This is a genomic window from Nonomuraea sp. NPDC049624, from assembly GCF_040675255.1.
In the GTDB taxonomy this organism is placed as follows: Bacteria; Actinomycetota; Actinomycetes; order Streptosporangiales; family Streptosporangiaceae; genus Nonomuraea.
Window position 1 is genome coordinate 57672 of the sequence record NZ_JBFAOR010000003.1, and the last position, 115343, is coordinate 173014.

Sequence of the window (115343 nt, forward strand, 5' to 3'; positions counted from 1 at the left end):
GCCGGGGAGCGGCCGGTGACGCGGCCGCCGCGCGGGTCGGGCAGCGGGCCGCCGCGCGTGTCGATCACCAGGGCGTCGAGCAGGGCGGGGTCGGGGAGGTCGTGGGACTCGACGCACAGCACCTCGGGACCGCGCTCGACCGCGACGCACCCGCGTACGGCGTCGACCCGCGGGTCGGGCCAGGTGAACCGGGGACGCATGGGCAGGTCGAGCGTGACGACGTCCCCGGCGCGGAACGCCCGCCGCACGCTCGCCGTGCCCGGGGCGGCCGGGCGGGCGCGGCCGTCGTCGGTGAGCGTGGCGCCCTCGGCCCAGGCGGGGACGCGCAGCGACAGCGTCCAGGGCGCGGCGGCGTCCTCGGTGATACGGACGCGGATCGTGCCGTCGGCCGGGTACCGGGTCTCGACCTCGGCGGCCACCCGCCTGCCGTCCGGCAGGTCCGCGGCGATGACGCAGGGGGCGTACTGGTGGATCTGGAGTCCGTCGTCGTCGGTCGTGGTGAGGTAGCCGTCCAGGGCGGCGAGGGTCCGCGCGACGTTCGTCGGGCAGCAGGAGACGTCGAACCAGGCGGCGCGCGCGCCCGACTCGGCGCGCGGGCTGACCTCGCCGTCGTCGGCGGGGCGGCCGGGGGTGCGCTGGTGGAGGGGGTTGGCGTAGAAGAACGCCCGGCCGTCGTCGGCCGGGGACGCGGCGACGACGTTGTAGAGCGTGCGCTCGATCAGGTCCGTGTACCGCACGTCGCCGGTGGCAAGGTGCAGCCGCCAGGACACCATGATCGAGGCGACCCCGGCGCAGGTCTCGCAGTAGGCCCGGTCCGGCGGCAGCTCCCAGTCCTCGCCGAAGCCCTCGTCCTGGTGGCGCGAGCCCATACCGCCGGTGATGTACGTGCGGCGCGCGACCGAGCGGTCCCACTGCCGCCGCACCGCGTCCAGCAGCTCGTCGTCGCCGTGCTCGACCGCGACGTCCACGGCCGCGGCGCTGAGGTAGAGCACCCGTACGGCGTGGCCGCGCCACACGTCGGCCTTCCGGATCGGGACGTCGTCCTGGAAGTAGGCGCGGCCGAGCGGGATGTCGCCGAGCCTGCCGTGACCGCGCCGGTCGAGGAACAGGCGGGCCTGCTCGACGTAGCGTTCCTCGCCGAGCGCGCGGCCGAACTCGGCGAGGCCGACCTCGATCTCCGGGTGACCGCACAGGCCGTCCCTGCCGCCGGGGCCGAACGCGCGGCAGACGTGGTCGGCGGCGCGGCGGGCCAGGCGTACGAGCTCGTCCTCGCCGCGCGTGCGCAGGCGGGCGACGGCGGCCTGGAGCAGGTGGCCGGTGTTGTAGAGCTCGTGGCCGTGTTCGAGGTCGCTGTAGCGCGGCGGCTGGTCGCCGTGGCCGAAGCAGGTGTTGAGGTAGCCGTCCGGGTCCTGGGCGCGGCCGATGCGCGCGGTGAGCCGCTTGAGCGCGCTCTCGGCCCCCTCGTCGCCCGTGCGGAAGCTCTCCCAGGCCAGGGCCTCCATGAGCTTGTAGACCTCGGAGTCGGAGAACGGCCAGCCGGGCCGGTCGGGGGCGGTCGTGCCGTCGGCGACGCGGTCGAAGTTTGCCAGCCAGCCGAGGCGTTCCATCCAGGTCTCGCAGTGGGCCAGGGTCGCCGCGGCGTTCACGGCCTGGCGTCCGCCCCAGAACCCGCCCGTGACGGAGACCTGCGCGAGCCCGAGGGGGCGTACCGGCCCCCGGGACGGGAGCACGGGCACGGGGTGGGCGGCCGTCGGGCCAGGTGTCATGTCGTGTGCCTTTCGCAAGATGACGCTCAGTCCTTCACCGCGCCCGCGGTGACCCCGGCGGCGATGTAGCGCTGCGCGAGGACCAGGAGGAACGCGGCGGGGACGGACGCGATCACGGCGGTCGCCATGATCGAGTTCCATTGGGTGGTGTTGTTGCCGATGTAGCGGAAGATGCCGAGCGTGATCGGGATCGTGTCGCTGTTGCGGTTGAGGGTGGAGGCGAAGATGAAGTCCGACCACGCCCACAGGAACGAGAAGAGCGACACGGTGATCACGGAGTTCCTGCTGAGCGGCAGGATGATGGAGCGGAACGTGCGCCAGGTGCCGGCCCCGTCGATCTCGGCCGCCGACATGAGCTCCTTGGGGATGCCCGCCATGAACGCGCGGAACAGCAGCACCGCGAACGGCACGGCCAGCGTCGAGTCCGCGACGACCAGCCCCGCGACGGTGTTGAGCAGGCCGAGCCTGATGTAGATCGCGTAGAAGCCCATGGCCATCACGACCGCGGGGATCATCTGGGCGACCAGCAGCAGGAAGTCGATGGCGCGGGCGCCGAGCGGGCGCAGCTTGGCCAGCGCGTACCCGGCGGGCAACGCCACGACCAGGGTGAGCGCGACGGTTGCGAGGCCGATGAACAGGCTGGTCGCGAGCGCGGGCAGCTGCTGGCCGAACGCAGCGGCGTACCCCTCGAACGTCGGGTCCCAGGGGAACCAGTGGGGCGGGTCGGCGCGCATGTCGCCGGTCCTGGTGAGCGAGACGTTGACCATCCAGTAGACCGGGAAGAGCATCACGCCCGCCAGGACGACGCCGACGACGGTCTTCCACGCTCTCATGCGGTCACCTTCCGCAGGCGCACGTGCAGCAGCCCGGCGGCGAACGCGATGAGGATGAGCAGGTTGCCGACCGCCGCCGCAGGGGAGAAGTCGGGCTGCCCGGTGCCGAACGCCTCCCGGTAGGACCAGATGGCGAGCGTCGTGGAGGCGTCGGCCGGCCCGCCCCTCGTCATGATCCAGATGATGTCGACGACCTTCAGCGTGTAGATCAGGCCGAGCAGCAGCGTGATCGCCGACACCGGCCGCAGCAGCGGGAACGTGATGCGGCGGAAGCGCTGCCAGGCGTTGGCGCCGTCCAGGCCGGCGGCCTCGTACAGCTCGGGCGGGATGTTCTGCAGGCCGGCGTACAGGATGACCAGGTTGAACGGGACGCCCAGCCAGATGTTGGCGACCGTGACCGCGAGCAGCGCGGTGTCGGGCGAGGTCAGCCAGTTGATCTGGCCGATCCCGAACGCGCCGAGGAAGGCGTTGACGATGCCGTTGTCGCTGTTCAGCATCCACGACCAGGTGGAGGCCGACACGATCAGCGGCAGCAGCCACGGCACGAGGAACATCGCCCGCAGCACCGCGCTCAGCCGGAAGCTCCGGTGGAAGAAGACCGCGAGCGCGAGGCCGATCGCGTACTGGAAGGCGATGGACACCAGCGTGAACAGCGCGGTGGAGCCGAGGGCCGTCAGGAAGGCGTCGTCGGAGACGATGTCCAGGTAGTTCTTGAGCCCGGTGAACTCCGCGTCGCCCCGTACGAACGCGCGCGGCGTGTAGTCGTGCACGCTGAGCTCGACGTTGCGGTAGAGCGGGTAGGCGTAGAAGAGGGCCAGGTAGACGAGCAGGGGCGTAAGGAAGGCGAGGGCCGTCCAGCGCCGGGCCGGGCTCGGGCGGGAGCGCCGGCGCCCGGCGGCGGAGCGGGCCGCCACCGGGCGGCGGGCCGTGACGACCGCGCCGTTACGAGGTGAGCTCATGAGCGGTCCGGTTCAGCCGCGGACGGCCTGCTCGGCCTTGGCCTGCGCTTCCTTCAGCGCGTCGGCGGGCGAGGCGGAGCCGCTCAGCGCCTTCTGCACCCCGGTCCACATGGCCTCGGAGATCTTCGGGTACGCGGTGCCGAGGTTGTCGCTGGTGCGTCCCTTGGCCGACCGGACGGCCTCGACCCACGGCTTCAGGGCCGGCTCCTTGGCCAGGATCGCCTGCTGGCCCTCGGCTGTGGAGGGGATGTAGTACGCGAAGGTCGTACCCGTTTCGACCAGGCCCTCGGGGGTGGTCATGCATTCGAGGATCTTCTTGGTGGCCGCGTACCGCTTGGTGTCCTTCTGGACGGGGACCGTGATGAACTCGCCGCCGGTCGGTGTCGGGGCGGCGCCGCCGTCCTTGGCCGGGATCTGCACGACGCCCGTCGGGAAGCCCGCCTTCGCGGCGCTGTTCACCTGCCAGGTGCCGTTCTCGGCGAAGCCGAACTCGCCGGTCAGGAACTCCTCCCAGGTGGTGTTCTGGGAGTTGCTGAGCACCGAGTTGGGCGCGATGCCGTCCTTGACCCAGGAGTTCCACAGCTCCAGCGCCTGCACGGCCTGCGCCGAGTCGAGCCGGGTGAGCTGCCCGCCCGCGCCCCAGAACCAGGGCAGGAACTGGAACGATCCCTCCTCGGTGCCGATGGCGGCGAACGTGATCGGCTTCTTGCCTGCGGCCTTGACCTTCTTCAGTGCCGCGTTCAGCGAGGCCCAGTCCTTGATCGAGGCGGGGTCGACCCCAGCCTTGTCCAGGATGTCCTTGTTGTAGTAGAGCGCGAGGGTGTTGGCGCCGATGGGGACGCCGTACGTCTTGCCGTCGAGCTCGCCAGCGGCGATGAGGTTCTTGTCGAACCGGTTCACATGGAGGCCGAAGTCGGCCATCGTGGTCAGGATGCCGGCGTCGGCGAGGGTCGAGACGGCGGGGTTGTCCAGCAGGATGACGTCGGGCGCGTTGCCCTCCTGCCCGGCCAGCAGGGCCTGGTTGGTCAGAGCGGTGGTGTCGTAGGCGGTGCGCTTGACGATGACGCCGGCCTCTTTGGCGCAGGCGTCCACGCGCTTAGCCCAGGCGGAGGCGGCGTCGTGCTGGGGGTAGGGGTCCCACCAGGTGTACGCGCCGCCGGCGGCGGTCGTGCCGCCGCCGGGCGGCGTGGAGGCGCAGGCGGCGAGGGCGGACAGGGTCAGAACGGCGGTTCCGAGGACCACCGCCCGCGTGGGAAGCGATGAACGGGTCATTCCGAGATCTCCATTGTTAGCGCTCACATCGAGCGGCGTCGAACGGGTGCTGGGCTGGGGCGCGGCCTCAGGGAGCGGCCGGGCGCGGGGGTGCGGTGCTCGCGAGCGAGACCAGTTCGGGCGAGATGAAGCGCACGACGAACGGCTCGCGCCGGGCCGCGGAGGACTCCACCCGGCGGACGAGCTGGCGCACCGCCATCGAGCCGAGGCGGTCGGGCGCGCTCTCGATGAAGGAGTAGGGCAGGGAGAAGGTCGCGGCGAACTCGGCGGAGTAGCGCCCGATGACGGACAGGTCCTCCGGCACCCGCAGGCCGCGCTGGTGGGTGACCGACGGCAGCGCCGCTGCCACCGCCTCGTTGTTGATCAGCAGGCCGGTCGCCGCCGGGTGGGCGTCGAGCAGGTTGTTGAGCAGCCGTCCGACAGCCGGCTGCCGGGACTCGCCATAGACGGCGTGCAGGGTGACGCCGAGCAGGCGGGCCCGTTCGAGCGCTGCGTCGCGCAGCCGCCAAACGTACGCGCCTCCGCGCTCGACCACGTGCTCCGGCTGCGATACCAGGATGAGCTCGCGGTGGCCGAGCCGGTGGAGGTGGTCCACCATGACCCGGCCTGCCTCCTCGAAGTCGAGGTCGAACACGTCGAGGCCGGAGCAGTCGCCGGGCAGGCCGACGAGCGCACCCGGCTGGGGGGCGGCCCGCAGGATGGGCAGGCGCGCGTCCTCCTGCGCGATGTTCATCAGGACGACGCCGTCGACCATGCGCGAGTCGGTGATCCTGCGCAGCGCCCGCGCACCGTCGGCCTCGGTGACGAGGAGGGTGTCGTAGCCCTGGTCGCGGGCGGTGTCGGTGACGCCCAGGATGTACTGCATCATGGCCGGCGCGAACTCGTCCTCGTGGAACTGCGCGAGCAGGCCGAGCACCTTGGTCTGGGAGGTGGCCAGGGCGCGGGCGCCGGCGTTCGGTGTGTAGGCGAGAGCCTCGGCCGCCGCGAGGACGCGCTGCCGGACCTCGTCGGAGATGGGCCGCTTGCCGGACAGGGCGTAGGACGCCGTGCTGCGGCTCACCCCGGCCTCCCGGGCCACGTCGCCGATCGTCGCCATGCTGCGTCCTCTCGCCTTTGCCGAACCGGCTCCGGTCTCGCGGGCCGGCCACTCGTTTGTCGAACCGGTTCGACGATGAGGTGGCGGCTCCCTCTCTTCGTCTCGCTGTCTCGCCGTCCGTACCGAGGTGAAAGTGGTGGTGGAGAAGCAGGCGACCGTGGCGGTAATCCGCTCGTACCGCCGCATTCGGCGAACCGGTTCAACGATGTGGCACGACTTTGGCTCACCGCTCGCCCGCCGTCAAGTGCTCGCCATCCGGGCGATACCGGATCGTAACCACGATCGGCTGTGAGGCGGACCAGCCCGCTAGGCCGACAGGTATTTGTCGTTCCGTCCGAGCCCCATCGGCTGGTAGACCTTGGTCGCCAGGACGATCCGGTCCCGGCGGCCGCCCTGGGAGAGCCAGCGGCCGATGATCTCCTCGGAGAGGCCGTACCCCTGGTCCATGTCCGGCCTCTGGGGGCCGCCGTAGACGTCGGCGGTGTCGAAGAAGTTGATGCCCGCCTCCACCGCGGCGTCCATGATCTGGAAGGCGGTGGGTTCGTCGGTCGCGTCGCCGAAGTTCATCGTGCCCAGGGCGAGCCGGCTGACGCGCAGCCCGCTGCGGCCCAGGTGCTCGTAGTCCATGTCGATCCTCTTCAGGGTGCTTGGCGGGTGGCGGCCGGCGTCGCGGTGTAGTCGGCGTCGGTGACGTGCTCCAGCCAGGCGGTGTCGTCGCCTTCCCACAGGGCCAGGTGGGTCATGAAGTGGCCGGGGGCGGCGCCGTGCCAGTGCTCCTCGCCCGGCGGGGTCCAGATGACGTCGCCCGGATGGGCCTCGATCAGCCGGCCGCCGCGGGACTGGATCAGCGCGACGCCTTCGACGATGAACAGCGTCTGGCCGAGGCCGTGGGAGTGCCAGGCGGTTCGGGCGCCGGGCGCGAACCTGACCATGTTCGCGCGGGATCGGGACGGGTCCTCGCCGCGGTGGATGACGTCGAACCAGACGTCCCCGGTGAACCATTCGGCTGGTCCCTTGGTGGTCGGTGGCTGCTTCAGCAGTTCCATGGTCGTTCCTTCTCGTGGTCGGTGATCTCTTGCGAAGGGATGGGGGCCGTCAGGGGCGCAGCAGGGTCTTGACGGCGCGGCGTTCATCCATCGCCCGGTAGCCGTCGGCGGCGTCCTCCAGCGGGAGTTCGAGGTCGAAGACCTTGCCGGGGTCGATCGCGCGGTTCCAGATCAGGCCGATGAGCTCGGGCAGGAAGCGGCGTACCGGGGCCGGGCCGCCGTGCAGGTGCACGCCGGAGAAGAACAGCTCCTCGCCTGGCAGCTCGACGTCGTGGGAGACGCCGACGTAGCCGACGTGGCCGCCGGGCCGGGTGGAGCGGATGGCCTGCATCATCGACTCCTGGGTGCCGACGGCCTCGATGACCGAGTGCGCGCCGAGCCCGCCGGTCAGCTCCTTGAGCCGGGTGACGCCCTGGTCGCCGCGTTCGGTGACGATGTCGGTGGCGCCGTACTCGACGGCGAGCTTCTGCCGGTCGGCGTGGCGGCTGAAGACGACGATGCGCTCGGCGCCGAGCCGCCCGGCGGCCAGGACGCCGAGCAGCCCCACCGCGCCGTCGCCCACGACGGCGACCGTCTTGCCAGGGCCGGCCTCGGCGGCGACCGCGGCGAACCAGCCGGTGCCCAGCACGTCGGAGGCGGCCAGCAGGCTCGGGACGAGGTCGGCGTCCGGCATGGCGGGGGTGGCGACCAGGGTGCCGTCGGCCAGCGGGATGCGGGCGTACTGGGCCTGGGTGCCGATCGCGCCGATCGGTTCGGCGTGCACGCAGCGGGACTGGTAGCCGGCCCGGCAGATCTCGCAGGTGTTGTCGGAGGCGAAGAACGACCCGACCACGAAGTCCCCGACCTTGATCGTTTCGACCTGGTCGCCGGTCTGCTCGACGACGCCGACGTACTCGTGTCCCATCGGCACCGGCTCGTCTGACTTGTCCACGCCCCGGTAGGGCCACAGGTCAGAGCCGCAGACGCACGTCGCGGTGATGCGGATGACCGCGTCGGTGGGCTGGACGATCCGCGGGTCGGGACGGTCCTCGACGCGCACGTCGCGCGGTCCGTGCAGAACTGCTCCACGCATGAGTGGTGTCTCCTTCGAGTGTTGGGTGACGGCGGCGGATCAGCGGACTCCGTCGAGCGTCGAAGGCCCGACGCCCAAGGTGCTTCGCCGGCCGGTGGCCAGATGTCGCGGCCGAACCGGCGCCGGCAGCGTCCCGCACGGTTCCCCAGCAGAGGAGGCATTTCCCCCGATAGGTGAGGCATGAACAGGCGAGAGGAACTCTTTCCCGGCATTTAGCCCGGCGTCCGCACGACGTGCTCACCGCGTCGGCGCGGCGGCGAGCTCGGGTTCGGCGGCCGGGGACGGCCGCGCCGTCCGGGCGCGATGCCGGGGGCTGAGAGCGGCGCAGGCCGCCAGCGCGAGCGCGATCGAGACGACGGTGACGATCCCGAGCGGCAGCATGCCGTCCGCCCCGGCCAGGCCGACGAAGGGAGCGGCGACACCGCCGAAGGCGAAGCGGGCCATGCCAAGGAGCGAGGAGGCGGTGCCCGCCATATGCGGGTATCCGGCCAGGGCCAGCGTGGTGGCGGGCGGGGTGGTGGCGGCCACGCCGCTGACCATGATCAGCAGCGAGACGATCACCACGGCCAGCGGCAGCGTCCACAGCCCGGCGGCCAGCAGGCCGAGCGTGCCGAGCGCGCACATGGCCAGGCCCACGGCCAGGGTGCCGCGCACGCTCCACCGCTCGCTGCTACGCCCGGCCAGGTAACCGAAGACCATGAACCCGGCCGAGTTCAGCCCGAAGGCGAGCGCGTACTGCTGCGGCGACAGGCCGTAGACGCCCTGCAGGACGTAGGTGGCCCCGGCCAGGTAGGCGAACAGGGCGGCGTTGACGAACCCCTGCAGCAGCACCGCGCCGGTGAAGACGCGGTCGGCCAGCAGGGTGCGGAAGTCGCGGCCGGTTCGGGCGAACCCACCCGTCGTACGGCTCGTCTGGGGCAGCGTCTCGCGGTAGCCGAAGGCGATGAGCACCAGGATGAGCGCGCCGATCACCGCCAGGAGCGTGAACAGTCCGCGCCAGTCGGTGACACGGGCCAGATGGCCGCCCACCAGCGGTCCCACGATGGCGGCCAGGCCGCCGAGCACGGTCATGCGGCCGTAGTAGCGGATGAGCTTCCCGCCGGAGTAGAGGTCACGTCCCGCCGCCTGCGCGATCACGATTCCGGCGCCGCCGGCGAGCCCCTGGACCAGCCGCGCGATGATGAGCGTCTCGATGCTCGGGCTGAGGGCGCACAGCAACGAGGTCGCGACGTAGGCGGCCAAGCCGACGTACAGAGGCCGGGCGCGGCCGAACCGGTCCGACAGCGGCCCTGCGACGAGCTGCCCCAACGCCAGCCCGATGAGGCAAGCGGTGACGGTCAGTTGCGCCATCGACGTCGCCGCGTTCAGCTCGTCCGTCAACGCGGGCAGAACCGGCAGGTACAGATCCATCGAGATGGGACCGAACACGGTCAACAGGAGCAACAGCGTGGGCAACAGCCGGGAGACCGGCTGCGACGTGGATGGAGATTGATTGAGCACTACTCCAGTCAAAGGGCCCCGGCGGCAGGGCGGGAGTCTCTGTCAAGGGGTGTACCGACAGGGCATCCCAGACCTTCCAGACGGCCTCTACGCTGGGATTATGGATAACCGCCGCGAAGTCCGCGAGTTTCTCACCTCGCGCCGGGCCAAGGTCACGCCAGAGCAGGCCGGCATCCCGGGCGGCGCCAACCGGCGGGTGCCCGGCTTGCGCCGCACCGAGGTCGCCATTCTCGCCGGGGTCAGCGTCGAGTATTACGCCAAGCTCGAACGCGGCCAGATCGCCGGCGCGTCCGCGTCCGTCCTGGAGGCGATCGCCCGGGCGCTGCACCTGGACGACACCGAGCGCGCCCACCTGTTCGACCTGGCCCGCGCCGCCGACGGCATCCCCGCCTCCGGCCGCCCGCGCCGCCGCGCCACCCGCCAGAGCGCCTCCCGCCCCAGCCTGCACTGGGCGCTGGAGGCCATCACCGACGGCGTCGCGTTCGTCCGCAACCCCCGCCAGGACCTGCTGGCGGCCAACGCCCTCGGCCGCCGCTTCTATGCGCCCGTCATCGGCGACGGCGGACGCACTCCCAACCTGGCCCGCTTCCAGTTCCTCGACCCGTCCTCCCGCGACTTCTACCCCGACTGGGACCTGTTCGCCGAGATGTGCGTGGCGGTCATGCGGGCGGAAGCCGGCCGCGACCCGCATGACCGCGCCCTGCAGGACCTGGTCGGCGAGCTCTCCACTCGCAGCGACACGTTCCGCACGCTCTGGGCCGCACACGACGTCCGCATCCACGGAACGGGCACGAAGCGTTCAACCATCCCGAGGTGGGCGAACTCGTCCTCGCCTACGAGGAACTCGCCATCACCGCCGAACCCGGACTCGTGCTCATCATCTACACCGCCGAACCCGGCTCCCCCTCCGCCGAACGCCTGCGCCTGCTCGCATCCCTGGCCGCCGAGCAGCCGACGAACGCCGGCGACGACGTCGCCGGCGCCCATCCGGGATCGCGCTGAACCCCCGCCCGCCTGACGATCTCCTCGATGTTCCACCGTGCGCCCTGCCCTGACGTTCGGCCGCCCTCCTCCTTGGGCGGTTCTTCGAATGGGGCCGGGGTGGCAGGCCGACCAGGGGCGAGCCGGCGGGCGGCCCGCCCCTGGTCGGCGGGTCAGCGTTCGGTGAGGCGGATGAAGGTGACGGAGTTGGCGGGGAAGTCGTAGGTGAAGGCGTTGGAGAAGCCGTTCAGGTGGCGTTCAACCGGTTTGATCCTGGTCGGTTCGGTGAGGGAGTTGGCGTCGCCCGGAGCGCCGGCCATCGAGGTCACCGTGGCGGACGGGCGAAGGCGGGGACCCCTCAGGGTGACGGTGCTGCGCACGCCGGTCGCCTGAGCGTTGACGACCTTGAGCGTGACGTTGTCGCCGTCTCGCGAGACGACTTGGTAGAGCGGCTCCACGACGGCATTGTCGGCGAACTCGTTGATCTTCTGGCCGTCGAGCCAGGTGGTGATCCTGCGTCCGTTCACCTGGATCTTGATCTGGTAGTCGCGGCCGGTCTCGATGGTGGTCGGGGAGGAGGCGATCTCCGACCTGCCGCCGCCGATGCCCTTCTCGACGGCGGACCGAGTGTTGTTCCAGCCGCCGAGGTTCCACCAGTAATAGGTGTCGCCCACGCCGAACATGACCAGGAATCCCTCGGCGCCGCCGGTCTTGCGGGCCTTGACCTCCATCGTGTAGTTCGACCAGTCAGGTGAGCCGGCGGTGGATCGGGCGTCGGTGACGTCGGCGGTCTGGACGTAGGCGCCGTCCTGCACGGCCCATGCTCCCTGGCCTGGAGTCCACTTCTCGCCCTCGCCGGAGAAGTCGTCCGAGAACAGTGTCGTGCCGTCGGCGGCGGTGACCTTGACGTCGTCGTAGCGGACCTGGGTGCTCCACGAGCCGAGCCCGATGCCGCCCGTGATGTCGGCCGGGGGCTTGGTCGCGCTCTCGAACGTGCTGGGCTGGATCCGGTCGCCGAGGTTCGTGGAGAACAACTTCTGCACGTAGTAGTTCGCCGATCCGAAGACCTGGTCGTTGTCGTACCAGATGAGGTCGGGGAACCAGTTCACGTAGTCCACGTTGGCCAGCAGCGGCGCGTACGACGCCAGCTCCACCACGTCGGAGTTGCGCTCCAACCCGGTCATGTACGACGCCTCCGCCAGGGCGTTGCCGAACGTGTTGCCCTGCGAGGCGTACTCGCCGGCGAACACCTTCGGCCCGTTGCGGTCGTAGGAGTCGTAGCGGTGGTTGTTGGTCAGGAACCAGCCGGGGCTGCTGTAGTAGTGCTCGTCGACCAGGTCGGCCTTCTGGTCGCGGGCGAATTGCCACATTTTGTCGAACCAGGCGCCCTGTGGGGCTTGCCCCGAGTTGCTGATGATCTTAATGGCGGGGTACTTGGCCCTGACCGCGTCGGCGAACTTGGGATAGTTCGTGAAGAACTCGGAGTAGATCTCCTCGTTCCCGAGGCCGATGTAGTCCAGGCCGAACGGCTTCGGGTGCCCGAGCGCGGCCCGCTTGGCGCCCCACTCGGAGGTGACCGGGCCGTTGGCGAACTCGATCAGGTCGAGCGTGTCCTGGACCCACCGGGCCAGCTTGGCCTCGTCGGTCAGCGGCTGGTTCACGTTGCAGCCGTTGACGCCCACCGACAGCACGGGCAGCGGCTCGGCGCCGATGTCCTCGGCGAACTGGAAGTACTCGTAGTAGCCGATGCCGTACGACTGGTTGTAGCCCCAGAAGTTGAAGTTCGTCGGCCGCTCCTCGACCGGGCCGATCGTCTCCTTCCACTGGTAGATGCGCCGCCGGTCCTGCTTGTCGGAGTAGGGGGCGTAGGTGCCGACGTTGGTCACGCAGCCGCCGGGGAAACGCAGGAAGCCCGGCTTCAACTCCGCGATGGCCTTGGCCAGGTCGGCGCGCATGCCGTGCCCCTTGAAGGTGTCATGCGGGAACAGCGAGACCATGTCCAGATCGGTGCGCCCGCTCGGCGCCTGGACGATCAGGCGACCGGCGTCGGTCGTCGCCGCCGCGGTGAACCACGCTTCGTACTTGGCCCAGCCGCCCGCCTTGACCTGCAGGGCCGCCGTGCCGAGGACCGCGGTGCCGTCCTCGACGGTCACCGTCAGCGTCCCCGCCTCGGTGCGCCTGGCCCAGAACGACAGGTCGTAGCGGGCGCCCCTCTTCAAGGCCAGGCCGCGGTTGAACCCGGCGTTGCTCGCCCCGGCCGTGCCGTCTCCCGTGACGTCGAGACGCAGGTAGTTGCGGTTGTTGGCGTTCAGCGGCTGGTCGCCGGTGACCGCGAGGGAGGCGCTCGCGCCGCGTTCCGCCTTGCTCCACGCGGTCAGGCCCGTGTAGGAGGCGTGGTCCTGGTCGTTGAACTCGAACGAGCGGTTCTGGACCAGCTCGGCGTACAGGCCCCCGTCGGCGGCGTGGTTGATGTCCTCGTAGAAGACCCCGTACAGGTTGGGACTGACTTCGGTGCCCTTGGCCTTGGTGTCCACGGTGAGCGCGCCGGACGTGTAGCCCTCGATCGTGAATTTCGTGATCGCCGGGCCGGTGACGAGAGCGCCGTCGCTGACGGAGACGCTCTTGCCGCTGGAGGAGAGCTTGACCTTGCCGCCACCGGCGTCCTTGAGCTGGAAGACCGAGGGGTTCGCGCCCAGCCGCACCTTGTCGCCGGCCTCCAGGTATTTCCCGGACGCGACGTCCTTGAGCGCCAGTCCGCCGTCGCGCGGCTCGGCGGTCATGACAAGGCCGGTCATCGGCGCCCTGTCCGAGGCCCGCACCACGCCCGACTTGCTGACCGACAGGTAGGGCGCGTCGACCGCCTTCAGCGTGAACTGCCCCTGCGGGCTCACCGGCCGTCCCTCGGCGGCCTTGACGGCGAAGTAGTCGAAGTCCGCGCGGATGGGCGTCCCGTTCTGGGCGGACAGGCCGTAGAGGCCGACCTGCTTGATGTCCATCTTCGCGGTGGACCTGCTTGCTTCGATCCACACCGAGCCGTCCCAGTAGGAGGCGACGAACTCGTCGCCGGTCCTGGCCAGCCTGAGGATCTCGCCGGTGGATCCCGGACGGGTCTTGAAGCCGCCGGTGTAGCTCGCGCCGACCTCCGTCCCCGTCTCGATCACGGTGCCGCCGGAGAAGCTGACGTGGGCCAGCCCGGTTCGTACGTAGTTGTCCCAGTCCTGCCAGGCGACCAGGCCCGCGTTCTGGTAGTCCAGCGCGACGGGCGCGCTGAGCTTGGTGATCACCTCGAAGTCGCCGGCCGGAACGTCGACGAGGAAGACGTTCTTGGCGCTGTTGCCGCCCCCGTACGTGTCACCGGGGGAGGTGTCCAGATGGAGCGCGCCCCCTGACAGCGACCAGCGGGAGTCGTCGGGAGACAGGACGCTCCACTCCTGCCCCAGTCTGTCGCCGTCGAACTGGTCGACGGCTGCTCCTTGAGGGATGGGATCCGCTGAGGCGGACGCGGGCGGTGGTGCCGCGAGGAGGGTGGCGACGAGCGTGACCGATAACGCGATGCGTTTCATGGTGAAGGCTCCTAAGGAATGTTAGCGCTAACAAACCGGATCCGTGAATGGCTGTGTCGTGCGGTAGGAAGGGGAGCTTCCTGGTCGAGGGCCGTGCGGGAACCGGATGCATCCTTCGACGAAGAGCGTGGTCTCCGGGGCGTCGACAACCAGAGGTGCGCGCACCAGCGCCGCGACGCCCACGTGGCGTACCGGCCGAGGTGCCTTCAGCGACGGCTGTACAGCCGCCCGCGACGGGCGAAGGCGATCCAGATCCCGGAAGCGATCACCACCGCGACGGCGATGATTCCGATCGTGAACGGAGTGCCGTCCGCGTCCTCGCGGTCGGCCAGAGCCCCGGCGCCCGTCGCGCGCGGCGCGGGCGAAGTCGCCGCCACGGGGGTGGCGGCCAGGTCCGCCGCCTTCACCTTCGTCGTCGCGCGCGCCTTGGCCGGCTTGGTCGCGGTCACCGTGACCTTCCAGGTGCCGCTCGGCAGCGGCTCGGGGGAGGTGTAGAGGTTCTGGCCCTCGGAGGAGGACCGGAGCTGGACGGGGCCGAAGGAGCGGCCGCCGGAGGAGGTCGCCGTCAGTGTCGCCTCGACGACGTCGGTGACGGGATGCCCGTCCTCCTTCCAGGTGACCAGCACGTTGACGTTGTGGCCGCCGTCCCCGGTCACCTCCAGTTTGATCGGTCCGCGATGGGCGGATGCCGCGGGTGCGGTGAGCAGGAGGGCGAGCCCGGCCAGCAGGACGGTCACGGCGTATCGCAGTGCGTTGTTCACGGGGTGTGGTTCCCTTCGGGGGTCGTCGCCGGACGATTCCGGCGCGAGCGCGTGCCGGCGTCCGATGAAGGCGGTCCCGGCCGGCCGGGATGAAGACCGCGTCGTGGAGCGGGAGGGGGTGAGTGCCCTCGCCTGGCGAGGGCGCTCACCGTCTGTCGGCGACGTGCCGGAGCGGCGCTTTATGGCGGCGTCCGGCACGCCGGTCTCGCTCGCCGTCAGGCCGGCGTGCCGCCGTGCCGGACGATCAGGGCGTCGGCGTCCCGGAGGAGGACGGCCCGGACCTGCTCGTCCGAGACGCCCTTCTTGCCGCTGACGGCGTCCTTGAACTTCCGGATCTCCTTGATGATCTTGTCATCCTTCTTGCCCTTGTCCTCGGCGTCGCGCACGGTGGCGAGGTTCGTCTGCAACCGGTGCGCCTCCCTGTCCGTCAGCTTGCCGTCCTTCTCGAAACGGTCGATCAGGGCGGCGATGTCCCGCGTCGAGGTCTCGACGGAGAACGTCACGGATTGCTCGGTCTGGCTGCCCGCGTTGCTGACCGCGGTGACCTTGACCGTGTGCGTGCCCAGGGCCAGCCCGTACAGCGGCTGGAGCGTCCCGGACTCGAACGGCTTGCCGTCGAGCGTGCCGCTCACCGACCTCACGCCGGAGGCGGTGTCGACGACCTGCCAGGCGATCTGCAGGTCCTGGCTGTCGCCGTACTTCTCGCCGTCCGCCACGCCCGAGATCACCACGGCGGGCGCCTTGGTGTCGATCTGGAACGCGGCGGCCTTGACGTCCTCGGCGTTCCCGGCCTTGTCGGACGAGCGGTACTTGAGCTCGTGCCTGCCCTCACCCGAGACGGTGACCGGCTCGGTGTACGGCGTCCAGTCGCCGCCGTCCACCGCATACTCGGTCTTCTCCACCCCGGCCGTGGCGTCGGTGGCGGTGAGCATCACCGGCACGGCGGCGTCGTGCCACCCGCTGTCGTTCGGCGAGGCGAACTCCGCCTTGGTCATCGGCGCGGTCGCGTCCGCCTTGACCGTGAGGGTCTTGGCGTCCTCGACGTTGCCCGCCTTGTCCGCCGAGCGGTAGGCCAGAGTGTGCGACCCGTCACCGGAGACGACGACAGGAGCGGTGTAGGCGGCCCAGTCGCCGCCGTCGAGCTGGTACTCGGTCTTGGCGACCCCGCTGCCGTCCGCCTCGTCGGCGGCCGACAGCGTGACCGAGACAGGACCGGTGTACCAGCCGCTCTGCGGCGCGGCCGGGTCGGTGGCCGCGGTCGTCGTGGGCGCCGTCTTGTCGTCGGCGCCCCCGCCACTCTTGACCAGATGGAAGTGGTCGAACTTCGCCGTCGCCGACGCGGTCTGGCTGTTGCCGCCGAAGGCGAACACGCCCACCTTCGCCCGGCTCGCCACGGCGCCGTTCTTCACCGTGGCGCCGATCTCGGTCCAGTCCGTGCCGTTCGCGGAGTAGTACCCGTGGAAGGTGTCGCCCTCCTTCTTCAGCCGCAGCCACCACACGCCGGAGCCGTGCTGGTCGACCTGCGGCTGCGGGTCCTGAACGGCTCCGCCGACCTCGCTGCGCAGCTCGATCCTCGTCGCCGTCGCGCCGTCGGCCACGTAGTCGACCTTGACGTAGTCGTCGTCACCGCCGTAGACCACCAGGCCGCCCTGGTGGTAGGCCTGGTTGAACGCCGATCCGTCGAGCTTGGTCTCCAGCGTCCAGTCGCCCTCGGGCGCGTTCTGCAGGACGAAGTTCTTCGGGCCGCTGTTGTCGGACCCGTAGATGTCTCCCTTCGAGGTGTCGATCTCCAGCTTGCCGCCGGTCACCCGCATCCCGGTGGCGTCGGGACGGACGACCGCGTTCCAGCGGCAGGAGTCGAGCGCGCCGCCGTCGAACTCGTCGTCCGGCGCCGCGCCGGTGGCCGTGTCGTCCGGCGTGATCTGGAACCAGTCGAAGGACGCGTCCACCACCGGGTGGCCGCCGGTCCCGGACAGGGCGAGCAGGCCGATCCTCGGGTTGGTGATGCCGGCGAGCTTCTTCGTCTCCGGCATCGCGGTGAAGGTGACGCCGTCCGCCGAGTAGGAGGCGTTCAGGTTGGTGCCGTCGGTGACGAGGCGCACGTACACGGTGTCGGGGAAGGCGTCGCCGAGGTTGGCCGTGTTGCTCGCGTTCACCTCGTTCGGGGCGCCGTTCTCCTCCCGGATGTACTGGAAGATGCGACCGGCGCGGTCGCTGGTGCCCCGGCCCTCCAGCACGATCTTCGCGTAGTTGTCGTCGTCGCCGTACAGGACCAGGCCGGCCTGCTCGTAGGCGTCGAGGGCCTTCAGCGTGACCTTGGCGGTGGCCGTCCACGCTCCCTGGGGCGCCGGTTGCACGACGATGTTCGTCGCGTCGCCGCCGGTGCCGTAGATGTCGGTGCTCGACGTCGGGATCACGAGGTTGCCGCCGGCGACCTTGAGGTCCTGGTTCTCGCGGATGACCGACCACCGTTGACGGTCGAGCTGGTCGCCGGTGAAGCCGTCCGAACGGCCGGTGAGGCAGACGGTGGTCGCCGAGTCCACCTTGATGGGGATCTGGGCGGTGGCGGAGGCGCCCTTGTCGTCGGTCGCGGTCACCACGGCCGTGTAGGAGCCCGGTGCGCTGTAGGTGTAGCTCGCCTCAGCCGTGGCAGGCTGAGGCGAGCCGTCCGCGCCGAAGTTCCACTTGTAGGTGATCGAGCCGCCTTCGGGGTCGGTGGCCGTCGCCTTGAAGTCGACCTTCAGCGGGGCGGTGCCCGTCGTCGGGGTCGCCGTCGCGGTCACGGTCGGACGCTGGTTGTCGGTCGCGCCCTTGCCGACGAAGTCGACCCAGTTGAAGTTGGCCAGGTAGGCGTCGTTGGCCGCGCTCGCCGGCTTGCGCACGACGAAGTAGAGCGGCCCGCTCTCGGACGGCGGACTGGTCAGGTCGAGCGTGACGTCGGTGAACGTCTGCCAGCCGCCGGTGGGCGTCACCTCGGCCGAGCCCACCAGGGTCCCGGTCCCGGGGTTGCCCGCCCGCACCTGTACGGTCCCGCCCGCGCCGCCCGAGGCGATCCGGAACCGGATCCCGGTGACGTTCGACAGGTTCACCGGGTCGAACGACCACCAGTCACCGTCCTGGACGAACCCGATGTTGAGGTTGCCGCCCTGCGGGTCGGTCGTGGTCTCCGTCTGGACGCCGGCGGCGTCGGTGCCCTTGCCGTCGGCCACCCGGCCGGTCTGCGCGAAGTGCTCGGCCTGCTTGCGCTTGGGCTCCAGGATGACCTGGCCGCGGCCGGTCAGCGGCTTGGCGTCGCCGGCGCCCTTGTCGGCGTAGCTGGCCTCGATCACGTAGAAGAGGTTGTCGGTCTCGCCGTGGCCACTCTGCGAGGTCTGCAGGGTGCCTTCACAGCCCTTGAGCTGGTCGAGCGGGTGGCCATGGCTGTCGTGGCCGAGGATCGCCTGGATCTGGACCTTGTCGCAGTCGATCGCGCCGTCCTCGGCGTCGGTGACGGTGACCTTGAACTTCACCTGGTCGCCGAACTCGAAGAAGGAGCCGTTCGGCGGCACGTCGACGGTCACGACGGGACGGGTGTTGCCCGCGGTGATCGTCACGCTCGCCGTGCCGGTCTTGCCGTCGGAGTTCGTGACGGTCAGGACGACGCCGTACTCGCCTGCCTTGTCGTAGGTGAAGGTGGGGTTGGGGTCGGTGGAGTCGGTGTCGCCGTCGCCGTCGAGGTCCCAGGCGTAGGTGATCGCCTTGTCGTCCGGGTCGCGGCTGCCCTCGCTGGAGAACTTCACGGTCAGCGGCAGCGGCCCGTCGGTCTTGTCCGCCGTGACGCGGGCGATCGGCGGGCGGTTGCCCTTGATGTACTCGATGCGGTAAATGCCGGAGTCGGCGTTGTCACCGCCGAAGCCGGAACCCCACTCGATCATGTACAGCGCGCCGTCGGGGCCGAACTTCATGTCCATCGGCTTCTTGAACTTCAGCGAGCCGAGGATGCGGTTCATCTCGACGAGCTTGGTGCCGTTCTCATCGAGCTGGAACGACCACACGTTGTCGTTGTTCCACTCGCCGAAGACGGCCTTGCCGTCCCAGTAGGCCGGCCACTTCACGTCCGACTGCAGGTTCGGGTCGAAGCGGTAGACCGGGCCGCCCATCGGCGCGCCGCCGCTCAGCTCCGGGAAGTTCTGCGGGTCGGCCCCGTAGTGGTACCAGATCGTCGCCGGGATGACCGGGGGGAGGTTGGTCAGGCCGTCGTTGTTGGGCGAGTCGTTGACCGGCGCGGCGCAGTTGAACGGCGACCCCGACTTCTTGGTGGCGAAGTCGTAGTCGACGTACGGGGTGTTGTTGCCGACGCAGTACGGCCAGCCGTAGTTGCCCGGCTTGGCGACCAGGTTCCACTCGACCGTGTTCTCCGGGCCCCGCGTGGCGCTCGCCGTGTTGGCGTCGGGGCCGTACTCGCCGAGCATGATGCCGCCCGTCTTCGGGTCGAGCCCCATGCGGAACGGGTTGCGGAAGCCCATGCCGTAGATCTCCGGCTTGGTCTTCGCGGTACCCGGCTGGAACAGGTTGCCGGACGGAACGGTGTAGGTGCCGTCAGCCTCGGGGTGGATGCGCAGCAGCTTGCCGCTCAGGCTGTTGGTGTTGGCCGAGGTGCGCTGGGAGTCCCAGTTGGTGCGGCCGGACTGCTCGTCGAGCGGCGCGTAGCCGTCGGAGGCGAACGGGTTGGTGTTGTCGCCGGTGGCCAGCCACAGGTTGCCGGTCTTGGGGTCCATCACCATGCCGCCGCCGTGGTGGCAGCACTCGGCCCGCTGCACCGGGACGTCGAGGAGCTTCTTCTCGCTCGTCAGGTCCAGGCTGTCACCGTTGACGGTGAACCTGCTCAGCCGGTCGACGTTCTCGCCGCTGGGGGAGTAGTAGAGGTACGCCCAGTGGTTGGTGTCGAAGCCGGGGTCGAGCGCCAGGCCGAGCAGGCCGCTCTCGTTGGCGGTGAAGACGTTCAGCTTCCCGGCGGTGACCGTGCCGCCCGTGGGCTTGATGATCTTCACTTCGCCGAGCCGGTCGATGTAGAAGGCCCGGCCGTCCCTGGCGACGTCCACCATCATCGGGTTGGAGGTGCTGTCGTCGAGCGTGACCTTCTCGAAGCTGGAGCTCTGCGAGGCCGAGCAGTCGGCCTTGATCGCGCCGGCGGCGGTCTGGATGCCGCCGAGAAGCAGCTTCAGGAAGTTCGGCTCGGTGTAGTTCTCCTTGAGGTGGCCGAGCCCCGTGTACCACGAACGGCCGCCGTCGAAGTCCTGGCACCACGTGTTCGGGTGGTCGGCGCCCATCGTGCCGCCGGTGTAGGACTTCTCCTCCAGCGAGGTCAGCACATGGACCGTGTTGCGCGGGTTGGCCTGGTAGTCGTACCACTCGTCGGTACGGGTCCAGGTGGTCGGCAGGTCCTTGGTCGACGGGTGGGCCGGGTCCTCGACCTTGACCGTGGCCTGCTGGATCGCCGGGTGCTGCTTGAAGTACGCCCCGACGAGCTTGCCGTACCAGGCCCAGTTGTACCCGCTGTCGGCGGCGGCGTGGACGCCCACGAACCCGCCGCCCTTCTGGATATAGCGCTGGAAGGCGTCCTTCTGCTCCTGCGTGCCCAGCGGGTCGCCGGTCGTGGACATGAAGACCACGGCCTGGTACTGCGCCAGGTTCTCATCGGTGAACTGGGCGCCGTCCTCGGTCGTGTCGACCGCGAAGTTGTTGTCCTGGCCGAGCTTCTGCACCGCGGCGATGCCCTCGGGGATCGCGTCGTGCCGGAAGCCGGTCGTCTTCGAGAAGACCAGCACCTTGAAGTCAGGCGCCGCGGCGGCTTCCGTGGCGGCCGACGACGCGGTGACCGTGGCGCTCGCCGGTGCGGCTGAGAAGGTGATGAAGGGAGCGACGAGAGCAAGAGCCGTCGCCGCCGCGATGCGACGTCGCGGACGACGTCGGTCCTGTGGCGGGGCCGCGTGGAGCAGCCTGGCCCACGTTCGATGACGTGGTGACATGGAAACCCTTCCTGACCGGGGGGACGTCAGGCAAGGCGCGCGCCGCCGCGCTTGTTGCCACTTGGTTTTCGAGCGGGTGTTGCGGGGTGCTGGAGGGTGCCGTCTCCAGGTCTGTGGGGTGCTGTCAGTGGACTGCCGGCCGCGGTGGCGAGTCCATGATCGTGGTCGGGTCGTCGATGATCTGGGTGACCACCATGCTCGCGGCGCCCCGGGAGGCGGCGCCGAAGCCGAGCGTGGAGGCGACGAATCGGCACTGGGCGGCGGGAGCGGCCACCACGAGCCGTTGCAGCTGATGTTGCGCGTGCGGCAGCAGCCACTCGGCCAGGGAGGCGAAGTAGCCGCCGATGACGATCACCCGCGGGTTGAACAGGTTGGCCAGGATCGAGCCACCGAGCCCGAGCCATTCGCCGACCTGCGCCACCGCCTTCGTCATCCGTACATCGCCCGAGGCCAGGCCGCGCGCGATGTCGGCCACTCGTTCGCCGGGGTCGGGCATCGGCATGCCGGGCAGCCCGTAGGCGTGCTCCGGCATCGCATCGCGGACGAGCGCGGCCAGGCCGACCTTGGTCTCCCAGCAGCCGATGCGGCCGCAGCCGCACTGGTCGCCGTTGGGGTCGAGCCGCAGATGACCGACCTCGCCGGAGAACCCGTCCGCGCCGCGCAGGAGCCGGCCCCCGGAGATGATGCCGCCGCCGACCCCGACCTCGCCGGTGAGATAGACCAGGTCGGACGTGCCTGCGGCGACACCCGAGATGTACTCGCCCAGCGCGGCGAGGTTGGCGTCGTTGTCCACCAGCACCGGTACGCTCAGCGGGCCGAGCACGGAGGTCAGCCGCTCGGCCAGCGGCAAATCATGCCAGTAGAGGTTCGGCGCGAACGTCACGACGCCGCGTGCCACGTCGACGAGCCCGGGGACGGCCACCGCTATGCCGGCGGGCGTCGCTCCGGCCCGGCACATCGCCTCCACGGCCTCCTTGGCCACGAGCCCGAGGCGGCGCACCGCACGATCCGGCGTGCTGCCCATCGCGTCGAAGACGACCCGGCGCTCGACCACGACCCGGCCGCTGAGGTCGGTGCCGTGGACGGCGATGTAGTCGACGTTGATCTCCATGCCCAGGGCGCCGACGTGTGCGCCGTGCAGCGCCACCGCCCGTCGGGGACGCCCGATCGCGCCCACGTGCTCGACGCCGACCTCCCGTACGAGCCGCCGTTCGAGGAGCTCGGCCATGAGGTTGGAGACGGTGGCGCGGTGCAGCCCGGTCGCCTCGGCGATGTCGGCACGGGACAGGGAGGTGTGGTCGCGCAGCTCACGCAGCACCGAGGAGAGGTTCGCCCTGCGCAGCGTGGCGGAGCCGGCCGAGGAAGCGCCCACGTTGGAGGTGCGGGTGAGGTGCCCGTTGGTCACTCGTGTCACCCGGCCTTTGTTTGTATCGGCGATCAATTAATGAGGGTTGTAACACGGAGGTGTCCGGCCACGCACCCCTGCACCGCGTAACGAGTTGGCATCGGTCGTCTTCGCGCAGTTCAGCAGGTCTTCGCCATGTCGTTACCGGACTGTTATGCGAGGTGCAACCGCTTTCCCTCTTGTGCTCTTCATCCGTTGCCCCTTTTAATTCGGCCAGCCATACGTACTAATTGAGTCCTAAGGAGACGCGTGCACCACGGCAGGGCTGACGCCCCAGCGACCGACTCGACGAGTCGGGGCCTGCCCGCGGGAGTTCCCGCGGACCAGACCACCGTGCGACGTTCCAACCTCGCTCTGGTGCTGCGTCACATCAGCGGGCACGGCCCGTGCTCCCGGTCCGCCGTCGCTGTCGAGACCGGGTTGAACAAGACCACCGTCACCAGCTTGGTGAGCGAGCTGCAGGCACGCGGGCTGGTCAAGGAGACAGGCCCGCAGCACGCGGGTTCCGTCGGCCGACCGAGTGTCGCGCTCGTCCTGGACGGCTCGCGGGTCGGCGCCCTGGGCGTGGAAGTCAACGTCGACTACATCGCGGCGATCGCCACCGACCTGGCAGGCAGGGTCCTCATCGACCGGCGGATCAGCTTCGACGCGATGGGATCCGGCCCGGAACGCTCGCTGGACGAGCTGGCCCGCGTGATCGAGAAGACCCTGGCCGACCTCGAACCGCTCGGAGTCACGCCGGCCGGGATCACCGTGGCCGTCCCCGGCCTGGTCGACACAACCGACGGCACCGTCGTCGTCGCCCCGAACCTCGGCTGGCGCGGCGTGAAGGTGGCGGAGCGACTGTCCCACGCCGACATTCCGGGTGACATCCCCATCGGGGTCGACAACGACGCCAACCTCGCGGCCCTGGCCGAGTACACCTTCGGCGTCGCGGCGGGCACCTCCGACCTGGTCTACCTGACCGGCGAGGTCGGCGTCGGCGGCGGCGTCATCTCCGGAGGCCGGTTGCTGGGTGGAGCGGACGGATTCGCCGGGGAGGTCGGGCACGTCGTGGTCGACCCGTCCGGCGAGGCGTGCCGCTGCGGCCTCACCGGCTGCTGGGAGACCAAGGTCGGGCTGGCCGCGCTCGTGCGCATGGCCACCCCCGACCGCGCGTACGGCATGCGCTCCCAGATCGTCCGCGACCCGGAGGAGCGGCTGGCCGAGATCGAGCAGCGGCGCGCCGAAGGAGACCCGAGGGTCGACGCGGCCGTCGCCGAGGTGGGCACGTGGCTCGGCATCGGGGCGGCCATGTTGGTCAACCTCTTCAACCCACGGACGATCGTGCTGGGCGGCTACTTCGCCAGGCTCGCCGACCTGCTCATCCCCGCGGCCGAGCGAGAGCTGGCCCGCCTCGGGATGAGCGGCGCCGCCGGCCGCTGCCGGTTCGTCGCCTCCGACCTCGGCTTCGGCGCCGCCTCGCGAGGAGCGGCCGGCGTCGTCGTCGAACGAGCACTGTCCGACCCCGCGAACATCGAGATCCGACATCCCCAGCCATCGGCATGACCGAACACCTCCGATCCCCCCACTAGACCTCCCGTCCGCCCGATCGCTCCGCCCGCCTCGGCACGCCCCGCCCACATAGGTGCCGCGGCCATGGCGCATGCCGTCAGGCGGACGGGAACCCGCCACCTCTCCCCCCAGAACGTCCCGCCCCGCCTGACCGGCAGTCCGGTGCCGTATCGGCATCGTTCACGCCGACCTCGATGCCGTCGGCGGTGCCAACCGGCGCCGTCAGGCGGGCGGGACCCGACCGCACCATGAATCCAGGGAGGCACCTGTGCCGCGGTCAACATCCGACTCGGCGTCTCTGCTCCACATGCGGGGAATCGTCAAACAGTTCCCCGGTGTCCGCGCCCTGAACGGGGTCGACCTCGACGTACGCGCCGGGGAAGTGCACTGCCTGCTCGGCCAGAACGGCGCAGGGAAGTCCACGCTCATCAAGATCCTGGCCGGGGCGCACCAGCCCGACGAGGGCACCATCACCTTCGCCGGCGAGGAAGCCCGCCTGTCCGGCCCCACCGCCGCGATCCGTCTCGGCATCTCCACGATGTACCAAGAGCTCGACCTGGTGGACGGGCTGAGCGTCACCGAGAACGTCTTCCTCGGCCATGAGCCGGCGAGCTTCGGCTTCTCCCGCAGGTCGGAGGCCGACCGGGCCACGGCCGAGCTGCTCAGGCGGCTGGGGCACGGGGAGATCCGCCCGCGTACCGAGGTGGGCCGGTTGTCCCCGGCGCACAAGCAGATCGTCAGCATGGCGAGGGCGCTGTCGCACTCGACCCGGCTCATCATCATGGACGAGCCGTCGGCCGCCCTGGCCCACGACGAGGTGGACAATCTCTTCCGGGTGATCCGCGACCTCACCTCCCAGGGCGTGGCGGTGATCTACATCTCCCACCGGCTGGAGGAGATCCGCGAGATCGGCGACCGGGTCACCGTGCTGAAGGACGGCCGTACGGTCGCCGTCGGGCTGCCGGCCAAGGAGACGCCCACCTCGCAGATCGTCTCCCTGATGACCGGCCGCAACGTCGAGTACGTCTTCCCGCCCCGCTCCTCGGCCCCGCCCGGCGAGGAGATCTTGCGCGTGGAGAACCTGACGCTGCCCGGCCGCTTCGAGAACGTCTCGTTCACCGTACGGGCGGGGGAGATCGTCGGGCTGGCCGGGCTGGTCGGCTCGGGCCGTAGCGAGATCATCGAGACGATCTACGGCGCGCGCAAGGGCAGCGGCCGGGTCGTCCTCGACGGGCGCACGGTGCGGCCGGGCAGCACCACCCGGGCGGTGCGGATGGGCATGGGCCTGGCCCCCGAGGAGCGCAAGGCGCAGGCGCTGCTGCTGGACCACTCGGTCGCGCAGAACATCACGCTGGCGAGCATGAGCCGCTACACCAAGCCGCGGTGGCTGGGCTGGCTCGACCGCCGCAGCGAGCTCGCCGAGGCCACGAGGCTGTCGCAGGCGCTGGACATCCGCCCGCCCGATCCGCTCCGGGCGATCAGGACGTTGTCGGGGGGCAACCAGCAGAAGGCGGTGCTGGGCCGCTGGCTGGCCGAGGACCGCAAGCTGCTGCTGCTGGACGAGCCCACGCGCGGTGTGGACGTCGGCGCCCGCGCCGAGCTGTACGCGCTGGTCCGCAAGCTGGCCGACGACGGCATCGGCGTGCTGCTGGTCTCCAGCGAGGTGCCCGAGGTGCTGGGCCTGGCCGACCGGGTGCTGGTCGTCCGCGAGGGTCGGATCGTCCATGAGGCGCCGGCCGAGGACCTGGACGAGCACCGCGTGCTCGACCTGGTGATGGTCTCCACAGGGTCGGCGTCCGGGGCCGACGAAGCGAATCCCCTAGAAGGAGCGTTCCATGACTGACGTTGATCAGAGCGCGCCGGCCGGCCCGCGCCTGAAAGCCGTGGGGGCGCGCGGCCGCCTCGGCCGGCTCGGCGAGATCCGCCATCTGGGTCTGGTCGCGGCGCTGGTGCTGCTGGCGATCGTGGGCGTGGTGACCAGACCGGAGAACTTCGCCACCCCCTCCAACCTGGTGAGCATCCTGGCGCTGGCCTCGACCATCGGCGTGATCACGGTCGGCTCGACGTTCGTGATCATCGGTGGTGGCATCGACCTGTCGGTCGGGGCGTTGATGGCATTGGCGTCGGTGTGGGCGACAACGCTGGCGACGCAGGCGTACGGGCCGGTCGTGATGATCGTGTGCGCGGTGCTGGTCGGCACCGGCGCCGGATTGCTGAACGGATTCCTCATCGCCTACGGGCGGATGGTGCCGTTCATCGCGACGCTGGCCATGATGGTGGCCGCGCGCGGCTTGGCCCAGCGCATGTCCAACCAGCGCACCCAGCTGGTCCAGCCGGACAACTCGCTGATCGTCGACCTGTCGACCACGCGGGTGCTCGGGCTGCCGCTGCTGGTGTACATGTTCGCGCTGGTGGTGCTGGTCGGCTGGCTGGTGCTCAACCGCACGACGTTCGGCCGGCGCACGTACGCGGTGGGCGGCAACCCCGAGGCGGCCCGCCTGGCCGGCATCGACATACGCAAGCACACGCTGATGTTGTACGCGCTGTCGGGCCTGTGCTGCGGGATCGCCGCCGTGCTGATCATGGCGCGGACCACCACCGGCTCCTCCACCCACGGCGACCTGTACGAGCTGGACGCGATCGCCGCGGTGATCATCGGCGGGACGCTGCTGAGCGGCGGCAAGGGCACGATCATCGGGTCGATCCTCGGTCTGCTGATCTTCACGGTGATCACCAACCTGTTCATCCTGAACGGCCTGAACACCGCCGACCAGCTCGTCGCCAAGGGCGCGATCATCGTCGCCGCCGTGCTCCTGCAGCGGCGAAGTCTCAAATCACCTCTATGACCCACCGAAACCCTTCCGTCCCTGACCCGGGCCCCACCCATCGGAGAAATACATGAGCAAGAACGTCGGCCGTCGAGGGCTGTTCGCGAGCGGCGCCGTCCTCGGCGCGGGCGCCCTCCTCGCGGCCTGCACCAGTAACGAGCCCGCTGCCGTGTCGGCCTCCTCCTCCGCCGCCCCGCAGGCGGCGGCGTCGGCCGGGACGGACAACGACAAGCCGGGCGAGCAGGTCGTCATCGGCTTCTCGGCCCCGGCCGCCGACCACGGCTGGATCGCGGCCATCAGCAAGAACGCGCAGGAGGCGGCCAAGCAGTACTCCGACGTCACGCTGAAGGCGGTCGAGCCGACCAACGACATCAACCAGCAGATCTCGGCGGTGGAGTCGCTGATCCAGGCCAAGGTCAACGCGCTGGTGATCCTGCCCAACGACGGCCAGCAGCTCAACCAGGTCGCCCGGCAGGCGATGGACGCGGGCATCCCGGTGATCAACGTGGACCGGGTCTTCCCCGACAAGCTGTCGTACCGGACCTGGATCGGCGGCGACAACTACGGCATGGGCGTGGCCGCCGGGCACTTCATCGGCAAGACCCTCAAGGACAAGGGGGTGTCGAACCCGGTGATCCTGGAGATCCAGGGCATCGCCACGCTGCCGCTGACCCAGGAGCGCAGCAAGGGCTTCGCCGACGCCCTGCAGATGTACGGGTTCAAGGTGACCGCCAAGCAGGACGCCAAGTTCACCGTCGAGTCGGGCACGCAGGTCGCCGGCAACCTGCTCCAGGCGCACAAGAAGATCGACGCGATCTGGAACCACGACGACGACCAGGGCATCGGCGTGCTGGCTGCGATCAAGGAGGCCGGCCGCGACGAGTTCATCATGGTCGGCGGCGCCGGCTCGGCCAACGCGATGCGCGACATCCAGGCCGATTCCGGCGTGCTGAAGGCCACCGTCACCTACCCCGCGACGATGGCCGCCTCCGCGATCAAGCTCGCCCGCCTGATCGCTCAGGGCAAGGGCATGAGCGACCTGATGGAGAACGAGGTGCCGCAGTCGATCACGCTCGCCTCGCAGACCGTGAGCAAGGACAACGTCGCCAAGTACCTCCCGTCGGGGTTCGAATCATGAGGCCGGTGGCCGGCGTCGGCATGGTCGGGTACGCCTTCATGGGCCGCACCCACTCCCAGGCCTGGCGCAACGTGGACGCCTTCTTCGACCTGCCGCTCCGGCCCGCCATGGTCGCGCTGGCCGGCAGGAACCCCGAGGCGACCGAGCAGGCTGCGGCGAAGCTGGGCTGGGCGCACGCGGAGACCGACTGGAAGCGCGTGCTCGACCGTGACGACGTGCAGATCGTCGACATCTGCACGCCCGGCGACAGCCACGCCGAGATCGCCATCGCGGCGCTGGCCGCGGGCAAGCACGTCATCTGCGAGAAGCCGCTGGCCAACAGCGTCGCCGAGGCCGAGGAGATGGCCGCCGCCGCCCGCGCCGCCGCCGGACGGGGCGTACGGGCGATGGTGGCCTTCAACTACCGCCGCGTCCCGGCCGTCGCGCTCGCCAGACGGTTCGTGGCCGAGGGCAAGCTTGGACAGATCCGGCACGTACGAGCCCAGTACCTGCAGGACTGGATCGTCGACCCCGACTTCCCGCTGGTGTGGCGGCTGCAGAAGGACAAGGCCGGATCGGGCGCGCTCGGCGACATCGGCGCCCACATCATCGACACCGCCCAGTACGTCACCGGCGAGCGGCTGACCGGCGTCTCCGCCATGACCGAGACGTTCGTCAAGGAACGCCCGCTGGCCGCCGCGTCGTCCGGCCTGTCGGCCGGCAGCGGCACGGGCAAGGGGTCGGTCACCGTCGACGACGCCGCACTGTTCAACGGGCGGCTCACCGGCGGCGGCCTGGCCTCCTTCGAGGCCACCCGCTTCGCGACCGGCCGCAAGAACGCGCTGCGCATCGAGATCAACGGATCCCTGGGCAGCCTGGCCTTCGACTTCGAGTCGATGAACGAGCTGTGGTTCCACGACCACACCCTCGACGACGCCGAAGCCGGGTTCCGGCGGGTGCTGGTCACCGAGCCCGGCCACCCGTACGCGGGCGCCTGGTGGCCGCCCGGACACGGCCTGGGCTACGAGCACGCCTTCACCCACGAGGTGAAGGACTTCATCGAGGCGATCGCCGCCGGCACCGACCCCGAGCCGTCCTTCGACGACGGGCTGCAGGTGCAGCGGGTGCTGGCGGCCGTCGAGCAGAGCGCGGCTGACGACAGCCGCTTCACCCCTGTGGAGGTTTCATGACCCGGCCCATCACGCTGTTCACCGGGCAGTGGGCGGACCTGCCGTTCGAGGAAGTCTGCCGCCTGGCCTCGGAATGGGGCTACGACGGCCTGGAGATCGCCTGCTGGGGCGACCACTTCGAGGTCGACAAGGCCCTCGCCGACGACTCCTACGTCGAGCGCAGGAAGGAAACCCTGGCCAAGCACAACCTGCGGGTGTGGACGATCTCCAACCACCTCGTCGGCCAGGCCGTCTGCGACAACCCGATCGACGAACGGCACAAGGGCATCCTGCCCGCCCGCATCTGGGGCGACGGCGAGCCAGAAGGCGTACGGCGGCGCGCCGCCGAGGAGATGAAGGACACCGCCCGCGCGGCGGCCAAGCTGGGCGTCAAGACCGTGGTCGGGTTCACCGGCTCGTCGATCTGGCACACCGTGGCCATGTTCCCGCCGGTGCCGCCGTCGATGATCGAGGCCGGGTACCAGGACTTCGCCGACCGGTGGAACCCGATCCTCGACGTCTACGACGAGGTGGGCGTGCGCTTCGCCCACGAGGTGCATCCGAGCGAGATCGCCTACGACTACCACACCACCGTCCGCACGCTGGAGGCCATCGGGCACCGGCCCGCGTTCGGGCTGAACTGGGACCCCTCCCACATGGTGTGGCAGGAGCTGGACCCGGCGGGCTTCATCCTCGACTTCGCCGACCGGATCTACCACGTCGACTGCAAGGACGCCAAGGTGCGCACCGGCAACGGCCGCCGCGGCCGGCTGTCGTCGCACCTGCCCTGGGCCGACCTGCGCCGCGGCTGGGACTTCGTCTCCACCGGCCGGGGCGACGTGCCCTGGGAGGACTGCTTCCGGGCCCTGAACGCGATCGGCTACGACGGCCCGATCTCCGTCGAGTGGGAGGACGCGGGCATGGACCGCCTGGTCGGCGCGCCCGACGCGCTGGCGCTGATCCGCGACCTCAACGCCATCACCCCGCCCACGGCCGCCTTCGACGCCGCTTTCTCGGCCGAGTAGCGCGCCTCGCCGGGACGGCGGCACCGCCGTCCCGGCTGACCGATCGCGAGAAGAACAGCGAGAGGAAAGCAATGAGAACGGGATTATGGCTGATCGGGGCACGAGGATCGGTCGCGGTCACCAGCATGATCGGCGCACTGGCGATCCGGGCCGGCCTGGCCGCGCCGACCGGATGCGTCCTGGAGACGCCGGAACTGCGCCATGACGCCCTGCCCGGCATCGGGGACCTGGTCTTCGGCGGCCACGACATCTCCTCCACACCCCTGGACAAGAAGGCGGCCGCGCTGGCCGAGGCGGGAGTCGTCCCGGACGGGCTGGCGAGCGCGGTGCAGGACGCGCTGCTCGGCATCGAGCAGCGCGTGCGGCCCCTGCCGGTCGCCGCGACGCAGGGCGAGACCGCCCGCGCCATCGCCGCCGACCTCGACCGGTTCCGCGCCGGGCACGACCTGGACCGGGTCGTCGTGATCAACGTCTCCACCACGGAACCGGCGCCGTCACCGCACCTCGCGCACGCCGACCTCGACGCGCTGCGTTCCGCGCTGGACGGTCCGGACCCGGTTCTCCCGCCCAGTGCCCTGGCCGCCTACGCCGCGCTGTCCGCCGGCTGCCCGTACGTCGACTTCACGCCCTCCACCGGCGCCCGCCTGCCCGCGCTCGACGCCCTCGCCCGGGAGAAGGCCCTCCCGTACGGCGGCCACGACGGCAAGACCGGCGAGACGCTGGTCAAGTCGGTGCTCGCCCCGATGTTCGCCCAGCGCAACCTGAAGGTGCGCACCTGGTCCGGGATCAACCTGCTGGGCGGCGGTGACGGCGCGAACCTGGCGGATCCGGCCGCCAACGCGGCCAAGGCCGCCAGCAAGCAGCGTGTGCTCCCCGAGACGCTCGGTTACGTCCCGCAGGGTGACACCCGGATCGACTTCGTCGAGGACCTCGACGACTTCAAGACCGCCTGGGACCTGATCTCCTTCGAGGGCTTCCTCGGAACCCGCATGCGCATGGAGTTCACCTGGCACGGCTGCGACTCCGCCCTGGCCGCACCGCTCGTCCTGGATTTGGCACGCCTGACCGCCGCCGCCCACCGGGCTGGGCGCACGGGGCCGCTCACGGAACTCGCCTTCTTCTTCAAGGACCCCCTCGGAGAGGTGCCTCACGGGCTGGCCGAGCAGTGGCAGTCGTTGCGGGCCGCCGTCGAAGCGTACGCGAGCGCCCCGCGATGACGGCGCCGCGAGACCTGCTGGACCTGGTCCGGGCTCCTGCCGCGCTGTCGGTCCCCGGCGACGTGATCGCCGGGGCGGCCGCCGGTGGGGTGCTCGGCCGCCGTACCGTCGGGCTGGCCTGCGCCTCGGTCTGCCTGTACTGGGCGGGAATGGCGGCCAACGACTGGGCCGACCGGCGTCTCGACGCCGTCGAACGCCCGGAACGTCCCATCCCCTCAGGGCGGGTGCCCGCCGGAGCGGCTCTCGGCGTCGCGGTGGGCCTCACCGCTGCCGGGCTCGCCGTGGCAGGGCTCGCGGGCGGCCGGCGTGCCCTGGCGGTCGCCGTCCCGCTGGCCGCCGCCGTCTGGGCGTACGACGTGGCCGCCAAGGGCACCCGCGCCGGTCCCCTGACCATGGCCCTCTGCCGCACCCTCGACGTCCTCCTCGGCACCGCCCCCGCCCTTTCCACCAGGCATGTCGCGGACGCGTTGCCTGCCGCGGTCACGGTCGGCGCGCACACGTACCTGCTGACCGCGCTCTCGCGGGCGGAGGTGTCGGGCACCGGTCCGCGCCTGCCCGCGCTCACCCTCTCAGGAACCGTCGCGCTCGCCGCCGTCACCGCCCGCGGCGGCGCGAGCCCCGATCGGGCGGCCGTCACCGTCCGCACCGGCGTGAGCCTCACGCAGCCGGCCCTCGCCGCCTGGTACGCCGCGCAGTTCGGGCTCTCCCAGGCCCGCGCAGTCGCCGACCCCCGCGCGGGCCGGGTGCGCGACGCGGTCAGCGCGGGCATCGTCAGCCTGCCCGCCCTCCAGGCGGCACTCACCGCGCGCGCCGGCGCGGCCCGCGTCGCGCTCGCCCTCTGGGCGGCGGTCCCGCTGGCCCGGCGCCTGGTCAGAAGGATCTCCGCGACATGACGCGATTCGGCTACGGCACCAACGGCTTCGCCAACCACCGCCTGACCGACGCCCTCGACGTCATCGCCGGCCTCGGCTACGAGGGGGTGGCCCTGACGCTCGACCACTGCCACCTCGACCCGTACGCCGATGGCCTGGGACGGCGCGTGGCGCGGGTCGCCGACCGGCTGCGCGACCTCGGCCTGGCGGTGGTCGTCGAGACCGGCGCGCGTTACCTGCTCGACCCGCGCCGCAAGCACGCCCCGACCCTGCTGGACGACGACCGCGACCGCCGGGTGGACTTCCTGAGCCGCGCCGTCGCCGTCGGCGCGGATCTCGGGGCTGAGGCGGTGTCGTTCTGGTCTGGCGTACGCCCGGCCGGCGTCGACCGGGCCACCGCCTGGGATCGGCTGGTCGACGGCTGCGGGCGGGTTCTCGACGCCGCGCGGCGGGCCGGCGTGCCGCTGGGGTTCGAGCCCGAGCCGGGCATGCTCGTCGAGACGATCGCCGGCTGGCGGACGCTGCACCAGGCGCTCGGCTCCCCGGACGGCTTCGGCATCACCCTGGACATCGGGCACTGCCGCTGCAACGAGCCCCAGCCGGTGCCCGACTGCGTCGCCGCCCTCGCCGGGCACCTGGTCAACGTACAGATCGACGACATGCGGCGCGGCGTGCACGAACACCTGGAGCTCGGCGAAGGGGAGATCGACTTCCCGCCAGTGCTGCGGGCGCTCGCCGACGCGGGCTACCGGGGCCTGGTCGCGGTCGAGCTGCCCCGGCACAGCCACGCCGCGCCCGTCGTGGCCGCGCGTTCGATCGAGTTCCTGCGCGACGCCGAGCGGGCCTCCAACGTAGGAAGGACGGCATGACAGGTCCGGAGCGGCTGCGCGCCGCGCTTCGGGAGACGCTGCGGGAGACCTCTCGGGCGGAATGGGTGGACGCCGCGCTCGCCGAGGCGGGCGAGCGGCCCGAGACGATCAGCCGGTCCTTCGCCCAGGCCGGACGGCGGGCCGGGCGCACCCCGCTGCCCGGCGTGCCCGGCTGGACGGCGGACGAGGCCACCCGCGCGCTGCTGCTGGCCGCGCTGCCGCCGGACCGGGCCGTGGCCGGGATCGCCGACCTCTACCACCACGGCGACGCCGACGAGAAGCAGGCCGCGCTCAAGGCCCTGCCGATGCTCGCCGTCGGCGTAGCGGGCCTGCCGCTCCTGCACGACGCCATCCGCACGAACGACGCCCGCCTGCTGACCGCCGCGCTCGGCCCCTACGCCCGTCACCTCGACCAGGCCGCCTGGCGGCAGGCGGTGCTCAAGTGCGTCTTCATGGGCGTGCCGCTGATCGCCGTGGACGGGCTGGAGGAGCGGGCCGACCTTGAGCTGGCGGAGATGCTGGCCGCGTTCGCCGACGAGCGCGCGGCCGCGGGACGCCCGATGCCCGCCGACGCCGCCGCCCTGCTCGACCGTCTGACCCGCGAGGAGTCCTGATGCGCATCTTCGACCCGCACATCCACATGACGTCCCGCACCACCGATGACTACGCGCGGATGGCCGCCGCCGGCGTCCGGGCCGTCGTGGAGCCCGCCTTCTGGCTGGGCCAGCCGCGCACCGGCCCCGGCTCCTTCACCGACTACTTCGACTCGCTGATCGGCTGGGAGCCGTACCGGGCCGCCCAGTTCGGTGTCGTCCACCACGCGACGATCGCGCTGAACCCCAAGGAGGCCAACGACCCCCGCTGCCGTCCCGTTCTCGACCTGCTGCCGCGTTACCTGGACAAGGACCGGGTCGTCGCGGTCGGTGAGATCGGCTACGACTCGATGACCCCGGAGGAGGACGACGCCTTCGAGCGGCAGCTCGGCCTCGCCCTCGAGCACGACCTGCCGGCGCTCGTGCACACCCCGCACCGCGACAAGGCCGCCGGCACGCGGCGCACGCTGGAGGTCGTCGCCGCCTCCGGCATCGCGCCCGAGCGGGTCGCCGTGGACCACCTCAATGAGGTCACCGTCGAGATGGTCCGCGAGGCCGGATGCTGGACGGGCTTCTCCATCTACCCCGAGACGAAGATGTCGCCGCCCCGCATGGTGGAGATCCTGCGGCGGTACGGCCCCGACCGGATGCTGGTCAACTCCGCCGCCGACTGGGGCGTCTCCGACCCGCTGCTCACGCTGGAGACCGGGAGGGCCATGCTGGCGGCCGGGTTCACCGACGACGACGTCGACCGGGTGTTGTGGCGCAACCCCGTCGAGTTCTACGGCCAGTCGGGACGGCTCGACCTGACCGCCTCCGCCTCGGGCGGGGAAACCTTCGAAGGCAGCTCCATCAAGCGCGGCGGCAGCTGATGCGGCTCCGCCACGCGGGAGGAACCCCGCTGCACCTGTCCTACTGCACCAACGTGCACGCCGCCGAGGACCTCGACGGCATCCTTGCCCAGCTCGACGTCTACGCGGTCCCGATCCGCGCCCGCCTCGGCACGGACGTCCTCGGGCTCGGGCTCTGGCTGGCGGCGCCCGTCGCCGCCGCCCTGGCCGCCGACCCCGCCCTGCGGGCCCGCCTGCGCCGCGAGCTGTCCGTACGGGGGTTGGAGGTGGTCACGCTCAACGGCTTCCCCTACCGCTCCTTCCAGGACCCGGTCGTCAAGCACGCCGTCTACCGTCCCGACTGGACCACCCGGGACCGCCTGACGTACACGCTGGACCTGGCGCTCGTTCTCGCCGACCTGCTTCCCGACGACGCGGCCCGTGGGTCGGTCTCGACGCTGCCGCTCGCCTGGCGCGACCCGTGGGACACCGCGACCGCCGACCGCGCCGCCCGCCGTCTCGATCGGCTCGCCGCCGGCCTGGCCGCGGTCGAGTCCGCCACCGGGCGGCCGGTACGGGTCGGCTTCGAGCCCGAACCCGGCTGCGTCGTGGAGACGACGGCGCAGGCGGTGGCCCGGCTCGCCGACGTCGACCGCGACCGGCTCGGCGTCTGCCTGGACCTGGCCCACCTGGCCTGCGCGTGGGAGGATCCGGCCGACGCGCTGAAAGAGCTGGGCCGCGCCGGCCTGCCCGTCGTCAAGGTCCAGCTCTCCGCCGCCCTGGAGTCCGCCGAGCCTGACGTCCTGCGCGAGTACGCCGAGCCGCGCTTCCTGCACCAGACGCGCAACCCGGCGGGGGAGTCCGCCGACGACCTCGACGAGGCGTTCGAACGGTCGCTGCCCGGACCGTGGCGGGTCCACTACCACGTCCCCCTCCACGTCACGCCGGCCGCGCCGCTGGCCACGACCGTCCCCGTGCTGCGCGCGGCGCTGGCGGAACTCCTCGGCGGGCCGCGGCCGCTCTGCGACCACTTCGACGTGGAGACCTACACCTGGGGGGTGCTGCCGCCCGCGCTGCGTCCGCGGAACCCTGAGCAGCTCGCCGCCGGTATCGCCGGGGAGCTGGACTTCGCCCGTGCCGAGCTGCACAAGCTGGGAGTGACCTCATGACATCGCTGCTGGTCCTGGACGTGGTGGGGCTGACCCCTCGGCTGCTGGCGCACATGCCGCGGCTGCGGGCCGTCGCCGAGGGCGGCTTCCAGGCCGAACTCGGCACCGTCCTGCCCGCCGTCACCTGCTCGGTCCAGTCCACGTTCCTCACCGGCCTGCCGCCCTCCGGCCATGGCGTCGTCGGCAACGGCTGGTACTTCCGCGACCTCGGCGAGGTCCTGCTGTGGCGGCAGCACAACGCGCTCGTCGGCGGGGAGAAGGTGTGGCAGGCCGCCCGCCGCGAGCGGCCCGGCCTCACGGTGGCGAACGTGTGCTGGTGGTACGCGATGGGCGCCGACGTCGACTGGACGGTCACCCCCCGGCCGATCTACTACGCCGACGGCCGCAAGGAGGCCGACTGCTACACCCACCCGCCGGAGCTGCACGACGAGCTCACCGCGGAGCTGGGCACGTTCCCCCTGTTCACCTACTGGGGCCCCGGGGCGGGCCTTGCCTCCTCGGCCTGGATCTGCCGCGCCACCCAGCACGTCATGACCGCGCACGACCCCGACCTGACCCTGGCCTACATCCCGCATCTCGACTACGACCTGCAACGGTACGGCCCGTCCGACCCGCGCGCCGCCGCGGCGGCCGCCGAGCTCGACACAGTGCTGACGCCGTTGCTGGACACCGCCGCGGTGGCGGGCCGGACGGTCGTCGTGCTGTCGGAGTACGGCATCACCGACGTCTCCCGCCCGGTCGACGTCAACCGGACGCTCCGCGCGGAGGGATTCCTGCACGTCCACACCCAGGACGGCATGGAGTACCTGGACCCGTGGACGTCGCGCGCGTTCGCCGTCGCCGACCACCAGGTGGCGCACGTCTACGTGGCCGACCTCGCCGACGTGCCGGCCGTCGCCGAGCTCTGCGCCGCCCTTCCCGGCGTCGCCGAGGTGCTCGACGACGCGGGGAAGAAGGCGTACGGCCTGGACCACCCCCGCTCCGGCGACCTGGTCCTGCTCGCCGAGCCCGAGGCGTGGTTCACCTACTACTACTGGCTCGACGACGCCCGCGCACCCGACTTCGCCCGCCTCGTCGACATCCACCGCAAGCCCGGCTACGACCCGGCCGAGCTCTTCTTCGACCCGGCGAACCCCGGCGCCGCCAAGCGCAGGGCCGGGGTGGCGCTGCTGCGCAAGAAGCTCGGCCTGCGCCACCTCATGAACGTCGTCGGCCTCGACCAGGGCGCCCGCGCCGTACGAGGCTCGCACGGGCTGCTCCCCGCCGATGCCGCCGACGGGCCGGTGCTGCTCTGCTCGGACCCGTCCCTGGGCAAGGACCGGTTCGAGGCGACGGAGGTCAAGGACCTGCTGCTGCGCCTCTGCCGCCTGCCTTGAGCCGGGCCGGATTGTCGAGACACGCCTGCACGACCGAGTTGGCCGCGCCGAGGAGAGGCCCGTCCGAGCCCAGGCGCGAGACGATCACCGCGCCCTGGCCCACGCGGCCCGGATCCATGACCCGGCGGTCCAGCTCCCGCTCCAGGGCGGGCAGCAGCCACGGCAGCAGCGGGGAGTGCCCGCCGCCGAGGATCACCTTCTGCGGATCGAGGAGGTTCACGACGCCGGCGAGGGCGATGCCGAGTGCCTTGCCGGCCTCGCGCAGGGCACGCCGTACCTGCTGGTCGCCCTCGCGGGCGCGTTCCGCCAGAAAGGCGATGCGGCCGCCCGGACCCGGATGCAGGGCCGCGACCCGCGCCAGATCGACGCCGCTCGACCGCAGCAGGGCTTCCTCGCCCGCGTATCGCTCCAGGCAGCCTCGGCCGCCGCAGGCGCACGCCGGGCCTTCGGGGCGTACCGGAACATGGCCGAGTTCCCCCGTGAAGCCGTGCGTCCCGCGCAACAGGCGTCCGTCGATGACGATGGCCGCACCGATGCCGATCTCCGCGGAGACGTGCACGAAGTTGCGGAGGGAAGGGTCGTGCGCCCCGAGCCACAGTTCGGCGAGCGCGCCGTGGTTGGCCTCGTTGTCGACCGTCAGCGGGAGAGCGGGGAGCGCGGGGGCGAGGTCCACGCCTTCCCAGCCCAGGTTGGGGGCGCGTACCACGGACGACGACCCGCGCGCCACCAGGCCGGGCACCGCGACGGCGAGCCCCGCCGGTCGTAGCCCCTGGCCCTCCGCCTCCGCCGAGACCTTCCGGACGAGCCTCGCGAGGTCGCGCAGCACGGGCCCCGGCTCGCGCCCCCGGTTGGCGCCCTCGTACGTGACCCGCGCCCGCACCCGCCCGCTGAGGTCCACCGCGCACACGGCGAGGCGATCGACCCCGATCTCCGCCCCGAGACCCGCCGGTCCCTGGTCGTTGAGCTGCAGCGCGCTGCCGGGACGTCCTACGGTTCCCGGGCGCGACGGTCCCAGCTCCACGAGCAGCCCGTCGCGGATCAGCTCGTCGACGAGCGTCGAGACGGCGGCCCGCGTCAAGCCGATGTGGGCCGCGACGGAAGCGCGGGACAGCGGGCCGAGCCGAGCCACGGCGTGCGCGACGAGCGAGAGGTTGCGCCGGCGCATCTCCTGCTGGGTGATGGACGGTGGCTCTGACACCTGGACTCCTCTAGACCGGTCGTCGTGTCTCTCCGGCTCCGTGCCACCGGGGGTGGCGGAGGCGGCTCGTGTGGAGAGACCCGGACTCCGCGGTGCGAAGTGAGAACCGCCAGGTGTCAGGCTACGGCGCGGGCGGCCTCATCCACGCCGCAGCAGTCCTTCCGCCCCGGACATGACCTCGCTGATGCGGTGCGACGCCTCGTCGTCGCGCTGGACCGGTTCGTACAGGGCGCCCTCGGCGGTGGCCCAGCCGAGCGCCACCGCCGCCGGGTCGGCGTCGAGCAGCAGCCCGGCGGCCTGCGCGGCGGCTCCCAGGGCGACCAGTTCCCTGGCCTCCGGCACCTGGACGGGACGGCCGCTGAGCCTGCGGACGGTCTCGCGCCAGGCCGTGCCCTTGGCACCGCCGCCGATGAGCAGGATGGGGGCGTCCGGCGGGCCGTCCTCGTCGAGGACCCGGTCCAGGGCGGTGAGCAGGGCGAAGACGGCGCCGTCGTACGCGGCCTGGAGCACCTGCCCGGGTGTCGTGTCGTGGCGCAGCCCGTACAGCAGCCCGGAGGCCAGGGGCAGGTCGGGCGTGCGCTCGCCGTCGAAGAAGGGAAGCAGGACGGCCGAGCCGCCCTGCTCGACCGCCTCGCGGTCGCGGCCGAGGAGGCCGGCGATCTTGTCCACGGCCAGCGTGCAGTTGAGCGTGCAGGCTAGCGGCAGCCACGCGTCGCGGGCGTCGGCGAACCCCGAGACGATCCCCGTCGGGTCGGCGGGTCTGCGGACAGTGACGGCGTAGACCGTGCCGGAGGTCCCGAGGCTGAGCACCGGCCGCCCCGGACGCAGCCCGAGCCCGAGTGCCGCCGCCATGTTGTCGCCGGTGCCCGCCGCGACCAGCGCGCCGGGCGCCAAGGGCAGGCCAGGCAGGTTCCGTACGGTCCCGGCCGCCGCGCCCTGCGGCAGGAGCCGCGGCAACAGCTCGGGGGAGAGCCCGACGTGCTCCAGGATCTCCTCGTCGTACGTCCCGGAGGCGGCCGCCCACCAGCCGGTGCCCGAGGCGTCGCCGCGGTCGGTCGTGCCCTGCCCGGTGAGCCGTTCGGTCAGGTAGTCGTGGGGGAGGCGGACGGCCGCGGTCGCGCGGACCGCCTCCGGCTCGTTCTCGCGCAGCCAGGCCCACTTCGTGACCGTGAACGACGGCGCGGGAACGCTGCCGGTCCTCTCCGCCCACGCCTGGGGGCCGCCCAGCTCGCCGATGAGCCGGTCACGCTGGGGGGAGGAGCGGACGTCGTTCCACAGCAGCGCGGGGCGTACCGGCCGGCCGGAGCGGTCCAGCGTGACGAGCCCGTGCTGCTGGCCGGCGATGGAGACGGCGGCGGCCCGCGAGGCGTACGGTCCGCACTGGGCGAGCGCCTCCCGCAGCGCCGCCCACCACTGCTCGGGGTCGCTCTCCTTGCCGTCGCCCGTGGGCCCGCCGCTCATGGTGTGCGGGGCCTGTCCCCGCGCGACCACGGCGCCGGTGGCGGCATCGACGACCAGCGCCTTCGTCGATTGCGTGGAGCTGTCCACGCCGATGACCAAGGGGCCTTCCTGCACGGGTACGGCTGCCGCCATCTGTTCGCCCTCGCGTCCTTCGTCTCGAACCCGGGATGCGGATGAAGGGTTCCCCGGGACGTCTCAATGTACTAATTTGTCAATCGGCATGACAAATGGCAGGGAGGCAGCATGAGTTACACCCCCACCCCGGAGGACCGGTTCAGCTTCGGCCTGTGGACGGTCGGCTGGGAGGGAAGGGACCCCTTCGGTGAGGCCACCCGGCAGGCCCTCGATCCCGCCGAGACCGTGCGACGGCTCGCCGGTCTCGGCGTCTACGGCGTGACGTTCCACGACGACGACCTGATCCCGTTCGGCTCCTCCGACGCCGAGCGCGAAGAGCACATCAAGCGGTTCCGCAAGGCCCTGGACGAGACCGGTCTCGTCGTCCCCATGGCCACGACGAACCTCTTCACCCAGCCCGTCTTCAAGGACGGCGCCTTCACGGCCAACGACCGGGACGTGCGCCGCTACGCGCTGCGCAAGACCATCCGCAACATCGATCTCGCCGCCGAGCTCGGCGCGAAGACGTACGTCGCCTGGGGAGGCCGCGAAGGCGCGGAGAGCGGCGCCGCCAAGGACGTCCGCACCGCGCTGGAGCGGATGAAGGAGGCCTTCGACGTGCTCGGCGCGCACGTCGTCGAGCAGGGCTACGACATGCGCTTCGCCATCGAGCCGAAGCCGAACGAGCCGCGCGGCGACATGATCCTGCCGACCATCGGACACGTCCTGGCCTTCATCGAGCAGCTGGAACGGCCCGACATGTACGGCGTCAACCCCGAGGTCGGCCACGAGCAGATGGCGGGGCTGAACTTCCCGCACGGCATCGCGCAGGCGTTGTGGGCGGGCAAGCTCTTCCACATCGACCTCAACGGCCAGAACGGCATCAAGTACGACCAGGACCTGCGCTTCGGGGCCGGTGACCTGAGGGCCGCCTTCTGGCTGGTGGACCTGCTGGAGACCGGCGGCTACGACGGCCCCCGCCACTTCGACTTCAAGCCGCCGCGGACCGAGGACATCGACGGCGTCTGGGCCTCGGCCGCCGGCTGCATGCGCAACTACCTGATCCTCAAGGAGCGGGCCGCGGCCTTCCGCGCCGACCCGGAGGTGCAGGAGGCCCTGCGTGCCTCACGCCTGGACGAACTCGCGCTGCCGACACTGGGCGAGGGCGAGACCGTGGCCGACTTCCTCGCGGACCGCACCGCCTACGAGGACTTCGACGTGAAGGCCGCCGCGGAGCGCGGAATGGCCTTCGAACGCCTCGACCAGCTCGCCATGGATCACCTGCTGGCGGCGCGCGGCTGAAGACGCTTGACCGCGTCCGGTCGGCTCAAGGCTGGAGTCGACCGGACCCGTCGTCGGCGGCGTACTCGCCGACGGCGGGGTCGTGAGGGCTGCGGCGCAGCCGGTCGCGCAGGAGCACCGGGAGTAGCGCGCATTCATCAATGAATGTGATTATTTCGCTCGAATCAATCGCTCTTGACGATAATCTGGCCGTCATGGCTGACGTGGAACTGCGCCACCTGAGGACGATGGCCGCCATCGCCGAGGAGGGGACGTTCGGCCGGGCGGCGGTTCGCCTCGGCTACACCCAGTCGTCGGTGAGCCAGCAGATCGCCGCGCTGGAGAAGGCCGTCGGCGGGGCCGTCTTCGACCGGCCGGGAGGTCCCAGGCCGGTGCGCGCCACTCCTCTCGGCGAGCTGGTCCTGGCCCACGGGCGTGATCTGCTCGCGAGGTCGGAGGCGCTGACCGACGCCGTCGATCGGTTCAAGGCGGGTCACGGCCGAATCGACATCGGCACCTTCCAGGGCGCGACCCGGTTGATCCTGCCCGCAGTGGTGCGCGGGTTGCTGGGCGAGCACCCCGGCTGCGACGTCAGGCTGTCGGAAGTGGCACCTGAGAACCCGGACATCGGAGATCTCGACCTGTTGTTCCACTACGACCGCATCGACGGCGACGTCGAACACGTCGAGCTGCTGGATGAGCCTCACCTCCTGGTGGCCGCCGCGGGCGCGTTCCCCGACGGTCCGGTGCCGGTCGAACTGCTCGACGACACTCCCATGGTCGCCTGGCCGCCCACCGTCCACCAGAGATGGCTGGAACGGGAGCTCGCCGGCGCGGGCGCCCGGCCGCGGATCGTGTTCCGCACGGCCGGCCACGAAACCGTCGTGTCGATGGTGCGGGTGGGCCTGGGCTCGGCGGTGTTGCCCTGGCTCGCCCTCCTGGGGTCGGACGTCTGGTCCGACGACCGGCTCCGTATCCATCGGCTGGAACCGCCGCCCACCTGCACGTGGTACCTGTGTCGGCCGGCCGGGCGCACCCGCTCGCCGCTGGCGGCCCGGGCCATCGACCTCGCCGTCGCAGCCGCCGCTGAGCTGGCCGGCCAGATGGAACACGGTATATCGCTGTAGGCGATCGACTCGATCGAAAATCATAGCTTTTCGCGATGGGGCGGCCAGGCCTAGCGTGCCGGACATGAACGCCAACCAAGATCACCCCGAGCGGCTCCTCGACATCAACGGCATAAAGCTCTGCGTCCAGACGTTCGGCGACCCGGCTGCGCCCGCCCTGCTGCTCATCGGCGGCGCTGAGGCGTCGATGGACTGGTGGGACGACGACTTCTGCGAGCGCCTCGCCGCCGGCGGCCGGCACGTCATCCGGTACGACACCCGGGACACCGGCCGCTCCACGACCTTCCCGCCCGGCGCGCCGCCGTACGGAAACGACGCCCTGTTCGACGACGCCGTCGGCCTGCTCGACGAACTCGGCATCGCGGCCGCCCACATCGTCGGCGTCTCCATGGGCGGCGGAATCGCCCAGCGCCTGGCCGTGCGCCACCCCGGCCGGGTCGCCTCCCTGACGCTCATCGCCACCAGCCCGGGCGGACCCGGCGGTCCCGACCGCCATGACCTGCCGCCGATGAGCGCCGAACTGGCGAAGCGGTTCGCCGAGGACGGCGACCAGACGCCCGACTGGTCCGACCGCGAGGCCGTCATCGCGTACTACACCGACGGCGAGCGCACCTTCGCGGGCACCATTCCCGTCGACGAGGAGCGGATGCGCCGCATCGCCGGCCGCGTCTGGGACCGCAGCCCGTCCCCTGCGTCGGCGCAGAACCACTGGCAGCTCGACGGCGGCGAGCCCGTCCGCGGCCGCCTCGCCGAGATCGCGGCGCCCACGCTGGTGTTGCACGGCACCGCGGACCCGCTGCTCCCGTACGGGCACGGCGAGGCGCTGGCACGGGAGATCCCGGGAGCCCGGTTGGTCCCGCTCGAGGGCATGGGGCACCAGATGCCACCGCCGGAGCTCTGGGACGTCGCGATCGCAGAGATCCTTTCGGTCTCCAGCGGAGAGCGCCCGTGAGCCGGCTGCGATCGGCACTCTGGCTGCCGCTCTTCGACGAGCTCGCCGACCCGCGGGCGGTGGCGAACCTGGCCGCCGACGCGGAGGAGGCCGGGTGGGACGGCTGCTTCGTGTGGGATCACCTGTCCTGGCGGGAGCCGGTCCAGCAGGTCGCCGACTCGTGGATCACGCTGGCGGCGGTCGCGACCGCCACCGAGCGGCTGCGGCTCGGTCCGATGGTGGCGACGCTCGCCCGCCGGCGTCCGGCCAAGGTGGCGCGGGAAACCGCGACACTGGACCAGCTGAGCGACGGCCGCCTCACCCTGGGCGTCGGACTCGGCAGCGATCGGTTCGGCGGCGAGCTGTCCAGGACCGGCGAGCAACTCGACGACCGGCAGCGGGGGCGGATGCTCGATGAGTCCTTGGCCATCCTGGCCGCCGCGTGGTCCGGAGAGCCGGTGCGCCACCGCGGCGAGCATTACACCGTCGACGACATCACGTTCCTGCCGCAGCCGGTTCAGCGGCCAGGCGTGCCGGTATGGGCCGCCGGATTCCCCGGCAACGTCAAGCCGATCCGCCGGGCCGCCCGGCTCGACGGCTTCTTTCCGATCAACCTGGAACGCCCGGACCAGCTCGCCGAGGTCGCCGGCACCCTCACCGAGCTGCGAAACGGCGACATGGCCTCGTACGACATCGCCGTCAGCCTGCCCGCCGGCGTCGACCCGCTGCCGTACGCCGCCGCCGGCGCGACCTGGTGGCTGACGGAGTTCGACCCGGGTGTACGGCTCGACACGGTACGCGGCGTACTCCGCGACGGCCCGGCGAACCCGGGCGACGGCGCCTGAGCCGCTTCACCGGCCTTCCTGATCTCCGACGAGTCGTCCTGCGTCAGCGGCGCGGAGATCCCCATGGACGGCGGGCACACCGCCCACGACGGCGCCGGATCCATCTCCGACGCCTCCGCTGACCGGCGATTCATCACTCCGCTCCTGGGCAGACCGCATGGTCTGATCGGATGAGGAGGAGAAACGTCGTGAACGGCGAGATGCATCAGGATCGGATGACCCGGCGGTTGTGGCCCGGCGGAGCGGAGGTGGGCGCGGTCGGGCTCGGCTGCATGGGGATGACGTGGGCGTACGGCGACTCCCCGGACGCCGAGGACCCCCGTACCGTCATCGGGCGGGCGTTGGACCTGGGCGTGAACTTCCTCGACACCGCCGACGTGTACGGACCCTTCACCAACGAGGAGACCGTCGGCAGGGCCATCGCCGGACGGCGGGAGGAGGTCGTGCTCGCCACCAAGGGCGGCAACGTCGCGCGGACCACCGGGAACGGCGCCCCCGCCCTGCCTGTGCCGGACGGAAGGCCCGAGCATCTGCGCGCGGCCGTCGACGCCTCGCTCCGGCGGCTGGGCGTGGACCATGTCGACCTGTACTACCTGCACCGCCCGGACCCCGAGGTGCCGGTCGAGGAGAGCGTCGGCGCCCTGGCCGAGATGGTGGCGGCGGGCAAGGCGCTGGCCGTGGGGGTCTCGGAGTTCAGCCTGGAACAGCTCGACCGGGCGCAGGCCGTCCACCCGATCAAGGCCGTGCAGTCGGAGCTGTCCCTGTGGACGAGAGACCACCTGTCCACGTCGCTGGAGTGGTGCGCCCGCCACGACGCCGCCTTCGTCGCCTACTCACCGCTCGGCCGCGGTTTCCTGACCGGCCGCTTCCGTGAGGCCGGCTTCTCCCCGGACGACTACCGCTCCCGCAACCCCCGCTTCCAGGAGGAGAACCTGAAGGCCAACCTGGTCATCGTGAACGCGGTGGAGCGGATCGCCGCACGGCACCAGGCGACCGCGGCCCAGGTCGCCCTCGCCTGGACGCTCGCCCAGGGAGAGCACGTCGTCCCGATTCCGGGGAGCCGGCGTCGCTCACGGGTGGAGGAGAACGCCGCCGCGGCACGCCTCAGGCTCACCCCGGAAGACCTCGCGGACCTGGACGCGTTGCCCGCACCGGCCGGCAGCCGGTACTGACCCGCCGACCCCGGGAGGGGGCGGGCCGAAGTTCCGACACCCTACGTTGTCATCCGCGAGATGGAGTGGTCGGTCGTTGTGGGGCAGGGGATGTCGTACCGGAGCGATGCCACGGTTGGGTATACGGCGACAACGTGGCGCAGCGACCAGCGAAATGCGGCGCGCCCACGTACCCGTACTCGATCACGATTTACGGCCCGTGGAAGTGCCCTGACGATGTGGCATGCGTAGTTGTCGCCGTTCACGGTGAACCTGGCTGTATTCGTGGTCCTGACTACCGCCCCGCTCGTTGTTCGATTGCAGGCCGGTTGCGTGAATGCCCGGGTGAGGCGGTCGCGTCGGGGCACGTCGATGTCGGCGTCGACGAGATCGAGCAGCGCCCGCAGAGGGCCGGCCTGCTGCGGGGTCCGATGTGGTCGATGCCTGTCGAGTAGGCCTTGTCTTCGGCAAGGACCTCACGCAGGTCGCGTTCGAGCATGATGAGGGACCGATCGGCCGCGCGACATCTCCCGCCACGTAGACCCTGTCGGTCGCCACGCCGTTGAGGTCGAAGGCGCGCCCGCCGGCGTCGCAGCCGACACCCCAGAAGCCGGCCGCCAGTCCGGAGCCCTCCAGCCATTCCACGTTACGGATCGACCCCAGCGAGGCCGGCACCAGGTCGGCCTCGACGGCGGTCCCGTCCGAGAGCTGAGCAGACCGCACGTGTCCGCCCGCGTCTCCCTCCAGCGACGCCACCATGACCCCAGGCGGGGCGTCTCGGACCCCCAACGCTCTTCGGGCCTCGATGGCTATGTGGGGGCGGAAACCAGCACGCAGCCGTTGCGGAAGCTGAAATGTCGCTACGGCGGTTTAGTGTTGCAAACCGTGAGCGATGTGATCGATTGTCACCGTGAGCGTGTGCGCGCCGCCGACCCTCTCGTCGCCGTCGCGGATCTCGGCGAAGACCTGATCGAGACCGTGAACGCTGTCGGCGCCCCCTCGGTGTCCAGAGCCGACCCCGGCGCCCCGTCAGTGCGCTGGGGCCCGCTGACCACCTACTCACTCCAGGCCAGAGTCGCCGACGACAACCCCGCGTACGCCCTCGGCGGCCTCCTCGACCGGTGGATCTCGACCCTCGACGCCGAGCCGGGTTCCGGGCTGGTGGTGAACTGGCCGAGCCGGGATGCCGCGCCCGTGGCGGCACTGGTCAGGCGGGGGTTCGCGCCACGCTCCGTGCTCGGCGTCCGCGTCGGCCCCGCTTCAGCGGGCGGGCACTCGTCTCCAGGTATACGGCGGGCCACGGCGGACGATCTGGATGCCATGTGCCGGCTGTACGTGGAGCTGGTCGCCTACGAGGCCCAGTTCGGCTGGTTCTCGGTGCTGCCCTCGACGCCCTCCGCCGCCCGGGCCGAGCTCGAGGAGAAGCTCGCCCGTGACGACGGCTGGTGCTGGCTGGCCGAATCGGACGGTGAAGTCGCCGGCATGCTCGCGGTCCATCACCCCGACCACTCGGGCTGGATCGCGCCCGCCGTGCAGAAGCCTCCGCCCGTGGCGTACGTGGGCTCCTTGTACGCGCGACCGGTCAGCAGGGGCCGCGGCATCGGCACCGCGCTGGTCGCCCACGCCCATGCCGAGGCCGCAGCGGCAGGCGTCGAGACCATACTGGTGCACTACGCGGCCCCGAATCCGCTGTCCGTCCCCTTCTGGTCCCGCCAGGGCTACCGTCCGCTCGTCACGACCTGGGGACGGTTCGCTTAGGCGAGGGCGGCCCTGCGTATCGGCGGCCCGTCTGCAGCCCTCGCTACTGGTCGACCACGGGAGGAGGAGGCGAGATCCCCGGCGTAAGCCCGGGCTGCGTTGCTTCGGGGGCTGACGTGGGCGGGTGAGGCGCGTTGTCAACCCGTGTGTTCACCGATGAGGAGATCCGCTGTGCCCGCATCATCTCCGGCAGTCTGCGGGCCGGCGCGGACAGCACCGCTCGATCTGCCCACGACAGCCTCGGACGGCCAAGTTGACGGCGCAACACGGCGACCTCGTGCCGCGGCACGAGGATCTCCATGTTCTTGGTCGCGTCGCTACGAGTCAGCAGCGTCAGCCGGCCCACGATGCGGCAGGCGTGAACGGAGTATTGACACCCTTCAGGGTGGGGTGACCGCGCATCCGACTGGGGCGTGGACGGTGCAGCAGGCCCGCAACTTGGTCATGGATCTGGAAAGCGCATCGCCAGGCTACGATTCTTGATCCAAGATCGGGCCTCGCTCTTCACCGTCGCCCTTCGGGAGGTTTCACAGCCAATGGGCTGCGGACCATCACCACACTGCCGCAGACGCCGAGGATGAACGCCATTTGCGACCGGGCCATCGGCACCCTGCGCCGCGAACTCCCGGACCGGATGCTGATCCTCAGCGAACGCCATCTGGCCCTCGTGCTCCGCGAGTACCTGAACCACTACAACGCGCACCGGCCGCACCAGTCCAGGCGCCAACGGCCGCCAGACACCACAACGGCGGTGCGGGGCATGGTGATCGTGCGGGGGCTCAGGTCAGGGTGCGGATGACGCGAGCCGGGTTCCCGTAGGCGACGACGCCGGCGGGGACGTCCTTCGTGACCACGCTGCCGGCGCCGACCACGGAACCCTCGCCGATCGTGACCCCGGGCAGCACGATCACACCACCGCCGAGCCACGCGTCGGGCCCCACGGTGACCTTCTCGCCGTACTCGTAACCTGCCTTCCGCAAGGTGGGGTCGAGCGGGTGGGTGCCAGTGAGCAACTGGACGCCCGGGCCCAGCCACGCCCCGTCGCCGACGTCGACGGGCGCCATGTCGAGAAAAACACAGCCGAAGTTCACGAACACCCGGTGGCCGAGGGAGATCGGCTCACCGTAAACACAACTGAACGGCGGCCGCACCTCGACCGAATCGCCGACGGAACCGCACAGCTCTTTCAGAATCAGCTGCCGGAGCTGTGGATCGGCGGCGCTCGACGAATTGAATCGCGCCACGATCAGGGCCGTTTCGAGCCGTTCGGCGTTGAGTTCGGGATCGTCCGCGATATAAAGCTCGCCCGCAAGCATCTTCTCTTTCGCTGACGCCATCGATGACCTCTCCATGCTGTGGATCCGGGCGATCATCGAGTGTAACCCGCGACTCCGGAGTTCTGCGAGACCGCTCTCCGCCGCCGGACCGTCAATAATTTTCGGACCGAAATTCGCGCGCCGTCGCCATTTATGGCGGGCGTGGCCGGAAGCCCGGCGCGCACGAGGCTCGCCGCCTTCCCTGCCCCGGTCGAGGGGGCGTCCCAGGCGTGTACGCTGTGGAGCGAAAAAACGCGGAAGTCCGCGCTTGGCAGCGTCCGGACCGGGGAAGAGACCCCGCCGGGATAATGTCGGCACAGGTGGCCTCGAATCCAGAGGTTCCGAACGACTGGGATACTCCGCCAGGGGTGGCCAGATGCGAAGGAGCGACTGAAATGGCACGCCTCGGTGATCGTGCGGATCAGCTCAAATGCTCGTTCTGCGGAATGAGCCAGCGGCAGGCCAGGCGGCTCATTGCGGGCCCGGGCGTCTACATCTGCCAGGAGTGCATCCAGATCTGCAACGAGATCTTCGAGGAAGAAACCGAGGAGACCACCGAGGTCAGGCGCGGCAACCTGCCCAAGCCGCACGAGATCTACAAGTTCCTCGACGCGCACGTCGTCGGACAGGAGAAGTCCAAGAAAACGCTGTCGGTCACGGTCTACAACCATTACAAGCGCGTCTTCTCCGGCAGCACCGGCTCGCGCGGCGACGACGTCGAGCTCGCGAAGTCCAACATCCTGCTGCTCGGGCCCTCGGGGTCGGGCAAGACGCTCCTGGCCCAGACCCTGGCCAAGCTCCTCGACCTGCCGTTCGCGATCGCCGACGCGACGACTCTGACCGAGGCCGGCTACGTGGGCGAGGATGTTGAGAACATCTTGCTCAAGCTCATTCAGGCCGCCGACCACGACCTGCGCAAGGCCGAGACGGGCATCGTCTACATCGACGAGATCGACAAGATCGCCCGCAAGAGCGAGAACCCGTCCATCATGAGGGACGTGTCGGGCGAAGGCGTCCAGCAGGCGCTGCTGCGGATCCTGGAGGGCACCACGGCGTCCGTCCCGCCGCAGGGCGGCCGCAAGCACCCGCAGCAGGAGCTCATCCTGATCGACACCACCAACGTCCTGTTCATCTGCGGAGGCGCCTTCGCGGGCCTCGACCAGATCGTCGAGCAGCGCGTCGGGCAGCGGCGGATGGGCTTCAACGCGGTGCTGCGCCCGGCGGGCGAGCAGCACGGCCACGGTGACGCCTTGGCGGCACTCATGCCGGAGGACCTGGTCAAGTACGGCATGATCCCAGAGTTCGTCGGCCGGTTGCCGGTCATCACGACGGTGCACGACCTCGATCGCGAGGCCCTGGTCCAGATCCTGACCGAGCCGCGCAACGCGCTCGTCAGACAGTACGCGCGGTTGTTCGAGCTCGACGGCGTCGAGCTCGGGTTCACCCCCGACGCGCTCGACACGATCGCGGAGCTGGCGCTGCTGCGCGGCACGGGAGCGCGAGGCCTGCGGGCCATCATGGAGGAGGTGCTGCTGCCGGTCATGTTCGACGTTCCCAGCCGCACCGACGTGGCCCGGGTGCTGATCACCGAGGACACGGTGCTGCAGAGCGTCAACCCGAGCCTGATCCCTCTCGGGCGCGCCGCCCTGGCCAGGAAGCGCGGGCCCCGGGAACAGTCGGCGTAGCAGCCGCGCCCCGCGCCGGCGGCCCTCCTGACCCGCCGGCTGATCACCAGGTGACGGGGACCGCCTCGATACCGCCTGAGAGCTGGCTCGTCCTGATCCTGAGCTCGCCGGGCGGCACTGCCAGCCGGAGTCCGGGCAGAGCGGTGGTCAGCTCGGTGAGAGCGGCCCGCAGCTCGACGCGCGCCAGCGGGGCGCCCAGGCAGTACCTGCCGCCGTGCCCGAACCCGAGATGGGCGCCGGCGTGCTTGCAGCCGATGTCGAACCGCTCCCCTCCGGGGAACTCCGTCCGGTCCCGGTTGGCGGCCACCAGGCTCAGCAGGACCGCGTCGCCTTCCTTGATCCGCTCCCCGCCCACGTCGATGTCGGCCCGCGCGTAGCGGACGACGCCCCCGATCGAGACGATGGGCGCCGCGCGCACGATCTCCTCCACCGCGTCGTCGATGAGCTCCGGCTCCGCCACCAGCCTGTCCCACTGGCCCTGGTGACCGAGCAGCATCGCCACGCCCACGTCGATCCGGCCCGTGGTGGTCTCGTGGGCGGCGAACAGCAGTCCGGCGCTGCGGATCGCGACCGTGTCGTCGTCCTGCGTCCTGCACAGCTCCGACATCACGTCGTCGGCCGGCTCGGCCCGCTTGCGCCTGGCCAGGTCCCCCATGTACACGATCAGTTCCGCGAGCGCCGCCATCGAGGCGTCCCTGTCCCGGAGGCCGGCGATCGTGTACGACAGGGCGCGGAACCGCTCGCGGTCCTCGTACGGCACGCCGAGCAGCTCGCAGATCACCAGCACCGGAAACGGCCAGGAAAAGTGGGTGTGCAGGTCCACCGGAGGAGTGAGGCCGGCCATCTCGGCAACGAGTTCGGCGGCGAGCTGCTCGACCCTCGGCCGCAGCCTCAGTATGTGTTTCGCGGAGAAAAACGGCGACAACATCCGGCGCATCGCCGTGTGCCGCTCGACCTCGGTGTCGAAGGTGTACTCGGGGGAGGGGCCGCTGAACAGGCTCGCGTTCGAGATCCTGGCCGCGCGTTCGGGCTCGCGGTGCGACATTCCCAGCCGGTCGTCGTTGAGCAGTTGCTTCACGTACGCGTATCGGGAGACGAGCCAGGCCTCGTCGCCGGCCTGCGTGCGGACGCGGGCGACCGGCTGGTGTTCGGACAGCTCCAGCAGCCGCGGCGGCGGGGACATCGGGTCGGGTTGAGGGAAGGGCAACGCCGGCAAACCGTCCTGGGCTGGCATGGGAATTCTCTCACCTCGGCAGTGGTCGCTCGTTATGGGAAGTTATAACAAGGGCGCCCGGCGTATGGGAAGCAGGCGCTTTTTTCGCGGCGAATATTTCGGTGGCACAGCCTCGATTCCCGCCTATCTTGACAGGTCGTCGGTCATCGCCAAAGATGACCTCTGGAATGTCTGGTGCAGCGGCCCGCAGTGGCCCGGAGAGGGCGCTCATGACTCAGCAGACCATTACCAGAATAAAAACTCTGTACGAGCGCCAGGGCTGGTGCCGGCTGGACCATCGGTTATCCGACGGCGAAATCCAAAAATTGCGGGACAGCGTGGAACGTCACATTAGTGAGCGCCGTCCGGGGTTGGTATACGAAGAAGGCTCGCAGGCGGTGCGCGGAATTCACGGCTGCCACCGTTTCGACCCGGTGTGCTCGGACCTGACCCGGCTTCCCCCGCTGGTCGACGTTGCCGAGGAGATCCTCGGCACCCCGGCCTATGTCTACCAGTTCAAGGTGAACCTCAAGCAGCCGAGGGACGGCGCCGAGTGGCCCTGGCACCAGGACTTCCCGTTCTGGCAGACGGAGGACGGCATGCCCGCGCCGCACGCCGTGAACATCGCGATCCTGCTGGACGACGCGCACGAGCACAACGGGCCGGTGGTCCTGGTGCCCGGTAGCCATCGGCTCGGCCCGCTGTGGAACGCGGCGGAGGACGAGGACGACTCCGCGGCCGACTGGCGCGTCAACATGCGCGCCTCGCTGCCGCTGACCGTACCCGGCGAGGTCGCCTCGCGGCTGGCTGCGGAGCGGGGCACCGAGCTGCTGACCGGACCGCCCGGAACCATTTACGTGTTCCATCCGTGCATCGTGCACTCGTCGTCGGCCAATCTCTCGGCCGACAGGCGCGCGCTGCTCATCATCAGCTATAACTCCGTCACCAATCTGCCGCGACATCCGAACCGGCCGGAGTTCCTGGTCGACCGGGATTCCACCCCCATCGTCAAGCTGGGGCGTGAGACACTGTGATCGAGCACTGAGCCCATGCGTATAGCCCTCGTGAACATGCCGTTCGCCAACTGGCACTACCCGTCCTTCGCGCTCAGCCAGCTCGCCGCTCTGGGACACCACGAATTTCCCGGCCAGGTGACCTCGGACGTCTTCTACCTCAACCATGATTTCGCGCGCTATTTCGGTCTGCCGGAATACGACTCGCTCGCCAACGACGGGGAGCATCTGCTCGCCGGGCTGGGCGAGTGGGTCTTCCGCGACATCGCCTTTCCGGAGGCGGGCGACAATGAGCGCGCCTATTTCCGCCGTTACTACCGCGGCCCGCGCTGGCTGCGGCTGCGCGAGCGCGTCCTGCAACGACGTCCCGGGCTGGAGGAGCGCTGCCGCGAGCTGATCGATCGGTACCGGCTGGCGTCCTACGACGTGGTGGGCTTCAGCTCGATGTTCGCGCAGAACGTGCCCAGCATCGCCGTCGCCCGGCTGATCAAGGAGATCAACCCCGAGGTCGTGACGCTCATGGGCGGCGCGAACTGCGAGGCGCCGATGGGGGCCGTCATCGCCGAGCAGACGCCGACCATCGACTTCGTGTTCTCGGGTCCGTCGATGCACACCTATCCCGAATTGCTGCGTGCCCTGCTGAACGGCGACACCGAGACGGCCCATGCCATCCCGGGCATCGTCACCGGGCGCAACTGCGGCGATCCCCGCTTCCGCAACGCAGTCGGCCGCGACCGGGACATCGAGGACCACATCCCTCCCGACTACTCGGGCTGGCTGACCGCGCTACCGCGCGACGAGGTGCTCTGGAAGGCGGTCCAGGACGGCACCGCCCACCCCCAGCTCTATTTCGAGACGTCAAGGGGCTGCTGGTGGGGTGCGCGCTCGCACTGCACGTTCTGTGGCCTGAACGGGCTCGGCATGGACTACCGCGCGTTGTCGGCGGGCAAGGCGATCCGTCAGTTCGAGCGGCTCTTCGAACTGGCGCCGTGGTGCAACCGCTACGTCTGCACCGACAACATCATGCCGCGAAATTATCCCAAGGAAGTCTTCGGCCCGCTCCAGCCCCCGGCCGGCACGTCCATCTTCTACGAGGTGAAGGTCCCGATCGCCGATCACGACCTCGAGGCCATGGTCTCGGGCGGCGTGAACCAGATCCAGCCCGGCATCGAGGCGCTCTCCACACAGACACTCTCGATCATGCGGAAGGGCACCACCGCCTTCCAGAACCTGCAGTTCCTGAAGAAGTGCATGCGGCACGGCATCGAGCCGTACTGGAATCTGCTCATCGGATTCCCCGGCGAGCCCGAGAGCGTGTTCCAGAAGTATTTCGACGACCTGCCGTCGTTGGTGCACCTGCCTCCCCCGAACGGCGTCTACGTGGTGCGGTTCGACCGATACAGCCCGTACCACACCAACGGCGGCTTCTACGGCCTGGAGCTGCGGCCCTCGGATCACTACCGCTACGTCTACCCGTTCCCCGAAGACACCTTCACCGACCTGGCCTACTACTTCACCGACGAGAAGCTCGGACCGTACGCGGCCGCGTCCACCCGCTGGCACGCGCGGCTGAGCGAGCGCGTCGAGGAGTGGACCAGAGCCTGGTCCCGGCGGCCGCCGTCGCTCACGCTCGAACGCGGCGCCGACGGTCAGGAGCAGATCACCGACTCGCGCGGCGGCGGGCCCGCCACGACCCTGCCCGTGGACGCGGAGACCCGGCTGCTGCTGCACCGGTTGTCGTCGCCGGCGAAGCCGGACAGGCTCGCCGCAGAGCTCGGGCTCGACCCGGAGGCCGTGGCGCGGCGGCTGGCTCTCCTGCGGGAGCGGTCTCTGCTGTTCGAGGAGGACGGCAAGATCCTCAGCCTCGTCCTGACCGAAGCCGGCGCGCAGGCGGACCTGCCGGCCTCGCTCGAAATCGTCTGAGAAATTCGCCGGTCTCATCAACTCCAGGGTGGTCGGTACGGTGCACACGAAGCACGTCAACGGAACTCAGCCAACCGGCAACATCATCAGTGAGCTAGGCCACCGCTGGTCGGACGGAGGTGACAGCCTTGACGCCATCTGCCGCTACGCCCTCATGCCCGCAGGCAAGCTCTTCCGTCCGATGCTCATGGTCGAGTCGGCGCTCGCCGTGGGAGGCACGATCGCGCATGTCCTGCCGGCCGCCGTCGGCAGCGAGTACGGCCACACGGCAAGCCTGATCCACGACGACATCATCGACTGCGACGAGTTGCGCCGCGGCCGCCCATCCGTGTTCTCCAGGTACGGCATCGAGGACGCGATCGTCGCGGGCGACGCCCTGATCTTCCATCTCTTCCTCTGCCTGGCCGAGTGCCGGCGCGCCGGGGCACCGGCCGAGCGGGTCGTCAGGGCCCTGGAGATCGCCGCGACGGCGGGCTTGGACATGTGCCGCGGCCAACACCTGGAGAGCGAGATCACCAAGAACTCGATCCGCGATCGCGACCGCTACCTGCGCATGGTGGACCTCAAGTCCGCCGCCCTGTTCCGCAGCGCCTGCCAGTGCGGCGTGGTGCTCGGCGGCGGGCTGGAGGCGTCGGTGCGGTCGATGGGCGGTTACGGGACGGGCCTGGGTGTGGCGTTCCAGATCATCGACGACCTGTTCGCGTTCACCGACGACGGGTCGGTGACCGGGAAGCACCCGGCCAGCGACGTCCGGAACCGGCGGCTGACGCTGCCGCTCATCCTCGTCTACGAGAGCGCGGACCCCGTCGCCGTCCGGCTGCTCGACGACGCGTTCTCCGGCGAGCTGGGAGATCAGGAGGCGCTGGCCGCCGCCACCAAGGCCGTCGAACGTACCGGCGTCCTCGACATCTGCCGGAAGGTCGCCCTGGAGCACATCACCTCGGCGAAGGACGAGCTGCTGCTCCTGCCGGACACGCCGAGCCGCGACCGGCTCGGGCAGCTCGCCGACGACGCGGTCGAGCGAGTGCGCTGATGCCGAGCGGCGGGTTAAGAGTCGCGCTGGTCGCGCATGCCGAGACCTGGCGCCCCTACGGGCTGACCTACGTCGGCCTCGTCGGCCTGGCGGCCGGCGCTCTGGCGTCGCCGTCGCCGTCGCCGTGGCAGCTCCTGGGCGCGTGGGGGGTGCCGACGCTGGGCTGGTTGGCCGGCCTGTACGGCGGCGATTACTTCGACAGGAAGCTCGACGCGATCGCCAAGCCACACCGGCCGATCCCGTCCGGCCGGCTGCCCGCGCGCACCGCGCTGGCCATGATGGTGATCTGCTGCGCGGCAGGAGCGGTGGGCGCGCTGCTGCTCAACTGGCGCACGCTCGGCCTCGTCGGCCTGGCCCTGGTCGCGGGCATCCTCTACAGCACGTGGTTCAAGGCGCGCGGGCTGTCCGGCAACCTGGTGCGGGGTGGCCTGACCGCATTCGCGTTCCTGTTCGGCACCATGGCGACGGCCACGCTGCCGCCGCCGTACCTGCTGCCCGTCGCCGCCCTGTTCTGGCTCCACGACGCGAGCTCGAACCTGGTGGGGACGCTGCGCGACCTGGACGGCGACAGGGAGGGCGGGTACGGGACCGTCCCCGTGCGGCATGGCGTGACGGTGGCGCTGACCTGGGCGGCCGTCCTCTACGCCGCCGTGCTGGCGCTGGCCGCCGCCGTTCCCGCGCTGGTCCCGCAGCCGCGCCCGGCCGGCTGGTACTGGATCCTGCTCGGGATCGCCGCCGCGCTGGGAGCTTCGGCGCTCGTCTCGATCCTGCGGGCGCCGCGCCCGCTGTCCCCGCGGACCGCGCTGCGCGCGCACGAGTTCTTCGTCCTGGAGCGGCTGGTGCTCGCCGCCGCCTTGCTGGCACTCGGAAGGGGAGCCGGCCTGGCCCTGCCGCTGCTGGTCGCGGTCCTCGTCCTGACCTGGCTCACCCAGCGCATCATGCGGGCCCGGTACGAGTTCGCCCAGGTCGCCCCCGGAGGGGAAAAGGAAGGGATGAACGCATGACTGACGTGCGGCGGAGCGTCGAGCTGGCCGTCGATGCCCTGTTCGACCGGCAGCGCCTGAACGGCTCCTGGCAGGACCACCTGCCCTCGGCCCCGATCGCCACGGCCTCGGCCATCGTCGCCCTGCACTTCGCCGACCCCGTCGGCTCCGCATCGCTGATCCGGGCGGGTGCGGCGTGGTTGCGGGCGGCGCAGAGCGACGACGGCGGATGGGGAGACGCCGCGAAGGCGCCGTCCACCTTCAACGTCACCCCGATGGCGACGGGCGCGCTCTCCCTGATCGACCCCGAGGGCTCCGCCGAGCACATCCGGCGGGGGCTGGAGCGCATCGAGGGCTTCGGCGGCATGGAGGCGGTCGCGGACCGGGACATCTGCAAGATCTTCCTCATGTGCCAGCAGTTCCTCAGCCTGGGCGGGCTGTACGACGAGCGGAAGATCATGCGCCTGCCGTTGGAGATCATCTTCCTCCCCCGGATGTTCCGGCAGAAGGTCTCCTTCACCGTTCCCTGGCTGCTGCTGTGGGGCATGATGCAGGCACACACCCGCCCGTGGAACCCGCTGCGCAGAGCCGTCAACCGGGTCTGCGAGCGGCCGATCTTCGCCTACCTCGACGAGCTCGAGCAGTTCGAGGGCGAGGACGGCGGCTACCAGGAGTCGCCGTTCATGGTGGCGCTGGCCTGCCTCGCGCTCGCCAGGGCGGGGCTGCGGCGCGACATCGTCGAGCGCTGCATCGCCTACCTGCACAGGACCGTCCGGCCCGACGGCTCCTGGCCGGTCAACCGGGACCTGGAGCTGTGCGCCACCACGTTCGTCACCCACGGCCTCCAGGACACCGGGTACGCCTCCGACGAGCGGCTCGCCGCCACCCGGGAGTGGATCCGCGACTGCCAGCGCCACACCCGCTTCTCCGCCACGGGGTGCCCGCCCGGAGGCTGGGGATGGTCGTGGCGCTGCGGCTGGCCGAACACCGACGACACCGCGGACGCGCTCATCGCGCTCGCCCGCTTCGGCGACCCGCGTACCGACGGGCAGGTACGCGCGGGCGTGGACTGGCTGGTCGCCATGCAGAGCAGGAACGGCTCGTGGAGCTGCTTCTGCAGGAACAACCCCATCGCCCTGGACGGCGCCTGCTCGGTGATGAGCGCGCACGCGGTGACCGCGCTGCGCGAGTCGGGCGGCCTGACGGCGGCCGACCGGCCGATCGCCAGGGCCCTGGCCTGGTTCCGCCGCAACCAGCGAGAGGACGGTTCGTTCACCACGCCCTGGTACCGCGGCCTGGTCGCCGGGACCGGGAACGTGCTGGACGCACTGGCCGGGCTGGGGCTCGCCGACGACCCGACGGCCCGGCGCTGCCGGGACTGGCTGCTGGCCAACCAGAACCCCGACGGCGGATGGGGCCAGGACGAGTTCGGCGCCTCGACGGCCGAGGACACCGCCTGGGCGCTGCTCGGGCTGCTCGGCTCGGGCCCGGCGAGCGAGCCCGCCGTGCAGGACGGCGTCGCCTGGCTGGTGTCGCACCAGCGCCCGGACGGGCTGTGGCAGCCCACGATCCTCGGCATGTACTTCCTGGACCTGAAGTACTCCTGCGATCTGCTCGCCGCGGGCTACGCATTGCAGGCGCTCGCCCGATACCGGCAGGCCACGGCCCCGCCCGGCCCGGGAAAGGCCGTCCATGCCGGACTATGACGTCCTGATCTGCGGCGCGGGCGCCGGCGGGCTGACCCTGGCCCACTTCCTCGGGCGGCAAGGACACCGGGTCCTGCTGGCCGACAAGCAGTCGAGGCCGCGCAGCGCGCACAAGGGCGAGCTGGTGCAGCCGAGGACGGTGCAGATCCTGGAGGCCGCCGGGCTCGTCGAGCCGCTGGCCGAGCGGGGCGCCAGGACGGTCCGCCGCCTGAGCTGCCACACCCCGCGCGGCGACGAGCTCATCGACCTCGACTTCAGGCTGCTGGACAAGCCCTACGACTACGGCCTGCTGCACTACTACAAGGACTTCAGGGACGTGCTCGGCGGCCGGCTCGGGTCCACCGTCGACTACTGGCAGGGCGCCTCGGTGCGGGAGCTGCGGCGCGACCGGCACGGCCGCGTCGCCGGGGCGTACCTGGGGACCGCCGGCCGCGTCACCGAGGTGGCGGCCACCCTCACCGTGGCCTGCGACGGCCGGGAGTCCCGGTTGCGCAACGCCGCCGGGATCGAGCCGCGGATCCGGCGCTACCCGCACCAGCTCGTCGGCCTCGACCTGCCCGACGCGCCCGAGCTGGGGGAGGACATGGCCATGTACCTCACGCCCGGCGGGCTGCGGGTGCTCTTCCAGATGCCCGGCGGCCGGGCGCGGCTCTACGTCCAGATACCGGCCGGCCGCTTCCGCTCCATCGGCCGCCGCCATCTCGGGGCCTGGGCCGACGACCTGCTGCGGGAGGTCCCGGCGCTGCGGCGGGTGGCCGGGCCGCTGCGCGCCGGGCTGGACAGCGTCCAGGTGCTGCCGGCCTGGCGTTTCGTGGCGCCCACGTGGCAGGTGCCGGGGCTGGCGCTGCTCGGCGACGCCGCGCACGGTGTGCACCCCATGGTCGGGCAGGGCATGAACGCCGCCATCGGCGACGCCTGGTGCCTGGCGGGAGAGCTGGAGGCGGTGCGGGACCTCAGCGCCACCGCCGTGGACGAGGCGATCGGCCGGTACGAGGCGGCGCGGCGGCCCGTCCTCGGCTACGTCAGCCGGCTCAGCCACACGCTGGCCCTGCTCTTCACCAGCACCTCCGCCACCGTACGGCTGGCCCGCCCGCTGCTGCTGAGCCGCAACAGCGGCAACGACGTGCTCCGCCGCCGGATCGTCGCGGGCATGGCCGGGTTCACCTCCGACCTGTTCACCGGCTGGGCCATCCGGTCCGCCCTCGGGCTCACGCGCGGGTGATCCAGGCATGCCTGTCGCACTCGTCACCGGAGGGACCTCGGGGATCGGCGCCCAGTTCGCCCGGACGCTGGCCGGGCAGGGATACGACCTCGTCCTGGTCGCACGGGACACCGGCCGCCTCCGTACGAGCGCGGCGGAGCTGGCCGGACGACACGGCGTGACGGCGCACCCGCTGCCCGCCGACCTGTCCACGCCGGCCGGACGCGCGCTCGTCGCGGAGCGGCTCTCGGCCGAGCCGGTCGACATGCTGGTGAACAACGCCGGCTTGGGCGTCGCCGACGGCTTCGACGCGGCCCCGATGGACCTGCTGCAGCACCAGCTCGACGTGAACGTCACCGCCGTGCTTCGCCTCACCCACGCCGCGCTCGGCGGGATGCTCGCCCGCGGGCGCGGGGACGTCGTCAACGTCTCCAGCATGGCCGCCTTCATCCCCGGCTACGAGACGACCTACTCGGCGAGCAAGAGCTGGGTCACCTCGTTCTCCGAAGGGCTGGCGGCCGAGACGCGCGGTCGCGGCGTCCGCGTGATGGCGCTGTGCCCGGGCTGGACGCGCACCGAGCTCCACCAGCGGGCCGGCGTGCGTGCGGCCGGGCCCGCGTTCCTGTGGCTCACGGCCGCACGCGTGGTCGAGGAGGGGCTGGCGGACCTGCGGCGGGGCAAGGTCGTCTCGGTGCCCGGGCGGCGGTACAGAGCGCTCATGACAGTTCTGGATCTCGCGCCGCGAGGCGTCGCACGCGTGCTGGGCAGGCACGTGCGACGCCGGCGCACCTGACGAGGGGAATGGGTGAGATGACGCAGGTGAGCCCGTGGTTCTGGTTCCCCGCCCGCCGGCCGGACGCGCCGCTTCGGCTCGTGTGCGTCCCGTACGCCGGAGGCGGCGCCGGGGCGTTCCGCGCCTGGCCGGCGTCGTTGCCCGGCGTGGAGGTGGCCGTGGTCCGGCTGCCCGGCCGGGAGACCCGCTTCAAGGAGACGCCGCTGCGTGACTTCGACAAGGTGCTCCACGTGCTCGCCGCCGAGCTGGCCGCGCTCCGGGACCGGCCGCTGGCGCTGTTCGGGCACAGCCTGGGCGGGCTGCTCGCGTTCGAGCTGGCCCGGACGACGTCCCCCGTCCAGCTCTTCGTCTCCGCCACGCGCGCGCCGCACCTGTTCTCGGCGGAGCCGGTGGAGTCGCTCTCCGACGCGGAGTTCATCGACTACCTGCGTGCCTTCCGGCTGCTGCCCGCGGCGAGCTCCCAGACCGACCTGCTGAGACTGATGCTGCCGGCCATCCGAGCCGACTTCGCGGTGGCCGCGAGCTACGTGCACCGGCCCGGGCCGCCGCTGGCGTGCCCGCTGCACGCCTTCTACGGCGAGGCTGATCCGTCGGTCGCCAGGGCGACGATGGAGCCGTGGCAGGAGCGGACCACCGGGAGGTTCACGCTGGAACCCGTGCCCGGTGGCCACTTCTTCCTGCACGCCGAGGAGCGGCGGATGCTCGCCGGCATCGACGCCAGGCTGCGTGAGCACACCTACTGATAGGCCTGCGCCTGCGCGCTGTACGCCTCGGCGTAGGCGCCGCCGCGTCGCATCAGTTCCTGGTGGCTGCCCGACTCCACGATCTGCCCGCCGGAGACGACGACGATCAGATCCGCCATCCGCACGGTCGAGAGGCGGTGCGAGACGTACAGCGTGATGGCCCCGTTCCTGGCGCCCGCCTGCCTGGCCACCGTCGCGTAGCGGTCGAACAGCTCCGCCTCCGCGTGCGGGTCCAGCCCCGAGGCGGGCTCGTCGAACATGACGAGCAGCGGCGAGTCAGGCATCATCGCGCGGCTGAGCGCCAGGCGCTGCCATTGACCGCCGGAGAGCTCCCTGCCTCCGCTGAAGCTCCCGCCGAGCTCGGTCTCGGCGCCGTCGGGCAACGAGGCGACCAGCTCGGTGGCGCCGCCCTGGTCGAGCGCGGCGGCGAGCGCGGCCTCGTCGTCGATGCGCTCCAGGTTGCCGAGGCCGACGCTCTCCCTCAGCACGAACTCGAAGCGCACGAAGTCCTGGAAGCCCGCCGACAGCCGCGACCGCCACTGCTGGAGGTCGAGCCCGTCCAGCGGCTCGCCGTCCACGGTGATCCGCCCCTGCTGCGGCTCGTAGAACCGGGACAGCAGCTTGACCAGCGTGGACTTCCCGGCGCCGTTGTCACCGACCAGGGCCACGATCGACCCCGCGGGGATGTGCAGGCTCACGTTCTTGAGCACGTCGACGTCGGTGCCGGGGTAGCGGAAGGTGACGTCGTCCAGCGCGATCCCGTCGGTGAGCCGCTCGGGAACCGGCCCGTGGCCGCTGCGGCTCTTCCACTGCTCGGCCATCTCGCGCAGCCACAGGTACTTGTCCGTCGTGGTGGCGAACCCCATCAGCCCCTTGACCGACGTGACCAGCATGCTGACCTGGCTGTTGAGCTGCGCCGCGAGCAGCAGCGTCAGGAAGACGTTGCCCACCGTCGCACGTCCCTCGATCGCCAGCAAGATGACGATCACGACCGCGCCGAGGAAGGCGACGGCGAAGGCCAGCCAGCCGACGACGTTCAGGGCCGAGGCGCGCAGCGCCGCCCGGCGGCGGACGCGGGCCATGTCGCTCCGGATCTCGCGCTCGCGACGGGCGAGTTCCTCGCCGAATCCGAAGACCCGCAGCTCCTTCGCCGAGCCGGGAGAGATGGCCACGTTGAAGATCGCGTCGGCCAGCCGTCCCTTCTCCGCGGTGCTCATGATCGCCGCGAAGGAGGCGCGCTGCGCCCGCGCGGTCATCCAGATGGACGGCACCGCGAACAGCGGCAGCAGGATGAACACCGGATAGATCACGGTGAGGATGGCCGTCGTCACGACGACGCGCAGCACGACGGCCAGGGTGACGAGCGTGTAGTCCACCACGAGGGAGAGCTGCGAGCGGAGCTGCCGCAGCAGCGCGATCTCGTCGGCGTGCGCCGGGCGCTCGTAGTGCTCGAGACCGGGCACGCCGGAGGTGATCTCCATGATCCGCCGGTCGACCAGCAGGTTGGTCTTGTCGGCCAGCGTCGTCCGCTGGCCCAGCGCCACCGACTGGCACAGCCCGTTGACCGCCACGGCGACGGCGAAGATCGCCGCGGCGCGGTAGGCCGCGCCGCTGTCGCCGGCGAGCACGGCGTCGGCCAGCAGCTTGAAGCAGTACAGGGAGCCGACCAGCGCCAGAGTGCCGAGGGCGGTCAGCGCGTACACGGTGACCATCAGCATCCGGTCCGCCTCGTAGCCGAGCCGCATCATGGCGACCATGCCCCTGAGGCGCTCACGCAGTGCGCTCATGACTCCACCTCGCTGGCGTACCGCTCGGCCTGGAGCCGGAACATCTCGGCGTACTCCCCGTCCAGGTCCAGGAGCTCCTCGTGGGTGCCCTGCTCCACTATCCGTCCGTCGTTCATGACCACGATGCGATCGGCACGTCGCACGCTGGAGAAGCGGTGCGAGATGATGATCGTGGTGAGGCCGCGGGTTATCTCCAGGAACCGCTCGTAGAGCTCCGCCTCACCCCGCGCGTCGAGGTTCGCGGCCGGCTCGTCGAGCACGAGGATGTTGGCGCCCCGCTCCACGGCGTGGAACGCCCTGGCGAGCGCGATGCGCTGCCATTGACCTCCGGACAGGTCCTGACCTCCGGTGAACGCACGGGAGAGCGGCGTGTCGAGGCCGGCGGGCAGCGCCGCGATGATGTCCTCGGCGCCGGCCCGCGAGACGGCCCTGGACACGGCTTCGTCGTCCGTCTCCTTGCCCAGGTCGCCCAGTGCGATGTTGTCCCTGGCCGGCAGCGGGTAGCGGACGAAGTCCTGGAAGATCGCCGAGATGCTGCGGCGCCACTGCCCGGCGGGAACCTCCGCGAGGTCCTCGCCGCCGATGGTGATCCGGCCCTCGGTCGGCGCGTAGAGGCGAGTGAGGAGCTTGATCAGGGTGGTCTTGCCGGCCCCGTTGACACCGACGATCGCCAGCGAGCGACCGGTCTCGATCTCCAGGTCCAGCCCGTCGAACACCTGTTTCTCCGAGCCGGGATAGCGGAAGCCGACGCCGTCGAAGCGGATCGTGCGGGCCGTGAGCGGCTCGTCCTCGCCGCCGCTCTGCCGGGGCGCGTCAGCGGAGAGCCTGCGTTCGAGCTCGTCGAGCGCGGGCAGGCAGGCGGTGCCGTACTCCACGCTCAGGAGGTCCGGGCTGGGAGTGGCGAGCTCGTTCACCGCCAGAAGTGCCATGAGCAGGATGATGGCCGCGCCGAAACCGAGCGAGCCCTCGATCAGCGAACGGGCGATCACCACCATGGCGATCAGGTTCGCGGCCAGCAGCAGCAGGTTCGTCCAGACCGCTGAGCGGGCGTCCTTGCGGCGCGTCGCCCAGACCGGCGTGATGGCCGTACGCCATTCGGAGGTCATCCGTGCAACGAGCCAGTCGAGCAGGCCGAAGACCCGGACCTCCTTCCCCGCCTCGGGCAGCATCAGCAGATCGCTCAGGTAGGCCGCACGCCGCAGGATCTGATCGCGCTCGGCCATGACCTGCACGCTGCGGACGTACTCCGCCCGGTTCCCCTTGGCGGCCAGCGCGCACGCCACGATCACCACGATCGGCAGCCACCAGTTGAGAGTGAAGAACAGCAGCCCCGCGCCGACGGCGGCGGCGGCGCTGCTCCAGATCTTCACCAGCCCGCTGGCCGCGGTCCCGGCCGTGAAGCCGCTGACGGCGCCGCGGGCCGTGGTGATGAGGCCGGCGACTTTTTCGTCCTCGAAGTGAGCGATGCCGGCGGGCTTGTCCACGATGAACATCAGCCGCCGGCGTACCGCGTCGTTGGCGCGGTCGGAGACGAGTTGCGCGGTCGCTTCTCTGGCGACCTCCGTCAGATATTGGCCGACGTAGAGAAGACCGAGAGCGACCAGCGCCCAGAGCAGCTCACGGCCCGCCGCACTGCCGAAACCACCGCCGACCGTCGAGGGAACGCGTTCGAGCGCCAGCCCCACGACAATGATGACGCTCATCGGCAACGCCGCGCTGAGCAGTATCAGCGCGGCGCACCCTAAAGCGAGGCCAGGGCTCAGCCGAAGCATGAGACGTACCAGCCGCCAGCGCGGCGCCACAGCGGGGAAGAATCGCAGCAGCGTATCGCGTGCCGCAAAAGTCACGACGACTCCTTCCGAGGTAATCAGGGGGATGTCGAGAGAATACTGAGTCCGGGTTCGGCAGTCTACGGCACCAATGAGTGGCCGGCGCAGGTGTTCTGAATTTCTCACGAGGAATGCTACGGCTCCCTCGTGCCCCCATATTCGCAGGTCACAGTGGCGATCTCGCAAAACGGCGTGCTCCGTGAGCTCAGCTGTATTTCGTCGTGGCGGCGCCAGGAAAACTCGTCGGAAAGCGGCTCTTCGTGATTTAGGCGGATGGCGCGGTTCCGGCTTCCGCCGGTGGTTGCGCAGCGTGAGCAGCGGCGCCTGTGGTCGGGCCGGCTGCTGCTCAGCCCTGGCCGGCAGGCCCTGCTGGTGCCGGTCCACCTGCGCAAGGGCGAGACGATCATCGAACTGGGAGCCGGTCTCGGCGTGTCCGCGGCGACCGCGTGGCGGTGTGTCCTCCGGCAAGCGCCGCGTAGACGGGATGAACGTCCGGGGCATCGCCTCGCCGGACGGTCCGGTCGTGCGGACGTCGGGAGCGCCGTCCGCATCCGGGGCGTCCCGCGCGTCCTGGAACGGGGAGCACCACCCTGGCCGGCAAGGCGTGTCAAGGAGGCGAGGGTGGTGAGGCCGTCGCCGTACTTCAGAAGCACCGTGCTGCCCAGGCCGCCTGAATCCAGGGCTGCTTCTCAAGTACGCCAGTTCTCGCGCAGCTCGGCGTTCTCCCGCCTGCCCTGGCCTGGCCCAGATTCCGTCGGGCCCGCCGGACCCGCGCCCTGATCCGGCCCGCTCCGACCTCCTCGGGGGTATTACGGACAGCCGCGGAGCCGCCCCCGCGCCCCGGTGGGCCGGAGAATCGAGGTCGGCAGTCTAATCGACACCTACATGACATCATCGATCACATATCGCAGTGGATCGGTTTCCGTCTGCTGCGTCGGCGGAACCGCTCTCTGCAACACAACTAAAGCGTCCACCATATCGGCTATTTAACATCCAGGACATTGACAGGCCCGATATGGCGATCTACTCTGCCTAGCAGTATTTCGAACTGTGCCCTGGTGCGGACCTCGGTGGAACGTGGTGAAGCGATGCCTTCAAGGTCTGCAGGCTACTCGTCCGGGGTGACATTAGGCTGAGCAGGCGGCGTGTGTCCGGGGTGGGGCTGTCGACGCTGATCCGGGGCATGCGATTCAACTCGTAGGCTGGTGCGGTGTAGCGAATGAGTGAGTCCTCCAGGTGAATGACCGGAAAACTGATGACATCGTCCTGCACGGAGCGCTTTGCGTTCAACGTGGAATTCTCATGTTCACCGGATATGTGCCGGCCAGCATAATAGCCGGCCAGGTCCGCGTCGACACGCACGATCCGGTTTCCGGCACGGGATATCAGCGGTCCGTGGCCAGGTTTCGTATCGCGAAGGTGGCCGAGTACTATCTGCGCGGCGGTACGATGCCCAACCCGCTCATGCTCAACATACGAGACTGCGATCTCCCGCCGGTGCGTATCGTGCCGGCCGGCGGCCAGCGGGCCGCCTACGAGGAGGCCTGCAGGAACCGGGGGAACTGGTCGGGCCCCGCCACGCTGGAGCTCAGCTCCGAGGTGCCGCTCTGGGTGTACGACGGCCAGCACCGCCGGGCCGCCCTCACCCAGTTGCTCACCGCGATGCCCGACGAGTTCGCCTCGTTCCCCGTCCCGGTGGCGATAACCCTGGGCCTCAGCTGGAAGGCCGAGGCGCGCGAATTCTACGAGCTCAATACCAATGCGGTCAGCGTCCAGACCGATCTGGCGTGGACGCTGCTCGCCGCGCTCGCGGCCGAGGACACCGAACTCCGCGGAGCTCTCGCGGAGAAAGGAAAGGACTGGCTCATTCGCGGCGACCAGGCCGTGGCGGAACTGGAGAAACTCGACGGCCCCTGGCAGGGAAGGTTCCGTCCGGTCAACCGCAGGAAAAGGAAAGGCGACGGCCGGATTGTCGGGCGGTCGCAGTTCGTCCGGTCGTTGCGGCCGGTGCTGGAGTTCCCGCTCCTGCGCGGCGCCGATCCGTCGGAAATGGCATTGCTGGTGAACTCCCATTGGTGTGGAATTGCGGAGGTCCTGCCGGAGGCCTTCAACGGCGATCCCGACGAATATGTCATCCAGAAAGGGATCGGAATAAACGCGATCCATGCCCTGCTGCCACAAGTCATCGAGGTGATCCGCAGCCGCGACGGCAAACTGGGCGACGTACAGGAACATGCCGAAGTGATGGAGTGGCTGCGGAATCTTTCCGGATACGCGGTGATCGACTCTCTCCAGGTGCGGGTCGCCGGCGTCGAATTCTGGAAGGTCGGATCCGCGGCGTCGTCCTTCAGCGGCAACGGCGGCCTGCGCCGGTTGGTGTCGCTCCTCCGGTCGGCGCTCCCGACCCCTGAACAGCAGGGCATCATTCGCTGAGCCCACTCCTGGGTGATCTCGCGGGAGCCGGTTGAGGCATGGCCTCCCGGCTCCGGTGGCGTGCGTCTCCACGGCGGATCCAGGTATTCGGTCACGAATTCACACGATGAACCGGGGCGGGCTCCGGCGTGCCGCGGAAACAGGCGGGACGTGCATCGTGCAGCGACCGGCCGGGCGCGCCCAATTTTCCCGGGTCTTTTTTCAGACGGACTTCTGTTCGGCCCGGCGGCCGAATTTTTGCGGGGCTTTCCGGCGGAAAACACGACTATGGACAGTCGCGCATAGGGGCGTCTACTCTGCCAATGCACAGCGGTGCGGGACCGACTGGAGAGGGCGTGCGGACCTGTCATGAGGAAAGACGATCCACGGGTTCATTTCAGCCGCTCCGAATTCGGGCCGAGCCGTGAGCTCGTCGCCATTCGCGACACGGACGGAATCTCGGCGGTAAATATTCCGGGGATCGAGCCCATGTGGTTCGTGACCCGTTTCACGGACGTCCGCGAAGTGCTGGGCGACCACAAACGTTTCCGCATCGTGAGCGGTGAAGAACTAGGGCAGGCAGGGCCGTCCCTCGACGAGGAACAGCGACGGATCCTGCGGGCCGGCAACCTTCTCGCGTTCGACCCGCCAGAGCACACGCGCCTGCGCAGGGTGGTGGGGCCGGCGTTCACGGCCGGGCGGATCAAGGGCATGGAGCCCCGGATACGCCGGATCGTGGACGAGCAACTGGACGCGATGGCGCGCAGCGGCCCACCGGTCGACCTCGTCCGGTCCTTCGCCACGTCGGTCCCGGCACTGGTGATCTGCGAGATTCTTGGCGTACCGGTGACGGATCGCACGTTTCTGCAGGAACAGGTGGACAGGATGCTGGACATCGCGGTCGCGCCGGCCGAACGCATGGCGGCCGAGCAGGCGATCCGCGCGTACATGTTCGACTGTGTGGACCGGATGAGCCAGGCTCCCGGTGACGGTCTGCTCCCGGCCCTGATCCGGCAGCAGAACGGCGAGCGGCTGTCGAGGGAGGAGTTGGCGGGTCTCGGTCACCTGCTGATGGTCGCGGGCAACGAGAGCACGGCGAGCATGCTGGCCCTCGGCACACTCGCCCTGATGCGGCACCGGGACGAGCTCGAGCTTCTCCAGGAGCAGCCACGCTTCACAGAGGCCGCGGTGGAGGAGCTGCTCCGCTGGCTCACCGTCGTGCACATCACGGCACCGCGCCGGACCACCGAGGACGTGGAGATCGCCGGACAGCACATCCCGAGCGGGAGCCTGGTGATGTGCTCGCTGCCTGCGGCCAACCGCGACAAGGCGCTGATCGACGATCCCGACCGGCTCGACCTCTCGCGCGGCGAAGCGGGCCACATCGCTTTCGGCCACGGAATTCATCACTGCCTCGGAGCGCCGCTGGCCCGGCTGGAGCTCAGGGTGGCGCTGCCGAGGCTGCTGCAGCGTTTTCCCGGCCTGCGCGCCACGGACGACGAGGCACGTTTCCGCACGACGAATATTGTCTATGGGCTGACTTCTCTGGAGGTCACCTGGTGAGGAAGTCGAGGTAGGCATGCCGCTGCCGCTTTCACTCTCGCAGGAGGAACTGGCCCCGATCGGTCCAGTGACCATGATGACCGCCTACGAACTCGCCGGCGGAATCGACACCGAACGGCTCGCGGACGCGCTCGACCTTGTGATCTCCCGGCACGAGCCGCTCAGGATGCGGTTGCTCAAGCAGGACGACGGATCGCTGCGGCAGGAGTTCCGGGACACCGGGCAGCCGGCCCGGCCGGAGGTGCACGTGGTCGAGTCGATCGACACGGCGCTGGCCGACTTCCAGTTGCAGCACCCTGACATCTACAAGGACGGTCCGGTTCGCAGCGCGTTCTTCCGTGACGAGGAGGCGGGCAGGACGGCCTTCGCGCTCCACATCGATCACATGGCCATCGACGGGTGGGGTCTCGAACTGCTCATAAGCGAGCTCACCCAGGCCTATGCCGCCCTGTGTTCGGGTGTGCAGCCGGAGCTGCCCGGCCTGAGGATCTCGTTCACCGACCACGTCGGGCTGGAGTGCGAGGCCGGTGAGACGGTCACCGACGCGCAGGTCCGCTACTGGTCGGACCTGCTGCTCGACAGCTCACCGTACGAGCTGCCCACCGAGCTGGCCAGAACCGGCGCGAAAGAGGCGGTCGCGGCCACCATCGCCAGGGCGGTGAGCGCCGAGACCACCACCCGGCTGCTCGAGCTGAGCAGGAAGCTCAGGGTCCCGATGCCCGCACTGGCGATCGCGTCGATCGGCGTCACGGCGATGGCCAGATCCGGTGTCACGGACATGCTGGTCAAGAACGTGCACCTGGGGCGTGACGTGCCGGGCTCCATGAGACTGGTCGGCTGCTTCACCCGGACCTCCTTCGTGAAGCTCGGCCTGGACCGGGACCTCCCGGTGGAGCGGCTGATCAGGAACGCGGCGCGGGGCTGGCTGGACAGCGTGACGTATTCCGCCGCGCCGTTCACCCTGGGGCGGCTGTTCAGGCACCTGCTCGGCACGGGTGCGATGGACTTCGAGACGATGATGCGGCTGGCCAGAGCGCTCACGGTGAACTACTTCGCGTCCCCGGAGAGACCGTCGCGGGACGACCCGGTCCTCGGCACGCGCATACCCGTCCCGACGCAGTCGGCGTACAGCGTCGGGAACGACGTCATGCCGCTGCTGATCGAGGTCAGAGTGGGCGAGCAGGTGAACATCGGCTCCATCTGCAACCCTGAGCGCTACCAGAAGGACGGCGTGGCCACGTTCCTGGACGGGGTCACCGCCGGGCTGGCGGCCATCGCGGCATCGGATCCGAGCGGCTCCACCGGCACGGTGGCCGACGCGATCGCGTCGTCGGGCGGGGAAGGCTGAGCATGCGCATCGGCCTCTATCTCGCGAGCCTTCCCTGGCCGGCGGAGCCGGAGGGCTGCCGGTCCATGCTCGACGATCTGCTCCAGGCGGCCGAGGGAGCGGATTTCCATAGCATCTGGACGCCGGATCACTTCTTCAACGTGCCCCTCTTCGGCGGGGCGGGTGCGCCCATGCCAGAGGCGTACACGACCCTGTCGTGGATCGCCGGACGCACCAGGGACGTGCAGCTGGGAACCCTGGTGACGGCGGCTCCCTACCGGCACCCCGCCTTGATGGCGAAGCTCGCGACGACGCTGGACGTCCTGTCCGGTGGGCGTGCCTGGCTCGGCGTGGGCGCGGGCTGGTACGAGGAGGAGACCCAGGCGCTGGGCCTGCGGTTCCCGTCGGCGCGTGACCGGCTGGGCGAGCTGACGGAGGCGGTGCAGATCGCCCGCCAGATGTTCGACGGTGATTCGACGCCGTTCCGCGGTACGTATTTCACGCTGGAGCGGCCGTTGAACGTGCCTCCCCCGACCGGGCGGATACCGATTCTCATCGGCGGTGAGGGCGAGCGCAGGACACTGCGCATCGTGGCGGAGAACGCCGATGCCTGTAATTTCTACGACCTTTATGATCTGGCCGGGCTGGAGCGGAAACTGGCGGTCCTGCGCCGGCACTGCGAGGCGGTGGGCAGGCCGTACGACGACATCGTGCGGACCACCGTGGGGCTGGTGAGCGGCGACGACGTCCCGCTGCACGTGGAGCGGCTGGGCCGCATGGCCGAGGCGGGCGTCGACCTGGCGATCCTCTGCGCACCGAATCCGGCGGACGAAAAAGAGTACGACATGCTGGCCGAGGTGGCCAGGCAGGTACGGGGCGAGGGCCGTGCGGAGCCCGCCCTGCTGCAGAACGCGGCACGCCGCCGGGAAATCGTCCAGTAAAAGGCGCGGCGAAGACCGCGTGTCCGAGCTGCGGAGCATTTGGAGACGGGGAAATACCATGGCGAATCCGGATCTCTTCACTGTGGTGAAGAACGACGAGGATCAGTATTCGATCTGGTGGGCGGAGCAGGACCCGCCGGCCGGCTGGGCCCTTTGCGGCAAGTCCGGCACCAAGGAGGACTGCCTGAGCTACATCGACGAGGTGTGGACCGACATGAGACCTCGCAGCCTGCGCTTGGCCATGCGCTCGGGCGAGGCTGGCTGATCACGGCATGAGAGACGAGGCCACAGACCGATCGCCCCTGGACCGGAACGGCGTTCAGGCACCCGTCCTGCAGCTCACCCTGCACGAGCTCATCGACGCTCAGACCGCCCGCGTGCCCGGGGCCGTGGCGCTGGCCGAGGGACGCCGGCAGGTGACGTACGCGGAGCTCGCCGCGCGGACCGACCGGCTGGCCGCCCGGCTGCGGGGCCGGGGGGTCGGCCCGGAGACGGTTGTGGGGGTGTGCGGCCCCAGGAGCGCGTCGCTGATCGTCGCCCTGCTGGGCGTCATGAAGGCGGGGGGTGCCTTCCTGCCGATGGATCCGAACCTGCCCGCGGACCACGCCGCCTTCAGGCTGGCGGACGCCGGCTGCCGGCTGATCGTGGCGACCGGTGACGTCGACGGATTCGGTCAGGCCGGGACGGAGGTCGTGCGGCTGGACCGCGTCGAGCAGGAGCTCGCCGCCGAGCCCGGCGATGCCCTTCCGCGTGCCGCCGTCCGGGACAACCTCGCGTGCGTGATCTACACCTCCGACACCACGGGCCGTCCCAAGGGCGTCGAGGTGACACACGGCCAGCTCGTGAACTACTTCTCCTGGCTCGCCGATCGGGTCGACCTCACAGGCGGCCGTGGCGTGCCGCTGCACTCGACCATCGACTCCAGCGGGACGGTCCCGGCCCTGTTCGCCCCGCTCGTCGCCGGGAACACGCTCAGGCTCGTGCCGGACGGCGGAGAAGCGGACGGGCTCGCACGCTTCCTCGACGACGAGCGCGACCTGAGCCTCCTCACGATCACGCCGGCGAAGCTCGACGCGATCACCCACCGGCTCACGGGCGGAATCCCGGACGACGCGGCGCGCGTGGTCGTGCTCGCCGATGAGGATCCCGGCTGGCCGGACGAGGTGCCGCGGTGGCGCAACGCCGTGATCCTCACCCAGTACGGGCCGACGGAGGCCATGGGCTGCTGCGCCCACGCGGTCCTCGGCCCGCCCCCGGACGGAACGCCCGTCCCCATCGGCGTGCCGATCCGCAACGCCGACGTCCACGTCCTCGACGAGGCCATGAGGCCGGTCGCGCCGGGCGCGGTGGGCGAGTTGTACGTCGGCGGGCCGGTCATCGCCCGCGGCTACCGGGGGCGGCCGGGCCTGACCGCGGCGGCGTTCGTGCCGCACCCTTTCCGGGCCGGGGCGCGTCTCTACCGCACCGGTGATCTCGTACGGCAGCGGTCGAGCGGTGATCTGGAGTTCATGGGCCGGGTCGATGACCAGGTGAAGATCCGCGGGTTCCGCATCGAACCCGGCGAGATCCAGGCCGTGGCCCAGGAGTGCCCCGGCGTGCGTCAGGCCGTGGTGGATGTGCGCGCGGACGCGTCCGGCGGCCGGCGGGTCGTGGCCTACCTGGTGCCCGACGCGGCGGAGGACGACGATCTGGCCGCCTCTCAAGTCGGCCAGTGGCAGAAATTCTTCGACGACACCGCCACGTGGGTCGCGGACGACGAGCGGTTCAACCTCGCGGGCCGGACCAGCAGCTTCGACGGACTGCCCCTCTCCGACGACCAGATGCGCGCCTGGGTGGACGCCACTGTGGCCAGGATCGGGCGGCTGGCCCCCTCGCGCGTCCTGGAGATCGGCTGCGGCACGGGCCTGCTGACCTGGCGCATCGCTCCTGGATGCGAGCGTTACGTGGGAACGGACCTGTCGCCCGCCACGGTTGCCGGACTCGGCACCGCGCTCGAGAAGGCAGGCGTCGACAATGTCACGCTGTTCGCCTGCGACGGCCTCCGGACGGCCCAGGTCGCGGGCACCGGCTTCGACATCGTGATCATCAACTCGGTCATCCAGTACTTCCCCGGTCAGGACTACCTGGAGCAGGTGCTGAACGACGCGATAGCCGTGATGGCCGGATCGGGCACGGTGTTCGTCGGCGACGTACGCAGCCTGCCGCTGCTCGGGGCGCACCACCTCGCCGTCGCCCTGGCCCGCTCCTCGGACAGCTCGCCCTTGCGGCACCTCGAAGGCCCGGTACGCCGTTCGCTCGGCGAAGAGCGCGAGCTGGCCGTCGCCCCGGCCTACTTCGCCGACTTCGCGCGGCGTCACGGCCGCGTCTCCCACTGCGAGGTCCTGCCCAAGCGCGGGCGCATGGACGACGAGCTCACCCGCTTCCGCTATGACGTCATCCTCCACGTGGGAGAAACCCAGACCTGTGAGATCGGCACCTGGCTCGACTGGAACGCGGACCGGTTGTCGCCGCAGTCGGCCCGCGAGCTGCTGGAGAGCCACCCGGCCGGGGTCGGCATCAAGTCCGTCCCCAACGCCCGCGTCAACCGGCCGGCTCACGCCTTCCAGCTGCTCCTGGACGGAGCCGCCGGCCCGCTCACGGCCGACGACCTGGAGCGTCGCGTGCAGAAGGGGGTCGACCCCGAGGACATCTGGGCCTTGGAGGCGGAGCTGCCCTGCTCAGTGCACCTCAGCTGGTCGCGCGGAGCAGCCACGGGCGACTTCGACGTGGCCCTCGTCCCCTCGGCGGAGGCGGGCTCCGTCGTCTTCCCGCAGGACGACCTCCTGCGACACCGCCCCCTCACCAACGACCCCCTGGCCGCTCGGCGCGTGCGAGCCAGGGCTCAGGACCTCACGGCCGCGGCTCGGACCTACGCACGTGAACGGCTGCCCGAGCCCATGGTGCCGTCGGCGTTCGTGGTGGTGGGCGAGGTGCCGCTGACGGCCAACGGCAAGGTGGACTGGCGGGCATTGCCGGAGCCGAGGTCGGCGTTGCCGGAGCTGGCTCCGGTGCCGCGTGGCGGCGGGGAGCTGGTGTCGTCGTTCGCGCAGCAGCGGTTGTGGTTCCTGGATCGGTTGGTGCCGGGTAATCCGTTCTACAACGTGTCGCTGGCGTTGCGGCTGGAGGGTGCGTTGGATGTGGTGGCGCTGGAGGGGGCGCTGCGGTGGGTGGTCGGGCGGCATGAGGTGTTGCGGTCGGTGTTCGCCGATGTGGACGGGCGGCCGTTCCAGGTGGTGGGGCCGGTGCCGGAGCGGTTGCTGGAGGTGGAGGAGGCCGCGGATGTGGCGCGGGCGCGGCTGGTCGCGGAGCGGGAGGCGGTGACGCTGTTCGATCTGGCGTCCGGGCCGTTGCTGCGGTCGCGGCTGGTGCGGCTGGGCGAGGGCGATCACGTGTTGTTGTTGACGATGCATCACATCGCCTTCGACGGCTGGTCCCGGGGTGTGCTGCTGGGTGAGTTGGGGGAGTGTTACGCCGCGTTGGCCGCTGGGCGGGAGCCGGTGTTGCCGGAGTTGCCGGTGCAGTACGCCGACTTCGCGGTGTGGCAACGGTCGTGGTTGCGCGGTGAGGTGCTGGCGGGGCATCTGGACTACTGGCGGGACCGGTTGGCGGGGATGCCGGCGGCGATCGAGCTGCCGTTCGATCGCCCCCGGCCGGAGGTCCTGTCGCACCGGGGCCGGGTAGCGTCGTTCCGAGTACCCGCGCAGGTGATGGCCGGACTGCGCGAGGTGGGCCGGGAGCAGAACGCGACGTTGTTCATGGTGACGCTGGCGGCGTTCCAGGCGCTGTTGTCGCGGTATTCGGGGCAGCAGGACGTGGTGGTCGGATCGCCGATCGCGGGCCGGATACGGCCGGAACTGAAGCGACTGGTCGGGTTCTTCGCCAATACGTTGGTGATGCGGACCGACTGTTCGGGTGACCCGTCGTTCACGGAGTTGCTGGGGCGGGTGCGTGAGGTGGCGCTGGGCGCGTACGCGCACCAGGACCTGCCGTTCGAGAAGCTCGTCGAGGAGCTGCACGAGCAGCGGGATCTGTCGCGCAACCCGCTGGTGCAGGTGATGTTCCAGCTCTACCATTCCCGCAGCGAATCGGAGCTGCGGTTGCCCGGCGTGGAGGTCGGCTGGTTCCAGCCGGATCAGGCGACGGTGCGGTTCGATTTGGAGGTGCTGCTGCAGGACGGGCCGGACGGTGGACTCGAAGGCAGCTTCATCTATTCGGTCGACCTGTTCGATCACGGCACCATGGAGCGGCTGGCGGGCAACTACGCGGCTCTGCTGGCGGAGGTGGCGGCCGACGCGGCCCGTCCGGTGTCGGCGTTGGTGCGGCCGAGCGGCGCGGAAGCGGCCCTGATCGAGGGCTGGAACGCCACGCGGGTGCCGGTGCCGGACGATTCGGTGGCGCAGTTGTTCGCCGCTCAGGCACTCACGTCCCCGCAGGCGCTCGCGCTGGTCTGCGAAACGGACAGACTGACGTACGCGGAGCTGAACGCGCGCGCCAACCAGGTCGCCGCGTTCGTCCGGTCGGCCGGGCTGGGGCCCGATGACGTGGTGGGGGTGGGCCTGCCGCGAGGTGTCGATCTGTTGGCGGTGCTGGTCGGCGTCGTGAAGGCGGGTGCGGCCTATTTGCCGCTGGATCCTGAGCTGCCCGTCGAGCGGCGAGAGTTCATGATCGCTGACTCGGGGTGCCGGCTGGTCATCGGCGCTGATGAGCTGGTGGCGATCGCGGGTCTGCCTGAGGATGAGGTGTGTGTGCCGGTGTCGCCGGACAACTTGGTGTATGTCATGTACACCTCGGGCTCGACCGGTCGTCCCAAGGGTGTGCAGGTGCCTCATCGGGCTGTGGTCGGGTTGGTGCATGCGGGGTTCGTGCGTTTCGGGCCGGATCGGGTGTTCCTGCACGCGGCCACGGCCGCGTTCGACGCCTCCACCTTCGAGATCTGGGGTGCGTTGCTGCACGGCGGGCGCTGCGTGATGTTGCCGGAACGGGTGCCGACCGCGGCAGGGCTTCGGGAGCTCATCGCCGCGGAGGGCGTGACGACGGCCTGGTTGACGGGATCGTTGTACAACCAGGTGATCGATGCCGATCCGCGGGCGTTGGCCGGGGTCGAGCAGTTGATGGTGGGCGGGGAGGCGCTGAGCCCGGGGCACGTGGCCCGGGTGCCGGAGGGCGTGGAGCTGGTCAACGGGTACGGGCCCACCGAGTGCACCACGTTCGCCACGACGTTTCCGGTGGCGGGTTGGCGGGCTGAGGACGGGCCGGTGCCGATCGGCCGGCCGATCGGCAACGTCGAGGCGTATGTGCTGGACGAGCGTATGCGGCCGGCGCCGATCGGCGCGGTCGGTGAGTTGTACCTGGGAGGCTTCGGGCTGGCGCGCGGTTATCTGGGGCGGCCGGGTCTGACCGCGGCGGCGTTCGTGCCGCACCCCTTCCAGACCGGGGCGCGTCTCTACCGCACCGGTGACCTGGTGCGGCAGCGGTCGAGCGGTGATCTGGAGTTCATCGGCCGGGTCGACGATCAGGTGAAGATCCGCGGGTTCCGTGTCGAACCCGGCGAGATCCAGGCGGTGATCGCGTCGGTTGCGGGGGTTCGGCAGGCGGTGGTGGTCGCCCGGGCCGAGGAGTCGGGAACCAAGGGGCTGCTTGCCTACCTGGTCAGTGACTCGCCCGCGGCGGAGACGGTGAGCATGGTTCGTGCCGCCTTGCGTGCGCGGTTGCCGGAGTACATGGTGCCGTCGGCGTTCGTGGTGGTGGAGGAGGTGCCGCTGACGGCCAACGGCAAGGTGGACTGGCGGGCCCTGCCGGAGCCGGGATCGGGGCGGCCGGAGCTGGGCAGCGCGCCGGTCCGGCCGCGCTCCGAGGTGGAGGAGGTGCTGGCGTCGATCTGGGCTGCGGTCCTGGGCCTGGACGAGGTGGGCGTGGAAGACAACTTCTTCGATCTGGGTGGGCATTCGCTGCTGGCGACGCAGGTTCTGTCGCGGGTGCGGCAGGTGCTGGGCGCCGAGGTTCCGTTGCGGGCACTGTTCGGGGAGCCGACTGTGGCGGGCCTGGCTGTTGCGGTGGAGATGGCGTCGGGGTCGGCGTTGCCGGAGCTGGCTCCGGTGCCGCGTGACGGCGGGGAGTCGATGTCGTCGTTCGCGCAGCAGCGGTTGTGGTTCCTGGATCAGTTGGTGCCGGGTAATCCGTTCTACAACGTGCCGTTGGCGTTGCGGCTGGAGGGTGCGTTGGATGTGGTGGCGCTGGAGGGGGCGCTGCGGTGGGTGGTCGGGCGGCATGAGGTGTTGCGGTCGGTGTTCGCCGATGTGGATGGGCGGCCGTTCCAGGTGGTGGGGCCGGTGCCGGAGCGGTTGCTGGAGGTGGAGGAGGCCGCGGATGTGGCCCAGGCGTGGTTGATCGCGGAGCGGGAGGCGGTGACGCTGTTCGATCTGGCGTCCGGGCCGTTGCTGCGGTCGCGGCTGGTGCGGCTGGGCGAGGGCGATCACGTGTTGTTGTTGACGATGCATCACATCGCTTCCGACGGCTGGTCCCGGGGTGTGCTGCTGGGTGAGTTGGGGGAGTGTTACGCCGCGTTGGCCGCTGGGCGGGAGCCGGTGTTGCCGGAGTTGCCGGTGCAGTACGCCGACTTCGCGGTGTGGCAAGCGTCGTGGTTGCGCGGTGAGGTGCTGGCGGGGCATCTGGACTACTGGCGGGACCGGTTGGCGGGGATGCCGGCGGCGATCGAGCTGCCGTTGGATCGGCCTCGGCCGGTCGTGCCCTCCTACCGGGGTGGGGTGGTGCGGTTCCGGGTGCCCGCGCAGGTGGTGGCCGGATTACGTGGCGTGGGCCGGGAGCAGAACGCGACGTTGTTCATGGTGACGCTGGCGGCGTTCCAGGCGCTGTTGTCGCGGTATTCGGGGCAGCAGGACGTGGTGGTCGGATCGCCGATCGCGGGCCGGGTGCGACCAGAGCTGGAGCGACTGGTCGGGTTCTTCGTCAATACGTTGGTGATGCGGACCGACTGTTCGGGTGACCCGTCGTTCGCGGAGTTGCTGGGGCGGGTGCGTGAGGTGGCGCTGGGCGCGTACGCGCACCAGGACCTGCCGTTCGAGAAGCTCGTCGAGGAGCTGCACGAGCAGCGGGATCTGTCGCGCAACCCGCTGGTGCAGGTGATGTTCCAGCTCTACCATTCCCCCGGCGACTGGGAGCTGCGGTTGCCCGGTGTGGAGGTCGGCTGGTTCCAGCCGGATCAGGCGACGGTGCGGTTCGATTTGGAGGTGCTGCTGCAGGACGGGCCGGACGGTGGACTTGAAGGCAGCTTCATCTATTCGGTCGACCTGTTCGATCAGGACACCATGGAGCGGCTGGCGGGCAACTACGCGGCTCTGCTGGCGGAGGTCGCGGCCGACGCGGCCCGTCCGGTGTCGGCGTTGGTGCGGCCGAGCGGCGCGGAAGCGGCCCTGATCGAGGGCTGGAACGCCACGCGGGTGCCGGTGCCGGACGATTCGGTGGCGCAGTTGTTCGCCGCTCAGGCGTTCGCGTCCCCGCAGGCGCTCGCGCTGGTGTGTGGCGCGGACCGGTTGAGCTACGGGGAGTTGAACGCGCGGGCCAACCAGGTCGCCGCCTACGTCCGGGCAGCCGGTATCGGACCCGATGACGTGGTGGGAGTGTGCTTCCCCCGGGGCATCGACCTGGTCGCGGTGCTGATCGGCGTCATGAAGGCGGGCGCGGCCTACCTGCCGCTGGACCCCGAGCTGCCCGTCGAGCGACGAGAGTTCATGATCGCCGACTCGGGGTGCCGGCTCGTCATCGGCGCCGATGAGCTGGTGACGATCGCGGGTCTGCCCGAGGACGAGGTGTGTGTGCCCGTGTCGCCGGACAACCTGGTGTACGTCATGTACACCTCCGGCTCGACCGGTCGTCCCAAGGGCGTCGCCATCCCTCACCGCTCCGTCACCAACGCCCTGACGTGGATCAACCACGTGTGCCCCATGGCGGCTGACGACGCCATGTTGCAGAAGGCTCCCGCCACGTTCGATGTGTCCGTCGCGGAGATCTTCCAGGCGCTCATGTCCGGCGCGCGCCTGATCATCGCCGAACCGCACGCACACGCCGATCTCCCCTACCTCGTCGAGCTCATCCGCACGGAGAAGGTGACCGACGCCCACTTCGTGCCCTCGATGCTGGAGCTGTTCCTCACGGAACTGGGCGACGAGCGCTGCCCCAGCCTCAAGCGGATCATCGCCGGCGGCGAGGCACTGTCCACGTCTCTCGCCGAGTGGTTCCATACGCGCCTGGACGCCGCCCTCTTCAACCTGTACGGGCCGACCGAGGCCCTGACCGGCAGCATCCATCCCGACCAGCGGGCCAATGACGGCACCTCGGTGCCGATCGGCCGGCCGATCGGCAACGTCGAGGCGTACGTGCTGGACGAGCGTATGCGGCCGGCGCCGATCGGCGCGGTCGGTGAGTTGTACCTGGGAGGCTTCGGGCTGGCGCGCGGCTATCTGGGGCGGCCGGGTCTGACCGCGGCGGCGTTCGTGCCGCACCCTTTCCGGGCCGGGGCGCGTCTCTACCGCACCGGTGACCTGGTACGGCAGCGCTCGAATGGAGACCTGGAGTACCTGAGCCGGGTCGACGACCAGGTGAAGATCCGCGGGTTCCGCATCGAACCCGGCGAGATCCAGGCCGTGGTCCAGGAGTGCCCCGGGGTGCGCCAGGCCGTGGTGGGCGTGCGCGCGGACGCGTCCGGCGAGCATCGGGTCATGGCGTACCTGGTGCCCGATGCCGATGCCGCGGAAGACCTGCTGGTCGCGGCGCGTGGCTACGCGCGTGCGCGGTTGCCGGAGTACATGGTGCCGTCGGCGTTCATGGTGGTGGACGAGGTGCCGCTGACGGCCAACGGCAAGGTGGACTGGCGGGCCCTGCCGGAGCCGGGATCGGGGCGGCCGGAGCTGGGCAGCGCGCCGGTCCGGCCGCGGTCCGAGGTGGAGGAGGTGCTGGCGTCGATCTGGGCTGCCGTGCTGGGTCTGGACGAGGTCGGGGTGTTCGATGACTTCTTCGACCTCGGTGGGCATTCACTGCTGGCGACGCAGGTGATGTCGCGGGTGCGGGAGGTGCTGGGCGCCGAGATTCCGTTGCGGACACTGTTCGAGGAGCCCACGGTGGCGGGTCTGGCCGCCGCGGTGACAGCCGCCTCGGGCACGGCGTCGGCGTTGCCGCAGTTGGCTCCGGTGCCGCGTGGCGGCGGGGAGCTGGTGCTGTCGTTCGCGCAGCAGCGGTTGTGGTTCCTGGATCGGTTGGTGCCGGGTAATCCGTTCTACAACGTGTCGCTGGCGTTGCGGCTGGAGGGTGCGTTGGATGTGGTGGCGCTGGAGGGGGCGCTGCGGTGGGTGGTCGGGCGGCATGAGGTGTTGCGGTCGGTGTTCGCCGATGTGGATGGGCGGCCGTTCCAGGTGGTGGGGCCGGTGCCGGAGCGGTTGCTGGAGGTGGAGGAGGCCGCGGATGTGGCGCGGGCGCGGCTGGTCGCGGAGCGGGAGGCGGTGACGCTGTTCGATCTGGCGTCCGGGCCGTTGCTGCGGTCGCGGCTGGTGCGGCTGGGCGAGGGCGATCACGTGTTGTTGTTGACGATGCATCACATCGCTTCCGACGGCTGGTCGTGGGGTGTGCTGCTGGGTGAGTTGGGGGAGTGTTACGCGGCGTTGGTCGCTGGGCGGGAGCCGGTGTTGCCGGAGTTGCCGGTGCAGTACGCCGACTTCGCGGTGTGGCAACGGTCGTGGTTGCGCGGTGAGGTGCTGGCGGGGCATCTGGACTACTGGCGGGACCGGTTGGCGGGGATGCCGGCGGCGATCGAGCTGCCGTTGGATCGGCCTCGGCCGGTCGTGCCCTCCTACCGGGGTGGGGTGGTGCGGTTCCGGGTGCCCGCGCAGGTGGTGGCCGGACTGCGCGAGGTGGGCCGGGAGCAGAACGCGACGTTGTTCATGGTGACGCTGGCGGCGTTCCAGGCGCTGTTGTCGCGGTATTCGGGGCAGCAGGACGTGGTGGTCGGATCGCCGATCGCGGGCCGGATACGGCCGGAACTGGAACGACTGGTCGGGTTCTTCGCCAATACGTTGGTGATGCGGACCGACTGTTCGGGTGACCCGTCGTTCACGGAGTTGCTGACGCGGGTGCGTGAGGCGGCGCTGGGCGCTTACGCGCACCAGGACCTGCCGTTCGAGAAGCTCGTCGAGGAACTCCAGGAACAGCGGGACCTGTCCCGCCACCCGCTCTTCCAGGTGGTGTTCCAGCTCATGCAACCGCAGCACGTCGAGATCGGGCGGTATCAGAGCTCCTTCTGGACGCTCGAACTGCCTGACGTCGAGGTGAAGCCGCTCACCGGCGTCGCCCAGCGGACCTCGCGCTGCGACCTCGAGGTCCTCCTCGCCGAAGGCCCGGAAAGCGGGATCGACGCCACCGTGATCTACCCGCTGGACCTGTTCGACGGGGAGACCGTCGAGCGGTTGATGGCGAACTACCTGGAGGTGCTGCGACGGGTCAGCGTGGCCCCCGGGTCGCCGGTGTCGGTGCTGGCACAGCCGAGCGTGGGCGAGCAGGCGCTGTTACGGCAGTGGAACGCCACGCGGGTGCCGGTGCCGGACGATTCGGTGGCGCAGTTGTTCGCCGCTCAGGCGCTCGCGTCCCCGCAGGCGCTCGCGCTGGTCTGCGGCGCGGACCGGTTGAGCTACGGGGAGTTGAACGCGCGGGCCAACCAGGTCGCCGCCTACGTCCGGGCAGCCGGTATCGGACCCGATGACGTGGTGGGAGTGTGCTTCCCCCGGGGCATCGACCTGGTCGCGGTGCTGGTCGGCGTCGTGAAGGCGGGTGCGGCCTATTTGCCGCTGGACCCTGAGCTGCCCGTCGAGCGGCGAGAGTTCATGATCGCTGACTCGGGGTGCCGGCTGGTCATCGGCGCCGATGAGCTGGTGGCGATCGCGGGTCTGCCTGAGGATGAGGTGTGTGTGCCCGTGTCGCCGGACAACCTGGTGTACGTCATGTACACCTCGGGCTCGACCGGTCGTCCCAAGGGTGTGCAGGTGCCTCATCGGGCTGTGGTCGGGTTGGTGCATGCGGGGTTCGTGCGTTTCGGGCCGGATCGGGTGTTCCTGCACGCGGCCACGGCCGCGTTCGACGCCTCCACCTTCGAGATCTGGGGTGCGTTGCTGCACGGCGGGTGCTGCGTGGTGTTCCCGGAGCGGGTGCCGACCGCGGGGACGCTGGGTCAGGTCATCAGAGCCGAGCAGGTGACCACGGCGTGCCTGACGACGTCGCTGTACAACCAGGTGATCGATGCCGATCCGCGGGCGTTGGCCGGGGTCGAGCAGTTGATGGTGGGCGGGGAGGCGCTGAGCCCGGGGCACGTGGCCCGGGTGCCGGAGGGCGTGGAGCTGGTCAACGGGTACGGGCCCACCGAGTGCACCACGTTCGCCACGACGTTTCCGGTGGCGGGTTGGCGGGCTGAGGACGGGCCGGTGCCGATCGGCCGGCCGATCGGCAACGTCGAGGCGTATGTGCTGGACGAGCGTATGCGGCCGGCGCCGATCGGCGCGGTCGGTGAGTTGTACCTGGGAGGCTTCGGGCTGGCGCGCGGCTATCTGGGGCGGCCGGGTCTGACCGCGGCGGCGTTCGTGCCGCACCCCTTCCAGGCCGGGGCGCGTCTCTACCGCACCGGTGACCTGGTGCGGCAGCGGTCGAGCGGTGATCTGGAGTTCATCGGCCGGGTCGACGATCAGGTGAAGATCCGCGGGTTCCGTGTCGAACCCGGTGAGATCCAGGCGGTGATCGCGTCGGTTGCGGGGATTCGGCAGGCGGTGGTGGTCGCCCGGGCCGAGGAGTCGGGAACCAAGGGGCTGCTTGCCTACCTGGTCAGCGACTCGCCCGCGGCGGAGACGGTGGGCATGGTCCGCGCCGCCTTGCGTGCGCGGTTGCCGGAGTACATGGTGCCGTCGGCGTTCGTGGTGGTGGAGGAGGTGCCGCTGACGGCCAACGGCAAGGTGGACTGGCGGGCCCTGCCGGAGCCGGGATCGGGGCGGCCGGAGCTGGGCAGCGCACCGGTCCGGCCGCGCTCCGAGGTGGAGGAGGTGCTGGCGTCGATCTGGGCTGCGGTCCTGGGCCTGGACGAGGTGGGCGTGGAAGACAACTTCTTCGACCTCGGCGGACACTCCCTGCTGGCCGCCGAGGTCGTCGGCGTCGCCAACGACCAGGGCTTGTCCGTCACCCTCGTCGACATGTTCGAACACCAGACCATCGCGGCGATCGCGGCCAGGTTGCGTGAGAGCGGAACTCGCTGAGCCGAAGGAGGCTAGAGATGACAGACATCGATCCGGTCAAGTTGAGAGAGGAATACGACGAGAACGGCTTCGCGATTCTCCGTGGCGTGATCGACTCCGAACTCATCCGGGAAGCCGGCGCCCACACAGCATGGCTGGGGCAGAAGTATCCGGATCTACGGCCCGAGGAATACCACCACCCGCTGATGCGGAACGACGCCTTCTGGGTCCGCATGGTCGCGGACGAACGGCTCGTCGACATCGCCGAGCTGTTCCTCGGCCCGGACATCGCCTGTTTCACCGGCCATTACGTCTGCAAGCCGCCGTACGACGGCCGGCCCGTCCTGTGGCATCAGGACGGCGCCTACTGGAAGCTCGACCCGATGGAGGCCCTGACGGTCTGGGTCGCGGTGGACGCGTCGACGACCGAGAACGGGTGCCTGCGCGTGATCCCCGGAAGCCATCGCGCTGCCATGCACGAGCCCGTCCCCCGCTCGGACATCCCGAACATGCTCTTCTCCACCTGCGAGGAGGACCTGGTCCAGGAGTGGCTGGACAAGGCCGGCGAAGTGGCCATCGAGCTCCAGCCGGGCGACGTGTCGATCCATCACCCGCACCTGCTGCACCACTCCAAGCAGAACACGTCCGCGATGCGGCGGTGCGGCCTCGACGTGGGATACATGGCGGCGACCACCCGTATCTCCAACGAGGGGCTCTACCTGGATCCCCTCCTGGTCCGCGGTGCTCCGATCCCCGAGATCAACAACTACCGTCCCTACCCCCTGTGGCAGGAGGGCGAGACGATCCCGTTCGCCGGCGACGCGGAGTGGAACGAGCGGGCCGCCGCGATGAACGGCAAGTACGGGTTCAGCGAGGTGGAGCGCGACGAGAGCCCTCTTGAGGCCGCCCACCGCATGGTGCGGCGCCTCAAAGAGGGGACCGTCAAGAGTTGATCCGAAGGGGACGAATGAACAGCAACGATGCCAAGGAGATCGCGGCGGACCTCGCCGCGAACGCCGCCCTGCTGGAAATGGCCGAGGAACTGGGGATCTCCACGCTCCTGGACCGGGCGGCGCCGTTCACGCTCGACGAGGTCGTGGCGGCCGCCGGGGTCCCTGAGGCCGGCGCCCGCTCCTTCCTGCGCGCCCTGCTCGCCGCCGGGCTCGTGGAGCAGGGCGCGGACGCGCGCAGCTTCATACCGTGCGCCGATCTGGCCGATCGCCGCTACGAGGCGGGTTACCTCTCGTGGGCGCTCAACGCGAACCGCCCGTACATCGATCATGCGGTGGAGTTCCTGAGCGGGCCGGAGGCGGCCGCCGGGCAGTACCGGCGCGACGGCCGGCGGGTCGCCATCTCCTCGCGCTGGATCGGCTCCTACGGCTTCTACCCGGGCATCGTCGCGGAGATCGCCGGCCGCAAGCCGCAGCGCGTCGTCGACCTCGGCGCGGGCGCGGGCAGGCTGCTGATCCACCTACTGACCACGCTGCCGAGCAGCACCGGCCTGGCGCTGGACATCAGCCCGGCGGCGTGCGAGGAGGCCGAGCGGTCCGCCCGGCGGGCGGGCGTGCACGACCGGCTCACGGTGGCGAACCGCTCCATCGAGTCGCTCGTGGAGGACCCGGGCCCGATCCGTGGCGCGGACGTGGTGCACGCGGGCTTCGTGATGCACGACGTGGTGGGGGACCAGGAGGTGTTCGACGGCATCCTGCGCGCCTGCCGCGACTCCATCGCCGACGGCGGGTGCCTGGTCGTGACCGACGCCGTCCCTTACGCGGACACCCCGCGGGACCGGGCCTTCAGCGCCCTGTTCACCTACCTGCACGCCGGCTCGATGCAGGTGCTGCTGCCGCCCGAGGCCGAGTGGCGCGCCGGGTTCCGGCGGGCGGGGTTCACCGACGTGTCCTGCACGCCGCTGCGGATGCCCGGCAGCCGCCTGTTCGTGGCCGCCGGGTGACCGCGATGCCGTTACGTGACCACGAGGACACCGTACGCCGGGCCAAGGCACTCTACGAGGCCAGGAAGAGCCGGGTGCCGATCCCGCCGTTCACCGACACGGACCCGGAGCTCGGCATGGACGACGGGTACGCCGTCCAGCGAGAGCTGGTCGCGCTCCTCCTCGCGGACGGCGACGCCGTCATCGGGTACAAGGCGGGCCTCACCTCCGCCCCGATGCGCAGCATGTTCGGGGTCGACACCCCGGACTACGGGCCGGTGCTGTCCTCCACGGTTCTGGCCGACGGCGCGACCGTGTCGTGCGAGGCGTTCATCGCGCCCAAGGTGGAAGCCGAGATCGTCTTCCGGCTGGCGAAGCCGCTGGCCGGACCGGGAGTGACCGTCGAGCGGGCACGCGCTGCGATCGGTGAGGTCCGCGCCGGGCTGGAGATCGTCGACTCGCGGATCGAGGACTGGCGCATCGGGCTCGCCGACACGATCGCCGACCTCGCCTCGAACGGCGCCGTCGTCGTCGGGCACCCGGTCCCGCCCTCGCCGGACCTGGACTACCGGCTGGTCGGCATGGCCTTCTCCCGCGACGGCGAGCTGGTGGCGACCGGCGCGGGCGCCGCAGCCATGGGCGATCCGGTCGCGGTCGTGGCCTGGCTGGCGAACGTGCTCGGTGCGCAGGGGGTCTCGCTGGAGGCCGGGCATCTGATCATGACCGGTGCGCTGCACGCGGCGGTCCCGCTGCGCCCCGGCGACACGTTCACGGCGGAGTTCGACCATCTCGGCGCGATCACCTTGCACGTCGGCGGGGGAGGGGCATGAAATCGGACGGACGGCTGTCCGTGGCGGTGCTCGGCGCCGGGCTCATCGGGGTCGACCTGGCGATCAAAATCATCCGCTCCGACGCCCTCGACCTGCGGCTCGTCGCGGGCCGGGACGTCGCCGCCCCAGGGTTGCGGCAGCTCGCCCGGCTCGGCGTGCCGGTCGCGGCCGACGGCGTCCGCTCCCTCCTCGCCACCGAGGAGCCGTTCGACGTCGTCTTCGACGCCACCAACGCCGCGGCCCACGCCGAGCACGCGGAGCGGCTCGTGCCCCTCGGCACGAAGCTCGTCGACCTGACGCCCAGCAAGGCGGGGCACCTGGTCGTCCCGACCGTCAACGGGGCCGATGTCACCGGCCGCCACGACATAGCCGACATCAGCATGGTGACCTGCGGCGGGCAGGCCTCGATCCCGGTCCTGCACGCGATCGCGCGGGCATACCCGATCGACTACATCGAGGTGGTCACCACGGCCGCCACCTTGAGCGTGGGCCGCGGGACGCGCCTGAACCTCGACGAGTACGTGGAGACCACCCAGGACGCGATCCGCGACTTCACCGGGGTCGAGAACGTGAAGGCGCTGCTCAATATCAGCCCGGCCCGGCCGCCGGCGACCTTCCGGGTGTCCATGTCCCTGCTGGGCCGGGGCCTCGAAGCCGGTGTGGTGAGCGCGCTGGCGGCGACGGCCGTGAGCGAGATGCGCCCGTTCGTCAGGGGGGTCGACGTCATGGCGTGCACCGTGAACGACGGCAGGGCCTTCGTCGCCGTGGAGGTCACCTCCTCCGGCGACCGCATCCCCTCCTACGCCGGGAATCTCGACATCATCAACTCCGCCGCGCTCACCGTCGCCGAGTTGTACGCGGCGCACCGGCCGGCGATCGCAGGGGCGGAAACGTCATGAGCCAGACAGCGGACACCAGGGACGAGCGCGCGGGCAGACCGATCCTGATCCACGATCCGACGCTGCGCGACGGCCACCACGCGGTGCGGCACGACCTCGGGCGCGAGCAGTTGCGGGCGTACGCGGAGGCCGCGGACGCCGCGGGCGTGCCGGTGGTCGAGGTGGGCCACGGCAACGGGCTGGGCGCCTCATCCCTCCAGGTCGGCCAGGCGCGGCTGAGCGACGACGAGATGCTCTCGACCGTCAGGGAAGCCCTGTCGTCCAGCAGGCTGGGCGTCTTCATGCTGCCCGGGTGGGGCACGGTCCGCGACCTCAAGAAAGCCCTCTCGCACGGCACCGATCTGGTCCGGATCGGTACCCACTGCACCGAGGGAGACCTCGCCGAGCGGCATCTGGGGTATCTGCGCGACGCGGGCGTGGAGGCGCACGGCGTCCTGCTGATGAGCCACATGGCGAGCCCCGGGCGGCTGGCCGAGGAGTGCGCGCGCCTCGTCGGGTTCGGCGCGACCGGCGTGGGCATCCTCGACTCCTCGGGTCACTACCTCCCGGCGGACGTCACCGAGCGGGTCGCGGCCATCCGGGCCGCCGTGGACGTGCCGGTGATGTTCCACGGCCACAACAACCTCGGCATGGCCGTGGCGAACTCGATCGCCGCCGCCGAGGCGGGCGCCGACATCCTCGACGCCTGCGCCAGGGGCTTCGGCGCCGGCGCCGGCAACACGCAACTGGAGGTCCTGGTGCCTGTCCTGGAACGGCTCGGGTTCCGTACGGGCATAGACCTGTACCGGCTCCTCGACGCGGCGGACGTCGCCGGGCGGACGCTGATGCCGGCCCCGCCCACCATCGACTCCATCTCCATCGTCAGCGGCCTGGCCGGAGTCTTCTCCGGGTTCAAGAACCGGGTGCTCGACGTCTCCGAACGCGAGGGCGTCGATCCGCGCGACGTCTTCTTCGAGCTGGGCAGGCTCCAGGCGGTCGCCGGCCAGGAGGACCTCATCGTCGACGTGGCGCTCACCCTGCGCAGGTCCGCCGGCGGCACCGGCTCATCGATCAGCACGAACGAAAGAGGGGCAAGCCGTGTATGAGGCGCTCAAGGACATCTTGGTGGACCACTTCCAGATGCGAGCGGATGATGTCACCGCGACTGCGAGCCTGGTCGAAGTGGGGCTGGACTCCCTCGCTGCGGTCGAGCTGTCGGATGTGTTGAGCAGCAGGTTCGGCATCGAGGTCCGCGACTACGAGCTCCTGGAGCTCGCCACGGTCGGGGACGTCGCCCGCTTGCTGGAGGAGTGCGCCGCCACCCGGACGTGGCCGCGATGAACGACGCGACGGACCAGGCCCGCATGGTCGACCTCGCCTCCATGACGCGGAAGGTGGTCGTCTCTCCCGGGATGTGCGGCGGCGGCTCGCTCGTCTTCGGCCGCATCGGGGACTGGACCTGGGAGGCCGTGGCGGCGGCGTGCGGCACCAACGTGCACCGGGCCCGCACGGCGGACGGGGACCCCGCCTACCTGTCCTTCTACTATTACCGGGTACGCGGGGGGAAGGTCGTCCACCCGCACGGCCTCACGTTCGGTGACGAGCTCCAGGTGGACTCGCGCGTGTTCCAGTTCGGCAGCCAGTCGGTGCTGACGCTGCACCGGCTCGCGCCCCTCGCCCTGGGCCTCGCCGCGACCCCGCTGGACCCGGCGGAGATGTACGAGCTGCCCCATCCGGACTGCATGTACGTGGAGAACTTCAACCGGTGGGTCACGCGCGGCCGCCCGGCCAGCAACCGGGGCCTCGCCCAGGTCGTGCCTCCCGACTTCGTCTTCGCCGGCCTGCCGAGACTGCCGAACGACTACTCGCCGCGCACGCTGGTCGGCCGGGCCCGCGGGGCCGGAAGTTTCTGCGCTCCGGCCCCGCCTGGTTACGCGATGGCCGGCCCCGAGCACACCTTCGAGTACACGCTGGATGTCACTCGGGACATCAACGGCGCCGGACTGGTGTATTTCGCCTCCTATTTCTCCATCTTCGACTCTGCGTTGCTGCGCCTGTGGCGCTCGCTGGGTCGCGCCGACGAACAGTTCCTCCAGCGCCGCGTGATCGACCAGAAGGTGGGTTACTTCGGCAACGCGGACCCCGGCGCCGTGTTCGCCATCGCCGTCCGGAGATGGCACGACCCGGCCCAGCCGGAGATCGAGATCATCGACATGGCACTGCGCGACTCCGTCACGCATCATCTGCTCGCGACCACGGCCGTCGAGATCGAGTGCGGGCCCCAGAACTGAGCTCGGGAAGCCTAGGCTTTCCTGGCTCGTCGAGCTTGGTCGGGGAGCGCCTGCTGCCGGGGCGGTGATCATGAACGTTCACCGTGTTCAGTTGTGGCTCGCCAACCTCGTACCATCGCCGAATGATCGAGCTTCAGGAATACGGGGAGATCGCCTGCCCGGCCGCGCTGGTGTGGGCGGTCGTCGCCGACTACGGCCAGGATCCACGTTGGCGCAAGGGCGTCGAGACGATGGCGCCGCGCCCCGAAGGCATCGTTCAGGTGGGCACCACCACTGCTGAGGTGATGCGGTTCGCGGGTCGGACCTATCGCAACGGCGGCGAGGTGATCCAGGTGGAGCCGGGTCGCTCGTTCGCCTGGCGCACCACCTCGGGGATCGACGCCGAGGGCGGTAGGCTCGTCGAGCCGCTCGGCGCGGACCGGTGCCGCTTCACCTTCCATGTGCGAGTCGCCCCGCGCGTGACCTCCGAAAGGTTGCTGGAGCCGGCGCTGAAGTGGTTGTTGCGACGGTCGATCCGCGCCGACGTCCGCCGATTGGCCGGCCTCTGCGCTTCCTGACCCCGAGGTCACCTCGGTGCGGGGTCGCCGGGAACGATCAGCCGCTCATGCCACGCGACGTCTGTGGCCACCGCACCCAGCGTCGTCGGCTTGTGCGAGGGGTGGGGTCGTGGTGGTTCGCGTCCTGTCGGGGCTGCCGCCAGGGATCGGCTTCCAGGTGCCGGAGGTGGTCTGCCGGGCGCGGCCTCGCATCCGTCCGGTGTGGCTTCTTCTGCAAGCGGTTCACAACGTGTCGGTGAGGGCGTCGAGGTCGGCCAACGGCTGGGACGAGTAGGCCACGATCACCCTGGACTCCGGCCAACGCAGGCGCGGCCTCGTCCTGGACGTCGACCGCGACCTCGCCGTCATCCAGGTGCTCGAAGGCGCCGAAGGACTCAGCGCGAGGACGACCGGGGTCGCCTTCCCGGGAAGCCCGCTGCGCGTCCCGGGCGGGGCAGGCTGGCAGGGACGGGTTTGCGACGGCCGGGGCCGCCCGCTGGACGGAGGCCCCCCGATCTTCGGCGACGACAGTGCCCCGGTGGCCGGCCTCCCGATGAATCCCACGGAACGAGAGCCGCGACTCGTGACCGCACGGCGAGATCGATCCTTCTTCCGCACCGCCCTCACCGTGGCGTGGACGACTCTGCGCCCGCCACGGAAGTGATCACTTCCCGACTCCCGGCACGGAGCGGGGATCGGAGGAGGCCCGGACGTCGAACCTCGCCTGGAGCAGCCGGCCGCCCGCGACACCGCGGCCCTCGATGAGGTCGACGAGCATCCCGACCGCGATGTCGGCCGTCTCGACCGGCAGGAAGCTGAGCGTGCTGACGGGCGGATCCGTGAACGGCGCCGTGGGATCCTCCGTCGCGCAGACCAGCAGCAGGTCGCCGGGCACCGACCTGCCGAGTTTGCGGATCCTGTCCAGGAGCAGCGACGGGCTGATCTCGACGAGCACGACCAGCGCGTCCGGCGGCTCGGGATCACTCAGCAAGCTCTCCACCGCGGCGAGCGTCGGCTCGAACCCGGGGCCGTCGAGCTGGGCCAGCAACGGGTCGCGGCCCCTTTCCGCACTCCAGTCGAGGTAGGCCTGGACGGAATCGCGGTGGTAGCAGGCCGTGGTCGGGGCGCCGACCGCGGCGATCCGCCGGGCGCCTCCCTCCTCCAGGTGGTCGAGCACGCCGCGCAGGGCCGCGCCGTAGTCGAAGTCGACCCACGGCCACGGTGTCCCCGCCACGGCTCTGCGGTCGGAGACCACGGCCACCCCCGCGGCGAGAAAGTCTCCGACCAGCGGATCTCCCTCGACCGGATCCACCACGAACACGCCGTCGAGAGGCAGGTCCGTCCAGTAGTCGTCGGGGCCGGTGGTGGGCAGCAGCACCACGCCGTATCCGTGGGTCATGCCCGCGCGGGTGGTGGCGGCGGTCAGCCGGGCGAAGTAGGCGAGCTCGGTGTAGAACCACGGATGCTCGACGAACTCGCGGGCGGCGAGGCCGAGCAGGCGTGAGCGCCCGGCGCGCAGCCGCCGCGCCGTGGCGTTCGGCCGGTAGCCGAGCCGGCGCGCCACCTGCCGGACATGCTCGCGGGTGGCGTCGGGGAGGCGGCCCGCGCCGTTGAGCGCGTCCGAGACGGTGGTCTTCGACACCCCCGCCGCGCGGGCGACGTCCACCAGGCGCACGCGCGCGGCGGCCTTACGGTTTGGCTCGTCCATGGGTCCGATCTTTGCAGGATGTCAGGCGATTCGCCACCTCGCTGACCGTTGCTGAATCGTTCCTTCAATGTCTTGTGCAGGAACGTTCCTTCACCAATACTCATGGCACTTTCCCGCACGAGGATGAGGTGGTCCGATGCGTACCGCTCGACTCGCCGTCGCGGCGCTGGCCGTATTGGCGGCCACTGCCTGTGGAGGGGGCGCGGCCGCCCCGAAGGCCGCCGGCTCCGCAACCTTCACCGTCACGGCGGACCTGCCGCCGGCCAAGGGCCCGGTGGACGCCGTGACCTGGGCGCTCTACGCGGAGCCGCAGTCGCTCGACTACGCCTACGCCTTCGATTACCCGCCCAACACCGTGCTCGCCAACGTGTGCGAGCAGCTCATGCGGATCACCCCCGGCTCCCGGGTGGAGCCGGGGCTGGCCAGTAAGGCCGAATCCCCGGATCCCGGGCGCTGGGTGTACACGATCCGCCAGGGCGTGCGCTTCCACGACGGATCGCCGCTCACCGCCGACGACGTGGTGGCGAGCATGCGGCGGCACATGGACCCGGCGGTGGGTTCGTACTGGGTCTCGTCCTACCAGAACGTCAAATCGGTGGAGAAGACCGGCCCCATGGAGGTCACCGTCCACCTGAAGAAGCCCGACCACCTGTTCAACGAGCAGATGGGCACCTCGGCCGGGACCATCGAGAGCGCCGCGTTCCTGGCCGCGCAGGGCTCCGGGTACGGCACCCCCGACAAGGGCGTGAACTGCACCGGCCCGTACTCCCTCGACAAGTGGGAGAAGGGGCAGGCGATCAACCTGAAACGCTTCGACGGCTACTGGGACCCCGCGCTCAAGGCCAGGGCCGCGACCGTGCGCAACGTCTTCATCTCCGACCCGGCGGCCCGCGTCAACGCCCTGCTCTCGGGCGAGGCGGACGGCAGCTACCTGGTCCCCACCACCGGCTTCACCCGCCTGGGCAGCGCCTCCAGCGGCAAGCTGTACTTCGGCCCCAACACCGCGGCCGTCAGCCTCATCCCGCTCAACCTCAAGGGCACGCTCGGCGACCTGAGGCTGCGCAAGGCGCTGTCCATGGCGCTCGACCGCAAGAGCATTCTCCAGGCCGGCGTGGCCGGGGTGGCCACGCCGGCGAAGGCGCCCGCGGCGATCGGCGCGTGGGGCATCGCCCCTGAGGCGGCCAAGCAGTACTACGCCAAGCTCCCCGAGCTGAACACCGACCTCGAAGGGGCCAGGAAGCTGGTCAAGGAGGCCGGCGGGACGGGCAAGAAGATCGTGATCGCCACGAGCACGATGGCTCCCGACATCGGCGTCATCGCCAACGCCGTCCAGGCCGCGGGCCAGGCCATCGGACTGAGGGTCGAGCAGAAGGCGGTGGCCCCCGACGCCTACTCCGCGCTGTTCTCCGACCCCAAGGCCCGTCAGGGCGTCGACCTGGTCATGACCATCTGGTACGACTCCACCCCCGATCCGCTGGAGTTCTACGGAATCCTGCAGACCGGCAACTTCGCCAACTACGGCGGCTACTCCGACCCCGAGTACGACAGGCTCGTCGACCAGGCGGGCGCCGAGGCCGACCCCGCGGCCCGCGCCGCCGTGGTCGCCAAGCTCCAGGAGATCGCCGTCCGGGACATGGTATGGATCCCGCTGTACGAGGTGCCGCACAGCATGTTCCTCAACAAGCGGCTCACCGGCGCGCCCACCGGCATCACCCAGCTCGTCTATCCGTGGGCGGCAGTGCTCGGGTCGGCGAACTGATGGGCGCCTTCCTGGCCCGCAGGCTCGCCGGTCTGGTGGCGACGCTGGTCGGGGCGTCGTTCGCGGTGTTCTCCGCCGTGTACCTGGCTCCCGGAGACCCGGCCTCCTTCCTCACCCAAGGGCGTTCGGCCTCTCCGCAGGCGATCGCGGCGATCAGGGCGCAGTACCACCTGGACGATCCGTTCCTCATGCAGTACCTCAAATGGGTCGGCGGCGCGGTGACCGGGGACTTCGGCCGGTCGGTGCAGTTCCGGCAGGACGTGACCGGGCTGCTCCTGGCCAGGCTGCCCACGACGCTCTTCCTGGTCGGCTACGCGGGGCTGCTCATCGTGGTCGCGGGGCTGATCCTCGGCGCCCTGGCCGCGCTGCGGCCCGGGCCGCTCGACCGGATCGTCCTCATCGGCACCGGGGTGGCCACCGCGACCCCCTCCTTCGTCGCGGCGATCGGGCTGATCTCGCTGTTCTCCGTCCAGCTCGGCTGGTTCCCCGCCTTCGGCAACGGCGAGGGACCGGTCGACCGCGTCTGGCATCTGACCCTGCCCGCGGCCGCGCTCGCCCTGACGTTCGCCGGTCTGCTGGCCCGGGTCACCCGCTCGTCCATGCTGGAGGAACTGGCCCGCGAGCACGTCGAGGTGGCACGCTCGCGTGGCGTCCAGGAGAACGCGGTGATCCGGCGCCACGTCCTGCGCAACTCCCTCGGCCCGATCAGCACGGTCACCGGCACGGTGATCGCCGGGCTGCTCGTCGCGACTTCGATCGTGGAGACCGCCTTCGGCCTGTCCGGGATCGGGCAACTGCTGGTCAGCTCGGTCACTGTCAAGGACTTCCCGGTCGTGCAGGCCGTCACCACCTTGATCGTCGTCGTCTTCGCGGCGGCCAACCTGCTGGTCGACCTGGTTCAGCCGGCCATCGATCCGCGTCTGCGCAGGGCGTAGTGAAGGAGTCCTCTTGACAGCCGTGACCTTCCACCGCCGCTACCGGCTTCCCGCGGACCGGATGACCGTCGCCGGCGTCGCCGTCCTGGCCGTCCTGGTGACGGTGGCGATCCTGGCGCCGGTCGTGGCGCCGCACGATCCGCTCGCCATCGACTTCTCTGCCGCGTTGAGCGGCCCGAGCGCCGATCACCTGCTCGGGGCCGACCAGTCCGGCCGCGACATCCTGTCACGCCTGATCCACGGCGCGCGGGCGGGACTGCTCGGACCGCTCCTGGTGGTGACCCTGTCGACGGTGGCGGGCACCCTGCTCGGTGTCCTGGCCGCCTGGACCGGCGGTGTGCTCGACGCGGTCCTGTCCCGCGCCATGGACTTCGTCTTCGCCTTCCCCGCGCTGCTGCTGGCGATCACGCTGGTGGCCATGTTCGGCCCCGGCCTGACCGCGCCCGTCGTGGCGATGAGCATCGCCTACACCCCCTACGTCGGACGGCTGGCGCGCGGCGTCGCCCTGCGGGAGATGTCCCGCCCCTACATCCACGCCTACCGGGTGCAGGGCTGGTCCGGGTGGGTCATCTGCCTGAAACACCTGGTCCCCAATGTCGTCCCGCTGATCCTCGCCCAGTCGGCGATCAACTTCGGCTACGCGCTCATGGACCTCGCGGCGCTGTCCTTCCTCGGGTTCGGCACGCAACCGCCCGTCCCCGACTGGGGCGCCATGATCAACGAAGGGGCCTCCGCCCTGCTCCAGGGCGCCATGCTGCCCGCGCTGGCCCCCGGCGCGGCCGTCGTGATCACGGTGGTGGCCTTCAGCGTCGTCGGCGAGGGCATCGCCGACCGCGTCTCCGGGAGGGAGCGCTGATGCTCCAGATCGACGATCTGACCGTACGGCTGGCGCCCGGCCAGGCGGCCCGGCCCATCCTGGACGCGGTGTCGCTGCGCGTCGCCCAGGGCGAGGCCGTCGGGCTCGTCGGCGAGTCCGGGTCGGGCAAGTCCGTCACCTGCCGGGCCGTGCTCGGCCTGCTGCCCGGGCGGACCGCCGTGAGCGGGCGCGTCCTGGTCGACGGCCAGGACGTGCTGGCGCAGACCGCCGCGGGGCTGCGTGCCCTGCGCCGCCGGCGCGTGGCGATGATCTTCCAGGATCCGCGGGCGTCGATCAATCCCGTCCGGCGGATCGGCGACTTCGTCACCGAGGGACTGCGGGCGGGCGGGCTGCCGTACCGGCAGGCTCTCGATCGGGCGGAGGGGCTGCTGGAGGCGGTGGGCATCGAGGACCCGAAAGCCGCGCTGCGCCGTCACCCGCACGAGTTCTCCGGCGGGATGCTGCAACGAGTGATGATCGCCGGGGCGCTGGCCGCGGAGCCCGACCTGCTGCTCGCCGACGAGCCGACGACCGCCCTGGACGTCACGACGCAGGCGGAGGTCATCGCGATCCTGTCCCACCTCAGGACCGCGCGCGGGATGGGCATGCTGTTCGTCACCCACGACCTGGAGCTGGCCGCGGCCATCTGCGACCGCATCTACGTGATGTACGCGGGCCGGATCGTCGAGGAGCAGGCCACCGGCGAGCTCTTCGCCCGCCCCCGGCACCCGTACACGGCCGGGCTGCTGGCGGCCACGCCCCGGCTGGAGTCCCCCGAGCCGCCGCACGGCGTGCCCGGCAGGCCGCTGTCGCTGGCCGAGTCCCCGGCCGGGTGCGCCTTCGAGGCCCGCTGCGCTCTGGCCGTCGAACGATGCCGGGAGCGACGGCCCGACCTGGAGATCCTGGAACGCGCGCAGGTGGCGTGCCTGAGAGCTGGAGAGCCGGTCCATGACTGAGAACGTGCTGGAGGTCGAGGGGCTGCGCAAGGCGTACGGCCACAAGGCGGCCGTGGACGGCGTCTCCTTCTCGCTGCGGGCCGGCGGCTCGCTCGCCGTGGTGGGCGAGTCGGGATCGGGCAAGACGACGACCGCGCGGATGCTCGTCGGCCTGGAGCTCCCGGACGCCGGGCGGATCAGCGTCGAGGGCCGGAACCGCTCGCGCGCCCCGCGGGGCCGCCGGGCCAGGCTGTCGCGGGCGCGCGAGATCCAGATGGTCTTCCAGGACCCCTACCTCTCCCTGGATCCGCGGATCAGCGTGAGCGAATGCGTGGAGGAGCCGCTACGCCTGCATTTCGCCCTGGACAAGCAGGCCCGGCGGGCCCGGCGCGAGGAACTGCTGGAGCGCGTCGGGCTCGGCGAGCGTGAGGCCGCCGTACGGCCCAGGCGGTTGTCCGGCGGGCAGCGCCAGCGGGTCGCCATCGCCCGCGCGCTGGCCACCGCGCCGAAGGTGCTGATCCTGGACGAGGCCACCTCGGCGCTCGACGTGTCCATCCAGGCGCAGATCCTCGACCTGCTGGCGCGGATCCGTCGCGACCTCGACATCGCCTACCTGTTCATCACCCACGACCTGGCCCTGGTCCGGCACGCGGCCGACGACATCGTCGTGCTCCACCGCGGCAAGGTCGTCGAGGCCGGGCCGACCGCGCAGGTCCTGGCCGCCCCCCAGCATCCCTACACCCGCCTGCTGCTGCACTCCGTGCCGCGGCCGGGCTGGGATCCCGCCCAGATCGCCGCCGACCGGCGCGCCCTTCAGGAGATCATGTGAGTGAGCTCGCACACCTGTCCGCCACGCAAGCCCTGAAGCTGTTCAGGACCCGGGCCCTGTCGCCCGTCGAGCTCATGACCGCGGTCATCGAGCGGGCCGAGGCCGTCGAGCCGCGGGTCAACGCGCTCAGCGAGACGATGTTCGACGAGGCGCTCGATCAGGCCAGGAAGGCCGAGCGCGCCTACCTCGGCAACGGGTCGCCGCGGCCGCTCGAAGGGCTGCCGGTCGCCACCAAGGACGAGCAGCCGATCGCGGGAAGGCGTGCCAGCGACGGTTCCCTGGCCCACGCCGGCCACGTCGCCGACACCACCCATCCGGTCGTCGAACGGGTCGTCGCCGCCGGCGGGATCGTCCATGCCCGCACCACCACGCCGGAGTTCTGCTGCGCCGCCTACACGCACTCCCGGCTGTGGGGCCTCACCCGTAACCCCTGGAACCTGGACTACTCGCCCGGCGGTTCCTCCGGCGGCGCGGGCGCGGCCCTGGCGTCGGGGACGGCGACGCTCGCCACGGGGTCCGACATCGGCGGCTCGATCCGCCTGCCCGCCGCGGCCACCGGCACGGTCGGATACAAGCCGCCCTACGGGCGGGTGCCCGCGATGTCGCCGTACAACCTGGACCACTACTGCCATGACGGGCCGATGGCCCGTACCGTCGCCGACTGCGCGCTCCTGCAGAACGTCATCGTCGGGCCGCACCCGGCCGACGTCGTGTCCATCCGCCCCGCCGTGCACATCCCCGAACGCCTCGGCGACGTCGCCGGGTTGCGCATCGCCTATTCCCCCGACCTGGGGAACTGGGAGATCGAGCCGGACGTCGCGGCCAACACCCGCGCGGTCGCCGACGCGCTGGCCGCGGCCGGCGCCATCGTGGAACAGGTGGAGGTGCCGCTGCGGCGCGCCGACGTCATGCGCGCGGCCTTCATCCACTTCGGCGCCATCTTCGGTCCCATGGTCGCCGGCGTGGCGGACACGCACCGCGACGAGCTCACGCCCTACGCCCTCGCCTTCGCCGAGGACTCGCGCGCCGCGCTGGCGCGGGACGGCTTCCTGGCCGGGCTGGAGCTGGAGGGCCGCATCTACGCCGTGATCGGCGACGTGCTCGACCGGTACGACGCGCTGATCTGCCCCACCGCGGGCACCGCCGCGCTGCCCGCGGGCGAGGACTACGTGGACACCAAGCTGACGGTCAACGGGGTCCAGTTCGACCACTACCTGGAGTACTCGCTGACGACCGTCTTCAACATCGCCAGCCGCTGCCCCGTGCTCAACGTCCCGTCCGGTCTCGCGTCGAACGGCGTGCCGACGGGGACGCAGATCGTCGGCCGCAGCTACGACGACGCGACGGTCTTCCACATCGGCGCCGCCGTCGAACGCGTCCTGCCGTGGCCCACCCGCCCGCAGCTCTGAGGAGACTTTCATGACTTTTGCCGACAAAACTGCCGACATCGTGTTCCTCAACGGCCGGGTGCGCCCCATGGCCGGCGCTCCCAGCCGCGCGCTGGCCGTACGCGACGGGCGGATCCTGGCGCTCGGCGAGGTCGAGGAGGTGCGCGACCTGGCCGGCCCGCGGACCGAGATCGTCGATCTGGCCGGCCGGACCCTGCTTCCCGGGTTCCAGGACGCCCACGTGCACCCGGTGCTGGCCGGACTCTCCATGACCCGGTGCGACCTGCACGAGGCGCGGGACGCCGCCGACGCCCTTGCCGTCGTCCGCGCGTACGCCGCGGCCAATCCCGAGGTGCGCTGGATCTCCGGCGGCGGATGGTCCATGGAATGGTTCCCCGGCGGCACGCCGAGCCGGATCGCCCTCGACGAAGTCGTCCCCGACCGGCCGGTCTACCTGACCAACAGGGACGGGCACGGCGCATGGGTCAACACCGAGGCCCTGCGGCTGTGCGGCGTCCACGACGGAACCCCCGACCCGAACGACGGGCGCATCGAGCGCGAACCCGATGGAACCCCTCAAGGAACCCTGCACGAGGGCGCCGCCTCGCTCGTGGGCAGGCACGTGCCCGAGCCCACGGACGAGGACCTGCTCCGCGGCCTCCAGGCCGGCCAGCGACGCCTGCACCAGGCCGGAGTGACGGCATGGCAGGACGCGATGGTCGGCCCGGAGGTCCAGCGCGCCTACGAAGCAGCCGCCGACGCCTCCATACTCACCGGGCGCGTGGTCGGCGCCCTGTGGTGGGATCGAGAGCGGGGCGAGGAGCAGATCCCCGAACTGCTCGCCCGCCGTACCACCACCGGACGGTTCAGAGCCACCAGCGTGAAGATCATGCAGGACGGCGTGGCGGAGAACTACACCGCCGCCATGACCTCCCCCTACCTGGACGGCTGTGGATGCCGGACCGGCAACAGCGGCATCAGCTTCGTCGGGCCCGAGGACCTGCGCGCCTACGTCACCCGGCTGGACGCCGTCGGGGTCCAGGTCCACGTGCACGCCGTCGGCGACCGGGCCGCCCGGGAGGCGCTGGACGCGTTCGAGGCGGCGCTCAAGGTCAACGGGCGCAAGGGCAACCGGCATCACATCGCCCATCTCCAGGTTGTCCATCCCGACGACGTGCCGCGGTTCGCGGCCCTGGAGGTCACCGCCAACATCCAGCCGTTGTGGGCGGCGCACGAGCCGCAGATGGACGAGCTGACCATCCCCTTCCTCGGCGACCGGCGCGCCGCCTGGCAGTACCCCTTCGGCGACCTCCTGCGCTCGGGCGCCGCCCTCGCCGCGGGCAGCGACTGGCCGGTCAGCAGCCCGGACCCGTTCCTCGGCATCCACGTCGCCGTCAACCGGATGCTCCCCGACGGATCGGGGCGGCCGTTCCTGCCCGCGCAGCGCCTCTCGGTGGCGGCGGCCCTGTCGGCGTACACGATCGGCACCGCCCGGATCAACCACCTCGACACCAGGACCGGGACCATCGAGCCCGGCAAGCTCGCCGACCTCATCGTCACCGACGCCGACCCGTTCGCCGTACCCTCCGGTGACCTGGGCGGCATCACCGTCCTCGCCACCTACGTGGAGGGACGACAGGTGCACGCGCATCCGTCCTTCTGACCGCTCGCCGCCGTGACGAGATGGTGATCACCGTTTGCGATCATCGGCTCATGAAGCGCATGAGCGCCGTGCTGGTGATGGCCGGCCTGCTGAGTGTCACGATTCCCGGCGGCGCCGTTCGCGCGGCTCCTGAGTCGCAGTCCCTCGACTCCGTCGTCGAAGCGATCCAGCACCAGTTCGCGAAGAAGGGCAGCGTGCGGTTCACCGTCAAGCGGCGCGGCGGGCCTCCGGCCACCTGGGACATCAAGGCGTCCGGCGCGTACCGCTTCAACGCCTCAGGCGTGTACGCCGCCGACACCACGACGATCTCCCAGGAGGCAGGGGGGACGGGCCGGTCTCGGGAGATCAGCGTCGGCCCGGACTTCTACTCCCAGGGCTACGTACGTTCCAAGGACGGCAAGTACATCTGGAAGTCGCCGTCAACGGTGGGGAAATGGACCTATGGCGGGCGGAACCTTTCCGGCGTCATCTGGGGAGAGGACCTGATCAACGGAATCAACCCCGGATTCCTCAGGCTGGGCGCCCACAACGGTGCCTTCAGCGGCGACGGCGGAACATTCGAGGGAGTCCGGACCACGGTCTTCAACGGCGTCGTGACGGTTCCGGAGGTGGGGGAGCGGCAGGCCGGCATGTTCTTCGAAACCGAGCAGGAGGGCGGCTCGTGGCGCGGGTCCATCACCTGGAAGCTGTGGGTGGGCCCGGACAATCTGCCGCGACGCTTTCACGCCATCCTGAGGTTCACCTCGGCGTACGGGGGCGATGAGGTCGAGACGATGACGATGAACATCATCTATCGAGGTTGGGGGAGCCCGGTCAAGATCACGGCCCCGCCCAGGAGCCTCGTCACCGATGACTGGTGATCCGACGGGCACGTCCGGCCGTGTTCACGGGGTGGTGCCCATGCCGTACTGAGCTGCCTGCAACGACCACAGCTGCGCGTATTCGCCGCCGAGAGCCAGCAGCTCCTGGTGGCTGCCGCTCTCGGTGATCCGGCCGTCCTGCAGGACGAAGATGCGGTCGGCGTGCTGCACGGAGTGCAGTCGATGGGTGATGAGGATGACCGTGCGTCCGCCGGCCAGGGCGCGCACCCCGGCGAAGGTCTCGGCCTCGGCGCGGGGGTCGAGGGCGGCGGTCGGCTCGTCCAGGACCAGCACGGGTGCGTCCCGGAAGTACGCGCGGGTGACCGCGGCGGCGCAGGCGAGCGCTTCGGGGGTGGGGCCGGTGGTGTGGCGGCCGATGGCGACGTTGGCGGACACGGTGAAGGGCCATCGTTCGTAGCCCTGGGACAGCAGGGCCACCTGGTCGAAGAGTACGGCCGGTGGCCCTGGTAGGCCATCGAACAGGGCACGTGGAGATCTCACCGACGAGGAATGGTCCTTGATCGAGCCTCACTTACCTCTGGGTGAGCGGGGTCCGATCCCGGATCTGCGGCGGCTGTTCAATGCGGTGATGTGGCGGTTTCGTACCGGCAGCCCCTGGCGTGACCTGCCGATCGAGTACGGGCCATGGTCCACCGCATACGACCGGTTCCGTACCTGGGCGCGGGACGGCGTGTTCGAGCAGCTGATGCAGGCCATGATCGCCGAGGCCGCAGCCCGGGGACAGGCCGGCCTCGCCCTGGTCAGCGTCGACTCCACCACCGCCCGCGCCCACCATCATGCCGCCGGGATGGTCTTGGACGGTGAGCTGAGCGCAGCCCTGGAAGAAGCCGTCGAGCAGGAAAGGGGGCTGCGCCAAAGGGGCAAAACGCCCCCGACGGCGACCCCGGCGACGAAGAGGTCAGGGACAACGTCGACGGGGACGACGGGAGGAACGAGCGGCGCCGGCTGCGACGCCGATACCGGTTCCGGCTGAAGGCCGCCAAGCTGGGCCGCTCCCGGGGCGGGTTGACCAGCAAGGTGCATCTGGCGGCCGATGGTCGATGCCGTCCGCTGTCCTTCGTCCTGACCGCCGGCCAGGCCGGAGACAGCCCGCAGTTCCGCCCGGTGCTGGAGCACATCAAGGTCCGGCTAGCGATCGGCCGTCCGCGCACCCCGCCGGGCGCGGTGGCCGCGGACAAGGCCTACTCCTCGCGCGGCAACCGCGCCTACCTGCGCCGGCGCGGGATCAAGGCGGTCATCCCGGAGAAGGCCGACCAGGCAGCCAACCGCAAGAAACGCGGATCTGGCGGCGGCCGGCCGGTCACCCATGATCCCGATCTCTACAAGCAGCGCAACACAGCCGAACGCTGCATCATCACGTTGCACCTTGACGGGCTGACGAAGCGAGGTCGCGGGGGATGAGCGACATGCCTGAGAATCGCCCGGGCGAAGAACTGCCACCGCCTATCGGTCCTCCCGCGTCTGGGCCGCCGTGGTCTTCCGGCCCTCCTGCGTCCGGGCCGGCACCGCCTACCGGTCCTCCCGTGCCCGGCTTGCCACCCCCTGGCCCTTCCTTTCCCGGCGTTCCTTTCCCGGGCCCGCCGGTCCCGGGTGGCCCGCCGGTTCCAGGTGGTCCGCCGGTCGGCCGACGGACGCCGAATCGTCGCCGGATGTGGTTCCTCGTCGGCGGAGGAGCGGTGGCGGCGCTGGCCGCGGTGGCCGTCGCGCTCACCCTTCTGATCAGCAGCTTAGGTCGCCTGCCCGGCCTGACCCGCCCGGTGAACACGGCAGGCCCCGCTGCGACCACGGAGGTCAACAGCGCGATCAGCCATCTGGCCGGGCTCCCGGCGGCTCACTACAGGGGAACGCTGGCCGACCGCGGCCAGCAGCTGGGCCTCGACGTCAAGGTCACCTCAAAGGGGTCGACGGCGGGCACGGTGACCGTGAGCGGTCAGAAGATCAAGATATTCACCGCCGGCGGTAGCACCTATGTGAAAGCCGGACCGGGCTACTGGCGCACGAACGGCGCCACTGCGCGCCTGAGCAAGGAGTACGCCAAGCGCTGGGTCAAGATGAGCACCGGACCCGCCGGTTTCGCGCTGTCGAAGCTCCTCGCCCCGCCCAGTCTTGCCCGGCTGCTGGGCCTGTCCGGACAGGTCGACTTGTCGAGCGGCCCGGTCACCAAGGTCAACGGCGTCCAGGCACGTAAGGTGACTGCGCCGATTGGCGCCATCTATGTGACGACGACTGCTCCGTACCAGATCGTCCGCATCGATTCCGGGGCATCCGGCGGCGGTCCGGCACCTCCCACCCCCCATATCACCGGCACCGGTCTCTCCGGCGGCGCCCTCGTCGTGCGGCCGGCGCGATGGCGTGACGATTTCCGGTTGAACATCACCGTCTCCGCGATGACGGGTGCCCAGGCACGGACGTTCATCGACCAGCTCAAGCAGGAAGCCAAGGCCCTCAGGGGCGCCATCGACTCCAGCGTGGCCTTCTCGGCGGCGAGCTCCGGCAGGCTGTCCCCCTGTGACAACAGCGGCTGCACCGCCACCATCACGATCAGCAACCGGGTAAAGCTCGACAGCCCCTATCTCAAGGTCGGCGCGATCACCGCCGACGTCATCATCGACTTCCAGCTGGACGGCAGGCCTGCCGGCTCATGCCGGCGGCAGGTCTCCATCCCTGCCAACGGCGAAGCGGACGTCACCTGCAGCGTCTCCTACCACGCCGCCACCAACCGCAGCCACAGCGTCCACGCGCAGTCCACCGGATTCGCCCGGGCCCTCGTCAAAGCCGAGATCCCGGCCACCATCAAGGCACTTGAGGCGGAACAGCAGGCAATCCCCTCTGCCAGCTCTGACACCGACAACATCGTGACTGACGCCCGCGTTCTGAGGACGCCGCGGGTGGGCACGACCGGCGGCGGACCGGGCAGATGGATCAAAATCAACTACACCAAGCGCAGGCACTGGATGCGTTACCAGGAGCAGGTCACGGGCGTTCGGATCAGCCGCGAGTACAAGGTCAACGGCGTCAAGTTCGACGGGTACGACGGCCCTCGGGGAGTCCTCCTGGATGCCAAGCTTGGCTACAGTAAGAAGCTTGACGAGCATGGAAACCTCACCAAGAAGCAGGCGGACAAGTTCAAGGTTCAGGCCAATCGGCAGATCGAGGCCGCCAAGGGGACCGGCAGGTCCATCGAATGGAGGTTCTCCAACGAGCGGGTGGCCGATGCCGTCAGGGAGTTCTTCGAAGAAGAGGGCATCAACATCAAGGTCGACTATCAGCGGATGAACTGGAAGATCAGATAATCGTGCGCAAGATTCTGGTGCGGGGATTCTGGGGTCCTCGCCGGCAGTCTGCGCAGGACTGCGCCGAACGCTGGGCCGCCTGCTTGACGAGGCTTCAGCGCACCGCTCCCGAGCTGTTCACCACCTGGCACTCGCCGCTGGACGAGGATGAGAAGGATCCTCCTGCGCTCAAGCCCGACGCAGGGAGCCTGCTGGCCGAAATGGCGCGCCTCGACGAGTACCTGGAGGTGGAACTCGGTGCCACGAAGGCGGAGCTGGGCTTCACCCTTTCCGCTTGGAGCACCGCGCCGCACGGGGGAAGCGTCGTGTTCCGCGGAACCGTGGGCTCTCATGCCGAAGGCTCAGAGGTCCGCAACAGCATCACGGTGACGATGCAGGGCGAAGAGGTGGCGGCGCACGGCTGGGAGGTCGCCGCCGGCATCCTCACCATCGTCGCCGAGCACTGGGACATCGACTGGGGGGACGCGGGCCACGCCCAACTGTGGGCCCGGCTCAAGGAACATCGGTCGCTGCGGCCGTCCGACCTGCGAGCCGGATACGTCACCTACCTGTCGGCCCGCCGCTGGGCGGAGGCCCCGGCCCCGCCGGAGGGGACGATCACTCCCTTGGGCGGCGGTGCGCTCATCGATCTGAGGGCGGAGGTGACCCGCGCGAGCAGTGATGACCCAGTTGTCCGGCTTGATCAAACGCTCGCCGCCTCGCCCGCGTTCACGCCGGTGCCTGACGACCGCGGGACCTGGTGAACCGTTCGATGAAGCTGTCACTCAAGTGCCGGTGACGCGGTGAAGGCGACGAGCCGAGCCGCCATGGTCGCGGCTGCCGCCACTCCTGGTGTCCAAGATGATGCTCGTGGCCGGTCTCACCGAAGGGCAGATCGCGCGGGCGGTCATCGAAGCGGCCGACCTCGACGGTGTGGCGACTACGTCGGGCGGTGACGCTTGATGACGGTCATCTGGACGCGCCACGAGTACACGTACGCTCCCGCGCCCGAGGTGTAGCCTGGCCGCCGGATCGTCTACACGACGCAGGCCGGCCGAGGGCCGGGAACGCCGGCGATCGACCGGGGCATGCACAAGGTGGTCGAACCGCTCAAGCGGAGCGGCAACGTCTGGGTACTCCAGTGCGAGCGCGAGGTGTTCTTCGGGCATCACCCGCAGGCCGGGGTGCCCATCGCCGATGCGGCCTTGATCAGCGTCGGCGCCGAGGGCGATGATGCCTCATGAGCGCCACCGTGAAGCTCCGCATCTGGTCCGAGACGCGACGCGGAGGTCAGCGATGAACGCCACGCCGATCGACCTCACCGAGGGGCAACGCAAGCTCTTGATCCGCATCCGGGACTCCACAGTGATCACTGGCGACGTGAACACCTTGTGGGGCGACTGGGCGAAGCGCGCTGCCTTCAAGTGGCTGGCCGAACAGGGGCTGATTCGCGACGAGCGGGACGATCTTGCGAATGGTCACCGCTGGCACCTCACCGACGCGGGCCGCGCCGAACTGGAACGGCGCGGGACCGGGGAACACCGACGATGAGTGAGGTCCTGGACTATGGCGAGGTAGTGGCCGTTGACGCTGGCGATCTCGGTCAGGCACTCTGGGTGAGGCTCAGAGGGGCGTCCTTCTCCCGAAGCTGTCCCCAGCCGTCAGGTGGCGCTGATCGGGCACGCCTGTTCTGGCCGGTTCCGGAATGGCTGGATCGCAGGTCAGCGCATCCGAGACAATCTCCATGCGGATTCGGGCGCATCCCAGCGCTGACGCCCGGTGCCGAAAGCTGCGGTTCGCCGGGCTGGTCGGGGTCCTGCTGAACGATCCCTGATGTTCGGCTCCTGCTACACGCAGCTCACCGACGTCTTCCAGGAGCAATACGGGATCTACTGCTTCGACCGTACGATCCCGCATCCGCGCGGCCCAGCTCCGTCCCGCCGCGACCGAAGCCCCCACGGGGGTGGCCACCGAGGTGGCCACCGGCGGGCGGCCACCTCGGAAGCACATGGCTAGGTCGCCAGACCCGAGTTGATCTCGGCGAGCAGCTGGGTCGCCTTCGTGTAGCGGATGAGGTTGTCCAGCGTGGGCGGCTGCGCGAGGGTGGCCTGGGCGTGGCGGACGGCCTCGCCCACCGTCCGCACCCCCAGGGCCCGCGCGGTGAGGCCGTCCACGGCGGTGCCGGCGTTGATCCGGCGGTCGGCCAGGTTGAGCGTGGTGGCCAGCAGTTCGGCCCGTAGTGTGCGCGGCTGCGTCAGCGGCAGGGTGAGGACGGCGGTGGACTCCCGCAGGGAGAGCGCCCCGTTCGCGGCCGAGCCGTCGGCGCCGTCGAAGCGGTCGTCGGTGGCCTGGACGCGGGCGAGCGCCTCGGCGGTGCGCAGGTCGGGCCGCAGCGCCCAGAACGTGACCAGCCCCGGGTCGCGGCTGGGGGAGACGGTCGTGATCCGCGTTTCCGCCGTCGCGGCGGCGGGGCTGGTGGGGCACGGGCCGGAGCCGTCGGCGCTCAGCGAGACCGGCACGGTGACCGTCGCCGCGTCCAGGAACAGCAGGCTCGGCCGCGCGGTGAAGGCGATCGTGCCGGTCCCCGTGCCGGCGGGCAGCGTGCCGATGGCCCAGCGCAGCGTGGTGGTGCCGTCGGCGTTCCTGCTCACGGAGCCGGGGCGGGGCCCGGCGCCCTGGTCGAGCGCGGTGCTGTAGTAGAGGCCGGCGGGCAGCGTGGCGGTGAGCGTGGCGCCGGAGGCCGCGGCCCCGCCGGTGTTGCGGTAGGTCAGGGTGTAGGCGGCGGCCTCGCCGGCGTCGACGGTGGCGGGCGCGGTGGCCGCCACGCCGATCACCGGCCGGTGCACCGTGGTGGACACCCCGGCGGTGTTGTCGGACAGGGTGCCGGTCTCGGCGTATCCGCGCTCATTGGTCCCCGACACGGCCGCCGTGTTCGTCAGGACCGTCCCGTCCGTGGTCGCACAGGGGACGTCGTAGGTGAACGTCTCCCGCGCGGAGCCGCCCGCCGGCACGTCGGACGTCGTGCGGTGGACGACGTCGCCGCCGGGCATCGTGTCGTCGATCTTCACCGCCGTGGCGGTGGCGGGTCCCTTGTTGCCCACGGCCACGGTGTAGGTGAGCCGGTCGCCGGGGGAGGCGTCCTGCCTGTCCACGGTCTTGGCGGCGGTGAGGTCGATCGGCGGGTTGAGACTCGCGGCGGCCTCGGCGGTGATCTCGGCGCTGCCCAGGCCGAGCACGCCCTTGTGCGCGCCGTCCTCGAACCAGGGGCTCTCGCGGAAGTTGAGGTTCAGGTGGTCCCAGTCGTTCCAGGAGGTGAGGGTCTGCTTGGGGGAGACGGGGCAGGACGTGGTGTCGGGGCCCATGATGATGTGGTTGACGTCCCCGGATTGGCTCGTCGCCCTGGTGCCGTCGCCGTTCCAGTCGACCGGCTTGTTGGCCGGCGTGGTCAGCGCGACTCCGGGTCTTCCGGCCACCACCGTCCCGTACACGACCGTCGCGCTACCCGCTCCCGGCAGGGCGTCGCCCACCTCGTCGAGCCCCTGGTCCTCGTTCATGGGGGCGCGCTCCTGGGGCTGGTAGTCCAGGGGGCGGGACGCGGTGGACGCCGTGGGGAACTGGTAGGAGTAGTTCATGACGCTCAGGTAGTTCGGCTTGCAGTTGATGCTGTCCAGGCCGCCGTGCTGCAGCCCGAGCGTGTGGCCGAGCTCGTGCATGAACGTGCCCGCCTCCGCCGCGGTCTGGCCGCCGTTGGCGGTGATCCGCGTGTTGTCCCACGCGCCGAGCGAGATGACGAAGTCGTTGCCGCCCGGCAGGGCGACGCGGGCCAGGTGGGCCAGGTCGACGTGCTGCTGGGTGTCGTCGCCCGCCTCTGCCTGGCCCGATGTGGTGCCGAGGCCGGTCAGCCCGTGCACCGACACGGCGTAGCGGAACGCCAGCCGCTTGGCGCCCAGGATGTTCTCGCAGTTGCGGGAGATCCGGTCGAGCACGTCGCCGAAGTTCCCGTCGCAGGCGATGGCGGGGTCGCCGAACTTGACATCGTCGAAGTCGTCCCAGCTGCCGGGGCTCTTGGTGTCGAACGTGACCCGCTCCGCCTCGCCGGCCCGCTCCCCGGTACGGACGTGCAGGGTGATGCCGTGCGCCGCGAAGGCGGTCACCACCTGGCTGATGGCGTTCGGGTCGAGCTCCCTGGAGCGCCGGCAGTACGACGCCAGGCAGAACATCGCGTCCAGCTCGACGAAGATGTCCTTCTTGTTCGGGTCGGCGCTGTACGGGGGCTGGTTCAGCGCGAGATCGACCGTGCCGTCCTGGTCGTAGTCGATGCCGTTGGTCTCCCAGTCGTCCAGCAGCCCGTCCTGGTCGGTGTCACGGCCGGTGTGCACCTTCAGGGTGGTGGAGCAGGTGCCGATCGTCGTGTCGCCCGACAGCGTCGAGGTGATGTCGATCCGCAGGCCGCTCGCGTCACCGAGGCCCTCCGCGTACGCCGGCGGCAGGTCGAACTCCCCCTGCACCAGCCCCGTCTCGGCCGACAACAACTGCCGGTAGAACGGCGTGGCGTGCCAGTAGTGGAACCCGGCCTCCACCGTGGCGGTGAACCAGCCGCTCTCCTGACTGTCATTGAGGAAGGTGATACGGGCACGGGGCCGCTCGCCCTCCGCGAGCGACAGGGGCGAGGTCCCGAGGAACTCGCACTCACCGTGCACCGCGCCGTCGGCGTGCCCCGCGGGGGCGCCGAGCAGGGCGGCGACGACGAATAGGACGAGCGGCACGATCACGCGGCGGATAAGCATGGGCCGAGTGTCGGCGCCCGCGCTCGTGCCGTCATGAGTAGCCCGTACTCATCCTGTTCCGGCGGCGGCCACAGCCTGGCCGCCACCCCTGCGACGGTGGTTCCACAGCCGGGCAACGACCCGTCCAGTCCCTGAACTTCCGGGGTGAGGCGCGGGTCGAAATCCGAGTACGGGGTTACTCATGACCGATCTCGCCTGGGCCGGTGACGGTAGGGGAGTTCAGCCCGTGTCACCGAGGAAGCGCAGGAGAGATCATGAGTGGTAGGCGACTCGCCGTAGCCGTTGCGTCAGCCGGTCTGCTGGCCGGCACGCTCTGCGTGCCCGCCTCGGCGGTGGCGTCGGCGTCGTCGGCCGGTCCGGTGTACTGGTACCAGGTCGTGGCTCAGCACAGCGGAAAGTGTCTGGACGTGGCGTACGCCAGAACCGGGCACGCCGCCAACGTCATCCAGGGCACCTGCGCTCCCCGCGGCAGCGGCTACAACCAGCAGTGGCGCATCGTCGACAGCGGCGCCTCCGGCAATTACATCCGCCTCATCGCCCGGCACAGCGGCCTGTGCCTCGATGTCGCCTATGCCAGCACCAAGCACGGAGCGAACGTCATTCAGGGCACCTGCGGCGGGCCCGGATCCGGCAATAACCAACTGTGGCGCTTCCGGCAGGTCGGCGTCAGCTGGGAATAGGATCCGATGGCCCCGGCAACGGGCCAGGCGTCTCAGTACCCACCCAAGATCGTGACTCAGCTGGCGGGGCCTGCCGTCTCCGTCCAGCGCGACCGCGACTACATCCGCGACAAGGGACCCTGGAGGCCGGCAGGCGGCCGCCGCGCGCGGCCGCACCGAACGCCTGCCCGGCGACTCCCGCCCTTTGCGTCCCGTCGAGGCCTTCGGCGGTGGCCACCGGCGCGAGCTGCGTGATCTGGCGAGCCGATGCACGCGTCCCTAGCGCGGGTCGAGTACGCGCGTCATCCAGATCGAGTCACCGTGTTCGCTGTCCTCGTCGATGCGGTCGCTTCGGTGGAAGCCGAGTTTCTCAAGGACGCGGAACGAGGGTGTGTTCCACTCCCGTACAGTCGCCCAGAGGCGGCGACGCCCTGTTCGGATCGCGGCTTCCAAGACCGCACGGGCGGCTTCTGTCGCATAACCATGGCCGTGAGCTCGTCGTGCCAGCTCGTACGCGATCTCGGGTTCGTCGAACGATCCCTGGCCGACGGTCAATCCGCAATACCCGATGAACTCGCCGGTGTCGCGCAGCTCTATGGCCAGCAACCCGAGCCCAGGAGCCGCCGTCAGCGGATTGTCAATGAGCCAGCTGCGGACGTCCTCGACCGTCGGCCGTCCCTCGGCGTCGATCCGCCGGGCCGCCGGCACTCGCGGATCCCGTTCGAGCCACAACCCGCGGAACTCCTCCGCATCCGACGGCACCCACCGCCGCAACCGCAGCCGCTCGGTCACCAGCTCCGCCGGCAGATCCACATATGTCCTCATCCCGATCAACCTAACCCAATGCTGATCGACCTTGGACGGTGACCCTGTTGGTGGGGGATGCCGGCACGATGCCAGTACGGGCGGACCGAAGAACACGTGCAGCACCCGCGCCCACGTCAACCGTCTGAGCTGCGGACAGGCGGTCCGCTCGATCCGCGTCGTCCCAAGGCCGTCCCTCGCCTCGATCCCGAACGCTGGTTCAGCGATTCACTGCCCCTTTCACTCGTACGTGCTCCGCCCTCCCGGCAGAGCATGTGAGGTCGTCGAGGGCGCCGGAGCGTCCTCGCGCGGCATTGCGGCGACGCGCCCCTCATTGCGTCAGGAGGTGGGTTCGGACGGTGGTTCAGGGCAGCACTGCAGGCAGCCCGCGCGAGTCGACCTTCGCGACGATCAGCGCCGGAGCGCTGGACGACGTCTTCACGGTGGCGAGCGCCTGGTCGAGCTCCGCCGCGGTGTCGACGGAGTACGTGGACCGGACGCCCAGCGCGTCGGCGAACTTGACGAAGTCCCATTGGTTGAGCAGGACGTAGGGCTTCGGCGTCACGCCGGGGTCGGTGAAGTAGTCCGAGTCGATGAGGTACTGCTCCAGGCCGTAGATGCCGTTGTCGATGACCACGACGACGGGGTTGCGGTCATAGCGTACGAACGTGGACAGTGCCTGGGCGGTCATGTGGAAGCCGCCGTCGCCGCAGATGACCAGGGGACGCCTGCTCGACCCGAAGGACGCGCCGACGGCAGCGGCCACGGAATGGCCGATGGAGGCCCACACGGCGCTGCTCAGGAACCCGTCGCGGCCTTTGACCGGCAGGTTCGCCGCAGAAGCGCCGCCGAGGAAGGTGTCCGGCATCGCCAGCCATGTGGCGTCCAGGGCGGCGCCGACGCGATCGAACACCTGGGCGTAGGTCAGCGGGCCGGTGGCGACGGGCGGGGCCGGGTCGACGGCCGCGGAGAGGGGAACCGGCGCCTCCTTCGCCGCCTCGGCCACGAGTGCGGTCACCAGGGCGGTGATGTCCGCGTTCTGCTTGCTCCCGTTCTTGATCTTCACCTTGCCGTCGTAGGCGGTGACGATATGGTCGGTGTTGTTCTGGATGAACGTGGCGTAGCTGCCGGGGAAGACGCAGCCGAGCATCACGATCAGGTCCGCGTCCCGGACCTCGGGGGGCTGGCAGCTCGGCGGGGCGAAGACCCCGACCCAGCCGTCGTCCTGTTCGGACAGCACCGATTTGGCCAGCACCTGGGTCGACCAGCGGACACCGAGCTTGGCGATCAGGGCGGCGACCTTGTCGGCCAGTCCGTAACGCTGGACCTCGACGCCCAGCAGGAGCACGGGTTTCGTGGCGGCGCGCACGAGGCCCACGATCGCGGTGGCGAGCTGCTGCTCCGTGCCCGCCGCCGGATCGGTGACGGGCAGCGCGCCGGCCGGGGGCGTACAGGCCGCCGTCCAGATGGTCCGATCGATCTCGATGTAGACCGGCCGTTTCTTCCTGATCGCCGTCGAGATCGCGCTGTCGACCAGGCCGGGCACGTCGGCGGCCTGCTCGGCGCGGGCGGCGCTCGCGGTGACCAGCCGGTAGGCGTTGAGGTCTCCGTCGGGCTGGCCGGTCGAGTGCGAGAACAGGACGTCCAGGTTCTTCAGGTTGGCCCGGTTCGCGGCGCTCGGGCCGCCGTTCACGACGACGACCGGGCTGCGCTCGACGAACGCGCCGGCGATGGCGTTGATCATGCTGAGCATGCCGACGCCGTTGGCCACCGCGGCGGCGCCGAGGCCCTTCATGCGCGCGTAACCGTCGGCCGCGTATCCCGCTTCGAGGTCGGTGGCCGTCACGACCGGCGTGATGTGGTGCGCGCCCACCGCGTCGAACAGCGGGGCACCATATGCGGCGGGCACACCGAACAGGGTGTCGACCTGTTGCTGGCTCAGCCGCTCGAGGATGTAGTCGGCAACGGTGAAGGGCACGATGACGCTCCTGGGCATGCCCGCCGTACGGCAGATCAGTCGGAAAGGACAGGCACGGATCGTCCGGCCGCTTGGGACGCCTACCCGCGCGGCCGGCCGGGCGAACGCGCGGGAGCCGTGCCTTGACGTTGCTCAGGGCTGGTGTTTCCGCAGGTCAAGACGTCTATATGCGGCTCGGCCGGACGTCGTCGCCGTCTTGGAAACAGTCGTCCAGAAGCCGGTCAAGCGTTGGAGTCGGGGGAAGGAGCGGACGCCTGCACGGGTATGCGTACCCATCGACGGCCAAGCGTCTGATCACCGGAGCCCGACATGCTGCTGGACGAGCGTGGAGTGAGCACACCTGCCCACCTGCCCACTCCGGACTTCACCTTCGATCCCCATGAGCCGGGCGCGTGCGTCGCGGGTCTGAGGCCCTACCGCAAGCACTCCTATCGGCTCGAAGGAGAGGAGCTCGGCGACAAGTTCGTCATCCACAACTACGGCCACGGCGGTGGAGGCATCACGCTGAGCTGGGGCTGCGCCGCCGCGGTGCGGGACATGGTCCTCAAACGCCAGGCCGATACCATGATCATCGAAAGGGAGATCGCGGTGATCGGCGCTGGCGTCATGGGAATGACCGCCGCGTCCCTGCTGCTCGACCTCGGGCTGAACGTCACGATCTATTCCGACCGCAAGCCGGTCGAGACCACGTCGTACAAGGCCGGCGGCCAGTGGGCCGCGTCGATCCTGGAGTATTCCAAGGACTTCGCCAAGGTGCAGGAGTTCCAGTACATCCTCGCGACCGCCTACACGATGTTCAAGGCCGGCATCGGCAAGGGCTTCGGCGTGTCCGAGGTCGACAACTACAGCGTCCGTCCCACCTCGGGAATCGACGTGGTGCACGAACTCGTGCCGGGACTGCTGCCGCCGCGCGAATATCTCCCGCGCCTGCCGTTCGCGGGCCACAACACCTCCGGATACAGGTACCGGACGTTGCTCGTCGAACCGCCGATCCTCATTCCCCGGCTGGAACGCGACCTGAGGGCGCGCGGCGTCATGTTCGTGAGCCGGAGATTCATCAACAGCACGGACGTGCTCACGTCCCTGACGCAGAAAGTCATCATCAACTGCACCGGGCTCGGCGCGAAGGAACTGTGGAACGACAACGAGATGATCTCGTACCGAGGACAGCTCGCGATGTTGCGGCCGCAGCCGGACCTGGAATACCTGTACGGGCAGAAGGGGTACATGTTCCCGCGCCATGACCACGTCGTCATCGGGGGCACCGTCGAGGAGAACGACCAGGAGGTGTTCGATCCCGACAGATGCAAAGGCCTGGTGGATTACATGGCCGGCGTGTTCGGTCAGGCGCCCGCGGTGCCGATGCCGGACTTCCACGTGCACCATCCGCGCAACGAGCGCCTGGTCGATCCGAGACTGTCGATCGCCCATGACTGAACGCGGGAAAGTCAGCAACCACAGGAAGTGACAAGGCGGCAATGACTCAGACAGTTCAGGGATTCAGCGTCCAAGCCAAGTGCCTGGCCCAGGACGGTACGCCGTGGCATCTGCCCGGACCGGACGACACGGCGGAGAAGGGGGAGAGAGTGACCCTGCACATCACTGCCCGCCTTCTCAACTCGTCGCAACCCGCCACGGACCTGGCGATGATCGAGTGCGAAATGCTCCGCGGATTCACGCCAGTCAGGGACTCGCTCGACGCCCTCGTCGCAGGCGGCCTCGTAAGCTTGTACGACATAGACGAGACAGATCAGTTGAATCAGCGACTGGAGCTCTACCTCAAAGAAGTCGGAAGCACCCCTACCGAGATCGTCTTCGAGATCGAGTGCAAACAGGCGGTCCACGACCTGAAGCCATCGACGATCGAACTCTCCGACTCCTACGACGCCGACAGCGGCGTCACCACCACGTATCCCACGGTCGAAGAATGACGAGCCAGCCGTTGACGGCAGCGATGGGGATGGCGGCTTCGCAGCGGACAGCACCGGCGCCGCGCCGCCTCCGGCAGTCCCGCGTACGACAGCTCGGACGCCGCCCTGACCACCACGCGCAGGGCCGATGGAGGCGACGCCATCCGGGGTGCCGCCGGAACACGGCTACGCCACGCCCGACAGCGGCTGGGCCGTCTCGTCGTGGACAGTCCTGGCTCACCGGCGACCGGTCACGCGCTCCCATACAGCCCCTTCCTGTCCCGACCGGCACGGCACCGGCCCCCCAGGCTTCGGAGCCGTCCCCGCCCCGGATGGGTCATCACCCTGCTGCAGCCGGTCAGCGACGGGTGGCGGCGAGGCGGCCTCCCGTGGCGCGGAGAAGATCGAGCTTTCCGTCCTCGGCGCTTCCGGCCGCTGCCGTGTAGGTGACCAGGCGCAGGTCGGCGCCGGGAACGACGAGGACGTCGCGGTCGAGCAGGATGTCGCCGACCTGAGGGTGCCGGATGGTCTTCGCGTCGGTCGTATGGGGGGCGCCGGTCGTCTGCGCGGCCCAGTGATGAGCGAAGGCGCCGGAGGTCGCGCGGAGTTCCCGTACGAGACGATCGAGCCGGGCATCGGCGGGACAGCGGGAGACTTCGGTTGCCTTGAAGTCCAGCCCGGCAGATGCTTCTCGCTGTGACGGCTGAGGATCGAGGGTCCGTGTAGCAGGCATGGCCAACCGGCCCCTTCGGCCAGTCGGTATGGACTCGGCGAGTCTCGCCGCAGTTCGAGCAGGGTGGGGAAGGCCGGGGGCGGCCTGCTTCCCGACCTCACCGATGCGGGGTGCCCGTCGGCGCCGGCGGGCCCTGGTCGGGCGGCAGCAGCAGCCCGATGCCGTCGAGCATGCGGTGGAGCCCGAACTCGAAGATGTTCTCCGGTTCCGATGCCTCGAACGCCTCGTCCCCGAACTCCGCGACCATCGGCAGCCGCGCCGCCCCGATGCTGCGCGCGAACGCCTCCTTGCGGGCCTGCGCCCACTCCCGCCGCGTGTGCCTGCTGGTACGGGCGGCCTGCGCCTCGTGGGCGAGCGGCACGGCGGCGCTCTGCACGTACGTGCCGATCATGATGGCGACCTGGACGAGCGTGGCGAAGTCGAGCCCGTGCCCGTCGAGGGCGCGCATGCGCCAGTCGGTGTAGGCCATCAGCGCGGGCGCGACCGGCGGCCGGGTGGTGACCGCGACGAGGTGGGACATCCACGGATGCCGCCGGTAGAGCTCCCACTCCTGCCGGGCCGAGAGCTCCAGCCTGGCCCGCCAGCCGTCGGGCCCCGGCTCGGGCAGCGGGCGGGCGGCGAAGACGGCGTCGACCATGAGGTCGTTGAGCTCCTCCCGGCTCGGGACGTACCGGTAGAGGGACATCACCCCCACTCCCAGGTCGGTCGCGACGCGCCGCATCGACAGCGCGGCGACCCCCTCCCGGTCGGCGAGCGCGACGGCGGCCCGGACCACCCGGCCCTGGTCGAGCGCCGCCTCGGCCGGACGTCCCGGCTGGGCCGCGGGCTCCTCGGGGGCGGGCGGCTCGGCGAGCCGCGCCCGGTAGGCCCTCGTGCGGCAGGCGCGCGAGCAGTAGCGCCGGGGCCGCCCCCGCTCCGCCGTCCGCAGCTCCCGCCCGCACACCTCGCACGCCACCGCGCCAGCCCCCCTTTTCGTCACGGTCAAATTCCGTGACGAAATTATATCTCACCCCTATAACGTCGCGCTCATATGCAATTGATGTACGGTGTATTTATGACTCGTGCAGCGTACATAAATCCTGTGACGAAAATGGCTCTGGAACTCCACCATGTGACGAAACGCCACGGCGAGGGCGCCACCGCCGTCACCGCCCTCGACGACGTCTCCCTGGCGATCCCCATCGGCACCTTCGCCGCGGTGATGGGCCCCTCCGGCTCGGGCAAGAGCACCCTGCTCCACTGCGCG

At 70.4% G+C, this 115343-nt stretch carries 85 protein-coding genes and 3 pseudogenes (2 of these 88 cut by a window edge); 62 read left to right on the forward strand and 26 right to left on the reverse strand.

Going from position 1 to position 115343, the window contains the following annotated elements:
- The 9 genes from AB0J76_RS11930 to AB0J76_RS11970 form a co-directional block, all read right to left on the reverse strand.
- Positions 1-1766 carry the 5' portion of a beta-L-arabinofuranosidase domain-containing protein gene (locus tag AB0J76_RS11930; protein WP_352321224.1) on the reverse strand. Its footprint begins 184 nt before the window's first position, so the window shows 1766 of its 1950 coding nt (coding positions 1-1766); the start codon lies at positions 1764-1766; its stop codon lies beyond the left edge, outside the window.
- 26 nt (positions 1767-1792) lie between these two features.
- The gene (locus tag AB0J76_RS11935) at positions 1793-2599 is read right to left on the reverse strand and encodes a carbohydrate ABC transporter permease (protein ID WP_352321223.1); all 807 of its coding nucleotides are present in this window, start codon (positions 2597-2599) and stop codon (positions 1793-1795) included.
- The gene (locus AB0J76_RS11940) at positions 2596-3558 is read right to left on the reverse strand and encodes a sugar ABC transporter permease (protein WP_352321221.1); all 963 of its coding nucleotides are present in this window, start codon (positions 3556-3558) and stop codon (positions 2596-2598) included. The genes AB0J76_RS11935 and AB0J76_RS11940 overlap by 4 nt, the downstream gene beginning before the upstream one ends.
- A gap of 12 nt (positions 3559-3570) precedes the next feature.
- Positions 3571-4830 carry an extracellular solute-binding protein gene (locus tag AB0J76_RS11945; protein WP_352321219.1) on the reverse strand — a complete coding sequence of 420 codons (1260 nt, stop codon included), beginning with the start codon at positions 4828-4830 and terminating at the stop codon, positions 3571-3573.
- Positions 4831-4897: 67 nt separating this feature from the next.
- A complete protein-coding gene (locus AB0J76_RS11950; protein WP_352321218.1) occupies positions 4898-5926 on the reverse strand; it encodes a LacI family DNA-binding transcriptional regulator in 1029 nt (342 codons plus the stop codon).
- A gap of 306 nt (positions 5927-6232) precedes the next feature.
- Positions 6233-6553: an aldo/keto reductase gene (locus tag AB0J76_RS11955; RefSeq protein WP_352321217.1), complete on the reverse strand. Its 321-nt coding sequence runs from the start codon at positions 6551-6553 to the stop codon at positions 6233-6235.
- 11 nt (positions 6554-6564) lie between these two features.
- Positions 6565-6972, reverse strand: a complete 408-nt coding sequence (locus tag AB0J76_RS11960; protein ID WP_352321216.1) for a cupin domain-containing protein — start codon at positions 6970-6972, stop codon at positions 6565-6567.
- A 49-nt stretch (positions 6973-7021) separates the two neighbouring features.
- A complete protein-coding gene (locus tag AB0J76_RS11965) occupies positions 7022-8044 on the reverse strand; it encodes a zinc-dependent alcohol dehydrogenase family protein (protein ID WP_352321215.1) in 1023 nt (340 codons plus the stop codon).
- A gap of 237 nt (positions 8045-8281) precedes the next feature.
- Positions 8282-9544 carry a multidrug effflux MFS transporter gene (locus AB0J76_RS11970; protein WP_352321213.1) on the reverse strand — a complete coding sequence of 421 codons (1263 nt, stop codon included), beginning with the start codon at positions 9542-9544 and terminating at the stop codon, positions 8282-8284.
- Between the two features lie 100 nt (positions 9545-9644).
- On the opposite strand from AB0J76_RS11970, the pseudogene AB0J76_RS11975 reads away from it, so the two are divergent.
- A pseudogene (locus AB0J76_RS11975) lies at positions 9645-10546 on the forward strand (helix-turn-helix transcriptional regulator).
- Between the two features lie 152 nt (positions 10547-10698).
- Here the strand turns inward: AB0J76_RS11975 and AB0J76_RS11980 are convergent.
- From AB0J76_RS11980 to AB0J76_RS11995, 4 genes are all read right to left on the reverse strand, one after another.
- Positions 10699-14088 (reverse strand): alpha-L-arabinofuranosidase C-terminal domain-containing protein, encoded by a 3390-nt coding sequence (locus AB0J76_RS11980; RefSeq protein WP_352321211.1) that lies wholly within the window; start codon positions 14086-14088, stop codon positions 10699-10701.
- Between the two features lie 206 nt (positions 14089-14294).
- Complete coding sequence (locus AB0J76_RS11985; RefSeq protein ID WP_364389386.1) at positions 14295-14849, reverse strand: hypothetical protein; 555 nt, start codon at positions 14847-14849, stop codon at positions 14295-14297.
- A 215-nt stretch (positions 14850-15064) separates the two neighbouring features.
- Positions 15065-20857 carry a ThuA domain-containing protein gene (locus AB0J76_RS11990; protein ID WP_364389388.1) on the reverse strand — a complete coding sequence of 1931 codons (5793 nt, stop codon included), beginning with the start codon at positions 20855-20857 and terminating at the stop codon, positions 15065-15067.
- A gap of 124 nt (positions 20858-20981) precedes the next feature.
- Positions 20982-22262, reverse strand: coding sequence for an ROK family transcriptional regulator (locus tag AB0J76_RS11995; RefSeq protein WP_352327218.1), 1281 nt, complete (start codon positions 22260-22262; stop codon positions 20982-20984).
- A 333-nt stretch (positions 22263-22595) separates the two neighbouring features.
- On the opposite strand from AB0J76_RS11995, the gene AB0J76_RS12000 reads away from it, so the two are divergent.
- From AB0J76_RS12000 to AB0J76_RS12060, 13 genes are all read left to right on the forward strand, one after another.
- Positions 22596-23810, forward strand: coding sequence for an ROK family transcriptional regulator (locus AB0J76_RS12000; protein ID WP_352327219.1), 1215 nt, complete (start codon positions 22596-22598; stop codon positions 23808-23810).
- A gap of 313 nt (positions 23811-24123) precedes the next feature.
- Positions 24124-25659, forward strand: a complete 1536-nt coding sequence (locus AB0J76_RS12005) for a sugar ABC transporter ATP-binding protein (RefSeq protein ID WP_352327220.1) — start codon at positions 24124-24126, stop codon at positions 25657-25659.
- Positions 25652-26662, forward strand: a complete 1011-nt coding sequence (locus tag AB0J76_RS12010; protein WP_352327221.1) for an ABC transporter permease — start codon at positions 25652-25654, stop codon at positions 26660-26662. Before AB0J76_RS12005 ends, AB0J76_RS12010 begins: the two co-directional genes overlap by 8 nt.
- Before the next feature lie 52 nt (positions 26663-26714).
- Positions 26715-27782, forward strand: a complete 1068-nt coding sequence (locus tag AB0J76_RS12015; protein ID WP_352327222.1) for a substrate-binding domain-containing protein — start codon at positions 26715-26717, stop codon at positions 27780-27782.
- Positions 27779-28951 (forward strand): Gfo/Idh/MocA family oxidoreductase, encoded by a 1173-nt coding sequence (locus AB0J76_RS12020; protein ID WP_352327223.1) that lies wholly within the window; start codon positions 27779-27781, stop codon positions 28949-28951. Before AB0J76_RS12015 ends, AB0J76_RS12020 begins: the two co-directional genes overlap by 4 nt.
- Positions 28948-29955, forward strand: coding sequence for a sugar phosphate isomerase/epimerase family protein (locus AB0J76_RS12025; protein ID WP_352327224.1), 1008 nt, complete (start codon positions 28948-28950; stop codon positions 29953-29955). The genes AB0J76_RS12020 and AB0J76_RS12025 overlap by 4 nt, the downstream gene beginning before the upstream one ends.
- Before the next feature lie 71 nt (positions 29956-30026).
- A complete protein-coding gene (locus AB0J76_RS12030) occupies positions 30027-31172 on the forward strand; it encodes an inositol-3-phosphate synthase (protein ID WP_364389392.1) in 1146 nt (381 codons plus the stop codon).
- Positions 31169-32065 (forward strand): SCO3242 family prenyltransferase, encoded by an 897-nt coding sequence (locus AB0J76_RS12035; protein WP_352328390.1) that lies wholly within the window; start codon positions 31169-31171, stop codon positions 32063-32065. The genes AB0J76_RS12030 and AB0J76_RS12035 overlap by 4 nt, the downstream gene beginning before the upstream one ends.
- Positions 32062-32913 carry a sugar phosphate isomerase/epimerase family protein gene (locus AB0J76_RS12040; RefSeq protein ID WP_352328391.1) on the forward strand — a complete coding sequence of 284 codons (852 nt, stop codon included), beginning with the start codon at positions 32062-32064 and terminating at the stop codon, positions 32911-32913. The genes AB0J76_RS12035 and AB0J76_RS12040 overlap by 4 nt, the downstream gene beginning before the upstream one ends.
- Positions 32910-33527, forward strand: coding sequence for an EboA domain-containing protein (locus tag AB0J76_RS12045; RefSeq protein WP_352328392.1), 618 nt, complete (start codon positions 32910-32912; stop codon positions 33525-33527). Before AB0J76_RS12040 ends, AB0J76_RS12045 begins: the two co-directional genes overlap by 4 nt.
- Positions 33527-34378 carry a TatD family hydrolase gene (locus tag AB0J76_RS12050; protein ID WP_352328393.1) on the forward strand — a complete coding sequence of 284 codons (852 nt, stop codon included), beginning with the start codon at positions 33527-33529 and terminating at the stop codon, positions 34376-34378. The genes AB0J76_RS12045 and AB0J76_RS12050 overlap by 1 nt, the downstream gene beginning before the upstream one ends.
- Positions 34378-35505, forward strand: coding sequence for a metabolite traffic protein EboE (eboE, locus tag AB0J76_RS12055; RefSeq protein WP_352328394.1), 1128 nt, complete (start codon positions 34378-34380; stop codon positions 35503-35505). Before AB0J76_RS12050 ends, eboE begins: the two co-directional genes overlap by 1 nt.
- Positions 35502-36881 (forward strand): nucleotide pyrophosphatase/phosphodiesterase family protein, encoded by a 1380-nt coding sequence (locus AB0J76_RS12060; RefSeq protein WP_352328395.1) that lies wholly within the window; start codon positions 35502-35504, stop codon positions 36879-36881. Before eboE ends, AB0J76_RS12060 begins: the two co-directional genes overlap by 4 nt.
- On the opposite strand, the gene AB0J76_RS12065 is transcribed toward AB0J76_RS12060, so the two are convergent.
- Positions 36844-38079, reverse strand: a complete 1236-nt coding sequence (locus AB0J76_RS12065) for an ROK family protein (protein ID WP_352328396.1) — start codon at positions 38077-38079, stop codon at positions 36844-36846. The two genes, AB0J76_RS12060 and AB0J76_RS12065, sit on opposite strands and share 38 nt — an antisense overlap.
- A 138-nt stretch (positions 38080-38217) precedes the next feature.
- The gene (gene xylB, locus AB0J76_RS12070; protein WP_364389397.1) at positions 38218-39672 is read right to left on the reverse strand and encodes a xylulokinase; all 1455 of its coding nucleotides are present in this window, start codon (positions 39670-39672) and stop codon (positions 38218-38220) included.
- Between the two features lie 111 nt (positions 39673-39783).
- Here xylB and xylA point away from each other — a divergent pair, with 111 nt between their 5' ends.
- From xylA to AB0J76_RS12105, 7 genes are all read left to right on the forward strand, one after another.
- Positions 39784-40956, forward strand: a complete 1173-nt coding sequence (xylA, locus tag AB0J76_RS12075) for a xylose isomerase (RefSeq protein ID WP_352326383.1) — start codon at positions 39784-39786, stop codon at positions 40954-40956.
- Positions 40957-41150: 194 nt separating this feature from the next.
- Positions 41151-42062 carry a LysR family transcriptional regulator gene (locus AB0J76_RS12080; RefSeq protein WP_352326381.1) on the forward strand — a complete coding sequence of 304 codons (912 nt, stop codon included), beginning with the start codon at positions 41151-41153 and terminating at the stop codon, positions 42060-42062.
- Positions 42063-42126: 64 nt separating this feature from the next.
- On the forward strand, positions 42127-43014 hold the full coding sequence (locus AB0J76_RS12085; RefSeq protein WP_352326379.1) for an alpha/beta hydrolase: 888 nt from the start codon (positions 42127-42129) through the stop codon (positions 43012-43014).
- Positions 43011-43838, forward strand: coding sequence for an LLM class flavin-dependent oxidoreductase (locus AB0J76_RS12090; RefSeq protein ID WP_352326378.1), 828 nt, complete (start codon positions 43011-43013; stop codon positions 43836-43838). The genes AB0J76_RS12085 and AB0J76_RS12090 overlap by 4 nt, the downstream gene beginning before the upstream one ends.
- Positions 43839-44053: 215 nt before the next feature.
- Positions 44054-45010, forward strand: coding sequence for an aldo/keto reductase (locus AB0J76_RS12095; RefSeq protein WP_352326387.1), 957 nt, complete (start codon positions 44054-44056; stop codon positions 45008-45010).
- An 864-nt stretch (positions 45011-45874) separates the two neighbouring features.
- A complete protein-coding gene (locus AB0J76_RS12100; RefSeq protein ID WP_364389400.1) occupies positions 45875-46747 on the forward strand; it encodes a GNAT family N-acetyltransferase in 873 nt (290 codons plus the stop codon).
- A 550-nt stretch (positions 46748-47297) separates the two neighbouring features.
- Positions 47298-47546: an integrase core domain-containing protein gene (locus AB0J76_RS12105; protein ID WP_364389783.1), complete on the forward strand. Its 249-nt coding sequence runs from the start codon at positions 47298-47300 to the stop codon at positions 47544-47546.
- Here AB0J76_RS12105 and AB0J76_RS12110 read toward each other — a convergent pair.
- Entirely contained in the window at positions 47527-48120 is a 594-nt protein-coding gene (locus AB0J76_RS12110) for a sugar O-acetyltransferase (protein WP_352326376.1), read from the reverse strand. The two genes, AB0J76_RS12105 and AB0J76_RS12110, sit on opposite strands and share 20 nt — an antisense overlap.
- A gap of 338 nt (positions 48121-48458) precedes the next feature.
- Between AB0J76_RS12110 and clpX the strand changes: the two genes are divergently transcribed.
- Positions 48459-49748, forward strand: a complete 1290-nt coding sequence (gene clpX / locus AB0J76_RS12115) for an ATP-dependent Clp protease ATP-binding subunit ClpX (protein ID WP_352326375.1) — start codon at positions 48459-48461, stop codon at positions 49746-49748.
- A 43-nt stretch (positions 49749-49791) separates the two neighbouring features.
- Here clpX and AB0J76_RS12120 read toward each other — a convergent pair whose 3' ends face one another.
- A complete protein-coding gene (locus AB0J76_RS12120; protein ID WP_352326374.1) occupies positions 49792-50931 on the reverse strand; it encodes a cytochrome P450 in 1140 nt (379 codons plus the stop codon).
- A gap of 260 nt (positions 50932-51191) precedes the next feature.
- Between AB0J76_RS12120 and AB0J76_RS12125 the strand changes: the two genes are divergently transcribed.
- From AB0J76_RS12125 to AB0J76_RS12160, 8 genes are read left to right on the forward strand one after another with little or no spacing between them, the layout of a single operon-like run.
- Entirely contained in the window at positions 51192-51995 is an 804-nt protein-coding gene (locus AB0J76_RS12125) for a phytanoyl-CoA dioxygenase family protein (protein ID WP_352326373.1), read from the forward strand.
- Between the two features lie 15 nt (positions 51996-52010).
- Positions 52011-53897, forward strand: a complete 1887-nt coding sequence (locus AB0J76_RS12130; RefSeq protein WP_352326372.1) for a RiPP maturation radical SAM C-methyltransferase — start codon at positions 52011-52013, stop codon at positions 53895-53897.
- Between the two features lie 40 nt (positions 53898-53937).
- Positions 53938-54930: a polyprenyl synthetase family protein gene (locus AB0J76_RS12135; protein ID WP_364389404.1), complete on the forward strand. Its 993-nt coding sequence runs from the start codon at positions 53938-53940 to the stop codon at positions 54928-54930.
- On the forward strand, positions 54930-55934 hold the full coding sequence (locus AB0J76_RS12140) for a UbiA family prenyltransferase (RefSeq protein WP_364389406.1): 1005 nt from the start codon (positions 54930-54932) through the stop codon (positions 55932-55934). The genes AB0J76_RS12135 and AB0J76_RS12140 overlap by 1 nt, the downstream gene beginning before the upstream one ends.
- Positions 55931-57619 (forward strand): prenyltransferase/squalene oxidase repeat-containing protein, encoded by a 1689-nt coding sequence (locus AB0J76_RS12145; protein ID WP_352330323.1) that lies wholly within the window; start codon positions 55931-55933, stop codon positions 57617-57619. Before AB0J76_RS12140 ends, AB0J76_RS12145 begins: the two co-directional genes overlap by 4 nt.
- Complete coding sequence (locus tag AB0J76_RS12150; protein WP_352330321.1) at positions 57606-58841, forward strand: NAD(P)/FAD-dependent oxidoreductase; 1236 nt, start codon at positions 57606-57608, stop codon at positions 58839-58841. The genes AB0J76_RS12145 and AB0J76_RS12150 overlap by 14 nt, the downstream gene beginning before the upstream one ends.
- 7 nt (positions 58842-58848) lie before the next feature.
- Entirely contained in the window at positions 58849-59613 is a 765-nt protein-coding gene (locus tag AB0J76_RS12155) for an SDR family oxidoreductase (RefSeq protein WP_364389408.1), read from the forward strand.
- Positions 59614-59630: 17 nt separating this feature from the next.
- Positions 59631-60356: an alpha/beta fold hydrolase gene (locus AB0J76_RS12160; protein ID WP_364389410.1), complete on the forward strand. Its 726-nt coding sequence runs from the start codon at positions 59631-59633 to the stop codon at positions 60354-60356.
- Here AB0J76_RS12160 and AB0J76_RS12165 read toward each other — a convergent pair.
- Together AB0J76_RS12165 and AB0J76_RS12170 are read right to left on the reverse strand one after the other, a co-directional pair.
- The gene (locus AB0J76_RS12165; protein WP_364389412.1) at positions 60350-62143 is read right to left on the reverse strand and encodes an ABC transporter ATP-binding protein; all 1794 of its coding nucleotides are present in this window, start codon (positions 62141-62143) and stop codon (positions 60350-60352) included. The genes AB0J76_RS12160 and AB0J76_RS12165 overlap by 7 nt on opposite strands.
- Positions 62140-63990, reverse strand: a complete 1851-nt coding sequence (locus AB0J76_RS12170) for an ABC transporter ATP-binding protein (protein WP_352326992.1) — start codon at positions 63988-63990, stop codon at positions 62140-62142. The genes AB0J76_RS12165 and AB0J76_RS12170 overlap by 4 nt, the downstream gene beginning before the upstream one ends.
- A gap of 342 nt (positions 63991-64332) precedes the next feature.
- On the opposite strand from AB0J76_RS12170, the pseudogene AB0J76_RS12175 reads away from it, so the two are divergent.
- The 15 genes and pseudogenes from AB0J76_RS12175 to AB0J76_RS12245 all read left to right on the forward strand — a co-directional run.
- Positions 64333-64431, forward strand: a pseudogene (locus tag AB0J76_RS12175) (IS5/IS1182 family transposase); the annotation flags it as partial.
- A gap of 777 nt (positions 64432-65208) precedes the next feature.
- Positions 65209-66405 carry a DGQHR domain-containing protein gene (locus tag AB0J76_RS12180; RefSeq protein ID WP_352326993.1) on the forward strand — a complete coding sequence of 399 codons (1197 nt, stop codon included), beginning with the start codon at positions 65209-65211 and terminating at the stop codon, positions 66403-66405.
- Positions 66406-66753: 348 nt separating this feature from the next.
- A complete protein-coding gene (locus AB0J76_RS12185) occupies positions 66754-67947 on the forward strand; it encodes a cytochrome P450 (protein WP_352326994.1) in 1194 nt (397 codons plus the stop codon).
- Positions 67948-68020: 73 nt separating this feature from the next.
- Positions 68021-69295, forward strand: coding sequence for a condensation domain-containing protein (locus tag AB0J76_RS12190; protein ID WP_352326998.1), 1275 nt, complete (start codon positions 68021-68023; stop codon positions 69293-69295).
- 2 nt (positions 69296-69297) lie between these two features.
- Entirely contained in the window at positions 69298-70215 is a 918-nt protein-coding gene (locus AB0J76_RS12195; protein ID WP_352326995.1) for a TIGR03560 family F420-dependent LLM class oxidoreductase, read from the forward strand.
- A gap of 58 nt (positions 70216-70273) precedes the next feature.
- Entirely contained in the window at positions 70274-70480 is a 207-nt protein-coding gene (locus AB0J76_RS12200) for an MbtH family NRPS accessory protein (RefSeq protein WP_352326996.1), read from the forward strand.
- 7 nt (positions 70481-70487) lie between these two features.
- Positions 70488-82553 (forward strand): amino acid adenylation domain-containing protein, encoded by a 12066-nt coding sequence (locus AB0J76_RS12205; RefSeq protein ID WP_364389415.1) that lies wholly within the window; start codon positions 70488-70490, stop codon positions 82551-82553.
- Between the two features lie 17 nt (positions 82554-82570).
- Positions 82571-83485 (forward strand): phytanoyl-CoA dioxygenase family protein, encoded by a 915-nt coding sequence (locus tag AB0J76_RS12210; protein WP_352328153.1) that lies wholly within the window; start codon positions 82571-82573, stop codon positions 83483-83485.
- Positions 83486-83499: 14 nt separating this feature from the next.
- Entirely contained in the window at positions 83500-84486 is a 987-nt protein-coding gene (locus AB0J76_RS12215; protein WP_352328152.1) for a class I SAM-dependent methyltransferase, read from the forward strand.
- A 5-nt stretch (positions 84487-84491) separates the two neighbouring features.
- On the forward strand, positions 84492-85295 hold the full coding sequence (locus AB0J76_RS12220; protein WP_352328151.1) for a fumarylacetoacetate hydrolase family protein: 804 nt from the start codon (positions 84492-84494) through the stop codon (positions 85293-85295).
- Positions 85292-86194, forward strand: a complete 903-nt coding sequence (locus tag AB0J76_RS12225) for a hypothetical protein (protein WP_352328150.1) — start codon at positions 85292-85294, stop codon at positions 86192-86194. Before AB0J76_RS12220 ends, AB0J76_RS12225 begins: the two co-directional genes overlap by 4 nt.
- Entirely contained in the window at positions 86191-87279 is a 1089-nt protein-coding gene (gene dmpG / locus AB0J76_RS12230; RefSeq protein ID WP_352328149.1) for a 4-hydroxy-2-oxovalerate aldolase, read from the forward strand. The genes AB0J76_RS12225 and dmpG overlap by 4 nt, the downstream gene beginning before the upstream one ends.
- Positions 87272-87514: an acyl carrier protein gene (locus tag AB0J76_RS12235; RefSeq protein WP_352328148.1), complete on the forward strand. Its 243-nt coding sequence runs from the start codon at positions 87272-87274 to the stop codon at positions 87512-87514. The genes dmpG and AB0J76_RS12235 overlap by 8 nt, the downstream gene beginning before the upstream one ends.
- Positions 87511-88464: an LnmK family bifunctional acyltransferase/decarboxylase gene (locus AB0J76_RS12240; protein ID WP_352328147.1), complete on the forward strand. Its 954-nt coding sequence runs from the start codon at positions 87511-87513 to the stop codon at positions 88462-88464. Before AB0J76_RS12235 ends, AB0J76_RS12240 begins: the two co-directional genes overlap by 4 nt.
- 122 nt (positions 88465-88586) lie before the next feature.
- A complete protein-coding gene (locus tag AB0J76_RS12245) occupies positions 88587-89021 on the forward strand; it encodes an SRPBCC family protein (protein ID WP_352328146.1) in 435 nt (144 codons plus the stop codon).
- Between the two features lie 643 nt (positions 89022-89664).
- On the opposite strand, the gene AB0J76_RS12250 is transcribed toward AB0J76_RS12245, so the two are convergent.
- The gene (locus tag AB0J76_RS12250; RefSeq protein WP_352328145.1) at positions 89665-90708 is read right to left on the reverse strand and encodes a LacI family DNA-binding transcriptional regulator; all 1044 of its coding nucleotides are present in this window, start codon (positions 90706-90708) and stop codon (positions 89665-89667) included.
- A 136-nt stretch (positions 90709-90844) separates the two neighbouring features.
- Between AB0J76_RS12250 and AB0J76_RS12255 the strand changes: the two genes are divergently transcribed.
- Genes AB0J76_RS12255 through AB0J76_RS12290 form a run of 8 tightly spaced genes read left to right on the forward strand, consistent with a single transcriptional unit; the run spans position 90845 to position 99933 of the window.
- The gene (locus tag AB0J76_RS12255) at positions 90845-92467 is read left to right on the forward strand and encodes an ABC transporter substrate-binding protein (RefSeq protein WP_364389420.1); all 1623 of its coding nucleotides are present in this window, start codon (positions 90845-90847) and stop codon (positions 92465-92467) included.
- Positions 92437-93402: an ABC transporter permease gene (locus AB0J76_RS12260; protein ID WP_352329865.1), complete on the forward strand. Its 966-nt coding sequence runs from the start codon at positions 92437-92439 to the stop codon at positions 93400-93402. The genes AB0J76_RS12255 and AB0J76_RS12260 overlap by 31 nt, the downstream gene beginning before the upstream one ends.
- A 22-nt stretch (positions 93403-93424) precedes the next feature.
- On the forward strand, positions 93425-94258 hold the full coding sequence (locus tag AB0J76_RS12265; protein ID WP_352329872.1) for an ABC transporter permease: 834 nt from the start codon (positions 93425-93427) through the stop codon (positions 94256-94258).
- Positions 94258-95214 carry an ABC transporter ATP-binding protein gene (locus AB0J76_RS12270; RefSeq protein ID WP_352329867.1) on the forward strand — a complete coding sequence of 319 codons (957 nt, stop codon included), beginning with the start codon at positions 94258-94260 and terminating at the stop codon, positions 95212-95214. The genes AB0J76_RS12265 and AB0J76_RS12270 overlap by 1 nt, the downstream gene beginning before the upstream one ends.
- Positions 95207-96022, forward strand: coding sequence for an ATP-binding cassette domain-containing protein (locus AB0J76_RS12275; RefSeq protein ID WP_352329869.1), 816 nt, complete (start codon positions 95207-95209; stop codon positions 96020-96022). Before AB0J76_RS12270 ends, AB0J76_RS12275 begins: the two co-directional genes overlap by 8 nt.
- The gene (locus AB0J76_RS12280; RefSeq protein ID WP_352329871.1) at positions 96019-97431 is read left to right on the forward strand and encodes an amidase; all 1413 of its coding nucleotides are present in this window, start codon (positions 96019-96021) and stop codon (positions 97429-97431) included. The genes AB0J76_RS12275 and AB0J76_RS12280 overlap by 4 nt, the downstream gene beginning before the upstream one ends.
- Before the next feature lie 10 nt (positions 97432-97441).
- Positions 97442-99073: an amidohydrolase gene (locus tag AB0J76_RS12285; protein ID WP_364389423.1), complete on the forward strand. Its 1632-nt coding sequence runs from the start codon at positions 97442-97444 to the stop codon at positions 99071-99073.
- Positions 99074-99123: 50 nt separating this feature from the next.
- The gene (locus AB0J76_RS12290; protein ID WP_352325862.1) at positions 99124-99933 is read left to right on the forward strand and encodes a hypothetical protein; all 810 of its coding nucleotides are present in this window, start codon (positions 99124-99126) and stop codon (positions 99931-99933) included.
- Positions 99934-99957: 24 nt separating this feature from the next.
- On the opposite strand, the gene AB0J76_RS12295 is transcribed toward AB0J76_RS12290, so the two are convergent.
- Positions 99958-100371, reverse strand: a complete 414-nt coding sequence (locus AB0J76_RS12295; protein ID WP_352325861.1) for a hypothetical protein — start codon at positions 100369-100371, stop codon at positions 99958-99960.
- Between the two features lie 79 nt (positions 100372-100450).
- Here AB0J76_RS12295 and AB0J76_RS12300 point away from each other — a divergent pair.
- The 5 genes and pseudogenes from AB0J76_RS12300 to AB0J76_RS12320 form a co-directional block, all read left to right on the forward strand.
- Positions 100451-101301 (forward strand): annotated as a pseudogene (locus AB0J76_RS12300) (transposase); the annotation flags it as partial.
- A gap of 302 nt (positions 101302-101603) precedes the next feature.
- The gene (locus AB0J76_RS12305) at positions 101604-103247 is read left to right on the forward strand and encodes a Tox-REase-5 domain-containing protein (protein WP_352325860.1); all 1644 of its coding nucleotides are present in this window, start codon (positions 101604-101606) and stop codon (positions 103245-103247) included.
- A 2-nt stretch (positions 103248-103249) separates the two neighbouring features.
- Positions 103250-103990 (forward strand): Imm52 family immunity protein, encoded by a 741-nt coding sequence (locus AB0J76_RS12310; protein WP_352325859.1) that lies wholly within the window; start codon positions 103250-103252, stop codon positions 103988-103990.
- A gap of 324 nt (positions 103991-104314) precedes the next feature.
- Positions 104315-104470, forward strand: a complete 156-nt coding sequence (locus AB0J76_RS12315) for a hypothetical protein (RefSeq protein ID WP_352325858.1) — start codon at positions 104315-104317, stop codon at positions 104468-104470.
- Positions 104471-104522: 52 nt separating this feature from the next.
- Positions 104523-104777: a hypothetical protein gene (locus AB0J76_RS12320; RefSeq protein WP_352325857.1), complete on the forward strand. Its 255-nt coding sequence runs from the start codon at positions 104523-104525 to the stop codon at positions 104775-104777.
- A 461-nt stretch (positions 104778-105238) separates the two neighbouring features.
- Here the strand turns inward: AB0J76_RS12320 and AB0J76_RS12325 are convergent, their stop codons facing one another.
- A complete protein-coding gene (locus tag AB0J76_RS12325) occupies positions 105239-108013 on the reverse strand; it encodes a hypothetical protein (RefSeq protein ID WP_352325856.1) in 2775 nt (924 codons plus the stop codon).
- Positions 108014-108267: 254 nt separating this feature from the next.
- On the opposite strand from AB0J76_RS12325, the gene AB0J76_RS12330 reads away from it, so the two are divergent.
- Positions 108268-108693, forward strand: coding sequence for an RICIN domain-containing protein (locus tag AB0J76_RS12330; protein WP_352325855.1), 426 nt, complete (start codon positions 108268-108270; stop codon positions 108691-108693).
- A gap of 258 nt (positions 108694-108951) precedes the next feature.
- On the opposite strand, the gene AB0J76_RS12335 is transcribed toward AB0J76_RS12330, so the two are convergent.
- Both AB0J76_RS12335 and AB0J76_RS12340 read right to left on the reverse strand, forming a co-directional pair.
- On the reverse strand, positions 108952-109485 hold the full coding sequence (locus AB0J76_RS12335; protein WP_352325854.1) for a GNAT family N-acetyltransferase: 534 nt from the start codon (positions 109483-109485) through the stop codon (positions 108952-108954).
- A 355-nt stretch (positions 109486-109840) separates the two neighbouring features.
- Positions 109841-111454, reverse strand: coding sequence for a thiamine pyrophosphate-dependent enzyme (locus AB0J76_RS12340; protein WP_352325852.1), 1614 nt, complete (start codon positions 111452-111454; stop codon positions 109841-109843).
- Positions 111455-111763: 309 nt separating this feature from the next.
- Between AB0J76_RS12340 and AB0J76_RS12345 the strand changes: the two genes are divergently transcribed.
- Complete coding sequence (locus AB0J76_RS12345; protein ID WP_352325851.1) at positions 111764-112891, forward strand: FAD-dependent oxidoreductase; 1128 nt, start codon at positions 111764-111766, stop codon at positions 112889-112891.
- Positions 112892-112932: 41 nt separating this feature from the next.
- Positions 112933-113385, forward strand: a complete 453-nt coding sequence (locus tag AB0J76_RS12350; protein ID WP_352325850.1) for a hypothetical protein — start codon at positions 112933-112935, stop codon at positions 113383-113385.
- A gap of 337 nt (positions 113386-113722) precedes the next feature.
- On the opposite strand, the gene AB0J76_RS12355 is transcribed toward AB0J76_RS12350, so the two are convergent.
- Together AB0J76_RS12355 and AB0J76_RS12360 are read right to left on the reverse strand one after the other, a co-directional pair.
- Positions 113723-114097 carry a hypothetical protein gene (locus AB0J76_RS12355; RefSeq protein WP_352325848.1) on the reverse strand — a complete coding sequence of 125 codons (375 nt, stop codon included), beginning with the start codon at positions 114095-114097 and terminating at the stop codon, positions 113723-113725.
- Between the two features lie 97 nt (positions 114098-114194).
- On the reverse strand, positions 114195-115076 hold the full coding sequence (locus tag AB0J76_RS12360) for a TetR/AcrR family transcriptional regulator (RefSeq protein WP_352325847.1): 882 nt from the start codon (positions 115074-115076) through the stop codon (positions 114195-114197).
- 111 nt (positions 115077-115187) lie between these two features.
- Between AB0J76_RS12360 and AB0J76_RS12365 the strand changes: the two genes are divergently transcribed.
- A protein-coding gene (locus tag AB0J76_RS12365) for an ABC transporter ATP-binding protein (RefSeq protein ID WP_352325846.1) crosses the window boundary here: on the forward strand, positions 115188-115343 show its 5' portion. It continues 588 nt past the right edge of the window; the window shows 156 of its 744 coding nt (coding positions 1-156); it begins with the start codon at positions 115188-115190; its stop codon lies off the right edge, out of view.

Excerpts from the sequence above, each read along its gene's own strand:
- AB0J76_RS11935 (WP_352321223.1), bottom strand. The coding sequence starts at position 2,599 with ATGAGAGCGTGGAAGACCGTCGTCGGCGTCGTCCTGGCGGGCGTGATG.
- AB0J76_RS11940 (WP_352321221.1), bottom strand. The coding sequence starts at position 3,558 with ATGAGCTCACCTCGTAACGGCGCGGTCGTCACGGCCCGCCGCCCGGTG.
- AB0J76_RS11945 (WP_352321219.1), bottom strand. The coding sequence starts at position 4,830 with ATGACCCGTTCATCGCTTCCCACGCGGGCGGTGGTCCTCGGAACCGCC.
- AB0J76_RS11950 (WP_352321218.1), bottom strand. The coding sequence starts at position 5,926 with ATGGCGACGATCGGCGACGTGGCCCGGGAGGCCGGGGTGAGCCGCAGC.
- AB0J76_RS11955 (WP_352321217.1), bottom strand. The coding sequence starts at position 6,553 with ATGGACTACGAGCACCTGGGCCGCAGCGGGCTGCGCGTCAGCCGGCTC.
- AB0J76_RS11960 (WP_352321216.1), bottom strand. The coding sequence starts at position 6,972 with ATGGAACTGCTGAAGCAGCCACCGACCACCAAGGGACCAGCCGAATGG.
- AB0J76_RS11965 (WP_352321215.1), bottom strand. The coding sequence starts at position 8,044 with ATGCGTGGAGCAGTTCTGCACGGACCGCGCGACGTGCGCGTCGAGGAC.
- AB0J76_RS11980 (WP_352321211.1), bottom strand. The coding sequence starts at position 14,088 with ATGAAACGCATCGCGTTATCGGTCACGCTCGTCGCCACCCTCCTCGCG.
- AB0J76_RS11990 (WP_364389388.1), bottom strand. The coding sequence starts at position 20,857 with ATGTCACCACGTCATCGAACGTGGGCCAGGCTGCTCCACGCGGCCCCG.
- AB0J76_RS12005 (WP_352327220.1), top strand. The coding sequence starts at position 24,124 with ATGCGGGGAATCGTCAAACAGTTCCCCGGTGTCCGCGCCCTGAACGGG.
- AB0J76_RS12010 (WP_352327221.1), top strand. The coding sequence starts at position 25,652 with ATGACTGACGTTGATCAGAGCGCGCCGGCCGGCCCGCGCCTGAAAGCC.
- AB0J76_RS12015 (WP_352327222.1), top strand. The coding sequence starts at position 26,715 with ATGAGCAAGAACGTCGGCCGTCGAGGGCTGTTCGCGAGCGGCGCCGTC.
- AB0J76_RS12020 (WP_352327223.1), top strand. The coding sequence starts at position 27,779 with ATGAGGCCGGTGGCCGGCGTCGGCATGGTCGGGTACGCCTTCATGGGC.
- AB0J76_RS12025 (WP_352327224.1), top strand. The coding sequence starts at position 28,948 with ATGACCCGGCCCATCACGCTGTTCACCGGGCAGTGGGCGGACCTGCCG.
- AB0J76_RS12030 (WP_364389392.1), top strand. The coding sequence starts at position 30,027 with ATGAGAACGGGATTATGGCTGATCGGGGCACGAGGATCGGTCGCGGTC.
- AB0J76_RS12035 (WP_352328390.1), top strand. The coding sequence starts at position 31,169 with ATGACGGCGCCGCGAGACCTGCTGGACCTGGTCCGGGCTCCTGCCGCG.
- AB0J76_RS12040 (WP_352328391.1), top strand. The coding sequence starts at position 32,062 with ATGACGCGATTCGGCTACGGCACCAACGGCTTCGCCAACCACCGCCTG.
- AB0J76_RS12045 (WP_352328392.1), top strand. The coding sequence starts at position 32,910 with ATGACAGGTCCGGAGCGGCTGCGCGCCGCGCTTCGGGAGACGCTGCGG.
- AB0J76_RS12050 (WP_352328393.1), top strand. The coding sequence starts at position 33,527 with ATGCGCATCTTCGACCCGCACATCCACATGACGTCCCGCACCACCGAT.
- eboE (WP_352328394.1), top strand. The coding sequence starts at position 34,378 with ATGCGGCTCCGCCACGCGGGAGGAACCCCGCTGCACCTGTCCTACTGC.
- AB0J76_RS12060 (WP_352328395.1), top strand. The coding sequence starts at position 35,502 with ATGACATCGCTGCTGGTCCTGGACGTGGTGGGGCTGACCCCTCGGCTG.
- xylB (WP_364389397.1), bottom strand. The coding sequence starts at position 39,672 with ATGGCGGCAGCCGTACCCGTGCAGGAAGGCCCCTTGGTCATCGGCGTG.
- xylA (WP_352326383.1), top strand. The coding sequence starts at position 39,784 with ATGAGTTACACCCCCACCCCGGAGGACCGGTTCAGCTTCGGCCTGTGG.
- AB0J76_RS12080 (WP_352326381.1), top strand. The coding sequence starts at position 41,151 with ATGGCTGACGTGGAACTGCGCCACCTGAGGACGATGGCCGCCATCGCC.
- AB0J76_RS12085 (WP_352326379.1), top strand. The coding sequence starts at position 42,127 with ATGAACGCCAACCAAGATCACCCCGAGCGGCTCCTCGACATCAACGGC.
- AB0J76_RS12095 (WP_352326387.1), top strand. The coding sequence starts at position 44,054 with ATGACCCGGCGGTTGTGGCCCGGCGGAGCGGAGGTGGGCGCGGTCGGG.
- AB0J76_RS12110 (WP_352326376.1), bottom strand. The coding sequence starts at position 48,120 with ATGATCGCCCGGATCCACAGCATGGAGAGGTCATCGATGGCGTCAGCG.
- clpX (WP_352326375.1), top strand. The coding sequence starts at position 48,459 with ATGGCACGCCTCGGTGATCGTGCGGATCAGCTCAAATGCTCGTTCTGC.
- AB0J76_RS12120 (WP_352326374.1), bottom strand. The coding sequence starts at position 50,931 with ATGTCCCCGCCGCCGCGGCTGCTGGAGCTGTCCGAACACCAGCCGGTC.
- AB0J76_RS12125 (WP_352326373.1), top strand. The coding sequence starts at position 51,192 with ATGACTCAGCAGACCATTACCAGAATAAAAACTCTGTACGAGCGCCAG.
- AB0J76_RS12130 (WP_352326372.1), top strand. The coding sequence starts at position 52,011 with ATGCGTATAGCCCTCGTGAACATGCCGTTCGCCAACTGGCACTACCCG.
- AB0J76_RS12140 (WP_364389406.1), top strand. The coding sequence starts at position 54,930 with ATGCCGAGCGGCGGGTTAAGAGTCGCGCTGGTCGCGCATGCCGAGACC.
- AB0J76_RS12145 (WP_352330323.1), top strand. The coding sequence starts at position 55,931 with ATGACTGACGTGCGGCGGAGCGTCGAGCTGGCCGTCGATGCCCTGTTC.
- AB0J76_RS12150 (WP_352330321.1), top strand. The coding sequence starts at position 57,606 with ATGCCGGACTATGACGTCCTGATCTGCGGCGCGGGCGCCGGCGGGCTG.
- AB0J76_RS12155 (WP_364389408.1), top strand. The coding sequence starts at position 58,849 with ATGCCTGTCGCACTCGTCACCGGAGGGACCTCGGGGATCGGCGCCCAG.
- AB0J76_RS12160 (WP_364389410.1), top strand. The coding sequence starts at position 59,631 with ATGACGCAGGTGAGCCCGTGGTTCTGGTTCCCCGCCCGCCGGCCGGAC.
- AB0J76_RS12165 (WP_364389412.1), bottom strand. The coding sequence starts at position 62,143 with ATGAGCGCACTGCGTGAGCGCCTCAGGGGCATGGTCGCCATGATGCGG.
- AB0J76_RS12185 (WP_352326994.1), top strand. The coding sequence starts at position 66,754 with ATGAGGAAAGACGATCCACGGGTTCATTTCAGCCGCTCCGAATTCGGG.
- AB0J76_RS12190 (WP_352326998.1), top strand. The coding sequence starts at position 68,021 with ATGATGACCGCCTACGAACTCGCCGGCGGAATCGACACCGAACGGCTC.
- AB0J76_RS12195 (WP_352326995.1), top strand. The coding sequence starts at position 69,298 with ATGCGCATCGGCCTCTATCTCGCGAGCCTTCCCTGGCCGGCGGAGCCG.
- AB0J76_RS12200 (WP_352326996.1), top strand. The coding sequence starts at position 70,274 with ATGGCGAATCCGGATCTCTTCACTGTGGTGAAGAACGACGAGGATCAG.
- AB0J76_RS12205 (WP_364389415.1), top strand. The coding sequence starts at position 70,488 with ATGAGAGACGAGGCCACAGACCGATCGCCCCTGGACCGGAACGGCGTT.
- AB0J76_RS12210 (WP_352328153.1), top strand. The coding sequence starts at position 82,571 with ATGACAGACATCGATCCGGTCAAGTTGAGAGAGGAATACGACGAGAAC.
- AB0J76_RS12215 (WP_352328152.1), top strand. The coding sequence starts at position 83,500 with ATGAACAGCAACGATGCCAAGGAGATCGCGGCGGACCTCGCCGCGAAC.
- AB0J76_RS12220 (WP_352328151.1), top strand. The coding sequence starts at position 84,492 with ATGCCGTTACGTGACCACGAGGACACCGTACGCCGGGCCAAGGCACTC.
- AB0J76_RS12225 (WP_352328150.1), top strand. The coding sequence starts at position 85,292 with ATGAAATCGGACGGACGGCTGTCCGTGGCGGTGCTCGGCGCCGGGCTC.
- dmpG (WP_352328149.1), top strand. The coding sequence starts at position 86,191 with ATGAGCCAGACAGCGGACACCAGGGACGAGCGCGCGGGCAGACCGATC.
- AB0J76_RS12240 (WP_352328147.1), top strand. The coding sequence starts at position 87,511 with ATGAACGACGCGACGGACCAGGCCCGCATGGTCGACCTCGCCTCCATG.
- AB0J76_RS12245 (WP_352328146.1), top strand. The coding sequence starts at position 88,587 with ATGATCGAGCTTCAGGAATACGGGGAGATCGCCTGCCCGGCCGCGCTG.
- AB0J76_RS12250 (WP_352328145.1), bottom strand. The coding sequence starts at position 90,708 with ATGGACGAGCCAAACCGTAAGGCCGCCGCGCGCGTGCGCCTGGTGGAC.
- AB0J76_RS12255 (WP_364389420.1), top strand. The coding sequence starts at position 90,845 with ATGCGTACCGCTCGACTCGCCGTCGCGGCGCTGGCCGTATTGGCGGCC.
- AB0J76_RS12270 (WP_352329867.1), top strand. The coding sequence starts at position 94,258 with ATGCTCCAGATCGACGATCTGACCGTACGGCTGGCGCCCGGCCAGGCG.
- AB0J76_RS12275 (WP_352329869.1), top strand. The coding sequence starts at position 95,207 with ATGACTGAGAACGTGCTGGAGGTCGAGGGGCTGCGCAAGGCGTACGGC.
- AB0J76_RS12285 (WP_364389423.1), top strand. The coding sequence starts at position 97,442 with ATGACTTTTGCCGACAAAACTGCCGACATCGTGTTCCTCAACGGCCGG.
- AB0J76_RS12290 (WP_352325862.1), top strand. The coding sequence starts at position 99,124 with ATGAAGCGCATGAGCGCCGTGCTGGTGATGGCCGGCCTGCTGAGTGTC.
- AB0J76_RS12305 (WP_352325860.1), top strand. The coding sequence starts at position 101,604 with ATGTGGTTCCTCGTCGGCGGAGGAGCGGTGGCGGCGCTGGCCGCGGTG.
- AB0J76_RS12315 (WP_352325858.1), top strand. The coding sequence starts at position 104,315 with ATGCACAAGGTGGTCGAACCGCTCAAGCGGAGCGGCAACGTCTGGGTA.
- AB0J76_RS12320 (WP_352325857.1), top strand. The coding sequence starts at position 104,523 with ATGAACGCCACGCCGATCGACCTCACCGAGGGGCAACGCAAGCTCTTG.
- AB0J76_RS12325 (WP_352325856.1), bottom strand. The coding sequence starts at position 108,013 with ATGCTTATCCGCCGCGTGATCGTGCCGCTCGTCCTATTCGTCGTCGCC.
- AB0J76_RS12330 (WP_352325855.1), top strand. The coding sequence starts at position 108,268 with ATGAGTGGTAGGCGACTCGCCGTAGCCGTTGCGTCAGCCGGTCTGCTG.
- AB0J76_RS12345 (WP_352325851.1), top strand. The coding sequence starts at position 111,764 with ATGCTGCTGGACGAGCGTGGAGTGAGCACACCTGCCCACCTGCCCACT.
- AB0J76_RS12350 (WP_352325850.1), top strand. The coding sequence starts at position 112,933 with ATGACTCAGACAGTTCAGGGATTCAGCGTCCAAGCCAAGTGCCTGGCC.
- AB0J76_RS12355 (WP_352325848.1), bottom strand. The coding sequence starts at position 114,097 with ATGCCTGCTACACGGACCCTCGATCCTCAGCCGTCACAGCGAGAAGCA.